Raw genomic sequence first — 112619 nt, 5'->3', positions numbered from 1 at the left:
TCGACGTGGCGACGTCCCGACCGTACACCGACAGAATCGCGGACTGGAGGTTTCCCTGTCCAGTGGTCGAGAACACCTCGCGCCCGTCGTGTTCCAGCGAGAACGCCACGTCCGGGTTCGCCAGCGCGTACTGCGTGACGACGCGGTTGACGTGCGCGAACTCCGTGGAATCGGTCTTCAGGTACTTCCGCCGGGCGGGGGTGTTGAAGAAGAGGTCTTCCACCTCCACCGTCGTTCCCTCGGGACACCCCGCCGGACCCAGTCCCTCCACTTCGCCGCCGACGAGACGGAGTTCGGTCCCCGTGTCGCCGCCTCTCGGTTTCGTTCGGATTTTCGTCCTCGACACGCCGCCGATGGTGTACAGCGCCTCGCCGCGAAAACCGAGGGTGGCGACGCCCGATTCTAGGTCGTCGATGTCCCGAATCTTGCTCGTCGTGTGCTCCTCGACGGCGACCTGAACGTCCTCCCTGCTCATCCCGACGCCGTCGTCCGTGACCGCGATTCGCTCCGTTCCGCCGCCGCCGATCCGCACCGAAATCCGCGAGGCGTCGGCGTCGAGGCTGTTTTCGACCAGTTCCTTCACTACCGAGGACGGCCGTTCGACCACCTCTCCCGCCGCGATTCGTCGAATCGTCGTCTCGGAAAGCGCCCGGATGTTCGTCTCCCCGTCGCTCATTTCTCGAACCGTTTCGTCCCGGCGTAATCAAGGTTCGTGTGTCCGTTCGCCCGCTCATTTATAACGAATAATGATAATAAAATCGCAACGTTTACTCGCGTCCGTCGCGTGTACGTTCTACTATGGAGTCGTTTACCGAAACGTTGGAGATCGTGACGTTGGGGAACCACGTCCGAATCGAACTCGAAGACGGACAGGCGTTCGAAGGTCCGGCAAGTCCCATCGACTACATGCCCAACGACCGCTTCCGCCTCGAAATCGAGCCGCGACACGAGGGGATACGACGCTGTGAGATCAGCGCCGTTTACGTCGATGGGTCGTGGACGACGCCGGAGGTTCGCCACTACAGCCTCGGCGACGAGGATTGGATTGTCGCCGGAGAAGCGCTCGGGATGGAAATCACGCGATAATCGCCGACTCGCTGCCGTCGGTGGCCGACCCGACCGGCCGCTATCGGACGGCGGTCAGCGTTCGACGGGTGCTGTCACGCAGGAGCTAATCCACGCGTTCGAGTTACCCGGGTCGTACATCATTACGACCCGTCCCGATCCGTCGGAGTATTCGGTACACTGGAGTTCTTCGGTTCGTTCGTCGCTGGTAATCGTCATGGTTGGATAGGAGGTGAGCAAACGGAACCACCGAGTGAATCCCCGGGAGACGAGTCGAGTCTCATCGGCGACTCCAGGCCGATCGACAGGTCTCGTCGCAGAACGAGTGGAGAACGACCGATCCGTCCTCTTTCGTTTCCGTGACGATGGGATACCACGTGGTGGTGTCGATGGGCGTATTACAGTGGGAACAGACGGGCGTCACGGACCGCGTGGTGGTGTCCTCGCGGCGATCATCCCGTTCCTCTATTCCGGGGGTGTCGCTCATGCCTCTATTTGCGAGAGGAGCGTGGCAGTCACCGTTCGGTTGTCCGAAACCACTACTTCGCAACCGGCCATCGTAAAGCAGACGCTGGACTCGACGTTCCGCATTACCGACGGGGTCGGCCGGAATAGCCTGTCGAGCGCGTCCGGATCGATGATGTCGTACAGCGGCGTGATACGGGCGGGATCGGCTTCGGCGACGTCGGCGACGGCACGTATCACGGCCTCGCTGACACGCCCGTTTTTGACGGATATCGTTGCGGTAGTTCCTCGTTCACTCATGCGTTCCACGACCGGAGGCAGGACAAGTATCCGTAAAGGGGTTCCAGCTAGCTATGCAGTACCACGGCGAGGCCGACGCTAGATACCTAGCTACTCGACTTCGTAGAGTCGGTCGAACAACTTCCGCTGTGCGATTCGGAGGTGATTGATAAACGTCGGTTGCGTGATGTCGAGGGACTTCGCGACTTCCTGCCCGGTGGTGCCGCGTGGGGAGTCGAAATAGCCGCTCAGGTAGGCCGTCTTCAACACCTGTCGCTGCCGGTCGGTGAGACCCTCCTCGAAGGCCGAACGACAGGTTTGAACCGTCTGTACCGGCCGTTCTCGGTCGCGTCGAGCGGCGAGTTCGAGCCCCGAATAGCGCGCTCGGAGCGTCTCGACCAGCTCCCGGACCTCCGTCGTGGGCGGGACCGTAACGACCGCTCGAATGCCGTCCTCGGTAGCGGTTATCGACTCGGGCACCGCACCACGCTCTCCGAACACCGACGGAATGAGTGGTTCGGACGCCGTGATCTCGAACAACACCTCGTCGTCGCGTTCGGTGACGGGGCGACTGCGTTCCACCGTGATGACCTCGTCCAGATACGCCTCGACTGCATCGACATCCGCCCCGTGAACGGTGATGAAGAGGTGGTCCGTCTCCTCGTCGTTGACGATTCCCTCGTAGGTGACTCGGCAGTCGAGGTCCGTAGCGAGTCGTTGGAGCAAGTCGTCGGAACCGCTGACCCGAAAGTCGAGTTCGATACTCCGGTCGGTCAACAGGCCACGCTTCGTTTCGAGCGCGTCGATGGCGTACGCGATGGTCTCCCCGAGTTCGGCGAACACCGACTGTGAGAGCGCGTCGAACGCGTCCGAGCGCGTCGCGTACACCATCAGAACGCCGTAGGAGTAGTCCCGGTAGACGAGCGGGATTCCGATAACCGATTGATAGCCCCGCGTGAGCGCTTCGAACCGCCACGCCTCGCGTTGCACGCCCCCGGCGACGTTTGTCACGGTCGTGAGGTTGCCGTCTTTCACCGTCCTCACTGCCGGTTCCACCGCCGTCGAGTCCGTCTCGAGCTCCAAGGAAACGCTGTCCAAATAGCCACGCTCCATGCCGGACCACGCCTCCGGGACGACCTTCGATGCCGCCTCGTCGAAGGTGCCGACCCACGCCATGGAGAATCGGTCGGTTGCGGCGAGACGCTCACACACCTCGTCCACGACGTCCGAGCGCGAGTCCGCGAGGACGAGCAGGTGTTCGATGTCGCGGAGCAGTTCGGTCGTTTCGTGGAGTCGTTCGAGGCGTGTCGCCTGTTCTTCGAGTTCCCGCTCCCGTTCGCGGAGCGCGGTCTCTCGACTGACCCGGTCGAGTGCGGCCTGCGTCGTCGCGGCGAAGAGGGTTGCCAGTTCGACGGCGTCCGTTTCGAACGTTCCCGGTTCGTCGTCGATGGACGTGAACACCCCGTGATTCCCGAGCGGGACGTACAGTCCGCTTCTGAGGCGCGTCTCCGGGTTGTACACGTGCTCGGACTCGCGAACGTCGTCGAACACCTTCGTCTCCCCCGTGGCGAACACCTGCCACGCGATACTCTCGCCCGCTTCGAAGGGAACCGGCGGTCCGACGAGCGATGGGACGTCGTCCGAATAGGCCGCCGGGACCAGCCTGTTCGTTTCCTCGTCGAAGAGGAAGACGACGACGCCGGGAAGGTCGAGCACCGACGCACCCGCGGCGGCGGCGATTCGTGCCACTTCCTCCGTCGAGGACGCTTCGAGCATCTCCTGTGTCGCGGTGTGTAGCGCCGTGAGCGCCTGCTCGTGGCGCATCCGTGCTGTGACGTCCATCGAAACGCCGATGACCCCCGTCACCTCGCCGTCCTCGTCGCACATCGGTTGATACCACGTCTCGAAATACAGGCCCCCCAACTCGTGCACCGCGTTGACGCGTTCGCCCGCGAGCGCTCGCCGCACCTCGGCGATGATGTCGGGATACCCGGAGAGGCGGTCGAAAATCGACTCACCGACGGCCACGCCCGGGGATTCATCGAATGTCGCCAATCCGCGACCTTCGGAAAGGGTGTACCGCCCGTCGGCATCGAGCGCGAACAGGATGACCGGAACGTTCTCGACGACCGATTCGAGGCGAGTCTTGATCTCTTCGAGTTCGCGCTTGCGCTCTTTCCGCTCGGTGATGTCGGTGTACACGGCGTAGGACCGCTCGCCGGATTCGCCGGGGTGAATCGGAATCGACCGCAAGAAGAAGTCCCGAACGCCGTCGGCCGTCTCGCGTCTGACTTCGTCCTCGATGTACTCGCCTTCCTTCACCCGGCGATTGATGGCTTTCCCTTCCGCGGCGAGTTCCGTCGGCAGAACGACGTCGTCTATCGAGCGACCGACCATCTCGTCTTCGGGGTAGCCGAACGTCTGCTCGAACGCGGCGTTCACCGCTCTGATCGTCGGAACGTCTCCCTCGTACTCGCAGTAGGCGGTCGCGTCGCCCGAATCCTCGAACAACGCCGCGACTCGGTCGCGTTCGAGTTGGAGACGCCGGTCGCGCTCGACCCGTTCGGATATGTCGCGCATGACTCCGACCGTTCCCTCGAACGTGCCGTCCTCGGACGGCAGCGACGTGAATCGCACTTCGACGGGAACCGTCTCTCCGTCGGCCGTCCGAATTTCGATTTCGTACGTGCCGACCTCCTTCTCTCCGTCGAGGAGGAGTTCACGCTGCCGAAACGCTTCCGAGACGGTTTCCTCGTCCGAGATGAGGGAGCCGTGTGCGCCGACGAGTTCGTCCCGCTCGTACCCCGTCAACTCCTCCATCGCCTCGTTGACGGCGAGAAGATAGAACTCGTCGTCCAGCGCGTAAATACCGTCGTCGACGGTATCGAACATCGTTTCGTACCGTTCGAGGTCGCGCTCACGCGCCGTCCGTTCGGATGGTTCGTCTAGTTCGACGGCGACGAAGAGGCAGTCGCTTTCGGGGAGCCGAACCAAGCGGCAGTCCCCGAAGCGTTCCCGCCCATCCGCCGTGGCGAAGGCGACGGAGGCGGTGGCGTTGCCGTCATCGAGCGCCGTCTCACACGCGGCGTCGAAGCGTTCGCGGTCGGACTCGGCCACGAGGGTCCCGGCCCGCCGTGCGGCGAGGTCGGTCTCGGAACGAGCGGTCAGGTCGGTCACACGGTCGGACCACCACGAGAGGGGTTCCTCGTGCCGGAACGCGAACGCGAACACCGTGTCGTCTAACGCCGAGAACAGTTTCGCGATCGACCGAGAATCATCACCGAAACTCGACACGAGCGCATCGAACCCGCCGACGTTCTTCGACGTCCGTTTGTCGGGAAATGACGTCATTGAACCATCCCCCTCGATAGCGAGGGTCGTTGGGGGATAGAATGGGCGGCACAGGCATGAATCCACTGCTCGTCGCGCCTCCGGAGTACGACTTTCGACCGGGATCTCCATAAAATCCAAACGAACGCCCAAATGGGACGGGAGTCCAACCCTATCGGCGACCGGGTTCACGATCGAACCGTCATCGAATCGGGCGACTACGCCGACCGCTTCGCCACGAACTCGCCCGTGAGCGCCGCGAGTTCGGACCGAAACGTCTGCTCATCGAACTGGGCGGCGTCGTGAAACAGTCGGTCGTGTTCCTCCCGGACGATGTCCTCGAACACGCGGTCGTACAGGGTATCGACCGTGACTCCCCGATTCGTGGCTTCGACGTCCGCCGCGACGCGTCGAAATCGGCGGTCGGTCGCGAGTTCCTTTGCCGCCTCGTCGGCGGGCAACCGCATCGGTTCCGCGTCCGCCGTCGTTCCCGCGTTCGGGTCCGAGAGTTCCGCCCGCTCGCCCGTCTTGTTTCGGAGGACGACGCCCGCCGCCGTCCCGTCGTACCAGTTCGAACGGGGAATCTCGTAGCTATCCGGATCGAAATCGACCGCTCGAACCTCCTTCTGGAGGGCGTTCACGGAGTGGAGTCCGAGACGTTCGTACACCTTTTCGACGGCATCCGGCGGGAGAAACCGCCCGTCGTCTCCGTCCCAGATGTCGTATCCCAAAAACGACGGTGTGCGCTCCCACTCGTAGTCGATGCCGCACTTGACCGTCGCTTCGCCGAAGAAAACGACGGATTCGACGTCGCCGACCGCGGCGCGCAACGCCTCGCGGTCGAGGTTCTCTCGGAGATGCCGAGTCAGATGCTGGAGGGAGGCGGGTATCTCCTCGGAGTCGTAGACGCGTTCCCGGTCGCCGACCCGAATCACGCCGGTTTCCTGTAACTGGAAGCGGACGCCGACCCCGTCTATCTTCTCCTGAATCCAAAGGTGGCCTCGTTCGAACAGGGCGGGCGCGTCGTCGGCGTTCGGCGTCGATGGATACCGTTTCATGGATGGTGTTGTGATCGGCACCACGGAGAGGTGGCGTGTGGTGCCAGGGGCGACGGACTGCTATGAAACGATGGGTGAGCGTGCTACTCGTAATTTTTCATGTGCAGGTTCACCTTGGTACGTGTACGAGAGCGTTCTTCCTCGATGGCATACCCGAATCGTTTGTTGATTACTCGAAATTCGTCGCCGAATTACGCCGGATGTGTCGAACAATGCCGGATTATTCTGCCGATTCCCCGGATAATCGAACCTCTCTCAACCTTCTGTCGTATCCCAACCCGTTTATTTATATATTACATAGGTATGTACCTTTAAGAAAAAGATAGGTACACACGCTGAATTCATTCAATCGCATGTCAGAGAATAACCTGCAACGGTACCTAGCACAGCACCCACGAATGATCGGCGTCCTGTTCGCCATCTGTACGCTCCTTTTAGAAGCGGGGAACGTACTGGCGGCTGCAGGAGATACGATAAACGGTCCATAATAAACTCATAAATTCTCTGTAGAGAGTTCATCACTCCACCGGAGTTCTCCCTTTATTTTCACAGGTAATAATTCGAGCTTTAGCGCTGTATCAAATTCATCAGCAGTAAGTCGAAATTCCGCTAATGTACCAGATGCGAGATATCGGGTTGGGTCGTCTTCTATCTTGGAAGAACATATCGATCCCAGACCATAGTTTGGTGAGGGAAAGCATTGATGCTCGAGCAAAAATTCGTCCCCATCCCGCGTGACTCGGTACATCATCGGCGTTCCGCTCTCACTCTGACACAACGTCACCCCGCCGTCCCCGACTGTAATGTATTCCACGCCGCCGGCCAACTCCTCCTTTGCGATGCTGAGGGCGCTCCGTAGCGAGAACCCGCAGTTCAGCAGTCTGGCGAGCGAGCGTCCGATCTTCGTCGCCGAGGAGTTGATGACCTCCGCGAGGGTGACGACGCCGCCCTTGCTCCCCTTTTCGACGAGGGCCGTTCCCTGCCGGTAGGACCGGCAGGCGTTGAGCAGGAAGGCATCGACGTTGACCTCGGGGAGCGTGTTCGCGTCGAGACAGCCGTCGGTGCAGTGGAACCCGCTGTCGTCCACGTGGCCGATGTAGTGGATGAAGTCGGCCTCGGACTGGAACAGGGTCGCCAGTTCGTCCGTCGTCGTCTCCTCGTGAATCGACACGTCGAAGGCGACGAAATCCCGAAGCCCGTAGAACTGCCCCACGACGTTCTCCTCGTCCATCGCCACGTCGTTGCAGACGACGTGGACCTTCAGCGCCGAATCGTCCGGCGCGGTGTAATCGACCCGCTGACGGAGGGATTCTATCGACACCTTGTTCGCCCCGATGGGATAGCCGTTGCCGACCCACGCGTGTTCGATGGTATCCGCCCTCTCGATTTGAAACAGTTCGTCCTCGCCCCAGTCCCACGCGTCGGCGGTGCTTCTCGTGAAGTCGCCCGCCGCGACCGCCGCCGTTCGCGTAAAGTCGTCGAACATCTTCGGCTTGGGTCGTGACGTGTACGTCGCGGGGTCCCGTGGCGTCCGCAGCAGCGACAACTCGTCCGCGAAGTACGGGAGCGCGGGAAGCGTCTCCGCCGTCGGAACCACGTCCGTCGTGAGATGCCAGTCGGGGACGTGCGACCGGAGCGTTTCGAACGGAATCGAGAGGTACTCCGGGAGCTGTTTCGCCAACGGCTGACCGTACAACGCCGTGAAATCGAGGTCCACTAACGGCTCGACCCGTTCGCGCTCGTGCAGTTCCACCGGGTAGTATCCTTCCGTCCGGGTGAGACAGTCGAGGAAGAACACCTGTCGGAGGGTGCGGTTGACCGCGGCTTCGTACCCGTCCGGTCCGGAAAGGGAGTGTTCGAACTCCCCGATTCGCAATCGTGGCGCTCCCCCGGCGACGAGTTCCGCGCCGAGATAGTACGCCAGCGACGCGGCGGGATACACGTACTGTCGTTCGGGCGGCACGACGAGTTCGACGCCCGTTTCCGGGCGCTCGATGTCGCTCGGGACGTCGAAGGACTCTCCGAACTCGATGACCGGTGGATGTCCGCGAAGCGTCGGAAACGACCGCTCACAGGAGGTCGTCTTCAGCGCCGACCCGAGCAACGAGAGGGCGGTCATCGCGTCCTCGATGTCGTCGGTAACGGTGATGGTCCCCGCCGGTTGGTCGTGAAACGACCGTGCACCGATTCGCACCCGGCGACGCTCGTCGAAACGAATCATCGCGGACGTTTCGCCGTGGTCGAGCGACAGAGAACCCTCGACCGCGATGTACAGTTTCATCGGCGTACTCTGGACTTCGAGGAGGTAGGCGTCGAAGGGGAGGGACAGTCCGTCGAACGTCGTCGCATCCGTGACTATGGACCCGTCTTGGGTGCGGACGACGACCGAGAGGTGGTTCGGAACCTCGATCGCGCCGGTTTCGAACCCGACCGCCGCATCGATGGGAAAGTAAAATCCGGCCGTCTCGGTTGGTTCTATCGACGGATGATTCTCCGTGTACAGTTCGAATCGGACGTTCTCCACTGGGTCGAAGATGGCGATCCCGGAGCGCCGATCGAGGGTATCGAACTCCATATCAATCTGTTCTCATATCTCGCGGTGATTACAGCTCTATCCACACCGTCGTCTCCTCCAGTTCGGGAACGTGCCAGCGCTGTTCGGGCTTCAGCCCCGGCTTTCGACGGAGTTCGATTCGCGCATCGAACAGCGGTGTCAGTTCCTCTACGATGGGTTCTTCGTCCCGGACTCGAAGGTGGTAGTGTGCCATTCCGCTCACTCCACGGACCGTCGCGGTGAGGGTTCGGAGGATCCGTTTCGTCGCCCGCTCGTCTCGCTGGATGAGCGGAAAGAGCGAGTCGATACCGACCCGAAGTTGGGCGGGATCGAGTCCGTTTTCGTGCTCCTCGTAAAAGCCGATAGCCGTCTGAATCTCCTCCCCGAGTTGATGGATGTTGTCCTTTCTGGGCGGGTCGAGATAGGACGCAGCGGCCGGAATCGACCGTTCCCCGTTTCGCTGGTCGATGACCCACGCCGTCGTATCCGCGACGGACGTATGCTCGGGAAATCGGGATTCTGGGCTATCGATGGTTCGATCGATGAGCGCCAAGATTCGATATCGCTTTCGTCCGTGCCCGAACAGCGCGCGCGCCGCCTTTGCGGAAATCGAGTCGGGGACGTTCCCGGTTACGAGGAGGTTGCTCCCGCGCCGTTTCAATTGCTGTAACCACACGTGAAAGTTCGAATCCGTATCGTCCCCCCGAAACTGGAGTCCCGAAGTCATACTGTATGAATTGGAATTCTTTCAGATAAATATTCCGGGTTTTCGAACCCTGAAGAGAATATCCTGTACGCGTTCTTTCCATTTTTCCGCCGCTCGAGTGCGGGGTCGGACGTACGCCGTTCGGACCCGTTCGTTCGCCCCTCGATGCGATCGGTATCGACTGGGAAGTCTGACGACCGGCAGACCTAATCGAACTATGATACTATTCGTCTCGCTGAGCTATCCCCATGACGCCGTTCGACGGCATTCGATCGGACGCGGAAACTCAGATTCAATAACACTAAAACGGTCGGCTCGGAATCATTGGGCCGTTCATATGTCATCCATATTTTTCGATTAGTCACCTATTAGAACAAGCGAGGGGAGACGGATACCACCGTTCTGGAATCGTTTCACCACACGGTACGAAATCGACTCTCGCTGTTCGATTACCCTATGTGTATTTCATACTCAACTCTGTACAACTAACGAAACAATGTGGCAAAGTTATGGGTCCATGCGTGAATTCCAGTCCGAGGTCATTCGCAACTACATGAAGAGAACGACCATTACACTCCTGTTGGTCCTCTGCGTGGCTGTCGCAGGTTGCTCGTCGCTCACCGGCAGCGACGACGGAACGACCAGCACGACATCGTCCATGGAAAACCCCACGGAAACGACGACGGTCGCGACATCGACCGCGGCCACATCGACGACCGAAGAGAACGCCGACACGACCGACTCGGCGGAAGAAACCACGACGACATCGCAAACGACGTCACAAACGACGACGCAGTCGACGACGGAAGCGACCACGACCGCGGAATCGTCGTGGTCCGAACCGCAATCACCCAACACTCCCCTCCAGAACAAGATGGAATCGGAGGACGGCGGTAACTGGATCGAGAGCGTTTCGGTCGTGAACACGAAGTCCGCGAACGGCGGATACTCCAACTTCGACCTGAAAGTGAAAGCCAATACGGACATGCACCACGTCGACCCCGCGGAACACGGGACGGTGAACGGCGAACCGTTCTTCCTCGTGTACGTCGACGGGTCCCTCGACAACGGGTCGCGCTTCACTCGTACCGACGGAACGCTCATCGAGCGGTCCGACGTCTCCCGCGACGAGAACGGCGAGTTCACCATCGACATCCGCCCCGGCGGTCTGGAGGAGGCTGGTGCTGAGGGCGGTGAGGTGAAACTGATGGTCCTGCTGATGGACAAGGACAAGGACTGGGACGACATCTACGGTGTCACGTGGGTCACTGTCAACTACTCGTCCGGCGGATAATTCCCCGGTAGCGGGACTCTCCCGCATTCACCGCGAATCGATTTTGTAACACTCAATATTTTATTCAATTATTCTATAGTTAATTATAATACCTGATGTCGCTTGCTCAAATTGTGAACGACGATACCAATCAACGCGACAGCGATGAACTCGGTGGTCTTCCTCGACGGAACGTTCTGAAAACGGTCGGCACGGCCGGTCTGTTACCCGCCCTTTCGGGAATCGGTTCCGCCAGAACTGTCCCCGAGCAGCGAAACGACCGAATCGACGTACAGCGGTGGCGGTCCCTCCGCGATTTCGCCACCGGGGAATTTCGAGGCGTTCGCCCTGCACGCCGGGGCATGGCGCTCACCGTCGCGTACCCCATCGGCCGGTACGAGTACACCGACCCGTTCGGCAACGGCACGAAGACGTGGGAGTACGCTCGATGGACGTCCCGGATGTCTCCCGTCGGATTCGGCGCGAAGCAACTCGTCGCATCGTGGACGGCGGACACCCCGGCGGGAACGTGGTTGCAGGTAGAGATGCGCGGCGCGACGACGGACGGTGAGCGAACCGACTGGTACGTCATGGGACGGTGGGCCGCGAGCGACGCGGACATCCATCGGACCTCCGTCCCGTCGCAGGGCGACGACCACGGCTACATCGCCATCGACACGTTCAAAGCCGCGGACGGGGTCGCACTCGGCGCGTATCAGCTTCGCGTGACGCTGTATCGCTCGCCCGAGAACGACGCCTCGCCGGTACTGCGCTCGGTCAGCGCCATGGCCTCCCACCTGCCGGAACGGGAACACGTCGATGCCAGCCCGCTCGGCGGTGCGGAGGGAATCACGCTCGACGTTCCCGAGTACTCACAGTCGATTCACGACGGCGAGTACCCGCGGTGGGACGGCGGCGGCGAGGCGTGGTGTAGTCCCACCTCGACGGCGATGGTCGTCTCCTACTGGGGTCGTGGCCCCACGGAGGAACAGATGAGTTGGGTGAATCCAGAGTACGAGGACCCGCAAGTGGACTTCGCGGCGCGCGGAACGTTCGATTACAGCTACGACGGTGCCGGAAACTGGCCGTTCAACGTCGCCTACGCCGGGAGGTTCGGCCTCGATGGGTTCGTCACTCGACTGCGCTCGCTGAACGAGTTGGAACGGTATATCAAGGCCGGAGTACCCGTTATCACCTCACAGTCGTTCGAGGAGGAGGAACTGCCGGGTGCCGGATACGGAACGAACGGACACCTCATGGTCGTCGTCGGCTTCACCGAGGACGGCGACGTCGTCGCCAACGACCCGGTGGCCCCGACCGACGAGGACGTGCGACTCGTCTATCCGCGTGCGAACTTCGAGAACGTCTGGCAGCGAACCACGGGAACCGGCGGTATCGCGTACATCATCCATCCACCGGGACACGACCTCCCGGACGGAACGCCCGGCCACTGTCACGGTCACCACGGCGGACACCGGCACGGACGCCGACAGCGCCGCTTCTAAAAACGCGTCGGGCGTCGGTCAGTTCTCGACTCGCTTTTGCCACTCCCGTACCTTCGACATCAACTCGATGGGCGAGATGTCGGCGACTTCGACGCCCGTGAGTTCCGAGAGCACGGCCTCGGTTTCGGGGTCGAGCGCGGAGTCGGGCGCGTTCGACTCCTCGTCGTGCGTCCCATCCGCGTCGCTTCCCGCCACGCTTTCGTCCGCTCCGTTCGTCTCGAACTGTCCCGACCCGAGGTCGAACACCGCCTGCACCGACTCGTTCGACCCCGATCCGCGGGCCTCGATGGCCTTCTCCTGCCTGAGTTTGTCGAGGACGTCCCGCGAGCGCTCCACGACGGGCATCGGCACGCCCGCCAAGTCGGCGACGTGAATCCCGTAGGAGCGGTTGGTCGGGCCGTCGCGGACGGTCCTGAGGAAGGTCACGTCGCCGTCCCGCTCATCTGCCGCCACGTGGACGTTCTCGACGCGATCCAAGTGGTCCGCCAGCGTCGTCAGTTCGTGGTAGTGGGTCGCAAAGAGCGTCTTCGCCCGAACCTCGTTGTGCAGGTACTCCGTCGCCGCCCACGCGATGGAAATCCCGTCGTACGTCGCGGTTCCGCGCCCCACCTCGTCGAGAATGACGAGCGATTCCTCGCTCGCGGAGTGGAGGATGTTGCTCAACTCCTGCATCTCGACCATGAACGTCGAACGCCCCTGTGCCAACTCGTCCAACGCCCCGACGCGGGTGAAGATGCCATCGACGACGCCGATGCGTGCCGACCGCGCTGGCACGAAGCTGCCGACCTGCGCCAGCAACGTGATGAGCGCGACCTGCCGCATGTACGTCGATTTCCCGCTCATGTTCGGCCCGGTGACGATGAGGAACTCGCGGTCGTCGTCCATCCGAACGTCGTTCGGGACGAACTCCGTCGTTCGCTCCACGACGGGGTGGCGGCCCTGTTCGATGTCCAGTCCTGACTCGGCGAGTTCGGGCCGTACCCAACCGTTTTCGACGGCGTGGACGGCGAGGCTCGCCAGCACGTCCAACTCGGCCAGCGTCCGTCCCACGTCCTGTAGCAGTTCCGTGTGTTCGGCTACTCGATTCCTGAGTTCCCCGAACAGTTCGTACTCCAGTTCGCCGCGCCGCTCTTCGAGTCGCAGGATCTCCCGTTCCCGCTCCCGGAGTTCGTCGGTGACGTACCGCTCGGAGTTCTTCAGCGTCTTGACGGCCTCGTACTCCTCGGGAACCTTGTCGGTGTCGGACTTCCCGACCTGCAGGTAGTAGCCGTCCGTCTTGTTGCGGTCCACCTGTAGGTGCGAGATGCCGGTTCGGGACTTCTCGCGCCCCGCCAACGTGTCGAACCACTCCAGATTCTCCTCGTGCTGGTCGATTATTTCGTCCAGTTCCGCGTCGTAGCCGCGGCGCAACAGACCGCCCTGCGTGACCGTGTTCGGCGGGTCCTCGGCCACCGCTTCGGCTAGCTCCTCGCGCAGTCTTTCGGTCGCCTCGCGGTCGGGCCGGGAGACGAGTTCGGACAGCGGCGAACTCGACAACGACGGAGCGTTCGCGATGGCGTCCGCGACGGACGGGAGGACGGCGAGGCTGTCCCGAACCCGCAGCAGGTCGTGGGCGTCGGCGCTCCCCGACACCGCCTTGCTCGCCAACCGTTCGAGGTCGTAGGCGTCCGAGAGCGTCTCTCGAATCTCCTCGCGGGCGAGCGCCGACTCGGCGAAGGCGGCGACGCTCGACTGTCGTTTCCGGAGCACGTCGTGCGAGCGGCGGGGGCGTTGGAGCCACTCCTTCAGCAACCGACGTCCCGCGCTCGTCTTCGTGTGGTCCACCGTCTCGAACAGCGACCCCTTGCGGTCGCCGTGCATCGTCTCGGTGAGTTCGAGGTTGCGCTGGGTCGTCGCGTCGAGTTCCACGTGGTCGTCGGCGTGGTAGGACTGCAACCGTGTCATGGACCCGAGGACGCCCGCGCCGGTCTCCTCGACGTACGAGAGGACCGCGCCCGCCGCCCGTACCTCCGCGCCGTCGCCCGAATCGAGTCCGAGGCTGGACAGCGTTTCCTTCCCGAACTGCTCGCGGGTGAGGTGTGCGGCCTTGCCGGGCGCGAAGGCATTCGCGTCGTGGACCGACAGCGAGGCGTCGGTCCGGTCGCGCACCCGTTCGAGGAACGAATCGTCGTTCCGAATCTCCGGGCCGGGAAGGACTTCGGCGGGGTCGAACCGGTACAGTTCCGTCAACGCCTTCGACTCCGCGTCGGGTCCCGAAACGGCGCTGACGAGGAATTTCCCCGTGGTCACGTCGGAGAACGCCAACCCGTAGCCGTCGTCCACGCGGACGATTCCCGCGAGATACTGGGCGTCCGCCGAGGAGGTTTCGAGCAGCGTACCGGGCGTCACGACCCGCGAAATCCGTCGGGCGTGGCCGCCGTCCGTCTCGTACTGGTCGGCCACGGCCACGCGGTAGCCGCGTTCGACCAACTGTTTGACGTACGGCGTCAGTTCCGAGAGCGGGACGCCCGCCATCGGATAGCTGCTGCCGTGGCTGGACTTCTTCGAGATGTTCAAATCGAGGACGTCGCCGACGAACTCCGCGTCGTCCGCGAAGAACTCGTAGAAGTCGCCGACCTGCATCGTCAACACGTCCGCGTCCGTCTCGGCCTTGAGCGAGAGGAACTCCCCGACGATGCCGCCCTCACTCACGGCGGACACCCCCGAAGGCGAGAACCGAATTCATGTGCGACAGTGGGTCGGACGGCGACTAAAACGGTGTGGATTCGGCGCGAAAACGTCGGACGTGTTCGGACGCGCTCCCTCCGGTACGGTTTTCCCGCTCGCGACGGTACCTTCTCCTCCCGTGGTTTCCGTTCCCTCCGGTTCGCGTCGACTCGGTGCGGCGTTGATGGGGATCGCCGTCCTCGGCTTCGTCCTCACGCTCGTCGTCAGCGCCGCCGTTACGCCGCCGATTTCGAACGTTTCGTCGCCGACCGTTTCCGACCGAACCGTCGTCGGCGTCCAGTCCACGACGACCGACGGCCGGGTCGTCGCCCTCGACGCTCACGGAGACGTGCTCTGGCAGTACGGTCACGCCAACGGCTATCACGACGTGTCGTGGCTCCAGAACGGAACGGTTCTCGCGTCGTTCATCGATAACGGCTACCGGAACTGCGGTCCCTACGAGTCGCCGTGTGCCCGAACCGGCGTGCGGGTCATCGACCCGAAGCCCTCGCCGCACGTCGTCTACGAGTGGACGTTCCCCGTCCGCTCCGGGCGGAACAGCGAGATGCACGACGCCGACCTGCTTCCCTCGGGGGAACTCCTCGTGGCGGATATGGACCAAGAACGGGTGTTCACGCTCGCACCAAACGGGACGATAACGTGGCAGTGGAACGCGAGCGAACGGTACGACCCGCCGTCGGACCCGACGCGAACCGATTGGCTTCACATCAACGACGTGGATCGAATCGGGCCGGGGCGCTACCTCGTCAGCGTCCGAAACGCGAACCAACTCGTCGTCCTCCAGCGCGGGGAGGGCGTCGTTGACGTCGTGAACGGTAACGGGAACTGGCGACGCTTGAACAAACAGCACAACCCACAGTATCTCTCGAAGGATGCCATCCTCGTCGCCGACAGCGAGAACGATCGCGTGGTCGAACTCCATCGCGTCGACGGAACGTGGGAAATCGCGTGGCAGGCCCACGGCGCGGGCGGCATCGGATTCGATTGGCCGCGGGACGCGGACCGCCTCCCGAACGGCCACACGCTCGTCACCGACAGCAGGAACAACCGCGTCGTGGAACTGAACGAGTCGGGGGAGATGGTCTGGAGCGCCCGCGTTCCCACCCTTCCCTACGAGGCGGACCGCTACCCCGGCGAATACCCCGCCGGGCCGCCAACGGGTGAGACGGGGACCGTCGGGGTCGGAACGACGAACCTGCCGGTCTTCGGATACCTCCTCGATAGCGCCCGGCACGTGGTTGCGCTCCCTTACTGGGTGGGCGGATGGCATCTCGCGTTCGGGTGTGTCGCCCTCCTCGTCTTTCTTGCAGGCCTCTGGCTGTTCGTCCGAAGTCCCAAAAGCCGGTTGCGTGAGCAACCAGAATAGACACTCACCGTTCCGCCGTCGGTCGTCTCATGGCTCTGACCCAAATCGACCACCTCGACGCCGAAATGGACAACTGCATCAACGACTGTTTCGAGGCGACCCAAGCCTGCGAGTGGTGTGCGGACCAGTGTGCCGAAAAAGGAGAGGGAATGGCGCGGTGCATCCGCCTCTGTCGCGACGTGGCCGACCTCGCGTCGATGCACGCGCGGTTCATGGCGCGAAACTCGAACTACGACGCGGAACTCGCCGAAGCCTGCGCCGGTGCCTGCGAGGAGTGCGCCGCGGAGTGTTCCCAGCACGATCACGACCACTGTCAGGTCTGTGCCGACGTGCTCGAAGACTGTGCCGAAAGCTGTCGGCGGATGATGGCGTAGAGGCTCGGAAAGACTGTTCCCGCTTCGTTTTCGGAGCTCGAACGGGGGTTATCCCCGTCACCTCATGTAAAACACGTGTTTTTAAGAAGACATTTATCGCGTCACGAGTAGTCGATTTTCATGCCCTTGCTCGACGGTTGAACCCTGCTCCTCTGTATCGGTTTGCTGCTGGCGGTTCCGCTCTTATCCGGTTGTGCCTCGCCGCGAAACGAGTTCCCCGACCATCGCGTCTCGATAGTCAACTCCGACGACGCGTCACACGATATCTCGTTCCTCGTCGGATCCGACGGGGAACGACCGTCGAAGGAATCGTTCCGTCTCTCCGCGAATTCATCCGAACCGCTGTCCACGTTGAACCGCTCCGGCCGATACACCCTCCGACTGACCGTGGACGGCGAGCACGTGACTCGAACGGTCGAACTCCCGGTCGTCGAGGGAGATAGGCGTTCGTTCACCGAGTTCAGGATAGCGGACGACGGGACGGTATCCGTACGGAGTTATCACGAGGTGTAGTCGAAAGGAGTTCTGCCGACCGTCGATTCAAAGGAGTTCGTCGGCGAGCAGGGCCACACTGTCGTCGCGCGGCGCGTCCGGGACGCTCAGCATGAACGCCTCCATCCCGACCGCCTCGTAGCGCTCTAGTTCCGCCCGAATCTCGTCCGGCGTGCCGACCAACGCCGTTTCCACGTAGCCCGAGAGAAAGAACTCCCGTGGTTCGCTCGGTTCATCCGGCAGGTGGCGCTCGGCGAACCGGTCGCGCTTTTCCGCCGCCTCGCCCCGCGAGTCGGCGACGAACGCGAACAGTTCCGCGGATTTGGTGATGTCGTCGTAGCGGGCCTCGTCCGCACAGTGGTTCCTGAGCACCGCCAACTTCTCGGCAAAGCCGTCGGGGTCGAGGGTTCCGTAGTTCCACCCGTCGGCCAGTTCGGCCGTGTACCGCAGGGTGAACTGCTTCCCTCCGCCGCCGACCCAGATGGGCGGGTGCGGGTCCTGCACCGGTTTCGGACGACAGAACGCGTCGTCCACATCGAAGTGGTCGCCGTGATGGGTGTACGTCTCGTTCGTCCACAACCCCTGAAGAATCTCGACCGTTTCGCGCAGTCGTTCGATGCGCGCGGCGGGCGGTTCGCGGAACTCGTAGCCGAAGCGCTCGAACTCGTCCCGGTACCACCCCGCGCCGACTCCGAGGTCGAGGCGGCCGTCGCTCACGCGGTCTACCGTCGCGGCCATCTTCGCCAGCAACGACGGGTGACGGTACGCCTGACAGGTAACGAGGGTCCCGAGTCGAATCTCGTCCGTCGCCTCCGCGAGCGCCGAGAGCGTCGTCCAGCACTCGTAGGTGTCCCGTTCGGCGTCGCCGATCCACGACTGGAAGTGGTCTTCGAGCCAAACGGCGTCGAACCCGCACGCTTCGGCGTCGAGCGCGACGTCGAGGACGATATCGTAGTCGTGGCCGTACTGCGGGAGGATGATACCGACGTCGGCGTTCACGACGATCCTCCCGCCTCCAACGCGGACTGGAGCGCCAACGTCCGTCGTTGGAGTTCCTCCTCGTCTGCCGCGAGCAGTTTGACGATTGCCTCCTTTCCGACTTCACCGCGGTCGATTATCGCCACGGGCGTTCCGTCCGCCGACTCGAAGGCCCGCTTTGCGCCCCATCCCATCGTACTTCCCTCCTTCTCTTTCACGGAGTCGGGTTCCGCGTCGCGGTCGAACTCCGTGACTTCGCCGCTCAGCGTCGAGAGGGCGTCCTCCACGTCGGCGTCGAAGCGGCAGTTGACGGCGAACCGCAAGTCCGCATCGAACTCGCGGGCAGAAAGCAGGAACCGTGCCACGTGACTCGACGCGCCGAAGCGCACGCCGCGATTCGGGTTCACGCCGGACAGGGTGCGGGTGATTCGCCCCTCGACGGCGGCGGTCTCCCCCGCGTTCTCGGCGTACGGCGTCGCCGCGACGACGTTCATGCCGACTTCGGGAACGAGCGCGCTCACGTCCCGTTCGACGAAGGAGCGGACGATTCGCTCGACTGCTTCCGCCGTGTCGTTCCGCGCCGCTCGGTTCCGAAGGTCGGCGAGGTGGTGGACCGCTCCCGGTCCCTCGCCGACGTCGACCGCGTAGCGGACCGCCCGCTCCATGAAGTCGGTGGCTCCCGACACCGCGGTGTCGAGGTCGTCGCCCAGCGCGAGCCGGGCGGCGACGGCGCTGGCGAGCGTGCATCCCGACCCGTGGGTCGCGTCGGTGTCGATTCGCGGGTGTTCGAAGACCGTCACGCCGTCGTCCGTGATCAACACGTCCCGAACCGTCTCGCCGGGGACGTGGCCACCTTTCACGAGGGCGGCGTCCGCGCCGAGTTCGAGGAGCGCCTCTCCCGCTTCCGTGGCGCTCCCGTCGTCGGTCGGTTCGATACCCGTCAGCACCTCGGCTTCGTCCGCGTTCGGCGTGACGAGCGTCGCGTGTTCGAACAGGTCGGCGTAGGCTTCCTCGCCTGCCGAATCGAGCAGTCGGTCGCCCGAGGCGGCGACCATCACGGGGTCTACGACGACGGGAACGTCCACGTCGGCGACCTGCGCCGCGACGCTCCGAACGACGGGTGCTTCGGCGAGCATGCCGGTTTTGACCGCTCGTACGTCGAAATCCGAGAGGACGGCCTCGCACTGGGCCTCGACCTCCTCGACGGGAAGCGTGGAGAACCCCTCCACGCCGCGGGTGTTCTGTGCCGTCACGCTCGTGATGGCGCTGGTGCCGAACACGCCGTGGGCCTCCATCGTCTTCAGGTCGGCCTGAACCCCCGCACCGCCGCCGGAGTCGCTTCCCGCGATGGTCAGCGCGACCGGAATCCCGACCGGTGCGGCGTTTCGGGTCACGTCGATTTCTCCATGAACTCCTCAAAGGCGGCCCAGAAGGGGTCCACCTCGGGATGTGCTATCTCCTCCCCATCGACGGTGACACCGTCCCCGTCGCGCACGTCGCCGATGATCCCCGCGGGGATGTCGGCGTCGGCCAGCGCGGAAACGACGCGTTCCGCGTCCTCGGGTGCCACGGTCAGCAGGAGCGTCCCTTCGCTGATGGACACCCACGGATCGATGCCGAAGAACTCGCAGGCCTCCAACACGCCCGGCAGAATCGGCACGTCGTCGTGGCTCACGTCGAGGTGAACCCCGCTCGCGGTCGCCATCTCGACCAGTGCGCCGTGGACGCCGCCCTCCGTCGCGTCGTGCATGGCCGACACGTCGCCCGTCTCCGCCGCCACCAGCGCGTCCTCGACCGGACTCATGTCGTAAAATCGGTCCTTGGCGTCCTCGACGGTTCCCTCGGGGAGGTCCATCAGTTCCTCGAACTGGTTGCTCAACAGGCCGGTCGCTTCGACGGCGGGACCCTTCGTGAGCACCACTTTGTCGCCTGGTCGCGCGCCGTTCGGTCGGACGACCTTCTCGGGGTCGCCGACGGCCATCGCGGTGGCACCGCCGACCATCGGGTAGTTGCACCCCGCATACCGGGCCGTGTGGCCCGTGACGACGCTGACGCCCAGTTTCTTCGCTTCGCGGTCGAACGTTTGCCACACCGTGGCGAACTCCTCGTCGGTGATTTCCGGCGGGAGGTTGAAATCCACCGCCAGATGGGTCGGACGCAAACCGCTCACCGCCACGTCGCTCATCAGGATATGGAACGCGAACCACGCCGCCCGCTCGAACCCGAGCGAGGGCATGACGAAGATGGGGTCCGTCGCCATCGCTATCGCGTTGCCGCCGGCTTCTACTACATCGTCAGACTGCGTCTGACTGGCCATCGAGCCGAGCTCGATGACGCCGAAATCCACGCCGTGCTGTGGCTGTAGCGTCACGTCGTCTCGCTCCGCGCCGAGGTGCGGGAAGATGTACTCCTCGAAGAACTCGCCGTCCACTTTGCCTAACTCGCTCATCAGTCTGGGATATTACCTTGTGGTATTTATCCGTGGTGTTCACTCCCGTTCGCCCGACAACTCGGCGAATACCTGCCACGAGGGGTCTACGTCGGGATGTTCGATTCGGTCGCCGTCGACGTATACACCTTCGCCCTCGCACACCGTCCCCATTTCGGCCGCCGGGATTCCGGCGTCGTCGAACGCGGCCAACACGTCCTCTGACCTTTCCGGCGCGACCGTCAGCACGAGCGTCCCCTCGGTCGTGGACGCCCACGGGTCGATATCGAAGAACTCGCAGGCCTCCAGCACGCCCGGCAGAATCGGCACGTCGTCGTGGCTCACGTCGAAGCGTACTCCGGCGGAGCGGGCCATTTCGACCAACGCGCCGTGAATCCCGCACTCCGTGGCGTCGTGCATGGCAGTGACCGGTCCCGCCTCGGTCGCCACCAACGCGTCCTCGACCGGACTCATGTCGTAGAATCGGTCTTTCGCGTCCGCGATGGTCTCCTCGGGAAGGTCGATTTGCTCCTCGAACAGCGTCACCAGAAAGCCCGCCGTCTCCACACCCGGCCCCTTCGTTACCAGCACTTTGTCGCCCGGTCGTGCGCCGTCCGGCCGGACGAGGTTCTCCTTCTCCCCCACCGCGAGCGTCGTCGCGCCGCCGACCCACGGATACCGACAGCCGGAATATCTCGCGGTATGGCCCGTGACGACGCTGACGCCCAATTTCTTCGCTTCCCTGTCGAACGTTTGCCACACCGTGGCGAACTCCTCGTCGGTGATTTCGGGCGGCAGGTTGAAATCCACCGCCAGATGGGTCGGACGCAGGCCGCTCACCGCCACGTCGCTCATCACGACGTGGAACGCGAACCACGCCGCCCGCTCGAAGCCCAGGTCGGGCAGGAGCGAGAGGGGGTCCGTGGCGAGCGCGACGACTTGGTCGCCCAGTTCGATGACCCCAAAATCCACGCCGTGTTTCGGCCCGAGGAGTTCGTCGTCGCGGTCCGCGCCGAGGTAGGGATAGATGTGTTCGTCGAAGAAGTCGCGGTCTATCTTCCCGAGGTCGCTCATACCGGTGGTATTTCGGCGGCGCACAAATCCGTGCTGATTCGTGGAACCGTATCGGAGGTTTCCGTGAGAGATTCATAACGGACGGATTCCGGTGATCACTTTGCAAACGACGACACTGTAACGTGGTCTCCGAAAGCTCCCGCCACGCTCGCTTCGAAGTGACGTTGGTTGTTTTTGCGATTGCAGTTACAGAGAAGCAGTCTTCGAAAGCCCCCGCCCGCTCGCGGTTGCTGTGCAGGATATTCTGGCCTCTCCGCCACGTTCGGCCAGAATAGTTGCCCACACAGCAACCATGCAAGCGCGACCGGGTGGCCCCTTTCATTCCCACCCGCACCGCTTCCGCACAGCACCGCATCAGCCACTCCCTCCCCAACCGATTGCGCTCCTTACTCACATCCGTTCGTTCCGGTGCTCATCCCTCGCACGCTATCAGCACAGCCCTTCGGACGACGTGTCCTCAGGGCTGTCCCAGCGCGCGCCACGTCGAAACCGAGAATCGAACCGCGGTACGTCAAATCCGATTACTGTAGCGGAGCCAACGCTTCCATTTCATCCTCGCTTTCCACGCCGACGAACACCGAGTGGGAACCTTCACGCTCTCGCGCACTCGGAGCCACCTGAATGAACTCGGCGTTCTCCCGTGCGGCGGCGATGTCGTGACCGCCGCAGTAGCTGAGTCCCGAGCGGATTCCGGCGAGGAAGGTCTCGGTTTCGTCGGCGAGCGGGCCGCTGTACGCGGTGAGGCCTTCGATTCCCTCGTCGGCGTCGGGGGTGAGGTCCTTGTCGGTGCGGTTCGCGTTCGCGGCGGTGGAGGCCATGCCGCGGGAGCGCTTGAACGTCCGCCCGTCCACGGTCACGGTTTCGCCGGGCGCTTCCTCGGTTCCGGCGAAGAAGCTTCCCATCATCACCGTGTCGGCACCGGCCACGAGCGCCTTCACCGCGTCGCCGGAGGTGCGGATGCCGCCGTCCGCGACGATGGGAATTCCCAACTCGTCCGCCCGCTCCGAGCAGTCGTCCACGGCGGTCAGTTGGGGGACGCCCGCTCCAGCGACCTTCCGAGTCGTGCAGTGCGAACCGGGACCCACGCCGACCTTCACGCCGTCCGCGCCCGCGGAGTAGAGGTCCGAAACGGCCTCGGGCGTGACGACGTTTCCGGCGACGAGTTCGGCGTCCGGGAACTTCGCCTTGATTTCGGACACGGCGTCCAGACAGCGCTCCATGTGACCGTGGGCGACGTCCACCATGATGCAGTCCACGCCCGCGTCGAGCGCGGCCTCCGTCCGGTCGATGAACTCCTCGTTGATGCCGACGGCGGCACCGACCCGTCCACCGGCCGTTTTCACCGAGCGGACCTGTTCGGCCTGCTCCTCGATGCCCATGAAGCGGTGGATCGTGCCGAGACCGCCCATCTCGGCGAGCGCGCTCGCGGTGTCCGTCTCGGTGACGGTGTCCATCGGCGCGGAGAGAACCGGCGTGTCGAGTTCGAGGTTTGGCGTGAGATTCGTCGTCAGGGAGACGTCGCTCCGGCTATCGACCGGAGAACGCTGTGGCACGAGCAGCACATCACCGTACGAGAGACCTGTCCTGATATCCATCGGTAACCTTCACTTCCGAGAGGCCGACTCCACTTAACTCCACTGGAAACGGACGAAAGCGGTCGGCAGGAGCGTATTTCCGTCGGTGTGACGAAGGGATTCGATGACGACTATCGACACGGAAACGGACGTAGCGACCCTCATCAACGTCTTCACGGTGGCTCCCGAGCGACAGGACGAACTCGTTTCCCTCCTCGCCGACGCCACCGAGGAGACCATGCGCCACCTCCCCGGTTTCGTCTCCGCGAACATCCACCGAAGCCGGGACGGCGAGCGCGTCGTCAACTACGCTCAATGGGACAGCGAGTCCAACTTCGAGTCCATCTTCGAGCGTCCCGACGTGCGCGAGCACATGGATGGGGCACTCGAACTCGCCACGGCGGACTACCACCTCTACGACGTAGCCTTCACGGACGAATAGTAGACCGAATTCGGAAACTCGCGCCCCGATTCCGGTGGCTTATTGCCGTGCGGGGACTGGGTCTCACCCATGGACGCGGCGCTGGGGGCACCCGAGAAGATGGCCGAACACAGCGACGAGCTGACGCCGATGATGCGTCAGTACTTCGAGCTGTGTCGCCGGTACGACGATTCGATGGTACTGTTTCAGGTCGGCGACTTCTACGAGACGTTCTGCGAGGCGGCCGAGCGCTGTTCGAGGATTCTCGAAATCACGCTCACGCAACGCGAGGACAACACGGGGACGTATCCGATGGCCGGAATCCCCATCGACAACGCCGAATCGTACATTGAGGCGCTGTTGGAGGCGGGCTATCGAGTCGCGGTCGCGGACCAAGTGCAGGACCCGGCCGACGCCTCGGGCGTGGTCGAACGCGCTGTTACCCGCGTCGTCACACCAGGCACGCTGACCGAGGACGAACTGCTCCACGGCGACGACAACAACTTCGTCGCCAGCCTCGCCCACGACGACGGCTACGGCCTCGCCGTCCTCGACGTTTCGACGGGGGACTTCTACGCGACGACGGTCGAAACCGAGGGCGAAGTCCGTAACGAAGTGGAGCGGTTCGCGCCCACGGAAGCCATCGTCGCCCCCGCGTTCGATGCGAACGATACGCCGACGCCCGACGTGTTCGACGCGGACTGCATGGTGACGGAGTACGAAGGTGCCACGTTCGGCATCGACGGCGCGAGCGACCTCGTTTCCGACTACTTCGGCCCGCCGGACCGGTTGCTTGCCACCGACGCCGAAATCCGGGCCTGCGGCGCGCTCCTCTCCTACGCCGAGTACGTCCGCGGCGGCGAAGGGGCAGTTGACGAGGACGGAAGCGAAAACGTCGCGGACACCCGACTCGACTATCTCAACCACCTCACGCGCTACGACCCGCGCTCGTACATGCTGTTGGACGCGGTCGCGCTCACGAGCCTCGAACTCTTCTCCCCCCGTGCCGTCCACGGTCAGGAGGAGGCCACCCTCGTCGGCGTTTTGGACGAAACGGCGTGCGCCCTCGGGAGCCGCAAACTCACGGATTGGCTTCGCCGACCCCTGCTGGAACGCGACCGCATCGAGGACCGACTCGACGCCGTCGAGGAGTGGACAACATCGGTGCAGGCACGCGAGGAGGTCCACGACCTGCTTCGGAACGTCTACGACATCGAACGCCTCATCTCCCGCGTCTCGCGTGGTCGGGCCAACGCCCGCGATTTGCGCTCGCTGAAGGCGACGCTCGACGTGGTGCCCGACATCGCCGAGGCAATGCAGGGCGTCGAATCGTCAAAGCTCCGAAGGCTCCACGGGAATCTGGACGAGATGGACGACGTGCGCGACAGAATCGGCCGCGCGGTTCCCGAAGAGCCCCCCATCGAAATCACCGAGGGCGGCGTCATCAAGTCGGGCTACGACGACGAGCTCGACTCCCTCCGAGAGACGGAACGCTCGGGCAAAGCGTGGATAGACGACCTCGAAGCGAGCGAACGCGAGCGAACGGGCATCGGATCGCTCAAGGTCGGCTACAATCAGGTCCACGGCTACTACATCGAAGTCACCGACCCGAACCTCGACAAGGTACCCGAGGACTACACGCGACGGCAGACCCTGAAAAATTCGGAGCGGTTCTACACGCCCGAACTCAAGGAGCGCGAGGACGAAATCGTCCGCGCCGAACAGCGCGCCGACGAGTTGGAGTACGACCTCTTTTGCGAAGTTCGCGAGGCCGTCGCCGAGGAATCCGAACGAGTGCAGTCGCTCGCCGAGACGCTGGCCGAACTCGACACCCTCGTCGCGCTGGCCGAAGTCGCCGCGAAGCACGGCTACTCGCGCCCCGAAATCGTTCCCGAGGGAATCGAGATTCGAAACGGCCGCCATCCCGTCGTCGAGCGAACCCAATCCTCGTTCGTGCCGAACGATACCCACCTCGACCACGACACGCTCGCGGTCATCACCGGGCCGAACATGGCCGGGAAATCGACGTACATGCGGCAGGTCGCGCTCGTCTCCATCCTCGCACAGATCGGCAGCTTCGTGCCCGCCGACGAAGCCCACCTCGAACTGGTGGACCGCGTGTTCACCCGCGTCGGCGCGAGCGACGACATCGCGGGCGGCCGTTCGACGTTCATGGTCGAGATGACCGAACTCGCGGACATCCTCCGCGACGCGACCGACCGCTCGCTGATTCTGTTGGACGAGGTGGGTCGCGGAACGAGCACCACGGACGGCTTCGCCATCGCCCGCTCAGTGACGGAACACGTCCACGACGAAATCGGCGCGAAGACGCTATTCGCCACCCACCACCACGACCTCACCGCCGTCGCCGCCGACCTTCCGAACGCCACGAACCTCCACTTCGGCGCGACGGAGCGGGACGGCGACGTCGTCTTCGAGCATCACATCTCCGAAGGCGCGACGATGGCGTCGTACGGCGTCGAAGTCGCGGGACTCGCGGGCGTTCCGGAGTCGGTCATCCGACGCTCGAAGGAGTTGCTGGCCGAAAGCGAGGGTGTGGATGCGGCGGAGGGAGGTTCCGATTCCCGAGATACCGACTCGACCGACTCCGCCCTCTCTCCATCCGCCTCGGCCGCTTCGGACGACGTACTGGCCGAACTCCGACGGACCAACGTCGCCGATACGACGCCGCTCGAAGCGTTGCAACTGCTCGATAGGCTGAAAGGGCGGTTGGATTGAGACATCGCTGTTTTACGGTTCCAACGGGACGAACTCCAAGCCGCTTTCGGCGAGCATGTTGCGGGCGCGCTCCGTCACCGACGGTGCGACGAGGACGCCGCGAACCTCGGCCTCTGCGTGCAGGTCACGGTGGAGGGCGTCCACGTAGCGCCGGAGTTGCCCCACCGCATCCGGACCGACGCGCCGCCGCTTGAGTTCGACGACCATCGTGATCCCGTCGGCGTCCTTGCCGTAGATGTCGATGGCACCCGCCGCCGTCTGGCGCTCGGTTGCGAGCGGCGTGAACCCGGATTCCACGAGGTCCGGGTCGTCCAAGATTCGCCGGCGGAGGTCCTCCTCTGTTCCCGCGAGCGACAGCTCCTTCGCGTCGGCCACGTCGAACGCCGATACCTGTACGAGGCGTTCGAACTGGACTTCGAGCGATTCGCTGGGGTTCGTTCGCCGACTGCCGACGCGGAGCTGTCCGTCCACGAGTTCGGCGGCGAGGATGCCGCCTGGCGGTTGCCAGTTCACCGGTTTCTGTCCCTCCTCGGTGTGGACGAGCGTGGTTCCGTCGGGTTTGAGGACGACGAGGCGGTCGCCCGGTCCGAGATAGCTCTCCGCGCGTCCGTCGTAGTCGACGGTACAACGGCCGAACATGGTCACGAGGTCCCCTCGTTCCACGGCCGTCTCGACGTGTGCTAGCGCCTCGCCGTGCGTCGGCCGTCGAAGCGTGGCGGAGTCCGTGTCGTTCGTCTGCGTCACTGCCGGATGGTAGATGGTAGTCGGATAAAAACCGATTGCCATCAGCGCACGGAAACCACCTCCCGACGACCCCCCGTCCACTCGATGACGCGAGCGTCGAGATAGTCGTGTGCCTCCGGTTCGTCGAGGGTCTCGCGACGAACCATGTCCCGAACTACCGCTCTCGTCGCGCGAAACCACCGACGGGCGCGTTCGGCATCGCGCTCGGAATCCACCGCGACGAGGACGCCAGCGTGCGGGTCGTCGTCAGTGGAGGTGCCGAACCACAGCGGGAGGAACGCGGTGACGACCCACGCGAGAGAGACGACGTAGAACGCCTCGTACGCCCGGTAGTCGAACGTGGCGGCATCCTCGAACGACAGCGCCCGTCCTCGGGGCGTCGGGTCGATGGCCGGGGTCCATCGGTTCGGGTTTCGTTTTCCGTTGCCGTCAGCAAACGGCGTTTCCGCCGCGATTTCGTGGCGTAGTGCGAAGTCCGTCGCACCCCAATGGGCGTAGTGGCGGTCGTAGCGGCCGTCCGGTCGCTCGTAGGCGACGAGTGCTCGGTGTCCCACGGTGGCTCGGAGTGCCCCCGTCATCGCATAAAAACGTACGCCGACACGGCCCGAATATGAACGGCGATCCGCCCAAAGCTTCAATTCGCTTCTCGGTCGAATTATCAGTATGGCACAGTTTTTCGGAGGTGCGAAACGGTGACTCGCTACCCCTCCCTCGAACGGTACGGACTCATCGGCAATCTGGAGACCTGTGCGCTGGTGAACGACGAGGGCGAAATCGAGTGGCTCCCCATGCCCCACGTCGAGTCACCGAGCGCGTTCGCGAGCGTCTTGGACGCCGATGACGGCGGTTACTGGCGGATTCAGCCCACCGACCCGTTCGAATCGGAGCAGTCGTATCTGGACGAAACGAACGTGTTGCGGACGACGTTCGAGACGGCTTCTGGCACGGTGCGCGTCCTCGATTTCATGCCCGTTCGGGAGGACGGAATGGAGCGTGCCGTCTACCGCAAGGTGGCGTCCGTCGAGGGGAGCGTCGAACTCGAACTGACGTTCGAGCCACGACTCGATTACGCCCGCGGGGAGACGTTCGTGGAGTCCGTCGAGAACGGGATTCGAGTTACGGACGGAGGTACCGACGATGGCGGCGGAACGGACGACGGGGAGTTCATCTTTCTCTCGGGCGGCGTCAGGTTCGAGGTGGACGAAGCGACGGCGCGCGCCACGTGGTCGGTGTCGGCGGACGAATCGACGTGGTTCGTGCTGTCCCACGAGGAGACGAGGGAGGCGGTCTCGGAGGACTGTGAGGAACGACTCCATCGAACCGTCGAGTTCTGGCACGACTGGGCGCATTCCTGCGCGGACGTCTGTACGTTCAGCGGAGTGGCACACGACCTCGCGATTCGGTCGGGGCTGGTGCTCAAACTGCTCACCCACCGCGAAACGGGGGCCATCTGTGCCGCACCGACCACCTCGCTCCCGGAGAACCCCGGCGGGGTACGAAACTGGGACTATCGCTACAGCTGGATTCGCGACGCCGCGTTCACGATTCAGGCGCTCGCCAACCTCGGCCACACCGCCGAGGCCGACGCGTATCTCGATTGGTTTCTGGACCTCAGCCACGCCGAGCATCCGACCCAACTCCAACCGCTGTACGGACTGCACGGCGACCCCGAACTGACGGAGCGAACGCTCGACCACCTCTCGGGCTACCGCGATTCGACCCCGGTTCGCGTCGGCAACGCGGCGAAGGATCAGCGACAACTCGACGTGTTCGGCGAACTCCTCTTGGCGATATTCGAAACCGCCGAACCCGACGACTTCTCGTCCCACGACTGGGACGCGATTCGCGGCATCGTCGAACACGTCTGCGACGTGTGGGACGACCCCGACGCGGGAATCTGGGAGGTCCGCGGCGGCCCTCGCCACTTCGTCCACTCGAAGGTGATGTGCTGGGTCGCCATCGACCGCGGCCTTCGAATCGCCGACGAGTGGGAGTTCGACGCTCCGACGGCGGAGTGGGAGGAGACGCGCGACATGATTCGCGGCGAACTCCTCGAACGCGGATACGACGACGAAGTCGGGAGCTTCACCCAGTCATACGACTCGAAATCGCTCGACGCCACTGCGTTGTTGATTCCCATCGTCGGCTTCCTCCCGTTCGACGACGACAGGGTGCAGAACACCATCGACGCCGTCCGCGACCGCCTCGAAGCGGACGACGACGGCCTCGTTCGTCGCTACAACGGCACGGACGGCCTGCCGGGGGAGGAGGGAACCTTCGTCATCTGCTCGTTCTGGCTCGTCTCCGCGCTGGCCCTCTCGGGACGCGTCGAGGAGGCCCGCGACGTGTTCGAATCGGTTTGTGACCACTCGAGCCCGCTCGGCCTCCTCGCCGAGGAAATCGACCCGGAGTCGGGGCGGTTGCTGGGGAACTATCCGCAGGCGTTCAGTCACGTCGGGTTGGTCAACGCGGCGCTGTATCTCGGCATGGCGGAACGCGGGGAGAACCCCCATCCGAAAACCATCGGCGCACGACGGCAGTCCGACGGTCCACCGCAAATGGAGGAGCGTTGAACGGGGCTGTCGGCCACGACAGCCCCTGTCGTGGCCGACCGAACGCGACGTAAAGCCGTTCGAATACGTACGGTCGGGTATGGCCGAATCACCGCTACCGACCGCACCGACACCGTCGGTGTGGTTCGCCCGTCCGACGCTTCTCCTGTTCGCCTTCCTCGCGCTCACGTCGCAACTGCCCGCCGTCCTCGACATCTACAGCTCCCTCCTCTGGCGGCTTCTGTTCATCCCGTCGTATCTGGTGATGCTCTTCCTCTACGACGCTCCGTGGGGACTGGAAAACGCGGTCTACGCCCTCGACGGCGTCTTCGGCGGCGGGAAACTGCTGTGGGAAACCGGACTGTTCATCACGTACTACCTGTTCGCTGTCGTCGTGACGTGGCTCAGCCGACGGCTGACGGGCGTTCGCTGACCGAGTCGGTCGGTTTCGTATCCGTGAACGCCCTCAGTCGAGGACTTCCGCCGCGTTGTCCCGTGGGCGGTAGCCCAACGCACGCTCTGTCCAGAGGAGCGAGAGGAATCGCTCGTCGTTCCGGGAAGTGGCGTGGGCGGTGACGGTCGGTTCCGGGAGATCCGCCGTGACGGCGGCGTGAATCACGTCGCGACAGTCCCGCGGGCTGAGCCACATGGCGCGGGCGAATCGGGCGTATTCCTCCGGTTCGTCCTGCGTTTCTCGAAGCTCCTCCTCGGGGATGAGCCAGCCGATTCTGAGGTTGACGACTTCGATACCGTAGCGGTCGGCGTAGTAGGTTCCCAGCGCCTCGCCGGTCACTTTGCTCACGCCGTAGTAGGAGTCCGGGCGCGGCGGGTCGTCGTGGTATATCGGTTCGGCCGTGTCGGACGTCATGGTCTCCGTTTCGGTCTTGTCCGCCGCGTTGTACATCCCGACGGCGTGGTTCGAGGAGGCGAAGACGACCCGCCGAATCCCGTGTTCGCGCGCCGCTTCGAAGACGTTCCGCGTCCCCTCGATGTTCACGTCCACGGTGCTCCGCCAGTCCGCATCAGGTGACGGGTTCGCGGCGAGGTGTACCACAACGTCGTGACCTGACAACGCATCCGAGAGCGCGTCGTAGTCCGTCACGTCACAGAGGACGCTGTCGATGTCGTCGTGTTCGCTGTGGGTGACCGGCGTCACGTCGAACTCTTCGAGGGCGGAAAGCGACTCCCTCCCGACGTTGCCGCCGGCACCCGTCACTGCGATTCGTGTCACGTCAGCGACGTTGGTTCCCGATGACCCTATAATCCTCGGCCGGTCGGGTCGAAAAATCAACGGGTGGTGCAGTCCATCGGACTGACGATTTCACCCCGTTTTCCGGTCGCGGCGGCACCCCAACGGTTTTGCCGGAGTGGGTTGACGACGTTCCAATGCCAGTCCAACCAGATTACGTGAAGAAAGTGGGCGGTATCCTGTTGGAGCGATACCCGAACGCGTTCACCGACGACTTCGACCGCAACAAGGAGAGCGTGACCGTCCTGACGAACGTCGATTCGAAGAGCGTCCGTAACAAAATCGCGGGGTACATCACGAGGCGGGACGGGGAACCGCCGCGTGTCGTCGAGTGAGAGTAATCACGCATCATCGAGGACGTTCGACTCGCTTTTTCACGACGTACTGGTCGTTTCCGTCCTCGCTATGACGGGCGACTCCCTGAGGGCGACCAGTGCGAGTCCGACGAGGACGACGACGCCGACGAGAGCGACGGTGACCAACGACGAGTACGCGTCGGCAACGAACCCACCGACGAGGGTGAGGGGAAGCCGTAGCGCCGCGTAGGCCATCGACGCGGCGGAGAGGACGGTCGCCCGTCCGACCGACTCCGAGTGGTCGTTGATGTACTGATTGACCAGCGGCCGGAGGAGCGTGTTGGACCCCGTTCGGGCGAAGAACATCGGAAGAGCGAGGAGGGGGGCGAACACCGGCAGGACGAACGAGACGCAGAGGAGTACGGGAACCAGTAGGGTCGTCGTTCGGAGTCCGACGGTCTCCTCTATCGCCCCGGCGTAGTAGCTCACTCCCGCGGAGACGAGCGTGAATCCGGCGTACAGCGGCCCCATGAGTTCGACGGGAAACCCGAGTGGTCCCGTCGCGATGGGTTGAACGTAGCTTTCTACCACCCCAACCGCGGCGAAGAACAGCGCCACGTAGACCACGAACGACCGAAGCGGGGGAACCGAGAGGTGACGACGGATGACGCGAACCGCGTCGGTGGGAGACAGCACGTCGCCCCTGTCGGCGTCGCCGTATCCTCGATTTCGCGGCAGGGCCAACAGCACGACTACGCCAGCGCCGTTCAGCACCCCGGAGGCGAGAAACGGCAATCGCGGGTCGAGTTCGTACAGTACGCCCCCTGCGAGTACCGTGACGACCGTCACCACGCGATTGACGGCCGTGCCACGGCCGCGGACGCGGGCGAACCCGTCCGCGTCGAGTTCGGCGCGGAGGTGGTCGTAGAGCCACGCGTCGTCGCTCCCGGAGCGGAAGACGAGTGCGAGCGTCCAGAGGACGTACAGCACCGCGAGCGCGGGAAACGAGCGGGCGACGACGAAGCCGAGGACGGAGAGCGTCATGCAGACCGAACTGACGACGAGGCTGTCCCGGCGACCGATTCGGTCCCCGACGTAGCCCGTCGGTATCTCGCCGACGACGGTCAGCGTCGTGTACAGCGTACTCAGCAGCGCGATTTGCGTATAATCGAGGTTTCGGTAGAGGAGAAAGAGGGTGAATATCGGCGAGAAGAATCCGAACGAGACGGTCGCTTGGTAGCAGTAGTATTTGTGGATGGCCGAAAGGCGAGACATCGAATCGGTGTTCGGACGAGGGACGGTAAACCGTTTCCTGAAACGCGTTCCTGTAGAAAAGTTGCCACTATATCCACAGATTCAGGCGGGTGGAAGACGTAATACTATCCATGAGACTGTACGCTGCGATGCGAAACGGCCTGCTCGTCCTCGATGAAAGCGGAACCTCCTCCGTTCGGTTGACGGACCACGATTTGCAGTGTGTCGCTGCGACGGCCGAACGGGTCTTCTGTGGCACGTTCGACGCCGGTCTCTTCCGAAGCGAGGACGGCGGCGACTCGTTCGAGTCGGTCGGCGAAGGGACGATTCCCGAGTCGGTGATGTCGCTCGCCGTCGACCCCTCCGACCCGGACACCATGTGGGTCGGCACGGAACCCAGTGCGGTCTATCGAAGTACGGACAGCGGCGACTCGTGGGACCACCGCGCCGGACTGACCGACCTTCCCTCCGAACCGAACTGGTCCTTTCCGCCCCGCCCCCACACCCACCACGTCCGGTGGATCGAACCCGACCCGTACGACCCGGACCACCTCTATGTCGGCATCGAAGCGGGAGCGCTCGTCCAGACGTACGACGCGGGCGAGACCTGGGAGGACAAGGTGCCGACCGCCCGCATCGACAACCACTCCCTGACGACCCATCCCGACGCGCCGGGGCAGGTCTGGTCCGCCGCCGGGGACGGCTATGCCGAATCCGAAAACAGCGGCGAGACGTGGGAGTACCCGCAGGAGGGTCTCGACCGTCGCTACTGCTGGAGCGTCGCCCTCGTACCGGACGACCCGGACACCGTCCTCCTCTCCAGCGCGACGGGGCCGCGAACCGCCCACAACGTCGATTCCGCGAACTCCATCGTATCGCGGAAGCGGGACGGCGAATCGTGGGAACGATTGGACGGCCTTCCGACCGGAGAGGGCGTCACCCGTACCGTCTTCCAGTCGGGCGACTCTGGCGGAGAACTGTACGCCGTCAACAACCGCGGCATCTACCGAACCGAGGACGCAGGGACGACATGGGAGGAAGTAGTCGAGCAATGGCCGACCGAGTTCGAGCGGACGACGGCGCGCGGATTGGCGGTCGTCAGCGGGCGCTGACGTCCTCCTTCGCCACCCGACGGTCGAGGAAGTCGGCCACGAGTTCCATCGACCGAATCTTCTGTTCGATGTCGGTGCTGCCGTGTCCCTCCTCGCCGAGTTCCTCGTACTCGAAGTCGCCGTTTTCGCCCTCCTCGAAGCCGTCTTCTTCCAGCGCGTCGCGGAAGAGTCTGGCCTGCGAAACCGGCACCCGACGGTCGTTGACGCCGTGAACCATCAGGAGCGGCGAACCGAGGTTTTCGGTGTATTCGACGGGACTTCGCTCCCGGTAGAGGTCGTGGTTCTCCTCGGGATCGCCGAGGTACTTCTCCATCAGTCCGGTCCGGAAGTGCGGCATCGTGTTCTCGTACATGTCGTGGAGGTCGGTGACGCCGACCCACGCGATACCCGCGGTGTACAGTTCGGGGTACCGGACCATCTGCCAGTAGGCGCTGTAGCCGCCGTAGGACCCGCCGTACACGAGGAGTGCGTCCTCGTCTATCCAGTCCTCCCCGCGGAGCCATCGCGCCCCCTCGGCGACGTCGTCCTGTTCGCCGCCGCCCCAGTCGCCGATGAGTCGCTCTTTGAACTCGCGTCCGCGACCCGCCGACCCGCGATAGTTGATTTCGAGAACCGTGTAGCCGCGGTTCAGGAAGAACTGCGTCCGCCGCTTGAAGTTCCGCTGGTCCTGTACCGGCGGACCGCCGTGGACCTTCACGACCGCTTTGGACGGGCGTTTGCCGGAGTCGTAGAGCAGGCCGCCAATTTCGGTTCCGTCGTGCGACTCGAACGTCACGTACTCCGCGTCGGTGAACGACTCGGGGTCGACGTCGTCGTAGACCGGTTCGAGGAGCGTTTCGGTTTCGCCCGATTCGATGTCGTGGACGAGCAGGGCGGGGCGCTGTGTCGGCGTCGTCTGCTCGACCAGTACGCGCCCGTCGCCGAGGAGGGCGGCGTCACCGTATTCGGGGAACGACGCCACGCCCGTCGGCAGGTCGAGTTCCGTCGCGGTTCCGTCGACGTCGTACACCAGTGGAACGACGGCGGCACGGCGCGTCCGAAGCGCGAGGAAGCCGTTTCCGTCGGGGAGGAACGCGACGGCCTCCTCGACGTGCTCGCCGTCGCCGAACCACTCGACCGACTCCGTTTCGAAGTCGTAGATTCCACAGCGCGTCTTGTCGTCCGCGTTGTCCGAGACGAGGAGTTCCGTACCGTCCGCCGACCAGTCCTCGAAGTGGCTCTCGCTGCCGTCGATGCCGAGTTCGAGGTTCCGCGGGTTCGATCCGTCGGCGTCGGCGACGTACACGTCCATGTTGCTCAGGTCGTCCGACTCGTTGGACATGTAGACCATCCGGTCGCCGTCGGGACCGTAGGAGGCGAAATAGACGCCCAACTCGTACTCCGTGAGTTGCTCGTTCGTTTCGGTTTCTCGGTCGTAGCGATAGAGGTTCATCTGCCCGCCGACGCTGCTCACGTAGAGCAGTTTCCCGTCGTGAACGTCGGTGAGCATACACTGTCCGGAGTCCTCGACGACCGGCGCGGCGTTGCCGTCGAGGTCCATCTCCCAGATGTCGTTTTGCTCGTCGCCCGAATCGTCGAGATGGAAGTAGACGCGTTCGCCGTCCGGTGCCCACATGAACGGATGCCGCGCGTTTCGCGGAACCTCGCCGTCGCTCACCCGCCGCATCTCGCCGGACGCCACGTCGATAACGTGGAGTTCGTTGCGGCCGGTGTCGTCGTAGTAGACGGCGACCCGTTCGCCGTCGGGTGACGCCGCCGGATGGTTGAACTCCGGGAGGCGTGCAAGGGCTTCGAGGGAAAACTCTCCTGTCATCGAATACGAATGTGTATCGTCGGAATATCAACCTTTCCCGAAGCGCAGTTCTGTATTGACTCTTATATCTTCGTGCGCAAAATCGAGAGCGGAAACGCGCGAACGGCGCGAGAAAAATATCGGCACGTCGGTTCGTAGAGCCGTCACCGACGACTCGCGACCCGTTTACTCGAGGTCGAAGCGGTCGAGTTTCATCACTTTGCTCCACGCGTCGACGAAGTCGCTCACGAACTTCTCCTCGCCGTCGTCGGCACCGTAGACTTCGGAGACGGCTCGGAGTCGGGAGTTCGAACCGAAGACGAGGTCGAAGCGGGTCGCCTCCCACTCGACTTCGCCCGTCTCCCGGTCGCGAAGCTCGAAGACCCGTTCGTCCTCCGAGACCGGTTCCCACTCGTAGTCCATGCCGAGAAGGGTCCGGAAGAAGTCGTTGGTCAGTGTCCCCGGTTCGTCGGTGAAGACGCCGAGGTCGCTGTCCTCGTAGTTCGCGCCGAGCGTGCGCATGCCGCCGAGCAGCACCGTCATCTCGGACGCGGTCAGGTTCAGCAGTTCCGACTCGTCGACCAGAATCTCCTCCAACTTGCGGTCGTGCTCCCCGCCGAGGTAGTTACGGAACCCGTCGGCGTCCGGCTTGAGCACGTCGAACGATTCGACGTCGGTCTGTTCCTGCGTGGCGTCCGTCCGTCCCGGTTCGAACGGGATTTCCACGTCGTATCCGGCGTCGGCAGCCGCCTTCTCGACGGCCGCGGAGCCGCCCAGAACGATCAGGTCGGCGAGCGACACCTTCGTCCCGTCGGACTGCGAACTGTTGAAGTCCTCCTGAATCCCTTCCAAGGTCGTCAGCACGCTCTCCAACTGTTCCGGCTCGTTAACTTCCCAGCTCTTCTGCGGTTCGAGGCCGATACGCGCGCCGTTCGCGCCCCCGCGCTTGTCGCTGCCGCGGAACGTCGACGCCGACGCCCATGCGGTCTTGACCAGTTCGGAGGTGGACAGTTCGGAGTCGAGAATCTTCCCCTTGAGTTCGTCGACGTCGTCCTCTCCGATGAGGTCGTAGTCGGCTTCGGGCAGCGGGTCCTGCCATATCATTTCCTCGTCCGGGACCTCCGGACCGAGGAACCGGGACGACGGCCCGAGGTCGCGGTGGATGAGCTTGTACCACGCCTTCGCGAAGGCCTCTTGGAACGCGGCCGGGTCGTCCTGGAAACGTTCGAGGACTTCCCGGTAGTCGGGGTCCCTCTTGAGCGCGATGTCGGTCGTGAGCATCATCGGGTCGACCGACTCGTCGGAGTCGTGGGCGTCGGGGACGGTTCCCTTTGCCTCTTCGTCGACCGGTCGCCACTGCCACGCGCCGCCGGGACCCTTGTGGGCTTCCCACTCGTAGTCGAGCAGGTTGTCGATGTAGCCCATGTCCCACTGGATCGGCGCGGTGGTCCATGGCCCTTCGATGCCGCTGGTGATGGTGTCCGGACCCTTCCCTTCGCCGTGGTTGCTATCCCAGCCGAGACCCTGTTCTTCGAGGGGTGCGGCTTCGGGGTCGGGGCCGAGGTGGTCGCCGGAGTCCGCGCCGTGGACCTTTCCGAAGGTGTGGCCCCCCGCGATGAGCGCGACAGTCTCCTCGTCGTTCATCGCCATGTTTCCGAACGTCTCGCGGATGTTGTGAGCCGACCCCTCGGTGTCCGGTTCGCCCTGCGGGCCTTCCGGGTTCACGTAGATGAGGCCCATCACGGTGTTACCGAGCGGATCTTCGAGGTCGCCCTCCTCGTCGAAGCGGTCGAGGGAGGCACCTTCCCATTCATTTTCGGGACCCCAGTTGACGGCGTCGTCACCTTTGAAGGCGTCCTCGCGGCCGCCGGCGAAGCCGAACGTCTCGAATCCCATCGACTCCAGCGCGACGTTGCCGGTCAGGACGATGAGGTCGCCCCACGAGAGCGCGCGGCCGTACTTCTGCTTGACAGGCCAGAGCAGTCGGCGCGCCCTGTCGAGGTTCACGTTGTCCGGCCAGCTGTTGATGGGGGCGAGACGCTGGCGTCCGCCGGACGCGCCGCCGCGGCCGTCCCACGTGCGGTACGTCCCTGCGCTGTGCCACGCCATCCGAATGAACAGCGGCCCGTAGTGGCCGTAGTCGGCCGGCCACCAGTCCTGGGACGTCGTCATCACGTCCTCGATGTCCGCCTTCACCTCGTCGAGGTCGAGCGACTCGAACGCCTCGGCGTAGTCGAACTCCTCGTCGAGCGGTCCGACGTCACGCTCGTTCTCGTCGAGGAGTTCGACCTTCAGGTGGTCCGGCCACCAGTCGTGGTTGGACCCGAGCGTCATCGGGCGACCCCCCGAACGTCCTCGGTGTCGAACTGTGCCATCGTCTCGAAGCGATGGTAGTCCTCTCTTTCGTAATCGAATTCTCCCGTGCCGTGTTTGGGTGTGTCCTCGGACATTAACTGGCTCTCCTGTGCGTAGAAGATAAGAGGTATTGTTTATAAATTTGCCGCTTATGTTTTCCATTCCTTTCCTTCAGTTCCAAATGACGGCAGTTCAGTTCCCATCCATCAAATGATTTTTCAACATTCGTAAAAACTGTGTCGGAAAGATAGACGACTGATACGAGACCGGTGGGAGGAACGGGGCGACTCGGATGGCACGTATTCCCGTCGAGAGGTCAGCGTGACGGGGCGACGACTTCGCCGTTGCCGCGATCGGCGGCGCGTCGGGTGGACGTATCGTCGTCGAGCAGTTCGAACAGGTCGCGGAGGTCGGTGTCGGGACCGTCCTCCCGAAGCAGGTCGATGGCGCGGTCGACGTCGTCGATTCGACGCCGGGCGCGGTTGTAGCGCGTTCGAAGTTCGACGTTGGCTTCGGCGATGGCGATTTTCCCCTCGTGAATCGCCTCCCGCGACTCCCGGAGCGTCGAAACCGTTTCGCGTATCGAGGTGCGTGACATGTGCCGAACCACGTCGGGCACGAAAGTAGTCCTGCTGGTAGCGGTGGCTCCGACCCTGCTCGCGCCGGCCGGGAGAGTTTTGCCGCGCGGCGTCGTCCAGAGTTCGATGCCAGAGTACGCAAACGACGTTCTCGTTTCGGCGGATTGGGTGGAAGACCACAGGGAGGAATTCGAGAGCGACGACCCCGACTATCGACTCGTAGAGGTGAACAGTCCGGAATCGCCGGAGGGGGATTTCCCGTCGCGCTACGACGACGGACACATTCCCGGTGCGATCGGGTTGCACTGGGACGAGGACCTCTCGGACGAAACCGAGCGCGACATCCTGAAGAAAGAGGACTTCGAGGAGGTTGCGGGCGACGCCGGAATCACGGAGGACTCGACCGTCGTCTTCTACGGCGACGGACACATTCCCAACTGGTTCGCGCTGTACGCCTACTGGGAGTTCAAATACTACGGCCACGAGGACGCCCGCGTGCTGAACGGCGGGAAGGACTACTGGGTCGAAAACGACTACGAACTGACCGAGGAGGTCCCCGACCACCCGGCACAGGAGTACCACGCCCGCGGTCCCTTCGAGAGCATTCGGGCGTACAAGGACGACGTGGACAAGGCCATCGAGTCCGGCCTGCCGCTCGTGGACGTGCGCTCGCCGGAGGAGTTCACGGGCGAGATCATCGCCCCCGAAGGGTTGCAGGAGACGGCCCAGCGCGGCGGCCACATCCCCGGCGCGAGTAGCGTCCCAGTTGCACAGGTTCTCGCCGACGACGGAACGTTCAAGTCGGCCGACGAACTGCGCGAACTGTACGCCGACCACGACGTGGACGGCGAGGAGTCCATCATCGCCTACTGCCGCGTCGGCGAGCGCTCGTCCATCGAGTGGTTCGCGCTTCACGAACTGCTCGGCTTCGACGACGTGCGCAACTACGACGGGTCGTGGACCGAATGGGGGAACTTGGTCCGGGCACCCATCGAAACCGGCGAGGAGTAACTTCTTCTTCCGCCGCCCACGAATCACGACCATCTCCGACCTTCATCGACTCGTCGCGGACCTGTACGACCATTTGGAAGCGACGGCGTCCCTGCCGGTCGCTACCCGTCCGAGTCAGTACCTCGGCGAAGCACAGGCGGTCGTCGGGGACGCCAGAGGCGCACCCGAATCGGTCGTGGAAAAGCGCATCTCGCAGGCGGACGACCTGCTCTCACACGTCGAGGAAACTGGCAGCGAGGAAGCGGACGCACACGTCGAACGGGCGCGGGAGTTGGTGGACGAAGTTCTCTCCGAACTGAAGTGATCGACGCCGCATCGTCATCTCTCCGTCCCCGACCCCATGGCAACAGTTAACACACACCTGGGCGAAGCCAACGATGGGGAGGAGTGTCCGCATGACCTTGGCAACCGTTCCACGGTACGACGGCACAAAACCGACCGACAGGAGCGGGACGGCGGTGGTGATCGGAGCGGGGATGTCCGGGCTGGTTACCGCGCGGGTGCTGACCGATTGGTTCGAGGAGGTCAGGCTCATCGACCGGGATTCGTTCCCAGACGAACCGGTTGCACGGCGTGGCGTACCACAGGGACGCCAACCGCACGCGCTCATGGAGGCCGGGCGGGCGACGCTGGAGGACCTGTTTCCGGGATTCAGCGAGGACGTCGTCTCGGCCGGTGGAACGGTCCTCGATTTCTCCACCGACGTGAACTTCTACAGCGAGGGTGACTTTCTCGCCCACGGACCGAACCGCATGGAGACGATTTCCGCGAGTCGGCCGCTGTTCGAGCAGGTGGCCCGACGCCACGTCTCCGAACTCGACCGGGTGCGGGTGCGCCCGAACTGTCGGTTTACGGAGTACCTCCACGACGACGCGGTGACGACCGTCGAGGGTATCGCCGTCCGCGACGGCACTGAGCGGACGGAGTTACACGCCGATTTGGTGGTCGACGCCACCGGCCGGACGAGCAGAACGCCGAACTGGCTGGTGAGCCACGGTTACACGTCGCCGCCGCTCGATACGGTCCGTATCGACGTGACGTACAGCACGACGTTCGTCGACCGACCCCCCGACGACCTCCGGACGTATCTCGTGCCGCCGTCCTCGCCCCGCACTCGCGGTGGCATGGCCGCACCCGTTGAAGGTGACCGCTGGGTGGTGAACGTGAACGGCGTCCACGGTGACATTCCGCCGACGGATTTCGGGGAGTTCTCGGAATTCGCGGGGAGCCTTCCCATCCCCGAACTGAAGCGATTACTCGACGACCACCCGCCGGTTTCCGGGCGCATCGACCGCTATCCGTTCCCGTCAAATCGGCGATACCGCTACGAAAATCTCGACCGATTTCCCGAAGGGCTACTCGTCGTCGGTGACGCCATCGCCAGCTACAATCCGGTGTACGCGCAGGGTATGTCGGTGGCGGCGCTCGAAGCGCTGGTTCTCCACCACACCGTGTCTGCGGGCGGTTTCGACCGCCTCGCGCTCCGCTTTTTCGACCGCGCCGCGTCGGTCATCGATACCGCGTGGTTGCTGGCGGTCGGGAACGATTTCGGGTTCGAACGAACGATCGGTTCCAAACCACGCGGTACCGATGTCATCGGTCGGTATCTCTCCCGGTTGCTTCGCAAGGCGCACACCGACGACGTGCTGTCCGCCGCGTTCCTTCGAGTGATGACGATGGAGCAACCGCCCACGTCGCTGTTCCGTCCGCCCCTCGCGTGGCGCGTCCTCAAACCGACGGGATTGTCGGTCACGCAAGGACGTCATCGAGCGTGACCGCCGAACCGTGCGACGGATTCGACAGCAAGGTCTGTCGATTCGGGAGGGTTTAACACACCTCGTTACCCATACTCACAGTCATGAGCAACAGTTCAGAGAAGGACGAGTCGTTGCGAAGCAGAGAAGTGACGGAAGGACCGGAACGCGCGCCGCATCGGTCGATGTTCCGCGCGATGGGGTTCGACGACGACGACCTCTCCTCGCCGATGGTGGCGGTGGCGAACCCGGCGGCCGACATCACGCCCTGTAACGTCCACCTGGACGACGTGGCCGGGGCGGCCATCGACGGCGTGAACGAGGCGGGGGGCATGCCCATCGAGTTCGGCACCATCACGATTTCCGACGCCATCTCCATGGGGACCGAGGGGATGAAGGCCAGTCTCATCTCGCGGGAGGTCATCGCCGACAGCGTCGAACTCGTCGCCTTCGGCGAACGCGTGGACGCCCTCGTCACGGTCGCAGGGTGCGACAAGAACCTCCCCGGCATGATGATGGCGGCCATCCGTACCGACCTGCCGACCGTCTTCCTGTACGGCGGGTCGATTCTCCCCGGCAAACACGAAGGGCGGGAGGTGACGGTCCAGAACGTCTTCGAGGGCGTCGGTGCGGTGGCCCACGGCGACATGACCGAGGACGAGTTGGTCGAACTCGAACACGACGCCTGTCCCGGTGCGGGATCCTGCGGCGGGATGTTCACCGCGAACACGATGGCGACCATGAGCGAAACCCTCGGCCTCGCACCCCTCGGTTCGGCCAGTCCTCCCGCCGAATCGCCGGAACGGTACAAAGTCGCCGAAGGGGCGGGCGAACTCGTCCTGGACGCCGTCGAGAACGACCGCAAGCCGTCGGACATCCTGACGCGGGAATCGTTCGAGAACGCCATCACGATGCAGGTGGCGATGGGCGGTTCGACCAACGCCGTGCTTCACCTCCTCGCGCTCGCGGCGGAGGCCGGCATCGAACTCAACATCGACGACTTCGACGAAATATCGCGCCGGACGCCCAAAATCGCCAACCTCCAACCCGGCGGCACGCGGGTCATGAAGGACCTCCACGACGAGGGCGGTATCCCCGTCGTCCTCCGCCGACTGCTCGACGGGGGCTACATCCACGGCGACGCCATGACCGTGACGGGCCGCACCATCGAGGAGGAACTCGACCATCTCGGGAGCGAGGCGAGAAGCGCCTCGGATTCGAGCGGGCAAGGCCCGCGAGGCGGCGAGTCGGACGCCGACTTCCTCCGTCCCGTGGACGACCCGTTCCACGAGGAAGGGGCCATCAAGATCCTGAAGGGCAACCTCTCGCCCGACGGGTCGGTCCTGAAGGTCACAGGGGAGGACAAATTCCACCACAGCGGCCCGGCCCGCGTCTTCGAGAACGAGGAGGATGCGATGAAGTACGTGCAGGAAGGCGGCATCGAGTCCGGCGACGTCATTGTCATCCGAAACGAGGGGCCGCGCGGCGGCCCCGGAATGCGCGAGATGCTCGGCGTGACGGCGGCCGTCGTCGGACAGGGCCACGAGGACGACGTGGCGCTCCTCACGGACGGGCGGTTCTCCGGCGCGACCCGCGGTCCGATGGTCGGCCACGTCGCCCCGGAGGCTCGCGACGGCGGCCCAATCGCGGTAGTCGAGGACGGAGACGAAGTCACGGTCGACATTCCGAACCGCGAACTCTCCGTGGACCTCTCCGAGGAGGAACTCGACGCTCGGTTGGACGACTGGGAACCGAACGACCCGCGGTACACGTCCGGCGTCCTCGCCAAATACGGCGAAACGTTCGGCTCCGCGGCCAACGGTGCGGTGACGAATCCGGGTGCGAAGCGGGAGTAAGACGGAATTCTTTCACAAACTCTTCCAGCTTACAAACGTTCCGTTTTGCAGACTTTCCGGCGAGTGAACACGGTTCCGGTGTGGGGAGAACGCGACGAGCGAAGCTCTATCCGGGGAAACAACGGACAACAGCGACATCGATAACCGCCTGGTTCTCCCTCGATGAAAACTATATCGATTCAATATAATAGTCGTTATTCGAATTTATTTCTATATTTTGAGCCGAACCGAAGTATTTTTGCATCGTTTTTGAGTACTATTGGAGACGTATGGCAAGTATTGTCCAACAGGCATGGCGGCGCTACCGGTCTGTCGCCATCATCTACCGTATCGCGGCGGCGTTCGTCCTCGGGTCCGTCGTGGGACTCGTGGTCGGCGAACCGGCGACGAACCTCCAACCGCTCGGCGACCTCTTCGTTCGATTGTTGAAGATGGTCATCGTTCCCATCGTCGTCTTTACCCTCATCATGGCGGCGCGGAACCTCTCGCCAAAGAACCTCGGCAAGGTCGGCGGGCAGGTCATCCTCCTGTATCTCCTCACCACCGGCGTCGCCATCGCCATCGGCCTCGGCGTGGCGAACCTCATCGAACCCGGCGTCGGCTTGCACCTCAAGGACGCGCTGGCGAAACCGGCCGTCGAGACGAAGCAGGCGTCGGGACTCGCGAGCGTGCTCCTCAACATCGTCCCCGAGAACCCGTTCAGCGCGATGGCGGAGGGGAAAATCCTCGGCGTCATCTTCTTCGCGCTGGCGTTCGGTGTCGGCCTGACGGTCGTCCGCGACGAGGCCGAAGAGGGTTCGGACGTCTACAACGGCGTTCAGACGACGTTCGACGTGGTCGAGGCGGGTGCCGAAGTGATGTTCAAAATCGTCTGGGGAATCATGGAGTACGGCGTCATCGGCGTGTTCGCGCTGATGGCCGCGCTGTTCGCACAGACGGGGCCGGAGGCCATCCTCTCCCTGTTCAAGCTCTTCGCCACGCTCGCCATCGCCATCGGCCTCCAGATCTCGATCGTGTACCTCCTCGTCATCGTCCGCGGACTCGTCGGTCACTCCCCCATGGACTTCGTCCGCGGCGGGAAGGACGCCATGGTAACGGCGTTGAGCATCCGCTCGTCGAGCGGGACGCTCCCGGTCACGATGTCGAACGCGGACGAAAACCTCGGCATCGACCAGGAGGTATACAGTTTCTCCCTGCCGCTCGGCGCGACCATCAACATGGACGGAACGGCGATGTACCTCGGTATCGCCGCCATCTTCACGGCAAACGTGGTCGGGAAGACGCTCACGATCTCGGAACAGTTGAGCATCCTCGTCACGGCGCTCATCGCCAGCGTCGGAACCGCGGGCGTTCCGGGCGCGAGCATCGTCATGATGACCGTCGTGTTCACGCAGGTCGGCCTGCCGATTCAGGCCATCGCGTTCGTCCTCGGCATCGACCCGCTGCTCGACCGGATGCGGACGATGAACAACATCACCGGCGACCTCGCGGTGACGACGCTCGTGGCCAAGTGGAACGATGCCATCGACTTCGGCACCGGCGTGTGGGTCGACGACGAGAGCATCGACGCGGATGACACGCCCAACACTATCACGGGCGGCGACTAACCTCCCTTCCATGAATTCGGAACCGACGACCGAGACGACGCGGAGCGAGCGAATCGTCGAACGCGCCCGCGAGGTGATCCCGGGCGGCGCACAGACCGGACTTCGGGCGCAGGCCTACGATACGGGTGACGTCGCGTTCGAACGAGCGAAGGGGGCGACGCTGACCACGGTTGACGGCGAGGAGTACACCGATTACCACCTCGGATTCGGCCCCATCATCCTCGGACACGCATACGACCGGGTGGACGACGCCGCACGAAGCGCCATCGGTGACGGCGTCCTCTACGGCGCGGGGACGACTCCCCTCGAAGTCGAGGTGGCCGAGCGACTGACCTCCCTCCTCCCCGGCGTCGAGCAGGTCAACTTCTGCAACAGCGGGAGCGAGGCGACGTACCACGCGATTCGACTCGCACGAGCGTACACGGGTAACGAGAAAATTTTGAAGTTCGAAGGTTGCTACCACGGCTGGCACGACTACGTGGACGTGAGCGTCTACCCGCCGGAGGACGAACTCGGCGGTGGGTACCCCGAATCCGAGGGGATGCTCTCGTCCGCCGTCGAGAACACCCTCGTCGTCCCGTTCAACGATGGCGAGGCCGTGGAGGAAGTCTTCCGCGAACACGGTGACGACCTCGCGGCCGTCATCCTCGAACCCGTTCCCCACTCCGTCGGGTGCATCCTGCCACGACGGGAGTTCCTCGAAACGCTCCGCGAGGTGACCGCCGACGCCGACGTTCCGCTCGTCTTCGACGAGGTCATCACCGGTTTCCGTCACTCGCCGCACGGCGCGCAGGGCGAGTTCGGCGTCACGCCCGACCTGACCTGCGTGGCGAAAGCCCTCGGAAACGGCTATCCCGTCGCGGCGGTCGGCGGGCGAGAGGACCTGCTCGCGCAGGCGGGCGGCGACAACGAATCCGGCGTCGTCATCAGCGGGACGTACTCTGGCAACCTGCCCGGACTTGCCGCGGCGCGCGAAACCCTCGACGCCATCGTCGAGGAGGACGTACAGCGCCACGTCACCGACCTCGGTGACGAGTATCGGGACGGACTCCGGGACCTGCTCTCGGACCACGACATCGAGGGTCGGGTCGTCGGCCACAGGAGCATCTTCAGCGTCCAGTTCGGCGTGACGGGGGAACCGGAGAACTACGAGGACGTACTCGGCTTGGACGAGGGGCGGTTCCGCGAGTTCGCGGCAGGGATGCGCGAACGCGGCCACTTCTTCACGCCGAACCCGTACAAGCGACACCACCTCTCTTTCGCACACGGGGAGGCGGAACTGGCGGACTATCTCGCCGACGCCGACGACGTGTTTGGGAACCTTTGACCGGGTTCAGCACCCTTAACCGCGCCCGTCGACTACCGTTTTCCGAATGGATTCTGCGATACGAATACGCGGTCTGGAAAAGGAGTACGGGGAGGTACGGGCGCTCGATGGGGTCGACCTCGACGTTCCGAAGGGGTCGTTTTTCGGCCTGCTCGGCCCGAACGGGGCGGGTAAGACGACGTTCATCAACATCCTCGTCGGCCTCGTGAAGAAGTCCGGCGGGTCGGCGGAGGTGTTCGGCGCGGACGTCGAAGACGATTACCGCGAGGCGCGCGACCGAATCGGCCTCGCGCCACAGGAGTTCAACGTGGATCGATTCTTCCCGATTCGTGAGGTGTTGGAACACAAGGCGGGTTATCACGGGATTCCGCGGCAGGAGGCTGGAGAGCGCGCGGACGAGGTCCTCCGACGGGTCGGCATCTACGACAAGCGCGACACGCGCTTCGATTGGCTCTCCGGCGGGATGAAGCGACGATTCGTCCTCGCGCGGGCGCTCATCACCGAACCCGACCTGCTCATCCTGGACGAACCGACCGCTGGGGTGGACGTGCAGTTGCGCCACGACCTGTGGGACCTCATCACCGAACTCAACGAGGCGGGGACCACGATTCTGCTCACGACCCACTACATCGAGGAGGCCGAACGCCTCTGTGACGAAGTCGCCATCCTCGACTCGGGCGAAATCGTGGAGGTGGCGAGCCCCGAGGAACTGATGGACCGCGGTCCGGACAAGGTCACGATTTCGCTCCGCGACCCGCCGGAATCCGCGCCGCACCTGTCGGCAGGTCGTGACAGGATTCAGGACGTCGAACTGGACGGCGACGAACTCGTCGTCACTGCACCGGAAGCGGGACTGCTCGCCCCGGAACTCGTCCGCGAACTCGACCGGAAGGGGTTCGAAATCGTCCACTTCGACATCTCGCGCACGTCGCTCGAAGAGGTGTTCGTCGAGATGACGCGGGCGGACGAGAGCACGGGCGGGCGGGACGAACCGGCAGACGGGAAGCGAGCGGACAACGAACCGGCCGCGGTTACGGGCGGTGAGAAGGCGTGAGCACCGAAACCGATTCGTCCGGTCTCACCGGATTCGTCACGCTGACGCGCCGGGAAATCCTCCGATTCCTTCGTCGGCCGCGGAACACGTTCGTCCCGCCGTTCGTGACGAACGTGCTGTACTTCTCCGTGTTCGGCGTCATCCTCGGCAATCGAGTGGGGCAGATGAAATTCGGCGGCCACTCGGTCGATTACATCGTCTTCATCCTCCCCGGACTGGTCGTGTTGGGAGCCATCTCCAACGCCTTCGAGAACTCCTGTTTCTCCATCTTCCACGGCCGCTGGAACCGCTACATCGAGGAGACGCTGACCTCGCCGATGTCGTACTCGCGGATGGTCGCCTCCTACATCGTCTCGGGGGCGACGCGGGGCATCCTCGTCGGGGCGCTCATCGCCGTCCTCGGCGCGTTCTTCACGTCCGTCGGCGTCGCCCGTCCCTTCTACCTCGTCGCCTTCGCGGTCGTCATCACGCTCCTCTTCTCCAGTTTCGGCGTGATCGGCGGCCTCTGGGCCGACGACTGGGACAACCTGACGATGATGAACCAGTTCATCGTCCGTCCGCTCGTCTTCTTCGGCGGCGTGTTCTACACGCTCGGCAGTCTCAAGTCGGACCTCCTTCGGACCCTCACCCTGCTCAACCCGATGGTGTACATGGTCGACGGCGTCCGGTACGGCTTCCTCGGCGCGTCGGAACTCGACCCGAACCTCTCGCTGGCCGTGCTGACGGGACTGACGCTCGTCGTGATGGGCATCGACACGTACCTGTTCCGAAAGGGGTACGGGTTGACCGACTGAGCGGTTCGCCGAGCACACGAGTTTATTAGTAGCAGACGTTACAATAGCGGCCTGTCGTGGTCTCCCGAACCGTCTCCAACTGGTTTCCCGACCGTCCCCCGACGTGGATGGAGGTCGGCATCGTCGTTCTGTTCAGCATTTCGACGGCAATTAACCTCTACCCGTACGACGAGATCTCGTGGGCGTGGGTCGCTGTCGGTTTCGTGCTGTGCGGGTTCGGAATGGGTCCCGCCGGAACTACGAGCCTCGGAAAGCGATTCGGGCAGTGGTTTCGAGACATCGGCGTCGCCGGGCGTACGGTTGCCCTCGTGCTCTTCGCCGTCAGCGTTTGGTGGACGATGTTCACTATCGACATCCCGAGTGCGAAAATCGAGAGTTTCGTCGCGGGGATGTGTACCTCTCTCGTCGCCTTCCTTCTCGCGTACCTCGCCGACGCCGGAGAAATCGACGGCTGGAGCGCGACGTAGCGAACTACTCCCGTCGCTCGCGCCACTCGCTCAGCGGCATCGGGTCGCCATCCGGGTCGGGGTCATCGGACAGGTCCGCCAGCAGTTCCAGCGAGTTCCCGTCGGGGTCCGAGAAGTAGACCGTCGCGCTCGGCATCCACGGGTGGACGATGGGGTCCGGTTCGACGCCGAAGGCGGTACGGGGTTCGATGCCGCGGTTTTCGAGGAAGGGAAGCATCTCGTCGATTTCCTCCTCCGCCACGCGAAACGCGAAGTGGCTCCGCTGCGGGTCCTCCTTCTCCCACACGCCGAGCATCGAGCGCGGGGTCCCAGTGAAGTAGAAGGCGATTTTTCTTCCCTGTTCGTGCCGACCGAGTTCGAGGCCGAGCGTGTCGCCGTAGAAGTCCATCGATCGCTCCAAATCGGCCACGTCCACGTGCGTCTCGTACACTCCGTCGAGGAGGTCCATGCAGTCACTTCTTCGGATAGGCGAATGGTCGTTCCGGTCCGGTCACCGTTGCCCGATAGGCAGTCTGTTTCCCTTTTCGGGCGTGAAACGGCGGATTCGTATCATGTCCTCCACGTACCGAACGATGACACCGACCCCATCGTTCAGTGCAGAAAGCATTTATCGCACGCACCAATCTCCCCGACAATGATCGATTTCGGAACGATGCTCGTCGGGTTCGGTGCCATAACCCTCGGCGCGCTCGGTACTCGATTTGACTACTACTTCGCCCGAATGAGCGAGCAAGCCGACGCCATCGGAAGCACGACGCCGGTGAGCGACGTCGAACCCGCCGACTGGAAGGTCGTCACGACGCGACTCGGCTTCGGCGTGCTTGGCGCTGTCGGCGTTTTGATGGTACTCCTCGCCGCTTGGCCCTGAAGAAAGAAGACGGACGTTACAACCGCGACAGCACCGCTTCCGTCACGTCCTCGGTGGTCGCGTCGCCGCCGAGGTCCGGCGTTCGCGGGCCGTCCGACAGCACGGATTCGACCGCCCGTCGAACCGCCGCGCCCTCCTCGTGGTAGTCCAGATGCTCCAGCAGCATTGCTGCCGAGAGCATGGTCGCCGCCGGGTTGGCAACGCCCTCGCCCGCGATGTCCGGGGCGGTGCCGTGGACGGGTTCGAACAGCGCGTTGTCCGGGCCGATGTTCGCGGACGGGAGCAGGCCCAATCCACCGACCAGTCCGGCCGCGAGGTCCGAAAGCACGTCGCCGGCGAGGTTCGGACAGACGATGACGTCGAACTCCTCGGGGTGCAAGCAGAGGTTCGTCGCCAGCGCGTCCATCAGCATTTCGTCGTGCGGGATGGTGTGGACGTCCGCGACGCGGTCCACCGTGTCGCGGAACACGCCGTCCGTCTCTCGCATCACGTTCGCCTTGTGGGCGATGGTGAACGACTCCTCGTCGCGTCCCTCGACGTACTCGCACGCGAACTCGGCGAGTCGTTCGGAGGCGGATTCGGTGACGACGCGGGTCAGCGTCGCCACGTCGTCGCTCAGCCGCGATTCGTGACCCGCGTAGACGCCCTCCGTGTTCTCGCGGAGGAACACGAGGTCCGTCTCGGGTCGGAGCGCGTCGGTGCCGGGGTAGGCCCGCGCGGGGCGCACGTTGACGAACGAATCCACCACGCCGCGAAGCGGGAGGATGACCGCCGCCGCCGTCTCGCCCGCCGCGCCGAACAGCGTCGCGTCGGATTCCGCGACGAGAGCGCGTGTTTCCTCGGGAAGCGCCGTTCCCGTCTCCTCCTTCACGGCGTCGCCCGCGTGTCCGGTCACGAACTCGAAGTCCGGTTCGACGGCTTCGAGTACCTGCCGCGCCGCGGGGACGACTTCCTGCCCGATTCCGTCGCCGGGGATGACCGCGATTTGCTCGCTCATTGTTCCACGTAGGGGAGGCTCTGGGCCGTCTTTTCGATCGCAGCTTCGTTCGACTTCATCAGCGCCGTCGTGTCCCAGACGCCCTCCACGAGCGCCTGTCGCTGGGCGTCGTCCACGTTCGCGTCCACGGTGTCGCCGTCGTAGCTGACCGTCTCGTCCGCCACGTCGACCTCGATTTCGGCGTCGGGGTTCTCCTCGACGAAGTCCTGCAACGCCTCGACCGTTTCGGCGTCGGCGGTGACGGTCGGAATCCCGAGCGCGAGGCAGTTACCCGCGAAGATTTCAGCGAAGCTCTCGCCCACGATGGCGTCGATGCCCCACCGAGCGAGCGCCTGCGGCGCGTGTTCGCGCGAGGAGCCACAGCCGAAGTTGGCGTTGACGACCAGTATCGACGCGCCCTCGTGTTCGTCGCGGTTGAACGGGTGCGGTTGCGGGTCGTCGTTCTCGTCGAACCGCTGGTCGAAGAACGAAAACTGCCCCAATCCGTCGAAGGTGACGACCTTCATGAACCGGGCCGGAATTATCTGGTCCGTGTCGATGTCGTTGCCGCGGACGGCGATTCCGGTTCCGGATTCGTGCGTGACCTCCTCCGTCATGCGCTCGCCACCTCCGGCAGTTCGCGCACGTCGGTCACTTCGCCGCGGATGGCGGCGGCCGCGACCATCTCCGGACTCATGAGGACAGTCCGTCCCTCGGGACTACCCTGCCGTCCCACGAAGTTACGGTTCGAAGAGGAGGCGCTGGCCTCGTCGCCGTCGAGTTGGTCGTCGTTCATGCCGAGACACATCGAACAACCGGCACCGCGCCAGTCGAAACCGGCCTCGCGGAAGATTTCGTCCAATCCTTCCTCCTCCGCGGCGGCTTTCACGCGTTGGCTGCCGGGAACGACCATCGCCCGCACGTCGTCGTGAACCTCGCGTCCCTTCACGACCGCTGCGGCGCGTCGCAAATCCGGCAGTCGAGCGTTCGTACACGAACCCACGAACGCCACGTCGATGTCGTAGCCCGCCATCGTTTCGCCGGGTTCGACGCGCATGTGTTCCTGTGACTGTCGTGCCGTCTCCCGCTTGTCTTTCGGCAGGTCGTCGGGGTCCGGAATCGGTTCCGTGATGCCGACGCCCTGTCCGGGGGTCGTTCCCCACGTCACCATCGGTTCGAGTTCGTCGCCGTCGATGACGACTTCGTCGTCGTACGTCGCGTCCTCGTCCGAGCGCACGGACTCCCAGTAGGATTTCAGTTCCTCGAACTTCTCGGGGTCGTCGCTAAAGGCGTCAGTCTCGTGCAGGTACTCGTACGTCGTCTCGTCGGGGTTGATGTACCCCGCGCGAGCGCCGCCCTCGATGGACATGTTGCAGATGCTCATCCGGCCTTCCATGTCCAAGTTCTCGATGGCTTCGCCCGCGTACTCGTACACGTAGCCGACGCCGCCGTCGGTGCCGAGGCGGCGGATGATTTCGAGGACGATGTCCTTTGCCGAGACGCCCTCGCCGAGTTCGCCCGTGACGCGAATCCGGCGCACCTTCTGTTTTTCCATCGCGATGGTTCCGGTGGCGAGCACGTCACGAATCTGGCTCGTCCCGATACCGAACGCCAGCGCGCCGAACGCGCCGTGCGTCGCGGTGTGGCTGTCGCCGCAGACGATGGTCATGCCGGGTTGGGTCAACCCCTGCTCCGGCCCGATGACGTGAACGATGCCCTGGTCGCCCGATTTCGGGTGCGAGAAGTCGATGCCCGCCTCGCGGACGTTCTCCTCCAGTTCGGACATCATCTCCTCCGCCGCGTCGTCGGCGTACGGGCGCGACTGGTCCGCGGTCGGAACGATGTGATCTACCGTCGCGTGCGTGCGTTCCGGATACGCGACTTCCATGTCGCGCTCCTCCAGCATTCCGAACGCCTGCGGACTCGTCACCTCGTGGACGAGGTGCAGGCCGACGAACAACTGGGTCTGCCCCGTCGGCAGGTCAGTCACCCGGTGTCGGTCCCACACCTTGTCGTAGAGCGTTCCCTCGCTCATCGATACTGTACCCGGTATTCGTGGCCGCGTTCGAACACACTCGCCGAGTCACCCGCTCCCGCGGGCGGTTCGTGTTCGATGTCGGCCATCGTTTCCGATTCTTCGTCGCTCGATTCGCTCGCTCCGCCGTCCGTGGCGACCCGGCCGCGGCTGAACACCCGCGTCATCGCTCCCCGGTCGGCGTAGGGGTGGACGTGGCTTATCTCCCCCATCGTCTCCGGACCATCGCTGCTCACGGTTTCACCGTTCTCTTTTCGACGTTCCTTCGGAACATCGCTAGTCATCGGCTGTCACCCGCTCCTGTTCCGTTTCGTCGGATTCCGATTCCCCGCTTTCCGTTTCCGACCACGAGAACAGTTGGCGGAGACGGTCCCCGACCTCCTCGATTTCGTGGTTCTTCTCGGCCGTCCGCTTCTGGCGGTACGACGGGCGCCCGGCCTGATTTTCGACGATCCACTGGCGAGCGAACTCGCCGTTCTGCACCTCTTCGAGCACCTGTTCCATGTTCTCACGGGCGTGGTCGTCCACGACGACTTCCCCGCGGGTCAGACCGCCGTATTCGGCGGTGTCGGAGACCGAATCCCACATCTCGCCGAGGCCGCCCTCGTACATCAGGTCCACGATGAGCTTCATCTCGTTCAGACACTCGAAGTAGGCCATCTCGGGCGAGTACCCCGCGTCCACGAGCGTCTCGTAGCCCGCCTTGATGAGTTCCGTGACGCCGCCACAGAGGACGGCTTGCTCGCCGAACAGGTCGGTTTCCGTCTCCTCTTGGAACGAGGTTTCGACCACGCCGGCGCGGGTACAGCCGATGGCTTTCCCGTAGGCGAGCGCCTCCTCTTTCGCCTCGCCGGTCGCATCCTGATAGACCGCGAGCAGCCCCGGCGTTCCCTCGTCGGCTTGGTAGTTCCGGCGCACGAGGTGTCCCGGCGACTTCGGCGCTATCATCGTCACGTCCACGTCCTCGGACGGTTCGATCTGGCCGTAGTGGATGTTGAACCCGTGGGCGAACTGCAGGGTGTCGCCCGCTTCGAGTTCGGATTCGATGTCGGCGTACACCGCGGGTTGCACGGTGTCCGGAACGAGTACCGAGACGACCTGCGCCTCGCTCGCGGCTTCCTTCGGGGTCGCGACGCGGAGTCCGTCGTCCTCCGCCGCTTTTCGGGAGGAAGAGTCCTCGCGCAGACCGACGACCACGTCCACCCCGCTCTCCGCGAGGTTCTGTGCGTGGGCGTGGCCCTGACTGCCGTAGCCGAGTACGGCCACGGTCTTGTCGTTCAGGTAGCTATCGTCCGCGTCGTCGTCGTAGTAGATCGTCGCGTCTTGTTGATTCGTCATTGTTGGTAGTCCTCAGTTTTCGTTCGTGTTCGCCGTCTCGCTGTCTTCCGCGCTGTGCGGGTTTTCCGGCGGTTCGGTGGAATGCCCCGGTTCCTCGCCCGGCGTCGTCGGCGTGTCGCCGCGTGCCAATGCCGTCTGGCCGGTTCGTGCGATTTCGATGATGCCGAACTGGTGGAAGGCGTCCACCGCGTCGTCGATCTTCTGCTGGTCTCCAGTGATCTGTACCGTGATGGTTCGCGGCCCGGCATCTAACGTTTGGCCCTCGTACATCTGCGTGATTGCGTGCACTTCGTCGGGCTTGTCGCCGCGCACCTTCAGCAGCACCAACTCGGCGCGGACGGCGGGGTCGTCCACCTCGCCCACCTGAATGACGGGCTTGAGTTTCGCCAGTTGCTTTTCCACTTGGTCGATGCCGGATTCGGTCTCCTCGACCACGAGGGTGATACGCGCGTGGCCGTCCACCGTCGTCGGGCCGACGGTCAGGCTCTCGATGTTGAATCGCCGCCGGGAGAACAACCCGGAGACGCGCGAGAGGACGCCCGGTTCGTGTTCGACCAGCGCGGAGACGACGGCGGTCCGCCGTCGCGGCTCCGCCTCCGCTTCCGGGTCGATTCGGATACCCTGCTCGTTTCGGCGGCCGTCGGGATGCGGCCGGTCGTCGGGCGCGCTGCCGGGCATTCCCGCAGACGTGTTCCGCGCCGCTCCGTCGTCCGTGGAGTCTTCCCCGCTCATAGTTGGTCCTCCGAGAGGGCGAACTTCCCGTTCGCGCCGCCGCTCGGCACCATCGGATAGACGTTCGCGTCGGGGTCCACGTGGAAGTCGATGACCGACGGGCCGTCGTAGGCCAGCGCCTCCTCGATGGTGTCGGCCACTTCGTCGTAACAGTCCACGGCGAACCCTTTCGCGCCGAACGCTTCGGCCAGTTTGTCGAACTCCGGACACCAGTCGTACTCGGCGGCCATCCGCCGACCCTCGAAGAAGGCGTCCTGCCACTGGCGAACCATCCCGATGTACTCGTTGTTCAGGATGACGACGGTAATATCGAGATTCTCTCGAACCGCCACGGATAGCTCCTGCATCGTCATCTGGAAGGAGCCGTCGCCGTCGACACAGACGACCTGCTGGTCGTCGTCGGCCGCGAACCGAGCGCCGATCGCGGCGGGCAGACCGTAGCCCATCGTTCCCAGACCGTGACTGGACACCCACGTTCGCGGACTGCGGTACGTCCAGAACTGCGCGGCCCACATCTGGTGCTGACCGACGCCGGTCGTGACGATGGCGTCGTCGTCCGTCGCCTCGTCCAGCGCCTCGACCACGAACTGCGGTTTCAGCGGTTCGTCGTCCGGCGTGTCGTAGGTCAGCGGGAACTCCTCCTTCCACGTCGAACACTGTTCTCGCCACTCGCCCCAGTCGTCGCCCGATTGGACCGATGACACCTCCGTTTCGAGTTGTTCGAGGACCGTCCCGGCGTCGCCGACGAGCGGGTAGTCCGCGTGGACGTTCTTCGAAATCTCGGCCGGGTCGATGTCGATGTGAACGACCTCGGCCTCCGGTGCAAACGTGTCGACGCCGCCGGTCAGTCGATCGTCGAACCGACAGCCGACGGCTATCAGCACGTCACAGTGCGTGACGGCCATGTTGGCGTAGCCGGTGCCGTGCATCCCCGCCCACGACAGACAGAGGTCGTGGTCCTCGGGCATCGACCCGATGGCGGGCATAGTCGTCACCACGGGAATCCCGTGTTCGATGGAGAACTGCCGGGCCTCCTCGGAGGCCTCGCCCTTGACGACGCCGCCGCCGAACAGGAACAACGGTTTTTCGGCGCCGTTGATAGCTCTCGCCGCCGCTTCGACGGCGTCCGATTCCGCCTCCGTCTGCGGGGAGTACGTCTCGGGCGTTTCCGTCTTTCCGGTTTCGAGGCCATCCGTTTCGCCCAGCGTCGCGTCCTTCGGCAGGTCCACGAGCGTCGGACCGGGACGTCCCGTCTCGGCGAGCGCGAACGCCTCGCCGACCATGTCGCCGACGGTGTTCGGGTCGCCCGCGAAGTAGTTGTGTTTCGTGATTGGGGTGGTGACTCCCGTCGTATCCGTCTCCTGAAACGCGTCGGAGCCGACCATTCCCGAGGGAACCTGTCCCGTCAGGGCGACCATCGCGTCGGAATCCATGTTGGCGTCGGCGATGCCGGTGACGAGGTTCGTCGCGCCCGGTCCGGAGGTTGCGAGACAGACGCCCGGGGCGCCTTTGACCACGCCGTAGGCGTCCGCCGCGTGGGACGCGCCCTGTTCGTGGGCCATCGTCACGTGGTGGATGTCCGAGTCGAACAGCGCGTCGTAGACGGGCATGATAGCCCCGCCCTGCACGCCGAACATCGTTTCGACGCCCGCAGCTTCCAGCGTCGAGACGAGCGACTGTGCGCCCGTCTGTGCCTCCTTCGTAGCCGCTTCGGACGCCGCATCCGGCGCGTCCGATTCCGCTTCGGGCGTCGCCTCCATTTCTTTCTCCGTGGCCTTCGTTTCCCGCTCGTCGTCCGTCTCACGGGAAACCGGGTTGACGGTGCCTTCGCTCACGGCCCCGTCACCTCGGTTCGATTCGCGTTCATCGGTCGATACTGGTCCGCGTACGGTCGTGTGCCTGTGTCTGATTGCGGTCGTGTGCTCATCGTTTGCGCGTATGCGTCGTGCTGTTGGGAGTTCGATTCGTGCCGGTTCGGGGTGAGAAGAGGTGAGGGGTAGCTAGACCCCTACAATAATGCGTACGCGCTCCACGGCCGCAACGCTCGACAGCTGCGAACCGCGGGTCGAACGTCGTCGTGGCATCTGTGTGAACATCGTTCGTGCCGCGACACAAATAGCCCTTACGTGCCGGGCAATTCTTGCAGGGTCGTGTTGGCCGTGGCTCACGGCGGGTCGTGAAACGACGGGAGGCCATGGTTACGCCTGCGCCTCCTCGCTAGAATCGACGCCCAGTTCGCGGGCGAATCGCTGTACGTCGCTCACCGTCACGCGGTTCTTCTTCGCACCGCGGTCTTTGACCCGGCGCGTGATTTGGCGTACCTCGGAGTCAGTCGGGACGAACCCGGACTGTTGCAGGTGCTGCCGTACCGCGTGAGTTCCGGTGTGTTTGCCGAGGACGAACTCGCGGTGTGCCCCGACCATCTCCGGTTTCATCACGCCCGTCTCGAACGTGTCGCTGTTCTCGATGACGCCCGCGGCGTGAATCCCGCTCTCGTGGGCGAACGCGTTCGCCCCCACGACGGGTTTGTTCACCGGGATGTCCACCGCGCTGTACTCCGCTATCATCTCCGACAGTTCCGTGATGCGTTCCGTGTCGATTCCGGTATCGACGCCGTAGACGCTCTCGATGGCCATGACGACTTCCTCGAAGGCCGCGTTTCCGGCGCGTTCGCCGATGCCGTTGACGCTGACCTGTACTTGGTCCGCGCCCGCCTCCACGCCGGCGATGGCGTTCGCGGTGGCCATCCCGAAGTCGTCGTGCGTGTGAACGTCGATGCGCGCGTCGGTGTGGTCCCGAACATGGGAGACCAAGTCGGCGAACCGACTCGGCGTGCCGACGCCGCAGGTGTCGGGGATGTTGATCCACTCGGCACCCGCCTCGCTGACGGCGTCGACGATTTCGGCCATGTAGTCGGGGTCCGTTCGCGTCGCGTCCATCGGCGAGAACATCGGAATCGCTCCCGCTTCGGCGACGCGTTCGACCGCTTTCACGGCACGTTCCGTCACGTCCTCGCGCGTCGTGTGCATCGAATCCTCGATTTGCACGTCGCTGGTCGAAGCGAAGACGTGTACCATCTCCGCGCCGGTGTCCAGCGCGGTTTCCACGTCGCCGTCGACGATTCGTGCCAATGCACAGGTCGTCGAGCTAGTGGACTCCGCGATGTCGCGGACGGCCGCGAACTCGGCGTCGCCGTTGGCCGGGAAGCCCGCCTCGATGACGTGGGTCCCCATCTCGTCCAGCTTCGTCGCGATTTCGCGCTTTTCGTCCGGCGTAAACGAGGTGCGTGGCGTCTGCTCCCCGTCGCGGAGTGTCGTGTCGAAAATCCGAACTGAATCAATCTCGTCGGTGTGGGCTAACGTGCCCTCGAAGAACTCGACCCCCCCTGTTAGGGGTCATGTCGTTGTTTGACATTGTACTCGGTTCAATTGCCGACCTCCTATATAAGCGTGGCGCTCCGACAGGTGGTGGCAAAATTATCTCATCTTCTCGACGACAAGGGCTCGGAGAAAATCGACGGACATCGTCGGGGTGGTATGTGTTTAAGGTGGTTAAGGGCATCCGAAGTCTACCGAGGATGTCCGAAGATTCGACACCGATATCCCGCTGCTTCCGGGTCGGAATTACGGCGATAGTGCCCGATATTTCGTCGCGCGCGGCTTTCGCGCCCCGACCGGCGCACGCCCGTTTCCACGTCGTCTCATTCTTTCGTCCGCGTTGACTGTTCGACCACGTCCTCGATGAGTTCGGTTTGGATCTCCTGTAACTCCATCAGCTGTTGCCAGCGGTGGACCAGCAGATGGTCCAACTTCTCGTGGAGTTGGCGTACCTCCAACTCGGCCTTGAGGTTCACCCGGTAGTCGTGTTCGGCGTGCGTTCGGTCCAAGTTCTCCTGTCGGTTTTGGCTCATCATGATGACGGGTGCCTGAATCGCCGCCAAGAGCGACAACACGAGGTTGAGGAGGATGAACGGATACGGGTCGAACTGCACGCCGAATAGCGCCAACGCGTTGACCAGAATCCACATCCCGATGAAGACGCCGAACAGGAAGAGAAATTTCCAACTGCCGCCGAACGCCGACAGGCGGTCGGCCATTCGTTCCCCCAGCGTCAATTGTCGGTCGTACTCCTCCAGCACGTCCTCGGTTATCAACTCGCGGTTGGCGAGCGAGTCGAGGACCTCCTCTTCGTTCTCGCTCAGTTTCTCGTCGGCCCGTCGAAGCACCTCGCGACTTCGCTGGAGTCGATACCGCGACAGGTCGTCGTAGCACACCGTACTGTCGCGCGACCATTCCGGGTGTTCCCGCCGAATCAACGCGACCAGCGACGACCGTATCAGTTCCCCCGGTACCATCATTCCTTCCGGCTTTTCCTCGCCACAGACCGGACAGCGGACCGTCTCGTATCCGGTTTCGGTCGAATCCCTCTCCATCCCGTCCCGTCTTCGGCCGGAAAGCGAATAAAACGGACCGCCATTCGTCGGCCGCTACTCCAACGCCACCGCGATTTCGTTCCGGCGCATGAACGGCGGCGTCCACGGGTCGTCGTAGCGCAGGAGGAACGGGTCGCCAGTCGGCGTCAAATCGTGTGCCGAGAGCGTATCGAACAACCGTTGTCGATTCTCGGCGATTCGCTCCTCCGTCGCGTACCACGAAAACGGACGGACGGCGAGGGTTCGCGCTTCGATGTGTTCGACGGTCACGGTCTCGTCTTCCGGTTTCGGCGCTCCCTCGGCGGTGTACTCGCCGGGCAGGAAGAACGCCATCTCCATCCCGTCGCCCGACGACTCGGACGCGACGGGTGCCGTCATGGCTATCTTCTCCCGTTCGGTCGAAACGGGTGCCGTCATCTCGATTTCCGTCTCCGAACGGTTCTCTCCCTGAATGTAGCGGAACAGTCGCCGAAACGCCTCTTCCTGACTGCTCGCCGTCGTTTTGGCGACCACGGTGTCGGGGTAGCGTCGAATCTCCACGCCGTCGACGTGTAGGGCGGTCGTGTACGGCACTTGGTCGGTCGTCCGCCGGGTGTAGGCTCCCCATCCGACCCACGCGGCACCGAGCGCGGCGGCAGTCCCGAGGGCCAGTGCGGCGGACTTCGTGATGTTCCGTGCCATGAAAACGCATACGCCAGCCACGGGCAAGTAGCTACTCCCCCCGTAGTGTGGTCCGAACGGTACGGTCGCGGATGTGCGCTGGCGTCCTCTCGCCACCCTTTCCGACACAACACGAATGGCGATGGACGGCGTGAACCGCGTATGAACATCGACCTGTACGATTCGCTGGACGGGCAGGTCGCGCTCGTCACGGGCGCGAACCGCGGCATCGGCGAGGAAATCGCGACGCGACTCTCCGAACTCGGTGCGACGGTGTACGCCGGAGCGCGCGACCCGGACACCGTGACCGTACCCGACCAGCAGGCGGTTCGACTCGACGTGACCGATGAGGAAGCGATTCGTGCAGCCATCGGGACGGTTGCGGACGAAGAGGGCCGACTCGATATACTCGTCAACAACGCCGCGACGTACGGCCCGACGGGCAAACTGGACTCGCTCGACGGCAGGGAACTGGAGGCGACGCTTCGGACGAACCTGCACGGGCCGATGCTCGTCACGAAACGCGCGCTGCCGTTGCTGACCGAGCGCGATGGCGGCCGCGTCGTCACCCTTTCGAGCGGGTCCGGGCAGTTCGACGGCGGCATCGACACCGGCCACCTCCCCTACGGTGTCTCGAAGGCGGGCGTGAACGCCTTCACCGACGCGCTGGCGACGCAGTATCCGAACCTCGTCGTCAACGCCGTCTGTCCCGGGTGGGTGCGGACCGATATGGGCGGGTCCGGTGCGCCTCGAAGCGTCGAGAAGGGTGCCGAGACGCCGGTGTGGTTGGCGCGCTTCGAACCCGGAAGTCCCAGCGGGAACCTGTGGCGGGACCGAAGCGTCATCGAGTGGTGATCCGCGGACGTCCAGTCGGCTTGCTAGACAATCTCTCGGTTGCACAACGATTATTATATTAGCCAAAATACGTGATGATACACCCACGGACCGAACCCGAGTGATCATCATGACCCGTACCAACCAACCGTGCCCAATGCGCTTCGTTCTCGCCGAGAACGACGTGTCCGCGGTTGGGATTTCCCTGTGGAAGGGCCGGTATGGCGCTTCCAACGGGAATCTTTCCCGCGGACGCGACGGGTGGTATGGTGTCGCCGATGGTCACCACGGTCGGTTTACACCCACGCTCGTCGCGTAAGGCGGACGCCACTGCCAGCGGCGGCGGGTGTTTTCTTCGATTCCACCGAATCGAGAGGCTCCCGACTGCGCGTGGGTTCGGGCCGCTTCAGGCTCTTTTCGACCCCGTTTCCGTCCCGGCATCGGCGTTCGTCTTCGTGACCGCGTAGTGTCGGGTGTCTACGATTCGCGGGCGTCCGCGACCGGAACGGGCGGACGGCCACGAGCGTTCACGCGCCGCGGTTCGTCCTCGGACGAACCCCGTGAGAGGCGTCGCTGTCGAACGGTTCGAGCCACCGCCGACCGCACCGATACGTCTCGTCCCATATCATCCCACTCCGTTCCACCGCTCCCGTCGGGTAGTGGTCTACCCCACGCCGCGCTCATCGGTTTCGATGGGTTGTGGGTGACGGTCCGCGTTCGAATCGCGCGGGAGCAGTATGTCACAGGCACTCCACGCAGTGACCGTCACTGCCGAAGTCACGGTGTTGGTCCCCCGCGGTACCGACGGTACCCTCACGACGGCGGCGCGGGACGCGCTCGCGGCAATCGAGCGCGTTCGAACCGTTCACGACGTCGAACACGCCGGGTTCCGTCCCCGAGCGACGGACATCGAAGTCGATATCGTCGCGCAGTTGACGGTGGACGAGGCGCGTGGCCGAGAAGCAGTCGAAACGGCTCTTCAGAACGGGTTCGGTGTTCGCGCGGTCGACGTGACCGCGCTGGAGTCGGACCGATAACCGTTATTTCAGTTCGACGACGCCGGACCCGCGAACGATGACCGTGTGTCCGGCGTAATCGAATTCGACGCTCATCGCTGTCGAACCCCGTCCGTTACAAGTCGGGTCGAAAAAGTCGTCCAGCGCGTCGGGGTCGATTCGCTCGTACAGCGGTTCGACGTTCGTCAAACTCACGTCGTCCTGTTCCGAGACGGCGCGGATGACCGTCTCGCTTACGTGTTCCCCGTCCCGAACGGTGAACACTCGCGTTGATTCGGTCGTCGGTATCGTCGGTTGGTTAGGTGTCAGTTGTTTTCCCGGAGACATCGTTCGACTACTATTTGTTGCCAACGACGGTGTATAAAAAACCCCATTATCTGGAACGAACGTGGGCGTAGAGCCATCGTATCGTATGACAACGGTGATAAGAAAATCAGTATACAGTTCAGAAAATCCACTATTTTGCATAGATATATACCGTATAGAATCGCCAAGTTTAGTATGGAATCCGGATTAACCGACGAAGATCTCAGACAAATCAAACGATTCGCGCAGACGCCACGGCACGAACGAACCCCCGACCTCCTCCGTCAAATAGAGACGCGAAAAACCGAAACCGAACCGGAAGCAGAAACCAACGCCGACGACGAGCGCGAACTGGACCGATAACACCACGGATTCGAGGCCGTTTGTGGCCCGGTTCGCGGCGTCGGAAGGAAATTCCGACAGTTCGACACCCTTCCCGAACGCAGTCGGAACTCACTCGTCCGTTCCGACCGCGTGTCTTTCGCCGATCATCCCATCTCGCTCAGGCCGTCCCCTCGAATCGGAGCACGTCGATGTCGTCGCCGGTATCGGTGTCACGCTCGGCCACCACCGCGAGCGTCTCCCGGGCGAGGGCTTCGATATCGTCCACGCTCGCTCCCTCGTCGGCGTCTTCGAGGCGTCCGTACGCGACGGCAGCACCGCTTCCGACCGCGGTGGCGTCGGTCGCCAAGACGAGGCCGTCGCTTCCGATCTCGCGGAGGGCCGCGTTGCCGTTCGAATCAGTTCCCACGACCAACCCATCGACGCCGACTTCCCCCGCGAGGTCGGCCGCGATTCGCTCGATTCGCTCCATCGACGGCGGTTCGTCTCTGTCGAGACGTTCCCTCCGAAGTTCGGACCCGAACCGTCGGTCGAACTCCTCGATGGCTCCGACGTCGCCGACGAGCGCCGCGCCGGCGTCGTCGGAGTCGAACACGCGCCGAACCGCGTCGGAGCGAACCGTGCCGCCGACGGTCGCCTGCCGGTCGCCCGCGAGGACGGCCCCGTCGTCGCATCGAATCCCTAGTACGGTTGCCATGGGTGAGCCACGCGACGGACGGAAAAGAGGGTTGTCGCCGTTCGATCGGATCTACGCCCTGGCGGCCGGGTGGCGACGGGTCCGGTAGACGCTCATCGACGCGATGGAGAGCGCGATGACGAGCGCGACGATGGCGCTGATGACGAACAGCGGGTAGTAGCCCGTCACCTCGGCCAACCCGGCGAACAGTATCGGTCCGGCGGCGCGGCCGAGGAACGTCGTGCTGTTGCGGAGGCTCAAGGCCCCGCCGCGGAGTCCCGAGGAAACGAGGTCGCTGATGGCGGCATCGACGGCGGGCATGGAGAGGCCGAGTCCAGCGCCCAGCACGAGCATCGTCGCCGCGATGAAGACGGGAGAGGGGGCCAGCCACGCGCCGAGCAGGCCGACCGCGTAGCAGGCGAACCCGGCGGCGATGAGGCCGTAGTTCGAGGTGTACCGAGCGAACCAGCCGTTCTTGGCCGAAACGACCACCGAGGAGACCTCCGCGACGGACAACACGAGTCCGATGGCGAACGCCGACATGCCGAAATCGCCCGCGAGGAGGAACGGTAGAATCGTCAGCACCGTGCCGAACAACAGGAGTTCGGTCATGCACGCCGCGCCGTAGCAGACGAGCGCGTCGGGGCCGCTTAGGACGCTCGCGGCGCGGCGGAGGTAGGCGAAGCCCTTCGAGTCGCGTTCGTGGTCCGGTTCTTCGAGGTGTCGAACCGCGTAGAGCGCGAGCGGCAAGCCGAGGAGGTAGGCGACGTACGGCACGTTCCACGAGACGGTGGCGAGCGCCCCGCCGATGATGGGGAACAATCCGGCCCCCGCCGAGAGGACGGCGTTGTTCATGCCGAGGACGGTGTTCCGTTGGGTGCCCTCGAACGAGTCCCCGATGAGCGTGACGGTGGTGATGAAGATGCCCGCGGCAGCGGTGCCGCCGATGGTTCGGAGTATCAGAACGGCCTCGTAACTCGGCGCGACGACGATGGCACCGCCGGAGAGGCTGAAGGCGACGAGGCCGCCGATGAGGACGGCCCGCCGCCCGATCCTGTCGGCGAGCATGCCGATGAACGGCGACAGGAAGATTCCGGTCAGAAAGTACGTGCTGATGAGGAGGCTCGCCTGCGCGTCAGTGATGCCGAACGCGTCGCGGAACGCGGGGAGCGTCGGACTGATGAGCGGCACGCCGAGCGGTGCGAGGAGCGTCGCCGCGAGGACGATTTGAACCGTCGGCAGTCGCCACGGCGACGTCGATTCCTCGTTCTCCGGGTGATTCGTCGAAGCGGATGGCTGTGAAGGTGGCATGGTCCCCTACCCTGAGACACCGGTTGTCACACTAGATGGGAGGCGAGCGGAGGAGTTAGCCGCATCCATTCCTCTCCGCTGTCTGTCGTGATATCTCTCCACTGTCCGTCGTGAATCACCGCTACCGTCCGCCGCGACTTCCCTCCATCGCCAGCCGTGTCCTCCCGTCAATCGACGTAAGCCCGGACCAACTTCGCCTCGATTCGCTGGAGGCGTTCGCTGACGGTGCCGGTCGTGAGGTCGAGCTCGTCCGCGAGTTCCCGATGCGTCGTCTCCCTCGGCACTTCGTAGTAGCCCTCGCGGACCGCGAGGTCGAAGAGCGCCTCCTGTCGCTCGGTGAGGATGGACGACAGGTTTCCCATGTCGGGTTCGTACTCGCCCATCCGTTCGAGGCGGAGTTTGATTCCGTCGGGGACGTCACCCGCTGCCCGGCGAATCGCCTCGCTGGTCCCCAGCACGGTGAGTTGCAGGCCGCGCTCGCCGCCCGTGTCGATGTACTGCATCGGCCAGTCGAGGACGATTTGCTGCTCGCGGAGGATGGTCAGGAGGTCGTCGACCAACCCCGCGGTTCGACAGTGCAGGTAGAGGACGCCGCGACCCTCCTCGCCCACGATGTCGAACTCGACCGTCTCCGGCGAGTCGGCCAACAGCGCCCGCGCCACGTCGAGGTCGCCGTGTAGTTCGACGAACTCCACGTACCGGCCTTCGTACACCGGGCCGACGTACTGAATCGTTTCGACGCTAACGTCGTCGGTCCCCGACAGGAGGTCATCGACGGGATGAACGCTCACGTCCGGCCCCCACGTCAGGACGATGGTGGCGTACCGCATATCGCGGTCCTAGCGTCCGGCAGTATTTAAACACACCTAGGATGATGGGAAACAGACATAGACTGCGGGACCCCGAACTATCGGGTAAGGATGAGTAGCGACACACCTACCGAAACGGGAGAGACACCGCCGGGACCGGACGGACTGCCGATAATCGGAACCCGACTCGAATTTATCCGCGACCCGTTCGGCTTCATGACCAGAACCGCCCGCGAGTACGGTGACATCGCCCACTGGAAGGAACTGGACGGCCCGATGTACCAACTCAATCACCCCGACTACATCGAGCAGGTCCTTGTCCAGAACAACCAGAACTACATCAAAGGCGAGGGCTTCCAACACATTCTCGGCCCCGTCCTCGGACAGGGAATCCTGAACAGCGAGGGTGCGGTGTGGCGACGGAACCGCCACCTCATCCAACCCGCGTTCCACCCCGAGGAAATTCAGCGATATTCGACGATGATGACGGATTTCACCGAGGAGGAACTCGATACGTGGGAGGACGGCGAAACCCGCCTCGTCCACGAGGACATGATGGAGGTGACGCTCAAAATCGTCGCCCGGGCGCTGTTCGGCGTCGACATCGACGACGAGGTGGACACCATCGGGACGGCGCTTTCGGAGTTCATGATGGGCACCGAAAACCTCGCCAACTTCATCCTCCCGCCGGGCGTCCCCACGCCGTCGCGGATGCGCATCAAGGACGCGCGGGAGAAACTCGACGGCGTCGTCTATCGGATGATTCGGGAGCGGCGGAACGACGCCGACGGCGAGGGCGTCATCTCGACGCTCCTCTCGGCCACCGACGAACACGGAAACCACATGAGCGACGAGCAGATTCGGGACGAGGTGGTCACGCTCCTCCTCGCCGGACACGAGACGACGGCGCTGTCGCTGACGCTCACGATGTACGCGCTGGCCCAGTACCCCGAGGTGGAGGAAAAACTCGTGGCCGAACTCGACGAGGTGCTCGACGGCGAGACGCCGACGATGGACGACCTGTCCGACCTCACGTACACCGAACGGGTCGTCAAGGAGTCGATGCGACTCTACCCGCCCGTACCGGGAATCGTCCGCGAGGCGACCAAACCCGACATCATCGGCGGGTACGAGATTCCGGCGGGCGCGACGGTGCAGATGAACCAGTGGGTCGTCCACCGCGACCCGCGCTGGTACGACGACCCGCGCGCGTTCCGCCCCGAGCGCTGGACCGACAAGTTCGAGAAGTCGCTCCCCAAACTCGCCTACTTCCCGTTCGCCGCGGGTCCGCGGCGCTGTATCGGCGACCGGTTCGCCATGCTGGAGGCGCGCCTCCTCCTCGCCACCATCTATCAGCAGTATCACATCGAACTCACGCCCGAGGCCGAACTGGACCTGATGGCGACCATCACCGCCCGCCCGAAGAAGGAAATCCCGATGACGGTTCATCGACGTTCGGAGTGAGGACAGGCCGGAGAACTGATGTAGCGGGGAGTACGACCGAAGGAATGACGATGCACGACGGGACGCCACGGGCCACGTTCGACGCGCAACTCGTCGCCGACGACGTCGCCTTCGACGAACGGGACGTGCGTTTGCTCCGGGCCATCGACGAACACGGGTCGCTCAACGCGGCGGCGACGGCGCTCGGGCGCTCGTACGCGCACGCACAGCGTCGAATCGTGACCCTGGAGGAGGGCTTTGGACCGCTCGTCCGGCGCGAACGCGGCGGTTCGTCCGGCGGCGGCAGTACGCTGACCGACGAGGCGCGCGGCCTCATCCAGCGGTTTCGCCGCCTCACGGCGGAATCGTCGGGACTCGCCGAGGTGGACGAGACGGTACTGGTCGGGACCGTCACCGAGCGCGACGGCGAGTTCGGACTCGTGGAGACCGACGTGGGGACCGTGCGGGCGCTCATTCCCCCGGATACCGACGCCGTTGAGGTCTGCATCCGCTCGGACGTGGTGACGCTGTACAGTCCGGACGCGGCCCCCATCGACGACGCGACGAGCGCCAGAAACCAGTTTTCCGGGACGGTTTCGTCGGTCGAGGAGGGGGAAAAGATAGCCCGAATCGCGATCGACGTCGGCGGCGGAACGCCGTTACAGGCGCTCGTCACGACCACCAGCGTCGAGCGGTTGGGGTTGGAACCCGGCACGTCGGCCGTCGCGTCGTTCAAGGCGACGGCGACGCGGGCGGTTCCCACGCGGTTGGACTCCGAGTCGTGACGTCAGTGGACGTCGAGTCCTGACGTCAGTTTTCGACCATCTCGAAACACAGGTCTGCGAGACGCTTCGAGGACTGTTCCCACGAATAGCGCTCCGCGACCGCCCTTCCCTGCGTCGCGAGTCGATCGCGTAGTTCCGGCGATTCGACCGCCGTCGCTATCGCGTCGGCGAGGTCGTCCGGGGAATTCGGCGGGACGAGCAGCGCGGTTTCGCCGTCGATGGCGTACTCCGTGACGCCGTCCACGGTCGTCGTGATGACGGGCGTGCCACACGCCATCGCCTCCATGTTGACCATACCGAAACTCTCGTAGTGCGAGGGCGAACACACCGCGTCCGCTGCGGTGTAGTATCCGGGAAGGTCGTCGTGCGGGACCGCCCCCACGACGGAAACCGACGATTCCAACCCGTGCCGTTCGATTCGTCGCTCCACGGCGTCGTGGTCCCCTCGTCCGATTATCGACAGGTGAGGGTCGGCGTCGGTGGCGTCGGCGGTGTCGCGCACCGCCGCGAGTGCGTCGATGAGATCGAACACCCCCTTCGACTCCACGAACCGTCCGACGAAGAGTATCGTCGGTTCGTCGCGGTCGAAGGCGGGCGGGGCGTCCGGGTGGAACAGGTCGGTATCGACGCCCGGATAGACGATGCCTTCGGGTTCGTGGCCCAGCTCCTCGACGAACTCCGTGCTGGTTTGCACCGAGTTCGCTATCGAGTGGCTATCCGACAGCATCCCGTGTGCCGTCGTTCCCAATCCGGTCCGCTCGAACCCGTGGAAGATACGGACCACCGGCACGTCGAGGAGGTTCGACAGGACGATGTCGTCCAGGAAGTCGTGGGTCACGAGCACGTCGAGCGTCTCGTTCATGTGCGCTATCGTTCCGTCGCGGAGCGCGCCGACCAACGGATCGAGTTTTTCCGACAGGCCGGGACACACGCGGGTCGAAAGCGTTCCGAGCATACCCGTCTCCCCCGACGCCAACTGGACGACTTCGGCGTCCGTCGCGCGCATCTTCGGTGTCAACTCCCCGTCCTCGGTGTAGAGGTAGGCGGACTGGTGGTCGGACAGCGCGTCGAGCAGTTCTTGGACGTACATCACGACGCCGCCCGCGTCCCTCGTCCCCGCTTTCCGGTAGTACATCCCGATGGACAGTTCCTCCGCTCGCTCCTCGGTTCGCAGCCGCCCGTCCCCGCGTTCGCCGTCCGTTTGCGGCGCGTCGACTCCGCGTTGGTGCAGTCGATTACCACTGCTCATTTACCCGTTCGACGGCTTAATTCCACTTTGTTATGCGTCGTGGGAACGACCCACCTTTCGATTCCGTACGCCACGGAACACCCCTCCCGAACGCGATGGCTGGCCGTGAATGCGACAATCGGGGCGTTCCATCGCGGTATGCGACTCCTACGCGCCGAAAAATACGTCCCCGAGTTCCCGCTCTCAGCGGACTCCGGTCAACGACCGCAGAAGTTGCCCGAGGTCGAAACAGTAGCGGCGTCCGTTGTAGGTGAAACAGTAGTCGGTCGAACCGGGTGCGGCGGCGACCGACTCGTTCGCCATCTTCGGGTCGCTCGGCCGCTTCGGTTTCGTCTGCTTCTTGGCTCTCTTCGCCTTGGCCTTCTTCTGCTTCTTCTGCTTTTTCTGCTTCTTCGGTTTCTTTTTCTTCGCTTTTTTCGGCTTCGTCGTCTTCTTCGCTTTCTCGGCTTTCTTCTGCTGTTTCGCCTTCTTCTGTTCCGTCCCCGAGTTTCCGCTCGTCGCGGAACTCCCGCTGGACGACGCCGCGCCGCTCGCGGCTTCCGTTGCGGTCGTGGGCGCGCCATCCGGGGCTTCGTGTGACGGGTTGCTGCCGACGTTCGTCGTCTCGACGTTGCCGATGAGGCCGCCTTTGACTTGCGAGTTCTTCACTTCGAACGTCGTGTGAGCGGCGACGAGCGCGGAGGCCGCGCCGTTCGTGTCCGCCTCCGTGCAGTCGATGTCGCAGTTCTCGAACGTCACAACGTCGCTCGTCGTCCCGTAGCCGTCGTAGACGCCGCGGGAGTTCACGACGCCCCCGTTTATGGGGTGGAGCGGCACGTCGTTCGTGTTGTAGATGACGGTGTTCTTCACCGTCGTGCCGTCCGTCGCGACGCGGAGGTGACTGATGTTGTTGTTCTTCAGGAGACAGCGGTCGAAGGCCAGCGTGCCGCCGCCGCCGCCGGACTTCGCCGCGCCGCCGGCGTAAATCGCGTTGCCGGTCCAGCCGTTCATCGTGACTTCGCTGATGTCGATGTGGCCGGCGAAGGACATCGGAATCCCGATAGCGCCCTTGCGGACCATGTCGCCCGACACGCCGTCGCCGAGGTAGACGTGTTCGATGGTGCCGGTTCCCGACGCGGTTATGAGGTTCGGATACCCGCCGAGGTTCTTTCCCGGCGAGTGGGGGCCGCTCGTGTCGGCCTCGCCGGTAAACCCGACGTTGCGAATCGTCCAGTCGGAACCGCTGGCGACGATGCGAACGTCCGCGCCCGGCGCGCTGATGTCGATGAGTTTGTTCTCGAACGTCTCACCGCTCCCGACGGTGAACTGTCTCGCCGTGTTGGCGGGAACGGTGATCGTTTCGTACTCCTTCGCCGCTGCGACGGTGCTTACCATACTCGTACCGGCGGCCGCAACCGCTGTCGCGCCGGTCAGTTTCAAATACGAACGACGCGCGAGGGGACCGACGTCCGCTCCGCTATCGTTGTTTGTCGTACTGCAATCGCGTGCCATGCGGTTTTCAATGCAAAGACATCTATTAATATTCTTTCGGTGTCGCCCCCTACGTCTCAACTGTCGTGAAGGTCGCAACGAAATCCATATCTGGTTGAAAATATCATGAACGTCTTCCATATGACTCTGTCGATGGGAGACCGGAACACGCGGTTGATAGCGATTACTCCGCCGTACGGTGCCTATAACAAAGCCCCTCGACCCGGTTGGTTGTCCCACCGTGAACCCGAGAACGCAACGAAGCCGTGAGCACCGCGGTCGGACGCATCCCTCCACCCTTTCCTTCCCGAATGGCGACGAGTGATTCTCACCTCTCGAAACTGCTGTCGAGTTCGGTACTCATCGTCGTCGGCGTCGTCGTCGCCTCCGTCGGCAGGTTGGTCGAACGCGTCATCATCGCCCACTGGTTCTCGCCCCAACTGTACGGCGAGGTGATGATCGCGCTCGCCATCATGACCATCGGGACGACCGTTTCGCTCGTCGGTCTCAACGACGGGATTCCGCGTTTCGTCTCGCGTTACGACGACGACCGGGACGTTCGCGGCGTCTGGCTGTTCGGATTGGCCTTCTCACTCGCCGTCAGCCTCGCCGTCTCGCTCGTCCTGTACCTGAACGTGGACCGCATCGCCGTCGCGCTCTTCGAGACGAGCGTCGCACGCGAGTTGCTCCGCCTGTTCGTCCTGACGATTCCCGTCAGCGTCGGCCTGACTGTCGGCGTGAGCGCCCTCCGCGGGTTGGAGAACACGCGCTACAAGCTCTACACGAAGGATTTCCTCCACCCGTGTCTCCGAATCTTTCTGCTCGTCGCGTTGGTCGCGGGCGGGTTCGACCTCGTCTCGGTGGGCTACGCCTACTTCGCGGCCACGCTCGGGACGCTCCTCGTCGTCTACCTCCTCTCGAACCGTCTCGTGCGTCTCGTCGGCCCGACGCGAACCCACACCCGCGAACTGCTCACCTACTCGGCACCGCTTATCGTGACGATGGTCCTCTCCATCCTGCTGACGCGGATGGACACCCTCATGCTCGCCCAGTTTCGCACCTCGAACGAAGTCGGCGTCTACAACGCCGCCTATCCGCTGGCGAACAGCCTTCTGATGGTCATCTCCTCGTTCGGCTACCTCTACCTGCCGCTCACGTCCAGGCTCGACGCGGACGGCGAGCGCGAGGAGGTGACGAGCATCTACCGCATCACGACGAAGTGGATTTACGTCCTCACCTTCCCCGCGTTCCTCGTGTTCACCGTCTTCCCGGACGACGTCCTCGCCCTCTTTTTCGGGTCCGGCTACACGGGCGGCGGCGTCGTCCTCGCCATCCTCTCGGTCGGCTTCTTCACGAGCGCGGCGGCGGGGCGAAACCGGACGACGCTCGCCGCCCTCGGCCACACGAAGGCCATCCTCGGCGTCGACATCCTCACGCTCGCGCTCAACTTCGCCGTGAACCTCCTCCTGATTCCCACGTACGGGATGGTCGGTGCCGCCATCGCGTCCTCCGGGGCCTACGTCGTCCGCAACCTCGCGCTCAACGTCGTCCTCCTGTCCAAGTGCGGAATATCCCCGTTCTCCTCGTACACGAAGCGGACGTACGTCGTCCTGCCGCTCGTCCTGTTTCCCATCGGTCTCCTCGCGGGGCGCTGGCTGACGCTCTCCTTCCTCACGCTTCCCGTCTTTTTGGTCGGTACGGGCCTCGTGGGCCTCGCCGCCGTCACCGTCGCCGGTGGCCTTCAGTCCGAGGACGGGGCGTTCATCGAGTTCATCGAGGGAACGCTCGGCGTCGACGTTCCCGGAATCGAACGGTACGTTCCGATGCAGAGCGAGTGAACATCCGGCGGGGCGCACCGAACCGCCCTGTCGAATCCTTGCCGTCGCCGATAGCCTTTTGACCTCGCTGGCGTTACAACGTCCATGGTCGCACAGACGATGGATCGCGTTCCGCGAGAGTAGTAACCGACTAATTCTGAATACGGGAGTTGAGCACGAATGCTAGCCAGTAGCCACGCCCTCGTTCGAACGGGACTCGACGCCGCCGCACTGAAGCCCGCGGAGTGCGACGTCCGTCGAGCCCACTCGATGCCGTTCGAGACGGTGACGATAGATTACGAGGGGCGCGAACACCTCCCCGACACGGAGACGCTCCGCGAACTGGCGGCGGAGAAAAACGTACTGATGACGATTCCCGTCCGTGCGGACGGCTTCGACCCGCTCGGCGACGATTCGCTCTTCGGACGACTCCCCGAGGACGTGGGAACCGTGTTCGTCGCCGGACATTCCGCCTATCTCTCCGAGGAGGAGCGAACCCGAGCGGTCGCACCTCGACTCGGGGCCGCGTTGGAGCGGTCGCCCGACGCGTGGGTCGGCACGGAGGGCATCGAACGCGTCGCCACGGCGACGGGGGCGACGCAGTTCGAACTGCTGTCCCGTTCGACGACCCGCGACGTTCGCGCGCTTCGCGCCGCCGGGTTCGACGGGACGGTCGCGGTGTACGCGCCGACCGTTCTCACCGGCGAGGAGGACGTGATACTCGACGCCGTCGGCGCGTACGTGTCCCGGCGAAAGCCCGTGGCGCGGGCGCTCCCCGACGACGCACCCGCCGACGCCAGCGCCGACGGTCGCGCTCGCCGCGTCCTCTCGGCCGCGAGCCGTGACTTCGCGCTCGTCGGGACGCACGCCGAAGTCGGCGAGCGCATCGACGAACTGAAAGCGGCCGGCGTGGACACCGTGGTCGGCTATCCCGCGCAGGGAATCGACTCGTTCATCGGCCGATAGTCCGAACGCTCATCGGCCGGTAGTCCGGGCGTTCATCGGTCGATAGTCCGGGCGTTCATCGGTCGATAGTCCGGGTCCGTCGGGTTCGTGGCCCTATTTTCCGTTCGCCGCGACACCCAATTTCAAATACCGCGACCGCAATCACAGTTCATGAGCCGACTTGCAGACGAGACGACGACCACGGCCCGCGAGGCGCTCGCGGACGTGGACGTCGCGCTGCTTCCGACCGGAAGCGTCGAACAGCACGGACCCGCCCTCCCGCTCGGGACGGACTTCATGGCGGCACAGGCGGTCGCGGAGACGCTCGCTGACCGGGAGGACGTCGTCCTCCTCCCGACGATTCCCGTGGGCGTCAGCGAACACCACCGCCAGTTCGACGGCACCCTCTGGACGGACCCGGCGACGTTCGAGGACTACGTCGAGGATATCGTTTCGAGCGTCGCCAGCCACGGCGTGCGGAAGGTCGTCGTCGTGAACGGCCACGGCGGCAACAGCGGCGCGCTCACGCGCGTCGCGCGCCGGGTTCGACGCGAGGAGGTCGCCTACGCCGTCCCGTGGAACTGGTGGGGCGGCATCGGCGACGTGCTCGAAGACGAGTTCGGGGCGGGCATCACGCACGCCGACGAAATCGAGACGAGCATGCTCCTCGAAGTCGCCGAGGAACTCGTCCGCGAGGCGGCGCTCGAAGAGGCCGAGGCGGGCGCGAACGACGCGTGGGGCGAGGAAGTTCACGGCGCGAACATCGGCTTCGACACGGCCGACTTCTCCGACAGCGGCGTCGTCGGCACTCCCACCAGAGGCTCGCGGGAGGCAGGGGAGCGACTCCTCGACGCGTCGAGCGACGAACTCGCAGCGCTGGTCGAATGGCTCGCGGACCAAAATATCGACCACCTCTGGCCCGAGGACCACCGATGAACGTCGGCATCGTCGGCGGCGGCGCTGTCGGGGTGACGGCCGCTCGCGACCTCGCGGTTCGGGGGGCCGACGTGACGCTGTTCGAGAAAGGCACCATCCCGAACGAAGGGGAGAGCACGTTCAGAGCGGCGGGCGTGCTGTACGACGCCTTCGCGGCACCGGAGGACGCCCGCGTCGGTGCGCGTGCGATCGAACGGTTCCACGAGTTCTCGGGCACCGCCGGGTTCGAGTTCGTGGAGACGCCCTACGTCTGGTTCGCACGCACGGGCGACGAGAAGCGCGCGGCGGCCATCCGCGAGCAGGTCCCGCGGATGCGCGAGCACGGCCGGGACGTCGCGTTCATTCACGCGTCGGAACTCGAAGATCGATATCCGGCGTTGAACGCGGACGACATCGGTGTCGCGGCAATCGCTCGGAACACGGGCCGAACCGACCCCGGAAGCTACGCCCGAATGATGGCGGCCGAAGCCGAAAAGAACGGGGTCGAGATTCGAACCGAGACCGAAGTCCGCGTCCGACTCGACGAGACGGCGACCGACGGAGCGCCACGAATTCTTCCCGACGGCGGCCACGCGGAGCCGTTCGACGCGATGCTGGTCGCGGCGGGCGCACACACGAAGCGCGTGTTGGCGGATGCCGGCATCCCGGTCGCGCTCAAACCGTACCGCGTGCAAGCACTCACCTGCGAGTTCGACGCCGACACGCCGATGCTGTACGACGCCACGGAGGGCTACTACCTCCGACCGCATCCCGACGGCCTCCTCGCCGGGGACGGTACCGAAGAAGTCGAAAGCGACCCGATGGAGTGGAAGCACGCGGCGGATTCCACTTTCGAGACGACGATGGAGGAACGCCTCGCCCACCGTCTCGATTTCACCCCGGAGGGTTCCCCGGCGGTCGAACGAGCGTGGGCGGGCCTCTGCACCGCGACGCCCGATTATGACCCGCTCCTCGGCGAGATTCGACCGAACTGCTACGTCGCCGCCGGGTGGCAAGGCCACGGCTTCATGCGTTCGCCGGCGCTCGGGGAGGCGATCGCGAAGGACATCCTCGGCGACGGCGGCATCCCGGAGTTCGATCCGAGACGCTTCACCGGGGACGAGGAGTTCGAAGTCGTCGAAGGAATGGCGGTGGAGTGAGTGTATCGGCGAGTACCGGCCGATTCTCAGTTCGACTTCGGCACCGTGACTTCGAGGGTGCCGGAGTCGGTCAGCGTCGCCGTCGCTTTCTTCGCGTCAACCTCGGCGTCCGCCGGGAGTTCGACCTCGCCGTCGAGCGACATCCCGCGGCCGGGGAACACCATGTCGAACCCGTCGTGGAAGTCGCGGAAGCGGTCGATTCGCACGAGGACGGAATTCCTGACGAACCGGACTTGCACGTCGCTTCCGGTCGCTCCCGCCGCGTCGAAGACGACGAGGTAGGCGTCCTCGCTTTCGAGCAGGTCGGACGGAACGGGCCGCGACTCCTGTACCTTGCTCGCGGCGCGGCCGACCTTCGATGCGACGGCCGTCACGGTCGAGCGCCCGAGGTCGCGCAGCGTCATAGCTCGATCGCTTCGAGGGAATCGGTTTCGCCACAGTACGGGCATTGGAAGTCGTTCACGCCGACGTCGTCGGGCATGTCGTAGGTGTAGTGCATCTCGAACATGTCCATCTCGCAGTCGCCGTCCGTGCATTTGACCTCAAGCGTCGCGGGCATACACGACGATACGTTCCGGACGAAAATAAACGCGCGGACTTCGACTAGGAACGGTGGTTCGGGGATTACGAGTTGTGGTTGGTTTTGGTTGTGTGATTGGAGTTACTGAGAAGCAGACTTCGAAAGCCCCCGCCCGCTCGCGGCCGCTGTGCGGGATATCCGCGCTCTCCGCACAGTTCGCGCGGATAGTGCCCGCACAGCCGACCACGCAGAGCGCGACCGGGCGGCCCCTTTCATCCACCTAGACGACCGTACAGCACCGTACCGCTTGCTCACGGCGTTGCCGTTCGCATTCGAGGTTTCTACGAAACCTCGCAAGCCACTCCCTCCCCAACCGACTGCGTTTCTCGACCTTCGGTCTGCGATACTCATCCCTCGCGTGATGGCTATCAGGTCCGCGGCCGATTGCTGGCCGCGGACCTTCTGGCGCACGCGCCGGAGTGGTTAGCCCAGTTTCGCATATCTACACTTCCGTCGTGGCGGGCGCTGGCGGGACGACGCGATCATGCTCGGCCGCGTCGCCTCGCTGAAGCGTGCGAGATGTTCGTGAGTGACGAAGGAGTTCCCGTGAGCGAAGCGAACGGGAGCACGGAAGAACCGCGGTCTTCCGGAGCGAACGAATGGCTCGTCAGAGAGTGCTCTGACGGTGGATGAGCACTGGAGCGGAGTTCTCGTGAGAGAAGTCATCGTGAATGAAACGACCGAGGGCAGGGAAGACGCGGTTTGTCTTCCCGTGCGAGCGAGAGCACGAAAGAACTCGTTCTTTCGGAGCGAAGCGCGCAATCGGTTGGGGAGGATGTGGCCGTCGCGGTTGCGGTGCGGTTTCAGTGACGTCTGTACCTGCGGTCACAGCAATATCAACCACAAGTCAGGGAACGGGCGGGGGCTTTCGGGGCCGTCGTCGAAGCACTCGCACCCGAACTCGAACCCGCCTCGTACTGAACAGTCACGACACACCCGTTCCCGTAGTAGTCACCGTTTTACCCGCCGAGTCACAAAGGCGGGTAATGACTAACCCCGCGACCCTCGACGTGACGCTCGTGGACGGCTACGTCGACGAACCGGCCCATTTCGGCGTGCCGCCGTACATCTCGACGTATCCGCGCTACACCGCCGGAGCGCTCGTGGACGCGGGGGTGCCGGAGGAACGGATAACCTACCACACCATCGACGAACTCCGGGAGGACAATTCGAAGTGGGCGGACGTGGCCGACGCCGACCTGTTCGTCTACATCGGCGGGATGACGGTGCCGGGGAAGTACGTCGGCGGGACGCCCGCCGAACCGGACGAGGTGCGGAAGATGGCGTGGACCGCCGACGGGACCAGTCTGATGGGCGGCCCCGTCAAGTTCGGCGTCGGGGACGAGAACGCGGGGGGAACCCAAACCGAGCGCGACGACCTCGACTTCGATTTCGTGGCGAAAGGCGACGTGGAAGCCGCCGCCGCGGACCTCGTGGAAAGCGGGTTGGAGGGTTTCAACAACCGAATGCGGGACAACGAGGAGATCGACCGCTGGGCGGAGGCGGGGGCGTTCGTGGTCGAACAGCACCCGAACCACCCGGAGTACCTCATCTGCGAGATGGAGACCTCGCGTGGCTGTCCATACCGCTGTTCGTTCTGCACGGAACCGCTGTACGGCAACCCGTCGTTCCGCGAACCCGAGTCCGTCGTCGCAGAAGTCGACGGCCTCTCGAACCGGGGCGTCAAGCACTTCCGACTGGGGCGACAGGCCGACATCCTCGCCTACGGCGGCGACGGCGAGAAACCGAACCCCGACGCGCTCCGCGAGTTGTACGGCGGGATTCGGGAGGTCGCGCCGGACCTCGGGACGCTCCACCTCGACAACATGAACCCCATCACCATCGTCGAGTGGCCGGAACTGTCGCGCGAAGGTATTCGGGTCATCGCCGAACACAACACGCCCGGTGACACCGCCGCGTTCGGCCTGGAATCCGCGGACCCGGTGGTGCAGGAGCAGAACAACCTGAACGTCACCGCCGAGGAGTGTTTCGAGGCGGTGAAAATCGTCAACGAGGAGGCGGGATGGCGGCCGGGAGAAGCCGCGAGCGACGCCCCGACCCACGGTCCCGACGCCGCGAACCGACTGCCGAAACTGCTTCCGGGAATCAACCTCCTCCACGGGTTGAAGGGCGAGCGCACGGAGACGTTCGACCACAACCGCGAGTTCCTCCAGCGAGTCTACGACGAGGGGCTGATGCTTCGCCGGGTGAACATCCGGCAGGTCATGGCCTTCTCGGGAACGGAGATGAACACCGTCGGAACTGACATCGCCGATAATCACAAACGACTGTTCAAGCGGTACAAGAGCGAGGTCCGCAAGGAGATCGACAACCCGATGCTTCAACGCGTCGCGCCGCCGGGGACCGTGCTGCCGAACGTCCACCTCGAATACCACAAGGACGGCCGGACCTTCGGGCGGCAGTTGGGAACCTACCCGCTCCTCGTCGGGATTCCGGGCGAGCGCGAACTCGGTCGGACCATCGACGTGGCCGTCGTGGACCACGGCTACCGCTCCGTCACGGGCGTTCCGTACCCGCTCGACGTGAACAGCGCGTCGATGAACGAACTCACGGCGATTCCGGGTCTCGGTAAACAGCGCGCCGGAAACGTCATCGTCAATCGCCCCTACGAGACGTCGGACGACCTCGCCGAGACGGTGGACGTGGACCTCAGCAAGTTCGCCGGAGCGCCGGTTTCCAGAAACGCTGACTGAAAACTGATTTTCACAGCGACTCACCGTCGAGGGCGAGCGAAGCGAGCCGTCGGCGGAGGGAGCGATAGGCCGGTGAACCAACCGCCGGAAGTCGGCCAGGGACACAACCGCCAGAAACGGCGGCCGAACCAACCATCAGAAACAGCAACCGAATCAATCACCAGAAGTCGGCCAGTGACACATCCATCAAAAATCGGCCGGTGACACAATCACTAGCGACCAGCGATTCCACCGCGAGTGAGGAACGAACGAGCGGGCCGCCGATTGAATGGCGCATGGAAGAGCTTCGCTCTTCCAATGCGAAATGAAAGCGGCGTGCTTTTGCTCGAGCTTTTACAGGGAGACAGGATGACTCGGACCGATTCGATCCGAGTCATCCCTTTGACCGTCGTAAAAGGTCGTTTTAGAATTCCTCTTCGATGATTTCACCAACGGCGAAGTTCGACTTGACTTCCGTGATTTCGACCTTCACACGTTCGCCGATTTCCGCGCCGGGGACGATGATGACGTAGCCGCGCTCGACGCGAGCGATGCCGTCGCCCTGCTTACCGATATCCTCGACTTCGACGTAGCGGATTTCACCGGCTTCGACGGGTGGCTGCGGTTCCGACGAGACGGTTCCGGTGTTCGCGTTGGCGCTCGATTGCGTCGCTGTCGCCGATTGTTCGTCGCTCGATTCCTCCTCGGTCTCCCGCGAGATAAGCGCGACACGGTAGGTTTCTCCCGGTTCAACCGAACCCGTATCGATTTCACGGCGTGGCACACTGACGACGTATTCGTCGCCTTTGAGAGTAACATCAGCGCTGAACAGACACAGGAGTTTGTCAGAGATTTCCAAGGGTCGTAGACCTCCAGATGAAAACAAGTAGTCAACCATTATAGAATTATCGACAGCCACCTTTTGCTGCGGTCGGGAGCCGAATTCGGCGCTGTTCGCGCCGAATTCGGCCTTCCTTCCTGGCAAAAGCTGGACCAAAAGCACTCGTCACCTCCGTCTGTCGTGCCACAGGCACTCCGTTGGAGGTTCCTCGGCCCGGAAAATCGGAGATTTTCCGGTGGGGTTGCTTGCCTCGGTGGTTGTGTCACCGGCTGATTTCTGGCGGTTGTGTCACCGGCCTATCGCTCGCGGCGGCTCACTTCGTTCGCGCCTGCCGCTCGCTGTCGAAAATGGTCTTCCTTCCGACCCTCGTCAGCCTTCGTACGCCGTTCCGTCGGGGTTTTTGGCACCCTCCGAGTCGTGGACGACGATTTCGCCAGAGTCGGGGTTCGCGGCTTCGTAGTTGTCGCGGACGCCGATGGCCTCTTCGAGTTCTCGAACGGCGCGTTCCTTGAGCGCCGCCGCGAGTTCCTCGGCGTGTTCCCTGTCGATGTCGCGGCCGAGACCCTCGCACTCGTGGGCGCGGACCATCCCCGACTCGTCCACGGGTTCGCCCATCGGTTGGCTCGTCCCGCCGAGCGCCACGCTGAAGGGGTACGTTTGGCAGATGAGCGGTCGGTCGGGATGGACCGAACACGCTCCGATTCCCTCTTCGTAAAACCGACAGTCGCCGCAGTCGTCCGTCTGGAGCGCCCACTCGAACGTCTCGCCGCCGTCCTCGTCCAGACCGAACGGCATGGGTCGGGCGACGTCCCGGAAGTCGTACTCCGTCGTCTCCTGCAACGCGCGCACCTCGTCGGGGAAGACGGTGGCGGTGTGCGGGTCGTCGGTCTCGCTCGTACAGCAGGCACCGCAGCGCGTGCACTCGAACCCGATGTCCCCGATCGCGTCCGCGAGGTCGGTCACGTCGAGCGATTTCGCGCGTTCCAGTTCGGCTTCGAGGGATTCCACGGAGGACGGTTCGTGCGAGGAGGGAAAACGGTTGTGGGCTTTCGTTCAGGTCGGACGGGCGCGTTCGCCGTCCCAGACCACGTTCCCCTCGACGGCCAACTTCTCCAGATGGGCCGCCACCGTCCTCTCCGCGAACTCCCTGACGTCCGAGACGTCCTTGTCGTAGGCGGCGTCCGTCACCGAAGAAAGTGTCTCCGCACCGTCACGAACCGCGTCTAGAACGCGTCCCTCGCGGCGCAGTCGGTGGTCGATGAGTCGGCGAATCGTCCGCCTCGGATTCTCGATGACGGGTCCGTGCCCCGGGTAGAGGACGTCGGGATTCTTCGCGTACAGTCGGCGAAGCGAGGTCAGGTAGGCGCGCACGTCGCCCTCCCCGGCGGCGACGACGACGCTTCCTTCCGCGACGGCGAGGTCGCCCGTGATGAGTCCGTCGTCCGCGGCGAGCGCGACGTGGTCGGGGGCGTGTCCCGGCGTCTCGATGACGGTCAGCGGACCGACGGTCGTTCCTTCGCGGAACGTGCGGTCGGGAGCGACCCCCGTCGCTCGCTCGAAGCGTTCTTCGCGGCCTCGGCGCGCCCAAACCGTCGCATCGCAGGCGTCGGCGTAGTGAGTGACGCCGCCGACGTGGTCCGGGTGGGTGTGGGTGAGGACGACGTGTTCGATGTCGTTCTCCTCGACTGCTCGATCGAGTTCGTCCGTCCGTCCCGCCGGGTCGACGAGGACGGTATCGACGACGTAGGCATTCGTCTCCCCGTGCGGGGCCAGCGTCTCGGTGAGGACGGGAATCGGGTTCACGTCCGGGGCGTGGCCCCCCAGCGGGAAAAGTCGTTCGTGGTCACTGGCGGTCGGGAAACGAAGAACGTCGAAAAACGTCGGTGAAAAAAACCGGGAGGCGTGAGGAGTTAGTTGTTCAGCAGGTAAACCTGCTTTCGCGCGTCGCGGAAACTGTGGCGCGAGACGATGAGGTCCTGCTCTTCGAGACGGGTCAGCGCGTAGCGGACGGTCCGGTCCGGGAGAAGGGATTCCTCGGCGAGTTGGCCCTGCGTCAGCGGTTCTTCGGTTTCCAACACCTTGGCGACGAGTTTGGCGCTGGGGGGTAATTCTCTGAGTCGTTCACGGAAATCGCGCGCTGGTTCTGCTACAGTCGTGCTCATGTATACCATGCGACCACGGCATGGTGGTAAACGTTGGCTATAGGTGTGTTCATACAATATCGACACCTTAAACGTCATAATATCACACTTAGGTAGCCTGATAGGTCGGGAAGAACGTTCAGGACTCTTCCCGACGTTCACCGCTCATGGAACCGATACCCGAGGAGTACAGGGACCTATTCGAACGGAAGGCGTTCGCCAACTTCGCCACGGTCATGCCCGATGGGACGCCCCAGGTGACGCCTGTGTGGGTCGGTTACGACGGCACCCATCTTCTCATCAATACGGCGAAAGGCCGCCAGAAGGAGCGAAACGTCCGGCGGAACCCGAAGGTCGGCCTCTCCATCCTCGACCCCGACGACCCGTATCGGTTCGTCTCGGTTCGCGGCGAAGTCGAGGACGTGACCGAGGAGGGCGCGGTGGATCACATCAACGAACTCACCGAGCGGTACATGGACCGGGAGAAGTACCCGAACCTCGGCGAGGAAGGCGGCCCCCGCGTCGTCGTTCGCATCCGCCCCGACCGCGTGGTGACGGGCGGCTAACGTCGACGTTCCTACCGCCTACGGTCGGTTTTCGGCGGCCCGCTGTGGCGGTTGTACTGGCCGAGAACGCAGCCGCAGTCGGGGCAGTGAACAATGATGATTCGTTCGTATTCGTGGCGAACGAGGTCGTTCGCGGTGAAATCGCCCTCACAGTGATTACAAGTCGGCATTCGAAACCCCATACGGGATACGCGACGAACGCGCAAAGGCGTTCGCCCCGTCCCTATCCACATCCAGTACCGTTTTATCCCTCGGGTGAGGTTGTTCGGACGAAGAAAGTGTGAAGGGACAGGAGTGGTATCAGGCTACGGAGGTGGCCGAGGAATACGAAGAGAAGCGATTCTCCCGTGGCGGTAGGCTCATCGACCGCCGCGAGAAGCAAGCCGTCCTCGACGCTATCGGGCCGGTCGACGGCAAACGCGTTCTCGAAATAGCGTGTGGTACCGGCCGGTTTACCGTCATGCTCGCCGAGCGGGGTGCGGACATCGTCGGCCTCGACATTTCGGCCGCGATGCTCCAACAGGGTCGCCACAAGGCGCGAAACGCCGGTGTCGCGGATCACTTGGAGTTCATGCGCGGCGACGCCGCGCGTCTCCCGTTCCCCGACGACCACTTCGACACCGTGTTCGCCATGCGCTTTTTCCATCTCGCCAACACGCCGGCCTCGTTCTTGAGCGAGATGTGTCGCGTGTCGAAGAATCAGGTCTTCTTCGACACGTTCGCGGGACCGAGCACGCGAAGCCTCTACAACTGGTTGTTGCCGATGGGGTCGCGACTGTACTCGTTGGAGGACGTACAGAAACTCCTCGGGGAAACCGGTCTTTCGCTGGTCGATTCGGACCACGACTGGGTTCTTCCCTACGGATTCTATCGGAAGATTCCGGACGCGATAGCGTCTCGCATCCGGAATATGGACACCACCATCGGCGATTCGATGTTCGGCGACAAACTCGCGTCGGTCTCCTATTGGAACACGAGCGTCGAGTGATGTGACGACCGCGTGCCGAATTGCTTTTACGTACTCGGTATCTGAAAAGCGGATATGGACTTGTCCGTGGTGGTCCCAACGCTCAACGGTCGGGAACCATTGAGCGACGCCCTCGACGCGCTTGGGCGACACGCGCCCGATGCCGAAGTCGTCGTGGTCAACGGCCCCTCCACGGACGGCACCTCCGGCATGGTCTGTGAGCGCTCCGACGTGAGCGCCCTCGTTGAGATTTCCGACCGCAATTTGAACGTCGCGCGGAACGCGGGACTCGCCGAGGCCAGCGGCGAGGTCATCGCGTTCATCGGGGAGGAGGTGTCCGTCGAATCGTCGTGGTTCGACGGTATCCGCGACGCTATCGCGGATGGCGCGGACGTGGTGACGGGGCCGGTCCACCGAATGGTCCGGGCCGGGATGACGACGGAGACGGTCGAAACGCGAACCATCGCCGGACGCGACGTAACTTACTTTTCCGGCGTGAACGTCGCATTCACGCGTCACAGTATCGAAGCGGTCGACGGCTTCGACGAGAACTTGGAAACCGGCGGCGCACGCGACTGCGCTCATCGTCTCGCGGGACAGGAGCGACCGATAGCGTGGTCGTCCGACGTGTCTGTCCGTCGTGACGACACCGACGAGAAGGGCGTCGAACGCGACTGGTGTGCCAAATACCGGTCGCTCTCCTATCGCATGGTGAAAAACTACGGCCCGCGACTGACCGTGTTCAGGCGGACCTTCCACGACGCCGTCCGCGACGCGCGAACCGCGGGCGGAGAGGTGGCTTCGGGCGACGCGAAACCGTCCCTCTGGGCGGGGTGTGGCAAACAGGTACTCAAGGGAATCGCCGGGGGAACCAAGGACGGCCTCATCGGGCGACTTCGTGACCGAAGCGACGCGCGCAACCCCGCCGGGCTTTCCTCGCGCGCCGACCGCGCCGTCGAACGGTACGACTGGCGCGATGTGGAGACCGAAATCGAGTGACCGCCGCTACTCCTCGTGGTCGGGCGCGAGGGCTTCGACGACGCGGGACGGGTTGTTGGTGAACACTTTTCGCATGGCGTCCTCGGGAACGTCGAGGGTGAGGATTTCCATCACGGCGACGTTCGGGTGGGCGTTCGGGGCACCGCTTCCGAACAGCACGCGGTCGGGGTGTTCCATTATCGCCCGCTCCATCTGCTCCCGATAGCGGACGAAACTGGTGTCGAGATAGCAGTCGTCGTACGAATCCAGCAGGTCGATGGCGTCCGCCATCAGGTCGCGGTTCAGTGGAAATCCGCCGAAGTGCGAGAGGACGACGGGAAACGAACGGTCGAGGAGGACGTCGGCGGCCGCTCGGGGGGTGAACCCTTCCCCGGCGTGAACGAGAACGGGGAGGTTCACCGCCTCTAATTGGGAGAGGACGTCGTCTTCGGGCAGTCCGTCGCACGTCGGGTCGAGTTTGAATCCGTGGAACCGGTCGTCGTAGGCGTACTGCTCGATGTCGTCCGAGGACGTGTGCCACTCCTTCCGACGCGACCTGAAATTCCTGAGTCGCGCCGTGGCGCTTCCGTCGGGGTCGCGCGGGCCGTTGATTCGAGCGAAGGCGAAAAACGGGCGTTCCACGCTTCGCCGGGCGACGGCGTTGTTCGCCCGGAGATAGCTGCTTCCCTCCTGCGGGCCGGGAAACACGACCGCGCTGACGACGCCCGCTTGGTGGAGTTCGCGCTCCAGTTTGTCGGGCGAGATGGCCCGTCCACGCGCCGTCACGGACTCCTCGACGGGAAGGCGCGCGTGGACGTCCACCACTCGAAACCGATGCTCCAGTTCCAACATCTGAAATTTTCTCGATTACAGTCGGGCATGTATCTATCGGTCGATGGTCGTATCGGCGTCCCGTCCAGCGAACTGTGTAGAAACGTTTATATAGAACATCAATCATTCGTTATACGTATGTCAGAATCAGGCTTTGGACAGCGACGCATGGGCGGCCGACCGATGTTCATCCTCAGCGAGGGGACGGAGCGAACGCAGGGTCGCGACGCGCAGTCCTCCAACATCTCCGCCGGTAAAGCGGTCAGCGAGGCCGTACGGACCACACTCGGTCCGCGCGGAATGGACAAGATGCTCGTCTCGGACGACGGCGATGTGGTCATCACGAACGACGGGGTCACGATCCTCGACTCGATGGACATCGAGCACCCCGCCGCGCAGATGATCGTCGAAGTCTCCCAGACCCAGGAGGACGAAGTCGGCGACGGCACCACCACGGCCGCGGTGCTCTCCGGTGAACTCCTGGCGAAGGCCGAGAACCTCCTCGACCAGGACGTTCACGCGACCACCATCGTGGAAGGCTACGCCCGCGCCCGTGACATCGCCGTCGAAGCCGTCGACGACCTCTCGCTCGACGTCGACATCGACGACGACCTTCTGAAACAGGTCGCGGAGTCCAGCATGACCGGCAAGGGAACCGGTGACATCACGACCGAACGCCTCGCCGAAGTCGTCGTCAACGCGGTTCGCGGCGTCGAGAGCGACGAGGGAATCGGCCGCGACGAGATCCGCGTCCTCACCCAAACCGGGTCGAGTTCCAGCGCCACGGAACTCATCGAAGGTATCGTCACCGACGCTGAACCCGCACACAATAACATGCCGCGCTCCGTCGAGGACGCGACCATCCTCGCCACCGACGGCTCCTTCGGCGTCCGAGAAACCGAAATCGACGCCGAGTACTCCGTCGACAACGTCGACCAACTCACCGCTGCGATGGACGCGGAAAACGACCAACTCCGCGAACTCGCCGACGCCATCGCGGACGCCGGCGTCGACGTCGTCTTCTCGCACTCCTCCATCGAGGACCGCACCGCGTCGTACCTCGCCGAACACGGCATCCTCGCCTTCGACGACGTCGACGACGACGTGACGAGCGCCATCGCCAAGTCCACGGGCGGCAAGCGCACGGGCAAGCCGGACGACGTCGACGACGACGAACTCGGCCACGCCGACTCCATCCGCGTCGAGAAGTACGGCGGCGAGGACCTCGTGTTCATCGAGGGTGCCGCCGAGGCACAGTCCGTCACCGTCTTCGTCCGCGGTGGAACGGACCACGTCGTCGACGAACTGGAGCGCGCAATCGAGGACGCACTCGACGTCGTCACCTCCGCCGTCGAAACCGAGAGCGTCGTCCCCGGCGCTGGCGCGATAGAGACCAGCATCGCGGGCCGCGTCCGTGACGAGGCCGCGGGTATCGAAGGCCGCCAGCAACTCGCCGTCGAGGCGTTCGCCGACGCCGTCGAAGTCCTCCCGCGAACCCTCGCGGAGAACACCGGTATGGATCCCATCGACGCGCTCGTGGACCTCCGCGCAGCGAACGACGACGAAGAGGGAAGCGCGGGCATCATCTCCTCCGGCGAGACCGGGAAAATCGCGAACCCCGTCGAGGAGGGCGTCATCGACCCCGCCGCCGTCAAGCGCGAGGCCGTCGAGAGCGCCACCGAGTCCGCGACGATGATCGTCCGCATCGACGACGTCATCGCCGCCGAGTAAGCGCGTTCGCTCCCGATTTTCGATTCCTTTTACCGTCGTCCGCCTCGACCCTTTTCGACTCGCCCCGAGCGGAAGTAGCAAACCCTAACCCCGCCGGGTGACAATTCCCGGCGATGAGCGACCGCGTTATCTCAAGCCGCCCCGTCTTCCTCGCCACCGCGATAACCATCGTCATCGCCGCTGGCGGCATCGGACTCACCGTCGGCGCGACGGGCCAGAACCGCGGAAAGACGCTCTCGCTGCTCGGCGTCTCGCTGTTCGACATGAGTCCCGTCTCCATGGCCCTGTTCGGAATGGCGCTCACCACGACCGTTCTCGTCCTGTTGTTCGCCCTCGTCTCCTACGCGTCGCGCTTCGACAGCAACAACGTGACGTGAACTGACAGCAGACGAAAAACGGGCGAGAGAGGTGAACTGACGAATGACGGAAGCAACGGGCGAGAAACGGGGCGACGGACGAACGGCAGATGCGAGTGAGGTGAGATGGGCGGCCTGGCACGAGACGGAAACCGTTTTTCCGGTCGGTGAACTTCCCTCCGGTATGGCGACCGGAACCCGTTCACGAACGTCGAAAGCGAATGCCACGACCGGCGACCTGTTGGCCGTCGCGGCCACGATTCTGCTGGCAAACCTGCCGACCCTCTTCGCGTTCTACGTCATCCTCGACACGTACAACCCGTTGACGACCGACCTCACGTTTTTCAAGTACGCCACGACGACGATGAGCGGCGCGCTCGTCTTCGCCGTTCTCTGGACCGGAATCGTCTTCTTCGCCTACGGTCCGTCGCTGTCGCGGCAATGGAACGGCCGCTAACGGTGATACAAAAGCAGAATAATTCGATCTTCGCGCTGTTTTACGGCGCGATGGTGCCCTCCTCGGCGTCGAGGAGTTCGTGGTAGCGGTTGCGAATCGTGACCTCGCTGATGTTCGCCACGTCGCTGACCTCGCTCTGTGTCACCTTCTCGTTGGTCAGGAGCGCCGCGGCGTAGACGGCGGCCGCGGCGAGGCCGACGGGCGATTTGCCGCTGTGAAGGCCCTTCTCGGTCGCCGTGTCGAGCAACGAGCGAGCGCGGCGTTCGGTCTCGTCCGAGAGGTCGAGTTCGGAGGCGAAACGCGGAACGTAGCTCTTCGGGTCGGCGGGTTCGATTTCGAGGCCGAGTTCGCGGGCGATGTAGCGGTAGGTGCGTGCGATTTCGTCCTTCTCGACGCGCGACACTGCCGTCAACTCGTCTAAGCTACGCGGCGTCCGCGCCTGTCGGGCAGCGGCGTACAGCGCGCCGGTCGCGACGCCTTCGATGGAGCGCCCCGGTAGCAGGTCCTCGTCGAGCGCACGGCGGTAGATGACGCTCGCAGTCTCCCGAACGGTGTCCGGCAGGCCGAGCGAACTCGCCATGCGGTCGATTTCGCCCAACGCCTGCTTGAGGTTGCGTTCTTTGCTGTCGCGGGTGCGGAAGCGCTCGTTCCACTTGCGGAGGCGCTGCATCTTCTCGCGCTGGCGGGACCCGAGCGAGTTGCCGTAGGCGTCCCTGTCGCGCCAGTCGATGTTGGTCGACAGGCCCTTGTCGTGCATCATGTTCGTCGTCGGCGCACCGACGCGGGATTTCTGTTCGCGCTCGCTCGCGTCGAAGGCGCGCCATTCCGGTCCGCGGTCCACGGCGTCCTCCTCGACGACGAGGCCGCAATCGTCACACACCCGCTCACCGCGCTCCTCGTCGGTGACGAGCGGGCCGCCACATTCGGGGCACTGCTGTTGCTCGTCGGCTCGCGTTTCGGATCGCTCACCGGTGGTTTCCGTTTCTTCGGTCGGTCGGGTACGTGTATCAGTCATGGCGTACTATCAGGAGAAGACAGAGGGTCGATGGTGTACTACGAGAGTCGGAGAGTGGAAGTAATCGATAGACATATCTTATAGCACCTATAGCTACTTAACTCCAGTGGGCAAATCGGGCATTTTCTCGTCTCCAAAAACAGCGTATTCATCGTCGAGAGATCGATAATAATGCAGTATTCGATTTTTGCACACTACTCGTAGATTCGCCGTCTTTATGGGTGATTCGGCGGTGAGTATCGAAACCCTTACCGCTCGTCCGAGGGTTCGTCAACACATGAGCGATACGCCTCCCGGACCGGACGAGGTTCGGTACGTCGCACGGTTGGCCCGCGTCGGGGTGTCCGACGAGGAGGCCGAGCGATTCGCCGAACAGTTCGCCGATATTCTCGGCTACTTCGAGACGTTAGACGAGGTGCCCGAGGTCGAGCGTGAAGCCGACCTCGTGAACGTCATGCGCGAGGACGAGGTACGGACCAGCCTCGACCAAGCCGACGCGCTGGAAAACGCACCGGAGACCGAAGACGGCTACTTCAAGGGACCGAACGTCTCATGAGCGGCGATATATTCATCACCGAGGAGACCATCGACGGCGCGGATAACGGTCCATTGGCCGGAACGACGGTCGCCGTCAAGGACAACATTAGCACCGAAGGCGTCCGAACGACCTGCGGGTCAGCCATGTTGGAGGAGTACGTCCCGCCCTACGACGCCACGGTCGTCTCACGGCTGAAGGAGGCCGGTGCGACCATCGTCGGAAAGACCAACATGGACGAGTTCGGCATGGGAACGACGACCGAAACGTCCGCCTTCGGTCCGACGGAGAACCCCGTCGCCGAGGGTCGCGTACCCGGAGGTTCCTCGGGCGGAAGCGCGGCGGCGGTCGCGGCGGGTGAGGCCACGCTCGCGCTCGGTACCGACACGGGCGGGTCGATTCGCTGTCCCGCGGCGTTCTGTGGCGTCGTCGGCATCAAGCCCACCTACGGACTCGTCTCGCGGTACGGCCTGGTCGCCTACGCGAACAGTCTGGAACAGATCGGTCCCATCGCGCCGACCGTCGAGGAAGCCGCGGGGCTGCTCGACGTCATCGCCGGACCCGACGACCACGACGCGACGACCCGCGACGAAGGTGCCGACGCGGACTACGCGAGCGCCGCCGACGGCGACGTGGACGGACTCGACATCGGCGTCCCGACCGAACTCGTCGAGGGCGCGGACGACGGCGTCGTCGAGCGATTCCGGGACGCCATGGACGAACTCGAATCGCAGGGCGCGACCGTTCACGAAGTGTCGCTTCCGTCGGTCGAACACGCCGTCGAGGCATACTACGTCATCGCCATGTCCGAAGCGTCCTCGAACCTCGCTCGCTACGACGGCGTTCGGTACGGCGAGTCCGGCGGCTACGACGGCAACTGGAACGAGACCTTCGCCGAGACGCGCGAGGAGTCCTTCGGCGACGAGGTGAAACGACGCATCCTGCTCGGCACCTATGCCCTCTCGGCGGGCTACCACGACAAGTACTACAAGAAAGCACAGGACGCACGTGCGTGGCTCAAGGGGGACTTCGATTCGGCGTTCGAGGACGTGGACGTCCTCGCCAGTCCGACCATGCCCACGCCGCCGTTCGAACTCGGTGAAAGCTTGGACGACCCGCTCCAGATGTACCTCGCCGACGCGAACACCGTCCCGGTCAACCTCGCCAACCTGCCCGCAATCTCCGTCCCAGCGGGCGAAACCGACGGGCTTCCCGTCGGCGTGCAGTTCATCGGGCCGAAGTTTGGCGAGAAGCGCGTGGTTCGAGTCGGAAGCGCGCTGGAGTAACGAACCGTTTCGAGTTTCTGCGGGCGACGGTCGTACTGGTTCGGAGGACGATGAGCAGGGGCTATCGTTTATAAATTGCTTGACGAGTGTCCAGTTTTACGAGGCAATCAACTGCGGCACTATCGAACTACACTATTCGGCGGTAGAATCAACCGGATGGTAAACTAGAAACCATATTATAGTATAAACGACCTATTATCGAGTACGATTCCGATGATTGTCAAAGCAGAAGACGCGGATTCGAACGAGTTTCAAGGCGTACAGTTCGACGTGCTCGCGGTCGGCGACGAGTCGATGGTGACGAAGATGCACTTCAGAAAAGGAAATGACGTTCCACCGCACAGTCACGAGAGCGAACAGAGCGGATACGTGATTTCGGGTACGTATCGAATCCACATCGGTGACGACGACGAAATGATAACGGGCGGAGACAGTTATTCGATACCGGGTGGCGTCGAGCACAGTTACGAAACCATCGAATCCGGGGAGATCATCGACGTGTTCTCGCCACCCCGAGAGGAGTTTCTGTAAGCGATTTGAATGCGGTACTCGGCAGCAACCGACTTGCGGCCTCGTCTCACGGTAGTGACTCGTTCCCTCCGCGAACGGCCCCGAACGCCGTCCCGGTCAACCTCGCCAACCTGCCGCGATTTCGGTTCCGGCGGGCGAAACCGACAGGCTTCCCGTCGGCGTGCAGGTCATCGGTCCGAAGTTCGGCGAGAAGCGCGTGATTCGAGTCGGGAGCGCGCTGGAATAACTCCGTTTTTGGGCCGCGGAGCGCGCTGAAACCGGTCCGGTAGGGAGACGATGCCAACGGTTATTTCTCCCCTGAAGTTCGATTACACGTATGGCAGGCACCGTCGTCGAAGTCGAGATTCCCGCCGACGAGTTCGCACTCTGGGAGACACTCACGGAGCACGAAAACCTCGAATTCGAAATCGAACGCGTCGTCGCCCACGAGGATGACCGCGTGATGCCGTTCGTTTGGGCGAGCGGCGGCACGAAGGACACCAAAACGATACTGGAAAGCGACAGCAGCGTCGAGAACTTGCAGTTACTCGCCGATTTGGAGGACGAACAGCTATACCAGATGGAGTGGACGGACCACATCCAGACGCTGGTTCACATCCTCGTCGACGAGGAGGCGACCGTTCTCTCCGCGTCCGGCAACAGCAGTCACTGGCACCTTCGAATCCTGTTTCCCGACCGAGATGCGCTATCACAGACATACGATTACTGCCGGGAAAACGACCTCTCCCTCGATATCCGCAACATCTATCAGTTGGATCAGGGTCGCAAGGGACGGTTCGGCCTCACCGACGACCAACAGGACACGCTGACCCTGGCGTTTCAGAAGGGCTACTACGACATTCCCCGCGAGGCCTCCGCGGAAAACCTCGCGGGCGAACTCGACGTGTCACACCAAGCCGTCTCCGAGCGACTGCGGCGCGGCCATCGAAGCCTCGTGAAAAACACGCTGATTATCGGCCGGGAGACGGACGAAGAGAAATAGCGACGCGGGTTTCACTCCTCGTACGCGAGGTTCATTATCCACTGCGAGAAGGCGTCGCTCTCGGGATCGATCTCCTCCTCCCCGATGAACGGCGAGAGCATGTCGCCGGCCATCAACAGCGAGAATTCGAGGTCCTTCGCGGCGGGCGTGATGAAGTAGGTGTTGTGTCCCTCGTAGACGGTTTCCTGTCGCTTGACGAATCCCATCCGTTCCAACGATTCGACGATTCGGCTTCCTTTCCGCGAGGAGACATCGAGTTGCTTCCAGAAGTCGCTCTGGTGGATGCCGCCGGTCTCGCGAACGAGTTCGAGTCCGTGATACTCGTCCTCGGTGAGGTCTTCCTCGGACGTTGCCGTGCTCATGTTCACTACAGGGACGGGCGGGCGTTTAAATGTGACTTTCCACGTTCTCGTACGACGTCTCACAGGGGGGGCCGTCGGCGAACTCGTAGGACCCGCTCCCGTCCGCGAACAGGGTCACGATGGACGATGAACGGGTTCCGTACCCGTCGCCGTGGACGCACGCCCCGATGTCGTGGTTTCGAAGGACGTCCTTCGTTTCCGTCCGCCAATCGGCCAGCGACGGTGGGTCGTCCGGGTCCGCCTCCGCGAGGGATAGAATTCGCTTCGATTTGGGAGCCCCTTCGTCGAACCCCCTGTTCACGACGACGTGGACGCCCGGGTCGAACCGCGTCGTTTCGAGCGTTCCGTCCCACTCAAACAGTGTCGCTTCCGTCAAATCCGCTATCACGAGGTTGAACCCGGCGTACGTCCGTTCGTCGACTTCGCTCGTGACGAACTCGCGGGCGGACGCTGCGGAGTCGTGGGAGAGCGCGTCGCGTACCAGCAGGCCGCGGGAGCGTTCGCCCTCCAGTTCGACCCAGCGGTTCGTCACGCCGACGAACAGGCCGCGGTCGTTGTAGCCGACCCAGGTACCGCCCGCCTCCTCGTCCTGCGGGGCGACGACGGTCGGATTCCTGTCCAACACTCCAGGACCACGGGACGGCCGCCCGAACGCTTCGTCCCGGTTCGCGGCGGCGACGACGGGCGCGTCATCGAACACCCGCCACGCCACGATGAGTGTACACACGTTTACCGATTGGCGCGGACTCGATAAAAGGCTTCGTCGGCCCCGCTGCTTATGCGGTTTCTCGTGGAGCGGTCCGTGGGGATTTCTACCATGACACACAGACGCGACGTGATAAAGACGGGTGCGACGCTGGGGGTCGGAACGAGCGTTCTTGGAACCGGACTCACGACCGCACAGATGGGCGGCGGTCCGTCGTTCAGCACGGGGCAAATGACGGGCGAGAGCCAGCCGAAACGGGTGAAGACGAACGCCAACGGCGTGGCGATGTTCACGCAGGCGGGCGAAAACGTCCGGTTCGTCCTCCTCGTCTCGAAACTCGAGAACGTCACGGAAGCGCACATCCACCGAGGTGCGGAGGGCGAAAGCGGCCCGCCGGTCGTCTGGCTCTATCCGAGTACGAGCGCGACCGAGGGACGGCAGTTTTCGGGGCAGTTCGACGGCATCCTCGCGTCCGGAACGTTCGGCGCGAACGACCTCGTCGGACCGTTGCAGGGGCAACCGCTCTCGGAACTGGCGAGCGCCATCCAGGCCGGCGAGGCATACGTCAACGTCCACACGAAGCAGTATCCCGAGGGGGAAATCCGCGGACAGCTCACACCCGTCTCGAACGCACGGGCGCGGTTTAAGCAAACTCTCAACGTAAGTACCGAAAACGGACTGAACGTCGGACGGTCGGTGAGCCTTCAGATCCAGCAGTCGTAGTCCAGATACAGCAGTTGTAGGGTACTCAGCTACCGGAATCGCTCACGAACCGCCTCGCGGTCCACCGTTCCCGAGGCCGTTCGCGGCAGTTCGGCGACGGTGTCGAGGAGCCGCGGGTGTTTGTATCCGGCGAGTCGCCCGGCGCAGAACTGCCGCACCGAATCGAGCGTGACCGTGCTTCCGGGGGCCGGCACGACGAGCGCGGCGATTCGCTCGCCCCATTCCTCGTCCTCGACGCCGACGACGGCGACGTCCGCCACGTCGGGGTGGTCGCGAAGCACGTCCACGACTTCGCCCGGATGGACGTTCTCACCGCCCGTGACGATACGGTCCGCGCGCCGATTCAGCACCCAAAGGCGGCCACCTTCGTCCCGGTACCCCACGTCGCCGGTCCGAAAGCCGTGTTCGCCGAACGCCTCCTCTGTCGCGTCGGGATTCCCGTAGTAGCCCGCCATTACGGTCGCCCCGGAGACGACGAGTTCGCCCGGTTCCCCGGTCGGGACGAGCGAACCGTCCTCGTCGACCACGGCAACGTCCGTGAACAACAGGGGGCGTCCGACGGTTCCGACGTGTGACGCCGCCTCGCCGGGAGTAGCGGTGGCGATTTGGGAGGCCGTTTCGGTCATGCCGTAGGTGGGACAGACCGGAACGCCGCGCTCCGCACACTCCCGGATGAGGTCGTTGCGGGCGGGCGCACCCCCGAGGAGGACGAACCGAAGCGAGTCCGGGAGGTCGCCCGTATCGAGGAGTCGCCGGAGCATCGTCGGCACGAGCGAGATACCGGTCGGTTCGTACTCCCGGAGGAAGGGAAGCGTCTCCTCGGCGTCGAACCCCCGTTGCAGGACGACGGTCGTTCCGTACAGCGTGGAGCGCAGGAGGGGAGCCAGCCCGCCCATGTGGTACGTCGAGAGACAGAGATGCCAGCGGTCGTCGGGCAGGACGCCGAGGCGGAACGCCGAGGCGGTCGCGCTGGCGTACAGGTTGCCCATCGTGAGCGCGACGGCTTTCGGATTCCCGGTCGTCCCCGACGTGAACAGGAACACCTGCGGGTCATCGCGCGACCAATCGGCGGGTGTGAACGCCGCCCGGTCGCGGTCAGCGAGCGTCGTTTCGGACGGATCGACGGACACGACGGGGACGCCCCCCGCGATTTCGTGCGCGACCGATTCCGTCTCGGCTTCACAGAAGAGCGCCGAGAGGTCCGTCACGTCCACCTGTCGTCGGAGTTCCGGAGCGGCGAGACGGACGTTCAGCGGAACGAGCACGCACCCGAGCCGCATCGCGGCGTGAACGAGTACGACCCCGTCCATCCGCGTCTCCATCAGCATCCCGAGGTGGTCGCCCCCGCGAAGCCCCAACGCCGCGAGTTTTCCGGCGGTCTCCTCGACTGCCGAGTCGAGTTCCGAGTACGTCCACTCGGTCCCGTCCGTCGCTTCGATGATCGCTATCCCTTCGGGCGACACGTCGGCCCGATGCGCGAGCCAATCGTTCACGGCGTCCCCCACGTGTCCGCCACGCCGTTCCCCGGTTCCTGCGGGACGCTGACCGTACCGTCCACGAGTCGCGTCCGGTCCGGTCCCAAGTCGCGGGCCAAGAGCGTTCCGGTGGCGACCCCGCAGGCGGGGCGGTCCGGAATCGCGGCCGCCGCGTGAATCGCCGCCGTCCGAGCGACGACGCCGTCGATGGTCGTCGTGACGACGGGCGTTACGTCCGCAGCACGGGCGCGCTCGGCGACCTCGACGGCCCTGTCCGGGCCGCCGAGTACCATCGGTTTGCAGACGAGCACGTCGACGGCACCCTCGTCCAGAATCGTCTCGACCGGCGTTTCGATCACCGATTCGTCCGCCGCGACGCCGACCGAGCGGCCGCGTAGGTCGGCGAGTCCCTCGATGTCGGTCGAGCGAAGCGGCTGTTCGACGTAGGCGATTCGAAGCGAGTCGAGCCTGTGAAACGCCTCTCGGGCCTGCGCACGCGACCATCCCGCGTTCGCGTCGGCGCGGAGTTCCACGTCCGAACCGACCGAATCCCGGATCGCCCGAAGTCGGGCCACGTCGTCCGTGACCGACCGACCGCCGACTTTCACCTTCACGCATTCGAACCCCGCATCGACCGCCTCGTTCACCGCCGCCACGGTTTCGTCCCGAGGAGCGTCGCCCACGGTCGCGTTCACCGGGACGGATTCGACCTGTTCCGGGCCGCCGAGATGGCGGTACAGCGGTCGCTCGGCTCGTTTCGCGCGGAGGTCCGCCAGCGCGAGCGACAGGCCGTGTCTGGCCGCCGGAGTGGCGTCGAGGCTGGAGAGCGCCGACTCGGGGTCGTCGACGTGCGCGATGGCCGCACGGCAAGCGGGCAGCGATTCCGTCCATCCCGGAAGCGGCGTCGCCTCGCCGATACCGACTTCGTCACCCTCCTCGACCCGGACGAGGAGCCCCTTTCGGTGCTCGATAGCGCCGTGTGCCGTCTCCAGCGGCGAGGTCAGCGGAAGCGAAAACTCGTGCAACTCCACCTTCATACCATCAGTCCGAGGGCGAAACAGACCGAATAGGCGGCCAACAGTTTTCCCGTCTGTTCGAGGGCGGGGTTGAGCGCCTCGCCGGACGTCTTCGTGAGCACCGTCCGTGTGACCATCGCGGCGTAGGGAATCGTCAGGAGCGGCAGGAGGACGGGGAGGTCGAACGCCGGGGTGGTCACGAAGTAGACCGGGACGAGGTAGGCGAGCGCGAGCATGCCGACGTACTCGCCGCGACTCGCCCGATAGCCGATGAGAACCGCGAGCGTCCGCTTGCCGGCTTTCCTGTCGTTTTCCAAGTCGCGGATGTTGTTCACGACGAGGATGTTCGTCGAAATCGCCGCGACCGGAAGGCTCGCGAGGAACGCCTGCATCGTGACGGTGCCCGCCGGAATCCCGAGCGGAAACGGTGCCGAGAGGAGGGCCGCGGCCTGCACGTAGAACGTTCCCATGACGGCGATGACGCCGAAGAAGACGAAGACGAACAGATCGCCCAACCCGTTGGACCCGAGCGGGAACGGTCCGCCCGCGTAGGCGAGGCCGCTGACGACGCTGGCGAGGCCGATGATGACGATCGGAAGACCGCCGACGTAGACGAGATAGACGCCGACGAGGATGGCGAGCAGGAAGGTTCCGTACATCGCCTGCTTGACCTTGCTCGGGGAGATGAGCCCCGACTGGGTGACACGGGTGAAACCTGTCCGCTCGTCGGTATCGACGCCCTTCACGGCGTCGTAGTAGTCGTTCGCGAAGTTCGTTCCGACCTGGATGAGCGCCGCGCCGACGAACGCGGCGAGGGCGGGGAGCGGAGCGAACTTGCCCTCGTGGAGCGCGAGACCGACGCCGGCGATGACCGGCGCGGCGGCGGCCGGGAGCGTGTGTGGACGGGCCGCCATCAGCCACGCTTTCCGCCGGGAGATTTCGGTGGCCGTATCGTTCATTATCGGGATTGTTCCCGCGAGAGGTGTATAGCATCTACGGTTTCACGAAACGTCGGCCGGAGTTTTCTCAAATCGGTCCGGAATCGAACTCGTTTCCGCGGCAGTTCTTTAAGTGGCTCTCGTCACAAGGTGGAGATATGGACGGTACGAGGTCGCTTCTGCGGTACTTGAGGTTCGACGGCGACAGCTCGGTTTACCGCTGTACATAAACCTCCCTGATGGGTAGCGGAGGTCCTATCCCTCGAATAACTCGCCGTTCTTGTGTTTCCACAGTCCCCACAGCAAAACCGAATAGGAAGCGACCAGCGCGAGTACCGAAACTACGTTGCCGTAATCCAACTGTAGCAATATATGGAACACGGCGAGAAAGGCAAACAGACCGAGCACTCGACCGCTGGGCGTCGCCATCTTTCCTCACTAGAGAGAGTTTCAGAACAAAGGTGTTGTGTCGATGCATACGCGCTCTGCATTCAACATACGATCGGCCATCACTGATCGAAAGTTTCAACGAGACCAACGGGCAGTATACCAACAGTCCCGTGCTCACACGTTCGTCAGTCGGCGGTCGGTACGTAGCTATCCCGCTCGGACGCTTGCCCGTCAGTCGTTCCAGCTATCTCGACACCGATTGCCGCCGACGCGAGTCCGACGCCGAAGACGAGGAACCAGAGCGCGATGGTTAGTTTCTCCGATATGGGGAGGTCCATGTGCACGCCGAACTGCGACCCAACGATGAGGACGATGGGAAGGAGACCTGCCCATTTGTTCCTCCGTTCGCTCCAGACGTCCCATCGGCGCCCTATGAGCCATCCAGTGAGCGCGTAGACGCCCCAGATGACCGCCGCCAACTGTACGTCCCAGTAGCCGTCCGCGTACAGGACCGCGACCGGGAGGGAACCGAGGATGACACCGACGAGCGCGGCCGTTCGATTCTTCATAGTTATGCTACAATACCGCGTGAAAAGTATCTTTGCACTGGAAGAACGTCCGGGACTTTGCGAGGGACGTGTCAACCTTCTCTCCCGAGGCACACGTTTAAACTATATCGACCGAGTAGAGGGATGCGATGCGTCAAACTGACGGCGGTTCGCGCGTCGTTCACTGGCAGTCCGACGACGGGCGGGATTGGGGAGACGACACGCCACCGCAACTCAGCAGGCGGCCGGGGGACGGGACCGTTCGACGGGCCGACTTGCAACGGGACCAGTCGGTTCGCCGCTGGGGACCGGTCACGCCGAGCGCGACGGTCATCGGGCGGGCGGACTCGCCCGAATCGGATTTGAGCGAGAACATCCGCCGACTGCACGAGGAGCGCCACTCCGCGATGGCGGGCCACAGCAGTCGAATGCACCAACTCGACAAATTCCGGGTCAGCCACGCGCTCTGTAACGACCTGTCGCTGACGCCGTGGCAGCGCGACTGCGTCATCGGAATCATGGGTGAGTTGGATTTGACCGTCTTCGGAAGCCAACGGGCCATCCCGAAGGTTGCGCTGGTCGTCATCCGCCACGTGGTCGACAGGGAGCGCGAACACCACCTCGGGCTCCACGACGACGAGTGGATTCGCCAGCAACCGCCCGAACGGCTGACGGAGCTCTACGAGACGTTCCAGTCGCTCACCGACGAGGAGCGGTTCGACGAACTCACGGCGAAACACGGCCTCGACATCACGAGTCTGAATCGGCTTCGGCGGGTGCTCAAGGACCAAATCGAGGAGCGAGAATTGGAATTCGCCGTCCACGGCCGCAACCCCAACCGCGACCCCAATCTACCGAGTTTGACCGACCGATGGGGAGACGCCGTCAGAGAGAATCAAAGCAGTCCGTAATCCGAATCCACCGACGATAGCCGCCGCTGGTGGATGAAAGCGTTCGTGAGAACCGTCGTCCGACCGTCCGTAGCTTCACCTTGTGACGAGAACTACTTAAAGCGAGCAGGGCTTCCCACGGTTCCCGCCGAACTATGACGTACGGGAGAAGCCATCGGCTACGGAGAAGAGTGGTATCCGAAGAATCCGACCGTCTTACCGTCCATAGCTCTACCTTGTCACGAGAACTACTTAAACGAAATCGCGAACTGCCACGAACCGCCACGCTCTCCAATCGTGGACTCCTGCAAACCGAGAACGCGATCGCTATCGGGGAAGAACTATCGGAGAACCGCCCTCATACCGTCCATATCTTGACCTTATCGCGAGAATCACTTAAAGCGAGAACGAACCGTTTTCAGTATTCCGAACGAACTTTTGTATCGACAGTACGACCGCCGTCGTATGAACGATACCGTGGTTGTTCGGGAGACGACGGCGGACGACGCCGCCGCCGTCCAGCGCGTCGCACGTTCCTCGTGGCACGCCGCCTACGACGACATCGTGGGCACGGAAACGGTCGAGAAGACCGTCGATTCGTGGTTCACACCCGAAAACGTCGTCGCCGACGTGAACCGCGACGAACGGCCCTTCTTCGTCGCCGAACGCGACGATACGGTGGTCGGGTTCGTCATCGGAATCCCGGACGAGAACCGCGAGGCGGGGTTTCACCTCTACCGAATCTATGTACACCCCGACTACTGGGGAGTGAGCGTCGGCACGCGATTGCTTGACCGGTTCGAAGCGGAACTCCGGCGGCGGAACGTGACGCGGCTGCGACTCTCGGTCATCGGACCGAACGAGGACGCCATCGGTTTCTACGAATCGCGAGGGTTCGAGCGAATCGAAGAGAACTGGGACGACGATTTCGACTGTGAGCGATACGTGTACGCGAAGGAACTATTGACGGCCTAGCGTCGTCGAATATCGACGTACAGCAGTGCGGTCGTCAGCAGAAATCCGAGGGCGAGAATCGGGAAGACGGGATCGAACGAGGTGCCGCAGTTCGATGCGGTCGCGTCCGCACAGTAGCCCATCGGCCGCATGCCGAACAGCATCACGAGCGCCCCGACGACGACGCCGAGCGCTGCGCCGCGACGCGTCCAATCGTCCATGAGGACGCTCCGCGCGAGTTGCAAGAGGAAAATCCCACCCAGAAAGTAGACCGTTACCGGAAGCGAAAGCGGTGGGTTCGCGAACGCGAACTCGGTCCAGAACCACATCGCAACGACGACGAGACACACCGAAATGCCCGTTGCCGCCATACCCGGTAGCAAGGTGTTGTTCCCGTCGACTGTCTCAGTCATACTCGTTTTCGTGTTGCCCCGAAAGAATATAACGCCTCCGTAGGGTAAAACGGTCGATTGACCTTCCGCAGAACGACTTTCCCGCCGCTTCGAAGCTCCTCTCCATGAACACTGGCAGTCGGTCATTCACCGCGAGCGAACGACGTGAGCGAGCGGGCCGAGGCCCGACCATCGGGAGGGCCGTTGGCTTTTGGTGCAGATTTTGCCAGGGAAGAAGGCCGAAACCAGCGCCGAACGGCGCTGGTTTCGGTTCCCGACCGCAGCAAAAGGTGCGTTAGTAGTGCCACGGATAGTCCGAGAAGTCGGGGTCGCGCTTCTCCACGAAGGCGTCCCGCCCTTCCTGTGCCTCGTCGGTCATGTAGGCGAGGCGGGTCGCCTCCCCGGCGAACACCTGCTGGCCGACGAGGCCGTCGTCTTCGAGGTTGAAGGCGTACTTGAGCATGCGAATTGCAGTCGGACTCTTGCCGTTGATCTCCTCCGCCCAGTCGAGGGCAACCTCCTCCAGTTCCCCGTGCGGGACCGATTCGTTGACCATGCCCATCTCTTCGGCTTCCTCGGCGGAGTACGTCTTGCCGAGGAAGAATATCTCGCGGGCCTTCTTCTGGCCGACCTGTCGTGCGAGGTAGGCCGACCCGAACCCGCCGTCGAAACTCGCCACGTCGGGGTCGGTCTGCAAGAATTTGGCGTGTTCTGCGGAAGCGAGCGTCATGTCACAGACGACGTGGAGGCTGTGGCCGCCGCCGACGGCCCACCCCGGAACGACGCAGATGACGGGTTTCGGGATGTGTCGGATGAGTCGCTGGACTTCGAGAATGTGGAGGCGGCCCACCTCGGACGCATCCTTGCTCTCCTCGTCTTCCCCTTGGTATTCATACCCTTCCCCACCCCGCACGCGCTGGTCGCCGCCGGAGCAGAACGCCCACCCGCCGTCCTTCGGCGACGGCCCGTTTCCGGTCAAAAGCACACAGCCGACGTCGGATTGGCGTTTCGCGTGGTCCAGCGCGCGATACAGTTCGTCTACGGTTCCGGGGCGGAATGCGTTTCGAACTTCCGGTCGGTCGAACGCGATGCGAACCGTTCCTTGGTCAGTCGCGCGGTGGTAGGTGATGTCGCGGAAATCGAAGTCGGGGACCTTCTCCCAGCGCTCGGCGTCGAAGAGTTCTGATACCATACTCCGAACTGATGGTGCGTCAGTCTAATAGGTTCCCGTCCGCTCTTCGGACGTCCGGGTCTCACACCACCGGCAAAGAGCGGAGGGACTGCGAAGCTACTTGCTCCGCGGAAACGACGGTCGAAACCATGAAGACATCGTCACGGGTGGACACCTTCGAGCGTTCGGGTATTCGCGTGATGTTCGAACTCGCGGAGGAACAGGGCGGCGACATCGTTCGATTGGAAGTCGGCGAACCGGACTTCGACACCCCGGAACACGCCATCGACGCGGCGGCGCACGCCGTCCGCGACGGCGAGACGCACTACACCTCCGGGGCCGGGATTCCCGAACTCCGCGAGGCGATTGCCGAGCGAATGCGAGACGAGGCCGACGTTCCCGTCGCGCCCGAAGAAGTGACGGTCACGAACGGCGCGATGGAGGCGCTGTCGTTGGCCCTCTCGGCCATCGCGGACCCCGGCGAGGAAGTCATCATCCCCACGCCAGCGTGGCCGAACTACCGGAATCAGGCCATCCTCGCCGGTGCGGAACCCGTCGAGGTGGCGCTTCCCGCGGACGACGGATTCGACCTCGACCCGGACCGTATTGTCGAGAATTTGAACGAGAACACCGCCGCCGTGATACTGACCACGCCGTCGAACCCCACCGGTCGCATCTACGACGAGGAGGCCGTGAAGGAAGTCGTCGATGCGGCCGCCGAGCACGATACTTACGTCATCGCGGACGAGGTGTACGCCCGCCTGACCTACGACGGCGACCATCGACGCATCGCGTCGTACACGGATTACGACGGACTGCTGACGGTCGATTCCTGTTCGAAAACGTACGCCATGACGGGATGGCGAATCGGGTGGCTCGTCGGGCCGGAACCCGTCGTCGAAGCCGCGACGAGTCTCGGTGAGAGTACGACCGCCTGTCCGTCGAGCGTCGGCCAGCACGCCGCGTTCGCGGCGATAACCGGCACGCAGGAACCCGTGCACGAGATGTACGAGGCGTTCCGCGAACGCCGCGATTACCTGACCGAGCGCGTCGTCGAGATTCCGCACATCTCCTGCCCACGCCCGGAAGGTGCCTTCTACGCCTTCCTCGACGTGAGCGAACTGGACGGGTCGAGCTTCGACGTCGCAGAACGGTTGCTGTCGGATTACGGCGTCGTCACCGCGCCGGGTGCCGCGTTCAGTGCCGCCGGTGAGGGTTTCCTCCGATTGAGCTTCGCCAACGGCATGGACCGCCTCGAACTCGGCCTCGACAGAATCGAACGGATGGTCCGGGACGAACTGGAGTAACGACGGCGGTTATCTGCGGACGAACGCTTCCTCAGAACAGGTCGTCGAGTTCGTCGTTGTGGAACATCTCGGCCGGGTCCTGCTTGCGCGTCTCCTGTTTGTTCGCTTCCTTCGTGCGCTCCATGAACTCCTGCATCCGCGGCGAGCGTTCGACGCCCCCGAGGAGGACCAACGAGGCGAGTCGTTCGCTGTCGAGCGGGAAGTCCCCCCCGCGAACCTGCAGGCTTCCGGTTTCCCCTTCGAGCCATTTACGGGCCTTCTCCACGCCTTTCCGCGGAATCCTGTCCGGGTCGCCAGCGACGACGAGAAGCGCGGAGTCCGCGTCCGTCGCCTTCGGCATGCTGAGGTTGCTCAGAACCGCTTGCCGGGTGTTGCTCGTCACCGTGTTGATGTTCTCGCCGCTCTCCTCGCTGGCACCCGCGCTGGCGTACCCGAGCGCCGCGATACCGCCCGAGCGGAGCGTGTTGATGACCTCGCTCGAATCCACGACGCTCTCACCGACGCCCTCGACCGATTCTCCGGACGCCAGGAGGAGGCCGATGCGCTGGGCTATCTGCTGATTGATGTTCTCGAACGCTTCGCCGACGCTCTGTCCCGTCTCGTGCCACGCGTCGTTGTCGATGAGGAGGGTCGCATCCGACTCGCGGACGACGGTTTTCAACGACCGTCCGGCGTTGGCTTGGTACATCGCCCCCTCGCCTTTACCGGGAAGAATACCGAGCGCGTAGACGGGAATCTCGTAGATTCGCTGGAGTTGGTGAATGATAACCGGCGCGCCTCCGCTCCCGGTACCCCCGCCGAGTCCCGCGACGACGAAGAGGGCGTCCGCTCGCGCGGTGATTCGGCCGTCGAGGGCGTTCATCACTTCGCCGGCGTCGTCCTGCATCACTTCAGCGCCGAGTTCGTTGTCCCCGCCGACGCCGTGCCCTTTCACTCGGTCCTGCCCGACGAGAACGGTATCGAGGTCCAGCGACTGCAGGTCAGCTTTCGCGGAGTTGATAGCTAGTGCGCCTTGGACGGCATTGAAATCCATACTTGCATCGAATTCGACCAATCGCTGGGTGAGTTTCCCACCCGCTTGCCCCACACCAATCAGGACGACTTTCATGGGGAATTGGACTGATTCATGACTTATGTATTTTCCGACGAGATTCGATGTAAATTTCTGGAAACGAACCCGACTCGTCGCACCCTCCTTTCAACGAGGATTAAATAGGAAAACGTAACCAACCCCGACGATGGCCGACCTCGAAACGCTTTCGGAACGCGTGTCCGCGCTCGAACGAACCGTAACCGACGGAGAGATGCCGTCGCGACGGGACGACGCGGAACTTCGCAGAACGACAGCGAACCTCGCCGAACGAATGGACGACCTCGAAGCAGAACTGGACGAACTCGACGCCGCGGTACAGGCCCTTCGCGGCTACGTCGGCAACATCCGTGCGGTCAACGACGACGTCGAACGCCGTGCCGACGCCGCGCTCGCGAAAGCCGAGGCAGCGGAAACGAGCCGTCCCGACCGCTCGAACATGACTTTCCGCCCCCCTTCGAATGGAGGTGAGTCCTCCGGAAACCGGAATCCCGACCGACTACGCTCGGAGACCCCTCCCGAAAAGGGTACTTACCCGAGTCCGGCGTCACCGTACGAAATCCCTCGATGTGACCCCGACCCCGACGAATCCGACGAATCCGACGACCGTTCGCTCACGACGCGTCTCCGTCACCTGCTGTGAGCGTTCGAACCGTCCTCGCCGTCCTACTCGTCGTGGCCATTTGTAGCGTCTCCTATCCCGCCATCGACGCTGCTCGGCGCGACCGCGCGGCGTACCGCGCCGACGCGGAACTGGCCGAGGTCTCACGCTCGATGGTCGACCTCGCGGACGAAACGGCGGTACCGTTCGACGATACCGAACCGGTCGGTGCTCGCAGAATGGTCGCCCTCTCGCTTCCGGCGGAATCCGCGACGACCGGGAAAATCGAGTTCGTCGCGATCGGCGGCGTTCCCGGTTTCCACCGCTCCCCGAAGGACGATTTCGGCGACGTTCTCGCGTACCGCGTCGAAGGCGGGAGGACCCGCGTTCGCCACCTCCCGTTCGACGTTCGCGTGGCGACGAGGAGCGAGACGGGGCGCGAATTGGTCGTTCGACCGGACGAACAACCGCTCGTCGTCCGCGCTCCTACCCGGCGCGACATCGCACTGTTGTTGGTCGATTACGGTGGAAATCGAACCCTCCTCGTCGTCCCGGCGGCTGAACTTTAAGTCGGAAAACGCGACCACGGTGGTTCATGTGGAACCCACTGTCGAGAGGTCGGTCCCGGGAACGCGACTGCCGATGTGATCCGTCGTTCGACGGCGCGACGCTCGTGGTCGATGCGAACGACTGCCCGGGGCGCGGCGAACTCGCCGAACGTCCCGACTGCCGGGCGACGGTCATCGACGCGCTTGCCGAACGCGACGCGGACCGCATCGTGACGCGTGCGACGGGCGTCGAACGAACCTACGACGGCGACGGCGCGGCGTTTCTCGTCGCCACCGGTCGATTCGTCGAACGGGTCGCCACCCACGACCCCGCGCTCGCGGAACGGGCGCGGACCGACCCGCTCCGCGCCGGAATGGATGCCGTCGGGAGAGCGGGACCCGTTGCCCACGTCGCGGGGGAAACCGGCGTCGCCGAAGGCGTCCATCGGTTCGAGGAGTACTCCACCCTCCTCCGTCCGTTCGTCGGCCCGACCATCGCCCGGTCGCGCGTTTCGCTCCGCCCCCCGGCGAACGCCCGACTGACGGACCGGTATTCGCTTTCGACCGGCGCGACGGTTCGCCACTACGAGACGGAACGGAACGTGGAGTTCGACCCCGGCGATTTCGACGGTGTAGGGGACAAGAACCAAACCCACGACCCGCACCGGATCTACCACCTCGAACCGGTGGAGTACGACATCGGTCACGAAACGTTCGAGACGCTCGACGCGGCCGCGACGCTCCTCGCAAACGGCGGCGTCTCGGGAGGAAAACGAGCGCCCGGACGTGCCGTGAGAGCAGTCGTCGAGGTGAACACGGAAACGAGAACGGAGACGGACACGGCGGCGAACGTGGACACGCTCACCGACGTCCTCCGGAAATACACGCAGGGATACGGCGTTCTCTCCGACCTGTTCGCAGACCCGGACGTTTCCGACGTGTTCGCTACCGCTCCCGTCGCGGGCAATCCGCTTCACGTGCGGGTCGACGGCGAGGAGATGGGGACGAACGTCCATCTCACGCCCGACGGGGCGGCGTCGCTCGCGTCGCGCTTCCGGCGAACGAGCGGCAGGTCGTTCTCGCGTGCTAGCCCGACGCTCGACGCAGTGACCGAGATTAACGGCACGAGCGTCCGTGTCGCGGGCGTCACCAACCCCGTCAGCGACGGCATCGGATTCGCATTCCGCGTCCAATCGGAGGAACGGTGGACACTCCCCGCGCTGGTCGAAAACGGGACGCTCCCGCCGGAGGCGGCGGCCCTCCTTTCGGTGGCCGTCGAACGTTCCGGAACCGGACTCGTCGCCGGACCGCGTGGGGCGGGAAAGACGACGCTCCTCGGGTCGTTGCTGTGGGAACTCCCCACGAGGGTCAGAACCGTCGTCCTCGAAGACACGCCGGAGTTGCCGGTCGAATCGTTGCAGGACGACGGCCGCGACGTGCAGTTGCTTCGGACGACGGCGAGCGACGACGAACCGGGACTCCGACCGGCGGAGGCGCTTCGGACGGCCCTCCGATTGGGGGACGGTGCGCTCGTCGTCGGGGAAGTCCGCGGCGAGGAGGCGAGCGTGCTGTACGAAGCGATGCGCGTCGGCGCGAGTGGAAACGCCGTCCTCGGGACGATACACGGTGACTGTGGCGACGCGGTGTACGAGCGAGTCGTCACCGACCTCGGCGTCCCACCTTCCTCGTTCGCGACGACGGAGTTCGTCGTCACGGTCGAATCCTACGAAACGGACGGAACGCACGGAAAGCGGGTGAAGTGCATCGAGGAGGTCGTCGCGACCGGGAAGGATGGAAGCGGAGGAGGATGTGGAGTGGGAGAAACCGACGACTCCCACTCGATACGGTTCGAACCGCTGTACGAACTCGATGACGGAAAACTCGTCCCGACGGGGCGTGTCGCGCGGGGAAACAGCGTCCTCGTCTCCTCGCTCGCCGAATCGACCGAAACCTACGCCGACGTTCGGGCGGCGCTCGCCGACCGAACGCGAAACATCGAACGACGCGTCGAGAAACACTTTCCCTCGTTCGACGTCACGACGGAACGACTCGGGAGCGGACGAACCGAGCGTGACCCGGCGTGATTTCGAACCGGTTCGAGTCGCTGTGTTCGTACCTCGCACGACTCTCCCCGTGGGACGGTTCGACGGACGCGGACATCGACCGCGCTATCGGATTTCTGGACGGCGATATCGACAGCACGGTGATCACTCGCGGTGCGAACGGTGCGGCGGTTCTCTGGTGTCTCGTGGCACTCCTCGGCGTGTCCGTGGCACCACGACCGCTCCGCCTCATAGCCGGGGGCTTTCTGGTCGCGCTCGGCGTCGGCTTCTCCGCGCTGATTCGACGTGTACCCGAACTCCTCGCCGCCGCAAAGCGAACGCAGGCGCTCGGCGACGCGCCCGACCTCGCGGCCCGCGCGGTGCTGTGGATGCGAATCGAACCGACGGCGGAGGGAGCCGCGGCGTTCGCGGCGCGAACCGGCGACGGTCTGCTCGCGGCGAGTCTCGACGACCACGTTCGACGCGCGGCGGGGTCCCCGATGGCTGGCTTGACGACGTTCGCCGCCGAGTGGGACCGATGGAACCCGGCACTTCACCGTTCGATGGTACTCATCGCGGCGGCGAGCGAGGCACCGCCCGAGGAGCGAACGCGGACTCTGGACCGGGCGCTCACCGCGATTCTCGACGGGACGCGCGAGCGGATGGCCGAGTTCGTCGGCGAGATTCGCGGCCCGGCGACCGCGCTGTACGCCTTCGGGGTTCTGCTACCGCTGGCGCTGGTCGCGGTGCTTCCGGCGGCGCGAACGGCGGGACTGCCCATGTCGCCCGCCGCGTTGGTCGTCACCTACGATTTCGTGCTTCCCGCGCTCCTGCTGGGCGCGAGCGTGTGGTTACTCACCCGCCGTCCGGTCGCGTTTCCGCCGCCGGACGTTTCGCGCTCGCATCCCGACGTTCCCGAAAAACGGTGGCCTGCCACAGCGCTCGGCCTCGGCACAAGCGCTGTGGCGCTGATTGCCACGCCCTTCCTGCTTCCCGAATGGACGCGCTGGGTCGCGGGGTTCGGTTGTCTCGTCGGAACCCTCCTCGTGGGATTCACGCGCCCGACCGTTCTCGTCAGAAATCGCGTTCGGGCGATCGAGTCGAACCTCACGGACGCGCTCTATCTCGTCGGTCGGAGAGTGAGGAAAGGACTGGCGGCCGAGGCGGCCATCGTCGCCGCTGCCGACGAACTCACCGGGGAAACCGGTGCCGTCTTCGAGCAGGCGACCGGCGTCCAGCGCCGACTGGGGATGGGCGTCGAGGAGTCGTTTCTCGGCGAGTACGGGTCGCTTTCGACGGTTCCGAGCCCCCGCGCTCGGAGCGCTGTCTCCCTCCTCGCTCTCTCCGCGGACGAAGGGCGACCCGCTGGTGGTGCCGTACTCGCGATGGCCGACCACTTGGACGACCTACAGAGCGTCGAACGCGACGCACGGCGCGAACTGTCACAGGTTACGGAGACGCTTCGACACACGGCGGCGATATTCGGGCCACTCGTCTCCGGTGCGACAGTCGCGCTGGCGGGCGGAATGGCGGGAATGGGGGGTTCGTTCGGAAACGCGTTTCCGGTCGATGTACTGGGACTCGCCGTCGGCGCGTACGTCCTCTGTCTTTCCGCCATCGTCACCGCACTCGCGGTCGGGCTCGAACACGGACTCGACCGAACGCTCGTCGGCTATCGTGTCGGTCAATCGGTGCTCTCCGCGACTGCCGTCTATCTCCTCGCGTTCGCGCTCGCGGGATCGTTGACCTGACCCGAGTATCTCATTCCCGGGTTTCCCACGTTCCCGACGTAGGTTTAAGTGCGAGAACGGGACGATTCCGGCCCATGTTCGACGCACCCCTTGACGCGTGGTACATCTGGTTCGGCGTGACGATTGCCAGTCTCGCCGTCCTCGGCGTCGCCATCGAACTGCCGACCGCACCGCCTCCGAACGCCGCCAGCGTCGCCGATACGGTCGATTCCGTCGCTGGCTGTTCGTACACCGCGACAGCGGAGCATCCGATTTCAGCGCGGAAGATCAAACTCGGCCCACGCCGTCTCGGCCTCGAAGGCGCGGGTGGAACCGCCCACTCGACGTTCGCGTACGGCCCTATCGTGCCGGTCGGTGGAACCACGACGGGAGAATTCGACCGTTCCGGCGAGCGATTGGACCGCGTGTTGTCCGGTTCGCCGCCGTCCGCGGTGTTCGATTCTCCGGCCGATTTCCGCGCGGCGATACGGAAATCGCAGGGAGAACGGCCGACGTGGAAACGGGCGGAAAGCACGCTTCGCGCTCGCTGTGTTTCGTGGGAGGGAGTCGATGCGACGCTGGTCTCCGGATAGAGCGCAGACGGAACCCATCGCTGCCATCGTCGCCGTCTTCGCGGTCTGTCTCGGACTGTTCACCTACACCAGCGTCCTCGGCGATGCGATGCCGCGGTCCGAGCGGACCCTCGGACCGACGACGCTTTCGACCGTTCGCGGAGAGATGAGTTCGAACGGCGTTCTCTTTCCTGCTCGCCTCCCCGCTGGCCTTCGGGTGAATCCCGATGGCTACGATCTCAACGTCTCACTTTCGTCAGGGTCGCGTGAGTGGCACGGTGGACCGACACCTCCGCAAAAATCCGACGTTTCGACGGAAACTGCGACGGCAAGCGTCAGCGTTCGAATCGCCCCCGGCGACGTTCGACCGGGACGACTTCGCGTGGTGATCTGGTGATGAGAGCCATCAGCACGGTTTTCGACGTGAGCCTGTGTCTCCTCCTGATCAGCGCCAGCGCCTTCGTCCTCGTCGGTGTGAAACCACCCGACTCGTCGATGCGGACGCGAACCGCCGAATCGACCGCGAACGTCCTCACGACGAGCACTGCCGGGGTGAATTACACGATTCCGACGGATACGGGGACTCTTCATCGGACGACACACGGTTCCCTCGCCGGACTGCTCGGAGAAGCGGTCCTCGCCAACACGACGATTCGTGGAGGCGAACTATCGCACACGACCGACCCGTTCGAGCGCCGAGTGGCACGTCGTGTCCGGGAACGACTCGACCATCCGGCCAGCGTGCAACTCCTCGTCCGTTGGATGCCGTACCGCGATTCTCACCTCGAAGGCCAGTTCGTCGTCGGCGAATCACCCCCTCCTCGTATGGACGTTCATGCGGCGATCGTCTCACTTCCGAGCGGATTTCCACCGGTTCGGGAACGAGCGATTGACGCCGCACGACACGACGGCTACCGCGGCGTCGCATCGGTCGTTGCGGCCGCCGTCGTCGCGGGAATGGTTCCGGAGCGGACGACGAGATTGGCGCTTTCCGACCGGGAAACGAGTTCCGCAGTTGGCCTCCGACTTCGACGGTTGGCCCATCTTTACGGCGTGGACGTGTCGAACACGCACCTCCTCGCCAGCGAACGAACGAGAGCGTCACTCGTCGATGCCGTGACGAACGCTATCGAAGCCGACCTCCGGGAAACGTTCGAGACGCCGACGGACGCGGCACGGTCCGTCTCGGTCGGGAAGACGCGACTCGTCGTCAGGATGTGGGACGCATGAGACTCGCCGACGACACCAGAGGGAGGGTTCCGTTCGCGTTAGTCGGCGTCCTGCTCCTCGTCGGGAGCGTCGCCTTCGCGGGAGCGCTCGTGACTCGTCCGACGCCGAACGTAAACCAGAATGTAGACCGGAGTATGCGGGCCGTGACCGCCGGAACGCAAACCGCGCTTCGCGAGGCGATTCGACAGGCTGGGCGGGATGCCGCCGCCGAACCTCTCGTCCGCACGGCGAACACGACCGCGGGTCGCGTGATCAACGATTCCACACCGTTTCGGGATTATCTCCGCCTTCGAATCTATCTCTCCTCTCGACGGCGATTACGCGCCGTTTCCGCGCACGTTGGCGACGTACGCGGAACCGCATCGCTCCCGATGACGCCGAACGCGACCGCGCTCCGCCGCGCGAAACGTCGAGTTCACGTCGAACCGGTCGGAAAACCCATCGACGCTGGGCTTCGCGTTCGAATCGAAAACGTCTCCGTGCATGCGACTCGCGGTGGCACGACCGTTGCCGCCACGACGAAAGACGTGACCCTCGTCGTGGAAACCCCCGTTCTCGCGCTTCACGAGCGCGTCCAGCGGTTCGAACGACGACTCGACACGGGAGCGCTCGATTCGGGACTCGGGCGACGACTGACTGCCCGACTCTACGCGGTGACGTGGGCGCGAGGTTACGCGCAGTACGGCGGTGCGCCCATCACGAACGTCCTCGGAAATCGCCACGTGGAGTTGATGACGAACGGGGCGATTCTGGAAGAACAGACACACGTATTCGGCGCGAGCGACCCCGCCGGACAACGCGGCGTTCGCCGCGCGACCGCACGCGTCGGACTGACAAACCTCCTCGCCCCGACGACCCAACGCGGAATGCTCTGGACGGACCTCGTGTTGAACGCGGCGGATGCGGGCGGTTCGGACGGAACCGTCGACGGCAATCTAAACGCGACTCCCGAATCGCCCGACTCACCGTATACCCCGGAAACCGGGATGGAAGTCGGCGTCAACGAATCGGCGGACAGGGCGCTCTTGGACCTCATCGACGGCGGCGAATCGAGCGCTTTGAGCGAAGCCATCGCGTCGGCGTATCGGGTTTCCGTGAAACCCGTTGCGAGCGTTCGCACCGTGCGTGACGAACGGGAACCCACTCCGGACTCGCCGGGAGACGAATGGACGCTCGGGAGCGAACGAACCTCCACGCGGATTTCGGTCGAAAACGCCACGGCATCGTCCCCCGGAACACAGCGCGGTTGGCACCTCCTCTGGAGCGGTGCTCGACGCGTCGTCCGTACGCACACCGTCGTACGACGATGGCAACGGACGGAGGAAGGACGGAAAGACTCGACTGCAAGACAGTTTTTTCCACGACTGCCGGCACAGCCGACCCGATCGAAAAATCCCACCGTCGAAACGACCCACGAATGGACCGAGGAGTTCGTCGTCTCGCTCGGCGTCGCGGGTGATCACGTGACGACGGAGTACGCCCCGGAGCACCCCTTGCCGACCGCCCACGAATCGGGCGATCGTTCGGGACCGAACCTCGCTGGCGTTCGCGGGAAAGCGGTCTCCCGACTGATAACGCACCGCGGTGGCGCGGACGCCCTCGCACGACGTGCGACCATCGGGACGATGGATACGCGAGCCGTTTCGGTGCAAGGCCGATACGCGCCGTCGCTCCGCCAACACGTCTACCGGGACGTTCGGAGGCTTCAAGCGCGCGTTCGAAATCGCTCGGTAACGGTTTCGCGAGGGGCCGTCGCGACGGCCGGAACGAATCCCGCGGCGAAACTCGCGGCAACCCTCCGCGAGCGGCGGAACGCGCTCGTCGATGCTCCCGCGGGATATGGGAGCGCGGGAGACCGGGCGAAGTACGCGGCACGTGCCGTGTATCTCGATTCAGTCATCGACCGACTCGAAGACAGAGCGGAGCGCACCCGTCGAACGCAGAAGGGATTCGGAGAGGCGATACGGGACGCAACAGGTATCTCGCTCGGCCGAATTCGGCGACTCGTCTCCTCCCGGTCCGACGTCTCATCGCCGTCCAGTCGGCCCCTCCCGACGAACGGCCCCGGCGCACCGGTAAACCTCAGCGTCGATGGTTCGCCGTCGTATCTAACGCTCTCGGTGGTCACACACCGTCACGTCTCGGCGGTTCCACCGGGAGAGACGGCCTACCCGCTTTCCGCGCGGAACACCAATCTGTTCACGGTCCCGTCCTCTGACATCGCGGACGGCGTCCTTTCGTTCCTGCCCGACAGTCGAAAGCCGAAGCAGGTGAGCCTTCGCGCCGCTGGTTTCGCGCTCCGGTCCGCAAACCAGACGCTCACCACGGCAAAAAACGAGTCGTTGCGTCGCCATCGAGACAAGCTACGGAAGTCGATTTCGGCGTCGGTAGACGATATCGAGACAATCCTTCGGGACGAACTCGCGACCGACAACGCCATCGGACTCGACCGGTCGGAACGCCGGTCAGCAGTTCACCGTGGACTGGCCGATTGGCGAACGACGGCGGACCGGGCAATCGCCATTTCGAACGGCTCCGCCGCCGCACGAATCGCGCGGGAAATCGAGCGCCAGCAACGGGTCGACTGGAATCGAATGCGACGCGACACGGTGACGCTTCGCGTTCGGTTCGCGCTCGCATCGGCACGACGGGACGTCGGCGGCGTCCGCCAGTCGAACGTCAAGCCGGTCGTCTCCACGACCCGTGGTGTTCTCATGGCAGAACTGAAATCGGCGATCCAGCGGGGAATCGAGAATCGGGTCCAGCGACGGCTGAACGAATCCATCAACGAGACGGTGGGCGACCTCCCGGCGGGACTGCCCGTCGTCCCGATTCCTGGCTACTGGTACGCGACGGTCAACGTCTGGCAGGTGGACATGTCCGGAACCTATGCCCGGTTTACGGTTCGAGCACGCGAAGGGTCGCCAACCTCGCCGGGCGCATCGGTGGCGTACTCCCGCGAATCGGGTTCCGTCCGTCTGGACACCGACGGCGACGGCACGATGGAGACGCTCGGGCGGACGACCCCGATCTCGTTCGACACGGGAACGACGGTCGTCGTTGCGGTGCCGCCCGGAAAGACGGGCGTCGGCGACGTGGACGGGAACGCCGACGA

Annotated in this window: 113 protein-coding genes and 2 pseudogenes (2 of these 115 cut by a window edge); 57 read left to right on the top strand and 58 right to left on the bottom strand. The window is 64.0% G+C overall.

Going from position 1 to position 112619, the window contains the following annotated elements; all coding sequences use genetic code 11:
- On the bottom strand, nt 1-676 hold the 5' portion of the coding sequence (gene mutL, locus ACGYLY_RS10530; protein ID WP_395281676.1) for a DNA mismatch repair endonuclease MutL. The gene continues 1472 nt to the left of window position 1, outside the view; only the first 676 of its 2148 coding nucleotides appear in the window; it begins with the start codon at nt 674-676; its stop codon lies beyond the left edge, outside the window.
- 122 nt (nt 677-798) lie between these two features.
- Here mutL and ACGYLY_RS10525 point away from each other — a divergent pair, with 122 nt between their 5' ends.
- Entirely contained in the window at nt 799-1086 is a 288-nt protein-coding gene (locus tag ACGYLY_RS10525) for a hypothetical protein (protein ID WP_231184444.1), read from the top strand.
- A 54-nt stretch (nt 1087-1140) separates the two neighbouring features.
- On the opposite strand, the gene ACGYLY_RS10520 is transcribed toward ACGYLY_RS10525, so the two are convergent.
- The 5 genes from ACGYLY_RS10520 to ACGYLY_RS10500 all read right to left on the bottom strand — a co-directional run bounded on the left by ACGYLY_RS10520 (nt 1141) and on the right by ACGYLY_RS10500 (nt 6197).
- Nucleotides 1141-1284: a hypothetical protein gene (locus tag ACGYLY_RS10520; RefSeq protein ID WP_395281677.1), complete on the bottom strand. Its 144-nt coding sequence runs from the start codon at nt 1282-1284 to the stop codon at nt 1141-1143.
- A gap of 61 nt (nt 1285-1345) precedes the next feature.
- Nucleotides 1346-1552, bottom strand: coding sequence for a hypothetical protein (locus ACGYLY_RS10515; protein ID WP_395281678.1), 207 nt, complete (start codon nt 1550-1552; stop codon nt 1346-1348).
- Nucleotides 1549-1830 carry a HalOD1 output domain-containing protein gene (locus ACGYLY_RS10510; RefSeq protein WP_395281679.1) on the bottom strand — a complete coding sequence of 94 codons (282 nt, stop codon included), beginning with the start codon at nt 1828-1830 and terminating at the stop codon, nt 1549-1551. The genes ACGYLY_RS10515 and ACGYLY_RS10510 overlap by 4 nt, the downstream gene beginning before the upstream one ends.
- A 90-nt stretch (nt 1831-1920) precedes the next feature.
- A complete protein-coding gene (locus ACGYLY_RS10505) occupies nt 1921-5160 on the bottom strand; it encodes a PAS domain S-box protein (RefSeq protein WP_395281680.1) in 3240 nt (1079 codons plus the stop codon).
- A gap of 197 nt (nt 5161-5357) precedes the next feature.
- A complete protein-coding gene (locus tag ACGYLY_RS10500; protein ID WP_395281681.1) occupies nt 5358-6197 on the bottom strand; it encodes an RNA ligase family protein in 840 nt (279 codons plus the stop codon).
- 353 nt (nt 6198-6550) lie between these two features.
- Here ACGYLY_RS10500 and ACGYLY_RS10495 point away from each other — a divergent pair, with 353 nt between their 5' ends.
- The gene (locus ACGYLY_RS10495; protein WP_395281682.1) at nt 6551-6685 is read left to right on the top strand and encodes a hypothetical protein; all 135 of its coding nucleotides are present in this window, start codon (nt 6551-6553) and stop codon (nt 6683-6685) included.
- Between the two features lie 5 nt (nt 6686-6690).
- Here the strand turns inward: ACGYLY_RS10495 and ACGYLY_RS10490 are convergent, their stop codons facing one another.
- Nucleotides 6691-8772: a hypothetical protein gene (locus ACGYLY_RS10490; RefSeq protein WP_395281683.1), complete on the bottom strand. Its 2082-nt coding sequence runs from the start codon at nt 8770-8772 to the stop codon at nt 6691-6693.
- A gap of 28 nt (nt 8773-8800) precedes the next feature.
- A complete protein-coding gene (locus ACGYLY_RS10485; protein ID WP_395281684.1) occupies nt 8801-9478 on the bottom strand; it encodes a hypothetical protein in 678 nt (225 codons plus the stop codon).
- 532 nt (nt 9479-10010) lie between these two features.
- Here ACGYLY_RS10485 and ACGYLY_RS10480 point away from each other — a divergent pair.
- Together ACGYLY_RS10480 and ACGYLY_RS10475 are read left to right on the top strand one after the other, a co-directional pair.
- On the top strand, nt 10011-10751 hold the full coding sequence (locus tag ACGYLY_RS10480; RefSeq protein ID WP_395281685.1) for a hypothetical protein: 741 nt from the start codon (nt 10011-10013) through the stop codon (nt 10749-10751).
- 113 nt (nt 10752-10864) lie between these two features.
- Nucleotides 10865-12235, top strand: coding sequence for a peptidase C39 family protein (locus ACGYLY_RS10475; protein WP_395281686.1), 1371 nt, complete (start codon nt 10865-10867; stop codon nt 12233-12235).
- Between the two features lie 18 nt (nt 12236-12253).
- On the opposite strand, the gene mutS (ACGYLY_RS10470) is transcribed toward ACGYLY_RS10475, so the two are convergent.
- Nucleotides 12254-14926 (bottom strand): DNA mismatch repair protein MutS, encoded by a 2673-nt coding sequence (mutS, locus tag ACGYLY_RS10470; protein WP_395281687.1) that lies wholly within the window; start codon nt 14924-14926, stop codon nt 12254-12256.
- On the opposite strand from mutS (ACGYLY_RS10470), the gene ACGYLY_RS10465 reads away from it, so the two are divergent.
- From ACGYLY_RS10465 to ACGYLY_RS10455, 3 genes are all read left to right on the top strand, one after another.
- The gene (locus tag ACGYLY_RS10465) at nt 14910-16328 is read left to right on the top strand and encodes a hypothetical protein (RefSeq protein WP_395281688.1); all 1419 of its coding nucleotides are present in this window, start codon (nt 14910-14912) and stop codon (nt 16326-16328) included. The two genes, mutS (ACGYLY_RS10470) and ACGYLY_RS10465, sit on opposite strands and share 17 nt — an antisense overlap.
- A gap of 29 nt (nt 16329-16357) precedes the next feature.
- The gene (locus tag ACGYLY_RS10460; protein ID WP_395281689.1) at nt 16358-16702 is read left to right on the top strand and encodes a four-helix bundle copper-binding protein; all 345 of its coding nucleotides are present in this window, start codon (nt 16358-16360) and stop codon (nt 16700-16702) included.
- 162 nt (nt 16703-16864) lie between these two features.
- On the top strand, nt 16865-17215 hold the full coding sequence (locus ACGYLY_RS10455) for a hypothetical protein (protein WP_395281690.1): 351 nt from the start codon (nt 16865-16867) through the stop codon (nt 17213-17215).
- Between the two features lie 27 nt (nt 17216-17242).
- On the opposite strand, the gene ACGYLY_RS10450 is transcribed toward ACGYLY_RS10455, so the two are convergent.
- The 5 genes from ACGYLY_RS10450 to ACGYLY_RS10430 form a co-directional block, all read right to left on the bottom strand.
- Complete coding sequence (locus ACGYLY_RS10450) at nt 17243-18193, bottom strand: TIGR03560 family F420-dependent LLM class oxidoreductase (RefSeq protein ID WP_395281691.1); 951 nt, start codon at nt 18191-18193, stop codon at nt 17243-17245.
- On the bottom strand, nt 18190-19566 hold the full coding sequence (thiD, locus tag ACGYLY_RS10445) for a bifunctional hydroxymethylpyrimidine kinase/phosphomethylpyrimidine kinase (protein WP_395281692.1): 1377 nt from the start codon (nt 19564-19566) through the stop codon (nt 18190-18192). The genes ACGYLY_RS10450 and thiD overlap by 4 nt, the downstream gene beginning before the upstream one ends.
- The gene (locus ACGYLY_RS10440; RefSeq protein WP_395281693.1) at nt 19563-20621 is read right to left on the bottom strand and encodes an AIR synthase family protein; all 1059 of its coding nucleotides are present in this window, start codon (nt 20619-20621) and stop codon (nt 19563-19565) included. The genes thiD and ACGYLY_RS10440 overlap by 4 nt, the downstream gene beginning before the upstream one ends.
- Nucleotides 20622-20660: 39 nt before the next feature.
- Nucleotides 20661-21674, bottom strand: coding sequence for an AIR synthase family protein (locus ACGYLY_RS10435; RefSeq protein WP_395281695.1), 1014 nt, complete (start codon nt 21672-21674; stop codon nt 20661-20663).
- A 521-nt stretch (nt 21675-22195) separates the two neighbouring features.
- Nucleotides 22196-23269, bottom strand: a complete 1074-nt coding sequence (locus tag ACGYLY_RS10430) for a guanosine monophosphate reductase (RefSeq protein WP_395281696.1) — start codon at nt 23267-23269, stop codon at nt 22196-22198.
- Nucleotides 23270-23372: 103 nt separating this feature from the next.
- On the opposite strand from ACGYLY_RS10430, the gene ACGYLY_RS10425 reads away from it, so the two are divergent.
- Together ACGYLY_RS10425 and mutS (ACGYLY_RS10420) are read left to right on the top strand one after the other, a co-directional pair.
- The gene (locus ACGYLY_RS10425; protein WP_395281697.1) at nt 23373-23690 is read left to right on the top strand and encodes an antibiotic biosynthesis monooxygenase family protein; all 318 of its coding nucleotides are present in this window, start codon (nt 23373-23375) and stop codon (nt 23688-23690) included.
- 69 nt (nt 23691-23759) lie between these two features.
- A complete protein-coding gene (gene mutS / locus ACGYLY_RS10420) occupies nt 23760-26408 on the top strand; it encodes a DNA mismatch repair protein MutS (RefSeq protein ID WP_395281698.1) in 2649 nt (882 codons plus the stop codon).
- 12 nt (nt 26409-26420) lie between these two features.
- Here the strand turns inward: mutS (ACGYLY_RS10420) and nucS are convergent, their stop codons facing one another.
- Both nucS and ACGYLY_RS10410 read right to left on the bottom strand, forming a co-directional pair.
- Nucleotides 26421-27194, bottom strand: a complete 774-nt coding sequence (gene nucS, locus ACGYLY_RS10415; protein ID WP_395281699.1) for an endonuclease NucS — start codon at nt 27192-27194, stop codon at nt 26421-26423.
- Nucleotides 27194-27706, bottom strand: a complete 513-nt coding sequence (locus ACGYLY_RS10410; protein ID WP_395291141.1) for a DUF6735 family protein — start codon at nt 27704-27706, stop codon at nt 27194-27196. The genes nucS and ACGYLY_RS10410 overlap by 1 nt, the downstream gene beginning before the upstream one ends.
- Nucleotides 27707-27844: 138 nt before the next feature.
- Here ACGYLY_RS10410 and ACGYLY_RS10405 point away from each other — a divergent pair, with 138 nt between their 5' ends.
- Nucleotides 27845-29725, top strand: a complete 1881-nt coding sequence (locus ACGYLY_RS10405; protein WP_395281701.1) for a glycoside hydrolase family 15 protein — start codon at nt 27845-27847, stop codon at nt 29723-29725.
- A gap of 79 nt (nt 29726-29804) precedes the next feature.
- Nucleotides 29805-30137: a hypothetical protein gene (locus ACGYLY_RS10400; RefSeq protein ID WP_395281702.1), complete on the top strand. Its 333-nt coding sequence runs from the start codon at nt 29805-29807 to the stop codon at nt 30135-30137.
- Between the two features lie 33 nt (nt 30138-30170).
- On the opposite strand, the gene ACGYLY_RS10395 is transcribed toward ACGYLY_RS10400, so the two are convergent.
- Nucleotides 30171-30935: an NAD-dependent epimerase/dehydratase family protein gene (locus tag ACGYLY_RS10395; protein WP_395281703.1), complete on the bottom strand. Its 765-nt coding sequence runs from the start codon at nt 30933-30935 to the stop codon at nt 30171-30173.
- 155 nt (nt 30936-31090) lie between these two features.
- Between ACGYLY_RS10395 and ACGYLY_RS10390 the strand changes: the two genes are divergently transcribed.
- Nucleotides 31091-31288: a 30S ribosomal protein S17e gene (locus ACGYLY_RS10390; RefSeq protein WP_395281705.1), complete on the top strand. Its 198-nt coding sequence runs from the start codon at nt 31091-31093 to the stop codon at nt 31286-31288.
- A 39-nt stretch (nt 31289-31327) separates the two neighbouring features.
- On the opposite strand, the gene ACGYLY_RS10385 is transcribed toward ACGYLY_RS10390, so the two are convergent.
- Nucleotides 31328-32524, bottom strand: coding sequence for an MFS transporter (locus tag ACGYLY_RS10385; RefSeq protein WP_395281706.1), 1197 nt, complete (start codon nt 32522-32524; stop codon nt 31328-31330).
- A 110-nt stretch (nt 32525-32634) separates the two neighbouring features.
- Here ACGYLY_RS10385 and ACGYLY_RS10380 point away from each other — a divergent pair, with 110 nt between their 5' ends.
- Nucleotides 32635-33615, top strand: a complete 981-nt coding sequence (locus tag ACGYLY_RS10380; protein ID WP_395281707.1) for a WD40/YVTN/BNR-like repeat-containing protein — start codon at nt 32635-32637, stop codon at nt 33613-33615.
- On the opposite strand, the gene ACGYLY_RS10375 is transcribed toward ACGYLY_RS10380, so the two are convergent.
- From ACGYLY_RS10375 to ACGYLY_RS10365, 3 genes are all read right to left on the bottom strand, one after another.
- The gene (locus ACGYLY_RS10375) at nt 33602-35428 is read right to left on the bottom strand and encodes a S9 family peptidase (protein WP_395281708.1); all 1827 of its coding nucleotides are present in this window, start codon (nt 35426-35428) and stop codon (nt 33602-33604) included. The two genes, ACGYLY_RS10380 and ACGYLY_RS10375, sit on opposite strands and share 14 nt — an antisense overlap.
- Nucleotides 35429-35593: 165 nt before the next feature.
- Entirely contained in the window at nt 35594-37741 is a 2148-nt protein-coding gene (gene katG / locus ACGYLY_RS10370) for a catalase/peroxidase HPI (protein WP_395281709.1), read from the bottom strand.
- 337 nt (nt 37742-38078) lie between these two features.
- On the bottom strand, nt 38079-38360 hold the full coding sequence (locus ACGYLY_RS10365; protein ID WP_395281710.1) for a hypothetical protein: 282 nt from the start codon (nt 38358-38360) through the stop codon (nt 38079-38081).
- 106 nt (nt 38361-38466) lie between these two features.
- Here ACGYLY_RS10365 and ACGYLY_RS10360 point away from each other — a divergent pair, with 106 nt between their 5' ends.
- From ACGYLY_RS10360 to ACGYLY_RS10320, 9 genes are all read left to right on the top strand, one after another.
- Nucleotides 38467-39351, top strand: a complete 885-nt coding sequence (locus tag ACGYLY_RS10360) for a sulfurtransferase (RefSeq protein WP_395281711.1) — start codon at nt 38467-38469, stop codon at nt 39349-39351.
- A gap of 73 nt (nt 39352-39424) precedes the next feature.
- Nucleotides 39425-39655, top strand: a complete 231-nt coding sequence (locus ACGYLY_RS10355) for a hypothetical protein (protein WP_395281712.1) — start codon at nt 39425-39427, stop codon at nt 39653-39655.
- A gap of 91 nt (nt 39656-39746) precedes the next feature.
- A complete protein-coding gene (locus ACGYLY_RS10350) occupies nt 39747-41126 on the top strand; it encodes an FAD-dependent oxidoreductase (RefSeq protein ID WP_395281713.1) in 1380 nt (459 codons plus the stop codon).
- An 83-nt stretch (nt 41127-41209) separates the two neighbouring features.
- Nucleotides 41210-42961: a dihydroxy-acid dehydratase gene (gene ilvD, locus ACGYLY_RS10345; RefSeq protein ID WP_395281714.1), complete on the top strand. Its 1752-nt coding sequence runs from the start codon at nt 41210-41212 to the stop codon at nt 42959-42961.
- Between the two features lie 269 nt (nt 42962-43230).
- On the top strand, nt 43231-44568 hold the full coding sequence (locus ACGYLY_RS10340) for a dicarboxylate/amino acid:cation symporter (RefSeq protein WP_395281715.1): 1338 nt from the start codon (nt 43231-43233) through the stop codon (nt 44566-44568).
- Between the two features lie 10 nt (nt 44569-44578).
- Nucleotides 44579-45895 carry an aspartate aminotransferase family protein gene (locus ACGYLY_RS10335; RefSeq protein ID WP_395281717.1) on the top strand — a complete coding sequence of 439 codons (1317 nt, stop codon included), beginning with the start codon at nt 44579-44581 and terminating at the stop codon, nt 45893-45895.
- A gap of 46 nt (nt 45896-45941) precedes the next feature.
- Nucleotides 45942-46949, top strand: coding sequence for an ATP-binding cassette domain-containing protein (locus ACGYLY_RS10330; protein ID WP_395281718.1), 1008 nt, complete (start codon nt 45942-45944; stop codon nt 46947-46949).
- Nucleotides 46946-47743, top strand: coding sequence for an ABC transporter permease (locus tag ACGYLY_RS10325; RefSeq protein WP_395281720.1), 798 nt, complete (start codon nt 46946-46948; stop codon nt 47741-47743). The genes ACGYLY_RS10330 and ACGYLY_RS10325 overlap by 4 nt, the downstream gene beginning before the upstream one ends.
- Nucleotides 47744-47799: 56 nt before the next feature.
- Nucleotides 47800-48210: a hypothetical protein gene (locus ACGYLY_RS10320; protein ID WP_395281721.1), complete on the top strand. Its 411-nt coding sequence runs from the start codon at nt 47800-47802 to the stop codon at nt 48208-48210.
- Between the two features lie 4 nt (nt 48211-48214).
- Here the strand turns inward: ACGYLY_RS10320 and ACGYLY_RS10315 are convergent, their stop codons facing one another.
- On the bottom strand, nt 48215-48658 hold the full coding sequence (locus tag ACGYLY_RS10315; protein ID WP_395281723.1) for a VOC family protein: 444 nt from the start codon (nt 48656-48658) through the stop codon (nt 48215-48217).
- A 186-nt stretch (nt 48659-48844) separates the two neighbouring features.
- On the opposite strand from ACGYLY_RS10315, the gene ACGYLY_RS10310 reads away from it, so the two are divergent.
- Nucleotides 48845-49078, top strand: coding sequence for a hypothetical protein (locus tag ACGYLY_RS10310; protein WP_395281725.1), 234 nt, complete (start codon nt 48845-48847; stop codon nt 49076-49078).
- 16 nt (nt 49079-49094) lie between these two features.
- Here ACGYLY_RS10310 and ACGYLY_RS10305 read toward each other — a convergent pair whose 3' ends face one another.
- The 10 genes and pseudogenes from ACGYLY_RS10305 to ACGYLY_RS10260 form a co-directional block, all read right to left on the bottom strand.
- Complete coding sequence (locus ACGYLY_RS10305; protein ID WP_395281726.1) at nt 49095-50075, bottom strand: isocitrate/isopropylmalate dehydrogenase family protein; 981 nt, start codon at nt 50073-50075, stop codon at nt 49095-49097.
- Nucleotides 50072-50671: a 3-isopropylmalate dehydratase small subunit gene (gene leuD / locus ACGYLY_RS10300; RefSeq protein WP_395281727.1), complete on the bottom strand. Its 600-nt coding sequence runs from the start codon at nt 50669-50671 to the stop codon at nt 50072-50074. Before leuD ends, ACGYLY_RS10305 begins: the two co-directional genes overlap by 4 nt.
- Nucleotides 50668-52089 (bottom strand): 3-isopropylmalate dehydratase large subunit, encoded by a 1422-nt coding sequence (gene leuC / locus ACGYLY_RS10295; protein ID WP_395281728.1) that lies wholly within the window; start codon nt 52087-52089, stop codon nt 50668-50670. Before leuC ends, leuD begins: the two co-directional genes overlap by 4 nt.
- A complete protein-coding gene (locus tag ACGYLY_RS10290) occupies nt 52086-52373 on the bottom strand; it encodes a hypothetical protein (RefSeq protein ID WP_395281729.1) in 288 nt (95 codons plus the stop codon). Before ACGYLY_RS10290 ends, leuC begins: the two co-directional genes overlap by 4 nt.
- Complete coding sequence (gene ilvC, locus ACGYLY_RS10285; protein WP_395281730.1) at nt 52366-53427, bottom strand: ketol-acid reductoisomerase; 1062 nt, start codon at nt 53425-53427, stop codon at nt 52366-52368. Before ilvC ends, ACGYLY_RS10290 begins: the two co-directional genes overlap by 8 nt.
- A gap of 12 nt (nt 53428-53439) precedes the next feature.
- Nucleotides 53440-54159 (bottom strand): acetolactate synthase small subunit, encoded by a 720-nt coding sequence (ilvN, locus tag ACGYLY_RS10280; protein WP_395281731.1) that lies wholly within the window; start codon nt 54157-54159, stop codon nt 53440-53442.
- Nucleotides 54156-55919 (bottom strand): biosynthetic-type acetolactate synthase large subunit, encoded by a 1764-nt coding sequence (ilvB, locus tag ACGYLY_RS10275; RefSeq protein WP_395284121.1) that lies wholly within the window; start codon nt 55917-55919, stop codon nt 54156-54158. Before ilvB ends, ilvN begins: the two co-directional genes overlap by 4 nt.
- Nucleotides 55920-56357: 438 nt before the next feature.
- Nucleotides 56358-57587, bottom strand: a pseudogene (locus ACGYLY_RS10270) (LeuA family protein).
- Nucleotides 57588-57859: 272 nt separating this feature from the next.
- On the bottom strand, nt 57860-58591 hold the full coding sequence (locus ACGYLY_RS10265) for a DUF1003 domain-containing protein (RefSeq protein ID WP_395281732.1): 732 nt from the start codon (nt 58589-58591) through the stop codon (nt 57860-57862).
- 54 nt (nt 58592-58645) lie between these two features.
- Nucleotides 58646-59272 carry an SOUL family heme-binding protein gene (locus ACGYLY_RS10260; RefSeq protein ID WP_395281733.1) on the bottom strand — a complete coding sequence of 209 codons (627 nt, stop codon included), beginning with the start codon at nt 59270-59272 and terminating at the stop codon, nt 58646-58648.
- A 141-nt stretch (nt 59273-59413) separates the two neighbouring features.
- On the opposite strand from ACGYLY_RS10260, the gene ACGYLY_RS10255 reads away from it, so the two are divergent.
- Entirely contained in the window at nt 59414-60106 is a 693-nt protein-coding gene (locus tag ACGYLY_RS10255; RefSeq protein ID WP_395281734.1) for an SDR family NAD(P)-dependent oxidoreductase, read from the top strand.
- A 200-nt stretch (nt 60107-60306) separates the two neighbouring features.
- Nucleotides 60307-60552, top strand: coding sequence for a hypothetical protein (locus ACGYLY_RS10250; RefSeq protein WP_395281735.1), 246 nt, complete (start codon nt 60307-60309; stop codon nt 60550-60552).
- 10 nt (nt 60553-60562) lie between these two features.
- On the opposite strand, the gene ACGYLY_RS10245 is transcribed toward ACGYLY_RS10250, so the two are convergent.
- Nucleotides 60563-60829, bottom strand: a complete 267-nt coding sequence (locus ACGYLY_RS10245) for a hypothetical protein (RefSeq protein ID WP_395281736.1) — start codon at nt 60827-60829, stop codon at nt 60563-60565.
- On the opposite strand from ACGYLY_RS10245, the gene ACGYLY_RS10240 reads away from it, so the two are divergent.
- Entirely contained in the window at nt 60823-61122 is a 300-nt protein-coding gene (locus ACGYLY_RS10240; protein ID WP_395281737.1) for a hypothetical protein, read from the top strand. The two genes, ACGYLY_RS10245 and ACGYLY_RS10240, sit on opposite strands and share 7 nt — an antisense overlap.
- A gap of 3 nt (nt 61123-61125) precedes the next feature.
- On the opposite strand, the gene ACGYLY_RS10235 is transcribed toward ACGYLY_RS10240, so the two are convergent.
- Nucleotides 61126-61428: a HalOD1 output domain-containing protein gene (locus ACGYLY_RS10235; RefSeq protein ID WP_395281739.1), complete on the bottom strand. Its 303-nt coding sequence runs from the start codon at nt 61426-61428 to the stop codon at nt 61126-61128.
- 174 nt (nt 61429-61602) lie between these two features.
- On the opposite strand from ACGYLY_RS10235, the gene ACGYLY_RS10230 reads away from it, so the two are divergent.
- Nucleotides 61603-61770, top strand: coding sequence for a hypothetical protein (locus ACGYLY_RS10230; protein WP_395281740.1), 168 nt, complete (start codon nt 61603-61605; stop codon nt 61768-61770).
- A gap of 139 nt (nt 61771-61909) precedes the next feature.
- On the opposite strand, the gene ACGYLY_RS10225 is transcribed toward ACGYLY_RS10230, so the two are convergent.
- The 3 genes from ACGYLY_RS10225 to ACGYLY_RS10215 all read right to left on the bottom strand — a co-directional run bounded on the left by ACGYLY_RS10225 (nt 61910) and on the right by ACGYLY_RS10215 (nt 64566).
- Nucleotides 61910-62446: a 20S proteasome subunit A/B gene (locus ACGYLY_RS10225; RefSeq protein ID WP_395281741.1), complete on the bottom strand. Its 537-nt coding sequence runs from the start codon at nt 62444-62446 to the stop codon at nt 61910-61912.
- 51 nt (nt 62447-62497) lie between these two features.
- Entirely contained in the window at nt 62498-63736 is a 1239-nt protein-coding gene (locus ACGYLY_RS10220) for an MFS transporter (RefSeq protein ID WP_395281742.1), read from the bottom strand.
- Nucleotides 63737-63903: 167 nt separating this feature from the next.
- Nucleotides 63904-64566 (bottom strand): helix-turn-helix domain-containing protein, encoded by a 663-nt coding sequence (locus tag ACGYLY_RS10215; RefSeq protein WP_395281743.1) that lies wholly within the window; start codon nt 64564-64566, stop codon nt 63904-63906.
- Between the two features lie 90 nt (nt 64567-64656).
- Here ACGYLY_RS10215 and ACGYLY_RS10210 point away from each other — a divergent pair, with 90 nt between their 5' ends.
- Nucleotides 64657-66009 carry a cytochrome P450 gene (locus ACGYLY_RS10210; RefSeq protein WP_395281744.1) on the top strand — a complete coding sequence of 451 codons (1353 nt, stop codon included), beginning with the start codon at nt 64657-64659 and terminating at the stop codon, nt 66007-66009.
- Nucleotides 66010-66059: 50 nt separating this feature from the next.
- Nucleotides 66060-66773: a TOBE domain-containing protein gene (locus ACGYLY_RS10205; protein ID WP_395281745.1), complete on the top strand. Its 714-nt coding sequence runs from the start codon at nt 66060-66062 to the stop codon at nt 66771-66773.
- 25 nt (nt 66774-66798) lie between these two features.
- On the opposite strand, the gene ACGYLY_RS10200 is transcribed toward ACGYLY_RS10205, so the two are convergent.
- Together ACGYLY_RS10200 and ACGYLY_RS10195 are read right to left on the bottom strand one after the other, a co-directional pair.
- Nucleotides 66799-68022 carry a glycosyltransferase family 4 protein gene (locus ACGYLY_RS10200; protein WP_395281746.1) on the bottom strand — a complete coding sequence of 408 codons (1224 nt, stop codon included), beginning with the start codon at nt 68020-68022 and terminating at the stop codon, nt 66799-66801.
- 183 nt (nt 68023-68205) lie between these two features.
- Nucleotides 68206-69513: a hypothetical protein gene (locus ACGYLY_RS10195; RefSeq protein WP_395281747.1), complete on the bottom strand. Its 1308-nt coding sequence runs from the start codon at nt 69511-69513 to the stop codon at nt 68206-68208.
- 290 nt (nt 69514-69803) lie between these two features.
- On the opposite strand from ACGYLY_RS10195, the gene ACGYLY_RS10190 reads away from it, so the two are divergent.
- From ACGYLY_RS10190 to ACGYLY_RS10175, 4 genes are all read left to right on the top strand, one after another.
- Nucleotides 69804-71330: a flippase gene (locus tag ACGYLY_RS10190; RefSeq protein ID WP_395281748.1), complete on the top strand. Its 1527-nt coding sequence runs from the start codon at nt 69804-69806 to the stop codon at nt 71328-71330.
- A 159-nt stretch (nt 71331-71489) separates the two neighbouring features.
- Nucleotides 71490-72275 carry a luciferase gene (locus tag ACGYLY_RS10185; protein ID WP_395281750.1) on the top strand — a complete coding sequence of 262 codons (786 nt, stop codon included), beginning with the start codon at nt 71490-71492 and terminating at the stop codon, nt 72273-72275.
- 150 nt (nt 72276-72425) lie between these two features.
- Nucleotides 72426-73190 carry a creatininase family protein gene (locus ACGYLY_RS10180; RefSeq protein WP_395281751.1) on the top strand — a complete coding sequence of 255 codons (765 nt, stop codon included), beginning with the start codon at nt 72426-72428 and terminating at the stop codon, nt 73188-73190.
- Nucleotides 73187-74329 (top strand): NAD(P)/FAD-dependent oxidoreductase, encoded by a 1143-nt coding sequence (locus ACGYLY_RS10175; RefSeq protein ID WP_395281752.1) that lies wholly within the window; start codon nt 73187-73189, stop codon nt 74327-74329. Before ACGYLY_RS10180 ends, ACGYLY_RS10175 begins: the two co-directional genes overlap by 4 nt.
- A 26-nt stretch (nt 74330-74355) precedes the next feature.
- Here ACGYLY_RS10175 and ACGYLY_RS10170 read toward each other — a convergent pair whose 3' ends face one another.
- Together ACGYLY_RS10170 and ACGYLY_RS10165 are read right to left on the bottom strand one after the other, a co-directional pair.
- Complete coding sequence (locus ACGYLY_RS10170; protein ID WP_395281753.1) at nt 74356-74733, bottom strand: Hsp20/alpha crystallin family protein; 378 nt, start codon at nt 74731-74733, stop codon at nt 74356-74358.
- Nucleotides 74730-74888 carry a hypothetical protein gene (locus tag ACGYLY_RS10165; protein ID WP_231184368.1) on the bottom strand — a complete coding sequence of 53 codons (159 nt, stop codon included), beginning with the start codon at nt 74886-74888 and terminating at the stop codon, nt 74730-74732. Before ACGYLY_RS10165 ends, ACGYLY_RS10170 begins: the two co-directional genes overlap by 4 nt.
- Before the next feature lie 1007 nt (nt 74889-75895).
- On the opposite strand from ACGYLY_RS10165, the gene ACGYLY_RS10160 reads away from it, so the two are divergent.
- Nucleotides 75896-77623: a radical SAM protein gene (locus tag ACGYLY_RS10160; protein WP_395281754.1), complete on the top strand. Its 1728-nt coding sequence runs from the start codon at nt 75896-75898 to the stop codon at nt 77621-77623.
- A gap of 403 nt (nt 77624-78026) precedes the next feature.
- On the opposite strand, the gene ACGYLY_RS10155 is transcribed toward ACGYLY_RS10160, so the two are convergent.
- From ACGYLY_RS10155 to ACGYLY_RS10140, 4 genes are all read right to left on the bottom strand, one after another.
- The gene (locus tag ACGYLY_RS10155) at nt 78027-78461 is read right to left on the bottom strand and encodes a TRAM domain-containing protein (RefSeq protein WP_395281755.1); all 435 of its coding nucleotides are present in this window, start codon (nt 78459-78461) and stop codon (nt 78027-78029) included.
- 351 nt (nt 78462-78812) lie between these two features.
- Nucleotides 78813-79451 carry a YkgJ family cysteine cluster protein gene (locus tag ACGYLY_RS10150; protein ID WP_395281756.1) on the bottom strand — a complete coding sequence of 213 codons (639 nt, stop codon included), beginning with the start codon at nt 79449-79451 and terminating at the stop codon, nt 78813-78815.
- A 45-nt stretch (nt 79452-79496) separates the two neighbouring features.
- Entirely contained in the window at nt 79497-80246 is a 750-nt protein-coding gene (locus tag ACGYLY_RS10145; RefSeq protein WP_395281757.1) for an MBL fold metallo-hydrolase, read from the bottom strand.
- 107 nt (nt 80247-80353) lie between these two features.
- Nucleotides 80354-80605, bottom strand: coding sequence for a MarR family transcriptional regulator (locus ACGYLY_RS10140; RefSeq protein WP_395281758.1), 252 nt, complete (start codon nt 80603-80605; stop codon nt 80354-80356).
- A gap of 146 nt (nt 80606-80751) precedes the next feature.
- On the opposite strand from ACGYLY_RS10140, the gene ACGYLY_RS10135 reads away from it, so the two are divergent.
- A complete protein-coding gene (locus tag ACGYLY_RS10135) occupies nt 80752-81150 on the top strand; it encodes a PPOX class F420-dependent oxidoreductase (RefSeq protein ID WP_395281759.1) in 399 nt (132 codons plus the stop codon).
- Between the two features lie 11 nt (nt 81151-81161).
- Here ACGYLY_RS10135 and ACGYLY_RS10130 read toward each other — a convergent pair whose 3' ends face one another.
- Entirely contained in the window at nt 81162-81320 is a 159-nt protein-coding gene (locus ACGYLY_RS10130) for a hypothetical protein (RefSeq protein WP_395291140.1), read from the bottom strand.
- A gap of 110 nt (nt 81321-81430) precedes the next feature.
- On the opposite strand from ACGYLY_RS10130, the gene ACGYLY_RS10125 reads away from it, so the two are divergent.
- Nucleotides 81431-82138: a class I SAM-dependent methyltransferase gene (locus tag ACGYLY_RS10125; RefSeq protein ID WP_231184360.1), complete on the top strand. Its 708-nt coding sequence runs from the start codon at nt 81431-81433 to the stop codon at nt 82136-82138.
- Nucleotides 82139-82192: 54 nt separating this feature from the next.
- Entirely contained in the window at nt 82193-83116 is a 924-nt protein-coding gene (locus ACGYLY_RS10120; protein WP_395281761.1) for a glycosyltransferase family 2 protein, read from the top strand.
- A 6-nt stretch (nt 83117-83122) separates the two neighbouring features.
- On the opposite strand, the gene ACGYLY_RS10115 is transcribed toward ACGYLY_RS10120, so the two are convergent.
- Nucleotides 83123-83947: an amidohydrolase family protein gene (locus tag ACGYLY_RS10115; protein ID WP_395281762.1), complete on the bottom strand. Its 825-nt coding sequence runs from the start codon at nt 83945-83947 to the stop codon at nt 83123-83125.
- A 147-nt stretch (nt 83948-84094) separates the two neighbouring features.
- On the opposite strand from ACGYLY_RS10115, the gene thsA reads away from it, so the two are divergent.
- The 3 genes from thsA (at nt 84095) to ACGYLY_RS10100 (ending at nt 86470) form a co-directional block, all read left to right on the top strand.
- Nucleotides 84095-85657 (top strand): thermosome subunit alpha, encoded by a 1563-nt coding sequence (thsA, locus tag ACGYLY_RS10110; protein WP_395284122.1) that lies wholly within the window; start codon nt 84095-84097, stop codon nt 85655-85657.
- 113 nt (nt 85658-85770) lie between these two features.
- Nucleotides 85771-86034, top strand: a complete 264-nt coding sequence (locus tag ACGYLY_RS10105) for a hypothetical protein (protein ID WP_231184357.1) — start codon at nt 85771-85773, stop codon at nt 86032-86034.
- Nucleotides 86035-86077: 43 nt separating this feature from the next.
- Nucleotides 86078-86470, top strand: coding sequence for a hypothetical protein (locus tag ACGYLY_RS10100; protein ID WP_395281763.1), 393 nt, complete (start codon nt 86078-86080; stop codon nt 86468-86470).
- 40 nt (nt 86471-86510) lie between these two features.
- Here the strand turns inward: ACGYLY_RS10100 and ACGYLY_RS10095 are convergent, their stop codons facing one another.
- On the bottom strand, nt 86511-87485 hold the full coding sequence (locus tag ACGYLY_RS10095; protein ID WP_231184354.1) for a transcription initiation factor IIB family protein: 975 nt from the start codon (nt 87483-87485) through the stop codon (nt 86511-86513).
- Nucleotides 87486-87762: 277 nt separating this feature from the next.
- On the opposite strand from ACGYLY_RS10095, the gene gatC reads away from it, so the two are divergent.
- The 5 genes and pseudogenes from gatC (at nt 87763) to ACGYLY_RS10070 (ending at nt 90819) form a co-directional block, all read left to right on the top strand.
- Complete coding sequence (gene gatC / locus ACGYLY_RS10090; protein WP_231184353.1) at nt 87763-88041, top strand: Asp-tRNA(Asn)/Glu-tRNA(Gln) amidotransferase subunit GatC; 279 nt, start codon at nt 87763-87765, stop codon at nt 88039-88041.
- Nucleotides 88038-89306, top strand: a complete 1269-nt coding sequence (gene gatA, locus ACGYLY_RS10085) for an Asp-tRNA(Asn)/Glu-tRNA(Gln) amidotransferase subunit GatA (protein WP_395281765.1) — start codon at nt 88038-88040, stop codon at nt 89304-89306. The genes gatC and gatA overlap by 4 nt, the downstream gene beginning before the upstream one ends.
- Before the next feature lie 213 nt (nt 89307-89519).
- Complete coding sequence (locus ACGYLY_RS10080; RefSeq protein WP_395281766.1) at nt 89520-89837, top strand: cupin domain-containing protein; 318 nt, start codon at nt 89520-89522, stop codon at nt 89835-89837.
- Between the two features lie 83 nt (nt 89838-89920).
- Nucleotides 89921-90063 (top strand): annotated as a pseudogene (locus tag ACGYLY_RS10075) (amidase family protein); the annotation flags it as partial.
- A gap of 90 nt (nt 90064-90153) precedes the next feature.
- Entirely contained in the window at nt 90154-90819 is a 666-nt protein-coding gene (locus tag ACGYLY_RS10070) for a bacterio-opsin activator domain-containing protein (protein ID WP_395281767.1), read from the top strand.
- Between the two features lie 11 nt (nt 90820-90830).
- Here ACGYLY_RS10070 and ACGYLY_RS10065 read toward each other — a convergent pair whose 3' ends face one another.
- Nucleotides 90831-91181, bottom strand: coding sequence for a MarR family transcriptional regulator (locus tag ACGYLY_RS10065; protein ID WP_231184349.1), 351 nt, complete (start codon nt 91179-91181; stop codon nt 90831-90833).
- 25 nt (nt 91182-91206) lie between these two features.
- Complete coding sequence (locus tag ACGYLY_RS10060) at nt 91207-91908, bottom strand: NRDE family protein (RefSeq protein ID WP_395281768.1); 702 nt, start codon at nt 91906-91908, stop codon at nt 91207-91209.
- A 90-nt stretch (nt 91909-91998) separates the two neighbouring features.
- On the opposite strand from ACGYLY_RS10060, the gene ACGYLY_RS10055 reads away from it, so the two are divergent.
- Nucleotides 91999-92610 (top strand): CHRD domain-containing protein, encoded by a 612-nt coding sequence (locus ACGYLY_RS10055; protein ID WP_395281769.1) that lies wholly within the window; start codon nt 91999-92001, stop codon nt 92608-92610.
- 29 nt (nt 92611-92639) lie between these two features.
- On the opposite strand, the gene menE is transcribed toward ACGYLY_RS10055, so the two are convergent.
- The 5 genes from menE to ACGYLY_RS10030 all read right to left on the bottom strand — a co-directional run bounded on the left by menE (nt 92640) and on the right by ACGYLY_RS10030 (nt 96998).
- The gene (menE, locus tag ACGYLY_RS10050) at nt 92640-94115 is read right to left on the bottom strand and encodes an o-succinylbenzoate--CoA ligase (RefSeq protein WP_395281770.1); all 1476 of its coding nucleotides are present in this window, start codon (nt 94113-94115) and stop codon (nt 92640-92642) included.
- Nucleotides 94100-95122 carry a mandelate racemase/muconate lactonizing enzyme family protein gene (locus ACGYLY_RS10045; protein ID WP_395281772.1) on the bottom strand — a complete coding sequence of 341 codons (1023 nt, stop codon included), beginning with the start codon at nt 95120-95122 and terminating at the stop codon, nt 94100-94102. Before ACGYLY_RS10045 ends, menE begins: the two co-directional genes overlap by 16 nt.
- Nucleotides 95119-96060 carry a 1,4-dihydroxy-2-naphthoate polyprenyltransferase gene (locus ACGYLY_RS10040; protein ID WP_395281773.1) on the bottom strand — a complete coding sequence of 314 codons (942 nt, stop codon included), beginning with the start codon at nt 96058-96060 and terminating at the stop codon, nt 95119-95121. The genes ACGYLY_RS10045 and ACGYLY_RS10040 overlap by 4 nt, the downstream gene beginning before the upstream one ends.
- Before the next feature lie 234 nt (nt 96061-96294).
- Entirely contained in the window at nt 96295-96468 is a 174-nt protein-coding gene (locus ACGYLY_RS10035) for a hypothetical protein (RefSeq protein ID WP_395281775.1), read from the bottom strand.
- 146 nt (nt 96469-96614) lie between these two features.
- Nucleotides 96615-96998 (bottom strand): hypothetical protein, encoded by a 384-nt coding sequence (locus ACGYLY_RS10030; RefSeq protein ID WP_395281776.1) that lies wholly within the window; start codon nt 96996-96998, stop codon nt 96615-96617.
- A gap of 128 nt (nt 96999-97126) precedes the next feature.
- Here ACGYLY_RS10030 and ACGYLY_RS10025 point away from each other — a divergent pair, with 128 nt between their 5' ends.
- Together ACGYLY_RS10025 and ACGYLY_RS10020 are read left to right on the top strand one after the other, a co-directional pair.
- Nucleotides 97127-97888, top strand: a complete 762-nt coding sequence (locus tag ACGYLY_RS10025; RefSeq protein ID WP_395281777.1) for a DNA-directed RNA polymerase subunit epsilon — start codon at nt 97127-97129, stop codon at nt 97886-97888.
- 444 nt (nt 97889-98332) lie between these two features.
- Nucleotides 98333-98842: a GNAT family N-acetyltransferase gene (locus ACGYLY_RS10020; RefSeq protein ID WP_395281779.1), complete on the top strand. Its 510-nt coding sequence runs from the start codon at nt 98333-98335 to the stop codon at nt 98840-98842.
- Here the strand turns inward: ACGYLY_RS10020 and ACGYLY_RS10015 are convergent.
- Both ACGYLY_RS10015 and ACGYLY_RS10010 read right to left on the bottom strand, forming a co-directional pair.
- On the bottom strand, nt 98839-99234 hold the full coding sequence (locus ACGYLY_RS10015) for a hypothetical protein (RefSeq protein WP_395281780.1): 396 nt from the start codon (nt 99232-99234) through the stop codon (nt 98839-98841). The two genes, ACGYLY_RS10020 and ACGYLY_RS10015, sit on opposite strands and share 4 nt — an antisense overlap.
- Before the next feature lie 274 nt (nt 99235-99508).
- On the bottom strand, nt 99509-100405 hold the full coding sequence (locus ACGYLY_RS10010) for a 1,4-dihydroxy-2-naphthoyl-CoA synthase (protein WP_395281781.1): 897 nt from the start codon (nt 100403-100405) through the stop codon (nt 99509-99511).
- 128 nt (nt 100406-100533) lie between these two features.
- Here ACGYLY_RS10010 and ACGYLY_RS10005 point away from each other — a divergent pair, with 128 nt between their 5' ends.
- Entirely contained in the window at nt 100534-101691 is a 1158-nt protein-coding gene (locus ACGYLY_RS10005) for a pyridoxal phosphate-dependent aminotransferase (RefSeq protein ID WP_395281782.1), read from the top strand.
- A 31-nt stretch (nt 101692-101722) separates the two neighbouring features.
- Here ACGYLY_RS10005 and ACGYLY_RS10000 read toward each other — a convergent pair whose 3' ends face one another.
- Nucleotides 101723-102799 carry a tubulin/FtsZ family protein gene (locus ACGYLY_RS10000; RefSeq protein ID WP_395281783.1) on the bottom strand — a complete coding sequence of 359 codons (1077 nt, stop codon included), beginning with the start codon at nt 102797-102799 and terminating at the stop codon, nt 101723-101725.
- Between the two features lie 130 nt (nt 102800-102929).
- Between ACGYLY_RS10000 and ACGYLY_RS09995 the strand changes: the two genes are divergently transcribed.
- The 8 genes from ACGYLY_RS09995 to ACGYLY_RS09960 form a co-directional block, all read left to right on the top strand.
- Nucleotides 102930-103424 carry a hypothetical protein gene (locus ACGYLY_RS09995; RefSeq protein ID WP_395281784.1) on the top strand — a complete coding sequence of 165 codons (495 nt, stop codon included), beginning with the start codon at nt 102930-102932 and terminating at the stop codon, nt 103422-103424.
- Nucleotides 103421-103951, top strand: a complete 531-nt coding sequence (locus ACGYLY_RS09990) for a hypothetical protein (protein ID WP_395281785.1) — start codon at nt 103421-103423, stop codon at nt 103949-103951. The genes ACGYLY_RS09995 and ACGYLY_RS09990 overlap by 4 nt, the downstream gene beginning before the upstream one ends.
- A gap of 26 nt (nt 103952-103977) precedes the next feature.
- A complete protein-coding gene (locus tag ACGYLY_RS09985) occupies nt 103978-106014 on the top strand; it encodes an ATPase, T2SS/T4P/T4SS family (protein ID WP_395281786.1) in 2037 nt (678 codons plus the stop codon).
- Nucleotides 106011-107723 carry a type II secretion system protein gene (locus ACGYLY_RS09980; protein ID WP_395281787.1) on the top strand — a complete coding sequence of 571 codons (1713 nt, stop codon included), beginning with the start codon at nt 106011-106013 and terminating at the stop codon, nt 107721-107723. Before ACGYLY_RS09985 ends, ACGYLY_RS09980 begins: the two co-directional genes overlap by 4 nt.
- 74 nt (nt 107724-107797) lie before the next feature.
- Nucleotides 107798-108295 carry a hypothetical protein gene (locus ACGYLY_RS09975; RefSeq protein ID WP_395281788.1) on the top strand — a complete coding sequence of 166 codons (498 nt, stop codon included), beginning with the start codon at nt 107798-107800 and terminating at the stop codon, nt 108293-108295.
- Nucleotides 108273-108671 (top strand): hypothetical protein, encoded by a 399-nt coding sequence (locus ACGYLY_RS09970; RefSeq protein WP_395281789.1) that lies wholly within the window; start codon nt 108273-108275, stop codon nt 108669-108671. Before ACGYLY_RS09975 ends, ACGYLY_RS09970 begins: the two co-directional genes overlap by 23 nt.
- The gene (locus ACGYLY_RS09965) at nt 108671-109504 is read left to right on the top strand and encodes a hypothetical protein (RefSeq protein WP_395281790.1); all 834 of its coding nucleotides are present in this window, start codon (nt 108671-108673) and stop codon (nt 109502-109504) included. The genes ACGYLY_RS09970 and ACGYLY_RS09965 overlap by 1 nt, the downstream gene beginning before the upstream one ends.
- A protein-coding gene (locus tag ACGYLY_RS09960) for a hypothetical protein (protein ID WP_395281791.1) crosses the window boundary here: on the top strand, nt 109501-112619 show its 5' portion. The gene runs 136 nt beyond the window's last position; 3119 of the gene's 3255 nt are visible here — the first part of the coding sequence; its start codon is at nt 109501-109503; its stop codon lies beyond the right edge, outside the window. Before ACGYLY_RS09965 ends, ACGYLY_RS09960 begins: the two co-directional genes overlap by 4 nt.

The organism is Haladaptatus sp. CMAA 1909 (assembly GCF_043952005.1).
Taxonomy (GTDB): Archaea; Halobacteriota; Halobacteria; order Halobacteriales; family Haladaptataceae; genus Haladaptatus.
Note: the sequence above shows the minus strand (reverse complement) of the source record. Positions and strands in the feature narration are given on the sequence as shown.

Bases quoted from the DNA above. Each gene is read 5' to 3' on its own strand.
- nucS (WP_395281699.1), bottom strand. From the start codon at position 27,194: ATGGCAATCGGTTTTTATCCGACTACCATCTACCATCCGGCAGTGACG.
- ACGYLY_RS10380 (WP_395281707.1), top strand. From the start codon at position 32,635: ATGAGACTGTACGCTGCGATGCGAAACGGCCTGCTCGTCCTCGATGAA.
- ACGYLY_RS10485 (WP_395281684.1), bottom strand. From the start codon at position 9,478: ATGACTTCGGGACTCCAGTTTCGGGGGGACGATACGGATTCGAACTTT.
- ACGYLY_RS10220 (WP_395281742.1), bottom strand. From the start codon at position 63,736: ATGCCACCTTCACAGCCATCCGCTTCGACGAATCACCCGGAGAACGAG.
- ACGYLY_RS09985 (WP_395281786.1), top strand. From the start codon at position 103,978: ATGTGGAACCCACTGTCGAGAGGTCGGTCCCGGGAACGCGACTGCCGA.
- ACGYLY_RS10135 (WP_395281759.1), top strand. From the start codon at position 80,752: ATGGAACCGATACCCGAGGAGTACAGGGACCTATTCGAACGGAAGGCG.
- ACGYLY_RS10375 (WP_395281708.1), bottom strand. From the start codon at position 35,428: ATGACAGGAGAGTTTTCCCTCGAAGCCCTTGCACGCCTCCCGGAGTTC.
- ACGYLY_RS10250 (WP_395281735.1), top strand. From the start codon at position 60,307: ATGGCGCTTCCAACGGGAATCTTTCCCGCGGACGCGACGGGTGGTATG.
- ACGYLY_RS10005 (WP_395281782.1), top strand. From the start codon at position 100,534: ATGAAGACATCGTCACGGGTGGACACCTTCGAGCGTTCGGGTATTCGC.
- ACGYLY_RS10190 (WP_395281748.1), top strand. From the start codon at position 69,804: ATGGCGACGAGTGATTCTCACCTCTCGAAACTGCTGTCGAGTTCGGTA.
- ACGYLY_RS10030 (WP_395281776.1), bottom strand. From the start codon at position 96,998: ATGAAGAATCGAACGGCCGCGCTCGTCGGTGTCATCCTCGGTTCCCTC.
- ACGYLY_RS10340 (WP_395281715.1), top strand. From the start codon at position 43,231: ATGGCAAGTATTGTCCAACAGGCATGGCGGCGCTACCGGTCTGTCGCC.
- ACGYLY_RS10305 (WP_395281726.1), bottom strand. From the start codon at position 50,075: ATGAGCGAGCAAATCGCGGTCATCCCCGGCGACGGAATCGGGCAGGAA.
- ACGYLY_RS10310 (WP_395281725.1), top strand. From the start codon at position 48,845: ATGATCGATTTCGGAACGATGCTCGTCGGGTTCGGTGCCATAACCCTC.
- ACGYLY_RS10105 (WP_231184357.1), top strand. From the start codon at position 85,771: ATGAGCGACCGCGTTATCTCAAGCCGCCCCGTCTTCCTCGCCACCGCG.
- ACGYLY_RS10055 (WP_395281769.1), top strand. From the start codon at position 91,999: ATGACACACAGACGCGACGTGATAAAGACGGGTGCGACGCTGGGGGTC.
- ACGYLY_RS10195 (WP_395281747.1), bottom strand. From the start codon at position 69,513: ATGGCACGCGATTGCAGTACGACAAACAACGATAGCGGAGCGGACGTC.
- ACGYLY_RS10385 (WP_395281706.1), bottom strand. From the start codon at position 32,524: ATGTCTCGCCTTTCGGCCATCCACAAATACTACTGCTACCAAGCGACC.
- ilvD (WP_395281714.1), top strand. From the start codon at position 41,210: ATGAGCAACAGTTCAGAGAAGGACGAGTCGTTGCGAAGCAGAGAAGTG.
- ACGYLY_RS09970 (WP_395281789.1), top strand. From the start codon at position 108,273: ATGCGACGCTGGTCTCCGGATAGAGCGCAGACGGAACCCATCGCTGCC.
- ACGYLY_RS10510 (WP_395281679.1), bottom strand. From the start codon at position 1,830: ATGAGTGAACGAGGAACTACCGCAACGATATCCGTCAAAAACGGGCGT.
- ACGYLY_RS10495 (WP_395281682.1), top strand. From the start codon at position 6,551: ATGTCAGAGAATAACCTGCAACGGTACCTAGCACAGCACCCACGAATG.
- ACGYLY_RS10225 (WP_395281741.1), bottom strand. From the start codon at position 62,446: ATGGCAACCGTACTAGGGATTCGATGCGACGACGGGGCCGTCCTCGCG.
- ACGYLY_RS10205 (WP_395281745.1), top strand. From the start codon at position 66,060: ATGCACGACGGGACGCCACGGGCCACGTTCGACGCGCAACTCGTCGCC.
- ACGYLY_RS10200 (WP_395281746.1), bottom strand. From the start codon at position 68,022: ATGAGCAGTGGTAATCGACTGCACCAACGCGGAGTCGACGCGCCGCAA.
- mutS (WP_395281698.1), top strand. From the start codon at position 23,760: ATGGACGCGGCGCTGGGGGCACCCGAGAAGATGGCCGAACACAGCGAC.
- ACGYLY_RS10210 (WP_395281744.1), top strand. From the start codon at position 64,657: ATGAGTAGCGACACACCTACCGAAACGGGAGAGACACCGCCGGGACCG.
- ACGYLY_RS10365 (WP_395281710.1), bottom strand. From the start codon at position 38,360: ATGTCACGCACCTCGATACGCGAAACGGTTTCGACGCTCCGGGAGTCG.
- ACGYLY_RS10000 (WP_395281783.1), bottom strand. From the start codon at position 102,799: ATGAAAGTCGTCCTGATTGGTGTGGGGCAAGCGGGTGGGAAACTCACC.
- gatC (WP_231184353.1), top strand. From the start codon at position 87,763: ATGAGCGATACGCCTCCCGGACCGGACGAGGTTCGGTACGTCGCACGG.
- ACGYLY_RS10235 (WP_395281739.1), bottom strand. From the start codon at position 61,428: ATGTCTCCGGGAAAACAACTGACACCTAACCAACCGACGATACCGACG.
- ACGYLY_RS10140 (WP_395281758.1), bottom strand. From the start codon at position 80,605: ATGAGCACGACTGTAGCAGAACCAGCGCGCGATTTCCGTGAACGACTC.
- ACGYLY_RS10460 (WP_395281689.1), top strand. From the start codon at position 16,358: ATGGCTCTGACCCAAATCGACCACCTCGACGCCGAAATGGACAACTGC.
- ilvC (WP_395281730.1), bottom strand. From the start codon at position 53,427: ATGACGAATCAACAAGACGCGACGATCTACTACGACGACGACGCGGAC.
- ACGYLY_RS10120 (WP_395281761.1), top strand. From the start codon at position 82,193: ATGGACTTGTCCGTGGTGGTCCCAACGCTCAACGGTCGGGAACCATTG.
- ACGYLY_RS10360 (WP_395281711.1), top strand. From the start codon at position 38,467: ATGCCAGAGTACGCAAACGACGTTCTCGTTTCGGCGGATTGGGTGGAA.
- ACGYLY_RS10290 (WP_395281729.1), bottom strand. From the start codon at position 52,373: ATGACTAGCGATGTTCCGAAGGAACGTCGAAAAGAGAACGGTGAAACC.
- ACGYLY_RS10515 (WP_395281678.1), bottom strand. From the start codon at position 1,552: ATGAGCGACACCCCCGGAATAGAGGAACGGGATGATCGCCGCGAGGAC.
- katG (WP_395281709.1), bottom strand. From the start codon at position 37,741: ATGACGCTCGGGTCCAACCACGACTGGTGGCCGGACCACCTGAAGGTC.
- ACGYLY_RS10430 (WP_395281696.1), bottom strand. From the start codon at position 23,269: ATGGATATCAGGACAGGTCTCTCGTACGGTGATGTGCTGCTCGTGCCA.
- thsA (WP_395284122.1), top strand. From the start codon at position 84,095: ATGGGCGGCCGACCGATGTTCATCCTCAGCGAGGGGACGGAGCGAACG.
- ACGYLY_RS10435 (WP_395281695.1), bottom strand. From the start codon at position 21,674: ATGAGCGACCTCGGGAAGATAGACCGCGACTTCTTCGACGAACACATC.
- ACGYLY_RS10525 (WP_231184444.1), top strand. From the start codon at position 799: ATGGAGTCGTTTACCGAAACGTTGGAGATCGTGACGTTGGGGAACCAC.
- ACGYLY_RS10400 (WP_395281702.1), top strand. From the start codon at position 29,805: ATGGCCGAATCACCGCTACCGACCGCACCGACACCGTCGGTGTGGTTC.
- ACGYLY_RS10025 (WP_395281777.1), top strand. From the start codon at position 97,127: ATGCGTCAAACTGACGGCGGTTCGCGCGTCGTTCACTGGCAGTCCGAC.
- ACGYLY_RS10490 (WP_395281683.1), bottom strand. From the start codon at position 8,772: ATGGAGTTCGATACCCTCGATCGGCGCTCCGGGATCGCCATCTTCGAC.
- ACGYLY_RS09995 (WP_395281784.1), top strand. From the start codon at position 102,930: ATGGCCGACCTCGAAACGCTTTCGGAACGCGTGTCCGCGCTCGAACGA.
- ACGYLY_RS10065 (WP_231184349.1), bottom strand. From the start codon at position 91,181: ATGAGCACGGCAACGTCCGAGGAAGACCTCACCGAGGACGAGTATCAC.
- ACGYLY_RS10315 (WP_395281723.1), bottom strand. From the start codon at position 48,658: ATGGACCTCCTCGACGGAGTGTACGAGACGCACGTGGACGTGGCCGAT.
- ACGYLY_RS10335 (WP_395281717.1), top strand. From the start codon at position 44,579: ATGAATTCGGAACCGACGACCGAGACGACGCGGAGCGAGCGAATCGTC.
- ACGYLY_RS10350 (WP_395281713.1), top strand. From the start codon at position 39,747: ATGACCTTGGCAACCGTTCCACGGTACGACGGCACAAAACCGACCGAC.
- ACGYLY_RS10390 (WP_395281705.1), top strand. From the start codon at position 31,091: ATGCCAGTCCAACCAGATTACGTGAAGAAAGTGGGCGGTATCCTGTTG.
- ACGYLY_RS10165 (WP_231184368.1), bottom strand. From the start codon at position 74,888: ATGCCCGCGACGCTTGAGGTCAAATGCACGGACGGCGACTGCGAGATG.
- ACGYLY_RS10170 (WP_395281753.1), bottom strand. From the start codon at position 74,733: ATGACGCTGCGCGACCTCGGGCGCTCGACCGTGACGGCCGTCGCATCG.
- ilvN (WP_395281731.1), bottom strand. From the start codon at position 54,159: ATGAGCGGGGAAGACTCCACGGACGACGGAGCGGCGCGGAACACGTCT.
- ACGYLY_RS09975 (WP_395281788.1), top strand. From the start codon at position 107,798: ATGTTCGACGCACCCCTTGACGCGTGGTACATCTGGTTCGGCGTGACG.
- ACGYLY_RS10035 (WP_395281775.1), bottom strand. From the start codon at position 96,468: ATGGCGACGCCCAGCGGTCGAGTGCTCGGTCTGTTTGCCTTTCTCGCC.
- ACGYLY_RS10040 (WP_395281773.1), bottom strand. From the start codon at position 96,060: ATGAACGATACGGCCACCGAAATCTCCCGGCGGAAAGCGTGGCTGATG.
- ACGYLY_RS10015 (WP_395281780.1), bottom strand. From the start codon at position 99,234: ATGACTGAGACAGTCGACGGGAACAACACCTTGCTACCGGGTATGGCG.
- ACGYLY_RS10465 (WP_395281688.1), top strand. From the start codon at position 14,910: ATGCCGCCCTCACTCACGGCGGACACCCCCGAAGGCGAGAACCGAATT.
- leuC (WP_395281728.1), bottom strand. From the start codon at position 52,089: ATGAGCGAGGGAACGCTCTACGACAAGGTGTGGGACCGACACCGGGTG.
- ACGYLY_RS10500 (WP_395281681.1), bottom strand. From the start codon at position 6,197: ATGAAACGGTATCCATCGACGCCGAACGCCGACGACGCGCCCGCCCTG.
- ACGYLY_RS10520 (WP_395281677.1), bottom strand. From the start codon at position 1,284: ATGACGATTACCAGCGACGAACGAACCGAAGAACTCCAGTGTACCGAA.
- ACGYLY_RS10255 (WP_395281734.1), top strand. From the start codon at position 59,414: ATGAACATCGACCTGTACGATTCGCTGGACGGGCAGGTCGCGCTCGTC.
- ACGYLY_RS10480 (WP_395281685.1), top strand. From the start codon at position 10,011: ATGAAGAGAACGACCATTACACTCCTGTTGGTCCTCTGCGTGGCTGTC.
- ACGYLY_RS10010 (WP_395281781.1), bottom strand. From the start codon at position 100,405: ATGGTATCAGAACTCTTCGACGCCGAGCGCTGGGAGAAGGTCCCCGAC.
- ACGYLY_RS10070 (WP_395281767.1), top strand. From the start codon at position 90,154: ATGGCAGGCACCGTCGTCGAAGTCGAGATTCCCGCCGACGAGTTCGCA.
- ACGYLY_RS09965 (WP_395281790.1), top strand. From the start codon at position 108,671: ATGAGAGCCATCAGCACGGTTTTCGACGTGAGCCTGTGTCTCCTCCTG.
- ACGYLY_RS10180 (WP_395281751.1), top strand. From the start codon at position 72,426: ATGAGCCGACTTGCAGACGAGACGACGACCACGGCCCGCGAGGCGCTC.
- leuD (WP_395281727.1), bottom strand. From the start codon at position 50,671: ATGACGGAGGAGGTCACGCACGAATCCGGAACCGGAATCGCCGTCCGC.
- ACGYLY_RS10425 (WP_395281697.1), top strand. From the start codon at position 23,373: ATGACGACTATCGACACGGAAACGGACGTAGCGACCCTCATCAACGTC.
- ACGYLY_RS10185 (WP_395281750.1), top strand. From the start codon at position 71,490: ATGCTAGCCAGTAGCCACGCCCTCGTTCGAACGGGACTCGACGCCGCC.
- ACGYLY_RS10260 (WP_395281733.1), bottom strand. From the start codon at position 59,272: ATGGCACGGAACATCACGAAGTCCGCCGCACTGGCCCTCGGGACTGCC.
- ACGYLY_RS10045 (WP_395281772.1), bottom strand. From the start codon at position 95,122: ATGAAGGTGGAGTTGCACGAGTTTTCGCTTCCGCTGACCTCGCCGCTG.
- ACGYLY_RS10020 (WP_395281779.1), top strand. From the start codon at position 98,333: ATGAACGATACCGTGGTTGTTCGGGAGACGACGGCGGACGACGCCGCC.
- ACGYLY_RS10160 (WP_395281754.1), top strand. From the start codon at position 75,896: ATGACTAACCCCGCGACCCTCGACGTGACGCTCGTGGACGGCTACGTC.
- ACGYLY_RS10505 (WP_395281680.1), bottom strand. From the start codon at position 5,160: ATGACGTCATTTCCCGACAAACGGACGTCGAAGAACGTCGGCGGGTTC.
- ACGYLY_RS10095 (WP_231184354.1), bottom strand. From the start codon at position 87,485: ATGACTGATACACGTACCCGACCGACCGAAGAAACGGAAACCACCGGT.
- ACGYLY_RS10230 (WP_395281740.1), top strand. From the start codon at position 61,603: ATGGAATCCGGATTAACCGACGAAGATCTCAGACAAATCAAACGATTC.
- ACGYLY_RS10440 (WP_395281693.1), bottom strand. From the start codon at position 20,621: ATGAGCGAGTTAGGCAAAGTGGACGGCGAGTTCTTCGAGGAGTACATC.
- ACGYLY_RS10115 (WP_395281762.1), bottom strand. From the start codon at position 83,947: ATGTTGGAACTGGAGCATCGGTTTCGAGTGGTGGACGTCCACGCGCGC.
- ACGYLY_RS10100 (WP_395281763.1), top strand. From the start codon at position 86,078: ATGACGGAAGCAACGGGCGAGAAACGGGGCGACGGACGAACGGCAGAT.
- ACGYLY_RS10080 (WP_395281766.1), top strand. From the start codon at position 89,520: ATGATTGTCAAAGCAGAAGACGCGGATTCGAACGAGTTTCAAGGCGTA.
- ACGYLY_RS10175 (WP_395281752.1), top strand. From the start codon at position 73,187: ATGAACGTCGGCATCGTCGGCGGCGGCGCTGTCGGGGTGACGGCCGCT.
- ilvB (WP_395284121.1), bottom strand. From the start codon at position 55,919: ATGGAGGCGACGCCCGAAGCGGAATCGGACGCGCCGGATGCGGCGTCC.
- ACGYLY_RS10130 (WP_395291140.1), bottom strand. From the start codon at position 81,320: ATGCCGACTTGTAATCACTGTGAGGGCGATTTCACCGCGAACGACCTC.
- ACGYLY_RS10215 (WP_395281743.1), bottom strand. From the start codon at position 64,566: ATGCGGTACGCCACCATCGTCCTGACGTGGGGGCCGGACGTGAGCGTT.
- gatA (WP_395281765.1), top strand. From the start codon at position 88,038: ATGAGCGGCGATATATTCATCACCGAGGAGACCATCGACGGCGCGGAT.
- ACGYLY_RS10240 (WP_395281737.1), top strand. From the start codon at position 60,823: ATGTCACAGGCACTCCACGCAGTGACCGTCACTGCCGAAGTCACGGTG.
- ACGYLY_RS10330 (WP_395281718.1), top strand. From the start codon at position 45,942: ATGGATTCTGCGATACGAATACGCGGTCTGGAAAAGGAGTACGGGGAG.
- ACGYLY_RS10265 (WP_395281732.1), bottom strand. From the start codon at position 58,591: ATGGAGAGGGATTCGACCGAAACCGGATACGAGACGGTCCGCTGTCCG.